The organism is Gilliamella apis, assembly GCF_002142155.1.
Classification (GTDB): domain Bacteria; phylum Pseudomonadota; class Gammaproteobacteria; order Enterobacterales; family Orbaceae; genus Gilliamella; species Gilliamella apis.
Map to the genome: position 1 here is coordinate 1 of NZ_NASD01000011.1, position 89116 is coordinate 89116.

The 89116-nt window shown below is 33.7% G+C and carries 81 protein-coding genes, 5 tRNA genes, 1 rRNA gene, 1 other RNA gene and 2 pseudogenes; 34 read left to right on the forward strand and 56 right to left on the reverse strand.

Annotated features, from left to right (window positions below; all coding sequences use genetic code 11):
• The 9 genes from B6C84_RS06455 to B6C84_RS11565 form a co-directional block, all read right to left on the reverse strand.
• On the reverse strand, window positions 1-127 hold a 127-nt coding region (locus B6C84_RS06455; RefSeq protein ID WP_084390269.1), incomplete at its 3' end, for a GTP-binding protein.
• A gap of 183 nt (window positions 128-310) precedes the next feature.
• Window positions 311-386, reverse strand: a tRNA-Thr gene (locus B6C84_RS06460).
• A 3-nt stretch (window positions 387-389) separates the two neighbouring features.
• A tRNA-Gly gene (locus B6C84_RS06465) sits at window positions 390-464 on the reverse strand.
• Window positions 465-519: 55 nt separating this feature from the next.
• Window positions 520-604, reverse strand: a tRNA-Tyr gene (locus tag B6C84_RS06470).
• 32 nt (window positions 605-636) lie between these two features.
• A tRNA-Thr gene (locus tag B6C84_RS06475) sits at window positions 637-712 on the reverse strand.
• A gap of 366 nt (window positions 713-1078) precedes the next feature.
• Window positions 1079-3781 (reverse strand): bifunctional acetaldehyde-CoA/alcohol dehydrogenase, encoded by a 2703-nt coding sequence (gene adhE, locus B6C84_RS06480; RefSeq protein WP_086320771.1) that lies wholly within the window; start codon window positions 3779-3781, stop codon window positions 1079-1081.
• 298 nt (window positions 3782-4079) lie between these two features.
• The gene (gene tcdA, locus B6C84_RS06485; RefSeq protein WP_086320770.1) at window positions 4080-4883 is read right to left on the reverse strand and encodes a tRNA cyclic N6-threonylcarbamoyladenosine(37) synthase TcdA; all 804 of its coding nucleotides are present in this window, start codon (window positions 4881-4883) and stop codon (window positions 4080-4082) included.
• A 287-nt stretch (window positions 4884-5170) separates the two neighbouring features.
• Window positions 5171-5512: a hypothetical protein gene (locus tag B6C84_RS06490; RefSeq protein ID WP_086354176.1), complete on the reverse strand. Its 342-nt coding sequence runs from the start codon at window positions 5510-5512 to the stop codon at window positions 5171-5173.
• 81 nt (window positions 5513-5593) lie between these two features.
• The gene (locus B6C84_RS11565; RefSeq protein ID WP_165754922.1) at window positions 5594-5734 is read right to left on the reverse strand and encodes a hypothetical protein; all 141 of its coding nucleotides are present in this window, start codon (window positions 5732-5734) and stop codon (window positions 5594-5596) included.
• A gap of 353 nt (window positions 5735-6087) precedes the next feature.
• Between B6C84_RS11565 and B6C84_RS06495 the strand changes: the two genes are divergently transcribed.
• Window positions 6088-7092 (forward strand): dihydroxyacetone kinase subunit DhaK, encoded by a 1005-nt coding sequence (locus tag B6C84_RS06495; RefSeq protein WP_065604096.1) that lies wholly within the window; start codon window positions 6088-6090, stop codon window positions 7090-7092.
• 1 nt (window position 7093) lies between these two features.
• Window positions 7094-7723 (forward strand): dihydroxyacetone kinase subunit DhaL, encoded by a 630-nt coding sequence (gene dhaL / locus B6C84_RS06500; RefSeq protein ID WP_086320768.1) that lies wholly within the window; start codon window positions 7094-7096, stop codon window positions 7721-7723.
• A gap of 204 nt (window positions 7724-7927) precedes the next feature.
• Here dhaL and B6C84_RS06505 read toward each other — a convergent pair whose 3' ends face one another.
• The 7 genes from B6C84_RS06505 to B6C84_RS06535 form a co-directional block, all read right to left on the reverse strand.
• Window positions 7928-8590 (reverse strand): class II aldolase/adducin family protein, encoded by a 663-nt coding sequence (locus tag B6C84_RS06505; RefSeq protein ID WP_065604100.1) that lies wholly within the window; start codon window positions 8588-8590, stop codon window positions 7928-7930.
• Window positions 8591-8618: 28 nt separating this feature from the next.
• A complete protein-coding gene (locus B6C84_RS06510) occupies window positions 8619-10682 on the reverse strand; it encodes a BglG family transcription antiterminator (protein ID WP_086320767.1) in 2064 nt (687 codons plus the stop codon).
• Window positions 10683-10775: 93 nt separating this feature from the next.
• Entirely contained in the window at window positions 10776-12158 is a 1383-nt protein-coding gene (locus B6C84_RS06515) for a PTS galactitol transporter subunit IIC (protein ID WP_025314606.1), read from the reverse strand.
• Window positions 12159-12167: 9 nt separating this feature from the next.
• On the reverse strand, window positions 12168-12446 hold the full coding sequence (locus B6C84_RS06520) for a PTS sugar transporter subunit IIB (RefSeq protein WP_086320766.1): 279 nt from the start codon (window positions 12444-12446) through the stop codon (window positions 12168-12170).
• A 9-nt stretch (window positions 12447-12455) separates the two neighbouring features.
• A complete protein-coding gene (locus B6C84_RS06525) occupies window positions 12456-12932 on the reverse strand; it encodes a PTS sugar transporter subunit IIA (protein WP_165754921.1) in 477 nt (158 codons plus the stop codon).
• A gap of 312 nt (window positions 12933-13244) precedes the next feature.
• Window positions 13245-14600, reverse strand: coding sequence for a PFL family protein (locus B6C84_RS06530; RefSeq protein ID WP_086320764.1), 1356 nt, complete (start codon window positions 14598-14600; stop codon window positions 13245-13247).
• A gap of 35 nt (window positions 14601-14635) precedes the next feature.
• Window positions 14636-14905, reverse strand: coding sequence for an ACT domain-containing protein (locus B6C84_RS06535; protein ID WP_034900855.1), 270 nt, complete (start codon window positions 14903-14905; stop codon window positions 14636-14638).
• A gap of 143 nt (window positions 14906-15048) precedes the next feature.
• Between B6C84_RS06535 and B6C84_RS06540 the strand changes: the two genes are divergently transcribed.
• Window positions 15049-16266, forward strand: coding sequence for a pyridoxal phosphate-dependent aminotransferase (locus B6C84_RS06540; RefSeq protein ID WP_086320763.1), 1218 nt, complete (start codon window positions 15049-15051; stop codon window positions 16264-16266).
• Window positions 16267-16456: 190 nt separating this feature from the next.
• Here the strand turns inward: B6C84_RS06540 and loiP are convergent, their stop codons facing one another.
• Window positions 16457-17215: a metalloprotease LoiP gene (loiP, locus tag B6C84_RS06545; RefSeq protein ID WP_086320762.1), complete on the reverse strand. Its 759-nt coding sequence runs from the start codon at window positions 17213-17215 to the stop codon at window positions 16457-16459.
• Window positions 17216-17372: 157 nt separating this feature from the next.
• Here loiP and queA point away from each other — a divergent pair, with 157 nt between their 5' ends.
• Complete coding sequence (queA, locus tag B6C84_RS06550; RefSeq protein ID WP_065578300.1) at window positions 17373-18404, forward strand: tRNA preQ1(34) S-adenosylmethionine ribosyltransferase-isomerase QueA; 1032 nt, start codon at window positions 17373-17375, stop codon at window positions 18402-18404.
• A 45-nt stretch (window positions 18405-18449) separates the two neighbouring features.
• Here queA and B6C84_RS06555 read toward each other — a convergent pair whose 3' ends face one another.
• A complete protein-coding gene (locus B6C84_RS06555; RefSeq protein ID WP_086320761.1) occupies window positions 18450-19130 on the reverse strand; it encodes a M48 family metalloprotease in 681 nt (226 codons plus the stop codon).
• 139 nt (window positions 19131-19269) lie between these two features.
• Here B6C84_RS06555 and tgt point away from each other — a divergent pair, with 139 nt between their 5' ends.
• From tgt to B6C84_RS06570, 3 genes are all read left to right on the forward strand, one after another.
• Entirely contained in the window at window positions 19270-20424 is a 1155-nt protein-coding gene (tgt, locus tag B6C84_RS06560; RefSeq protein ID WP_086320760.1) for a tRNA guanosine(34) transglycosylase Tgt, read from the forward strand.
• Window positions 20425-20481: 57 nt separating this feature from the next.
• Window positions 20482-20558, forward strand: a tRNA-Pro gene (locus B6C84_RS06565).
• Window positions 20559-20592: 34 nt separating this feature from the next.
• Window positions 20593-20723: non-coding RNA, RtT sRNA (locus tag B6C84_RS06570), on the forward strand.
• Window positions 20724-20961: 238 nt separating this feature from the next.
• Here B6C84_RS06570 and B6C84_RS06575 read toward each other — a convergent pair.
• The gene (locus B6C84_RS06575; protein ID WP_065578297.1) at window positions 20962-21993 is read right to left on the reverse strand and encodes a LacI family DNA-binding transcriptional regulator; all 1032 of its coding nucleotides are present in this window, start codon (window positions 21991-21993) and stop codon (window positions 20962-20964) included.
• A 318-nt stretch (window positions 21994-22311) separates the two neighbouring features.
• Between B6C84_RS06575 and B6C84_RS06580 the strand changes: the two genes are divergently transcribed.
• The 4 genes from B6C84_RS06580 (at window position 22312) to rimL (ending at window position 25169) form a co-directional block, all read left to right on the forward strand.
• Window positions 22312-22755 (forward strand): PTS sugar transporter subunit IIA, encoded by a 444-nt coding sequence (locus tag B6C84_RS06580; RefSeq protein ID WP_086320759.1) that lies wholly within the window; start codon window positions 22312-22314, stop codon window positions 22753-22755.
• Between the two features lie 31 nt (window positions 22756-22786).
• A complete protein-coding gene (locus tag B6C84_RS06585) occupies window positions 22787-23059 on the forward strand; it encodes a PTS sugar transporter subunit IIB (protein WP_034900870.1) in 273 nt (90 codons plus the stop codon).
• A gap of 15 nt (window positions 23060-23074) precedes the next feature.
• A complete protein-coding gene (locus B6C84_RS06590) occupies window positions 23075-24439 on the forward strand; it encodes a PTS ascorbate transporter subunit IIC (protein WP_034900872.1) in 1365 nt (454 codons plus the stop codon).
• A gap of 184 nt (window positions 24440-24623) precedes the next feature.
• Window positions 24624-25169 (forward strand): 50S ribosomal protein L7/L12-serine acetyltransferase, encoded by a 546-nt coding sequence (rimL, locus tag B6C84_RS06595; RefSeq protein WP_065613742.1) that lies wholly within the window; start codon window positions 24624-24626, stop codon window positions 25167-25169.
• Window positions 25170-25234: 65 nt separating this feature from the next.
• On the opposite strand, the gene B6C84_RS06600 is transcribed toward rimL, so the two are convergent.
• The 5 genes and pseudogenes from B6C84_RS06600 to B6C84_RS06620 form a co-directional block, all read right to left on the reverse strand.
• Entirely contained in the window at window positions 25235-26179 is a 945-nt protein-coding gene (locus B6C84_RS06600; RefSeq protein WP_108720920.1) for an IS3 family transposase, read from the reverse strand.
• A pseudogene (locus B6C84_RS11805) lies at window positions 26077-26588 on the reverse strand (helix-turn-helix domain-containing protein). The gene B6C84_RS06600 and the pseudogene B6C84_RS11805 overlap by 103 nt, the downstream one beginning before the upstream one ends.
• A gap of 73 nt (window positions 26589-26661) precedes the next feature.
• Window positions 26662-28110: an APC family permease gene (locus B6C84_RS06610; RefSeq protein WP_082205223.1), complete on the reverse strand. Its 1449-nt coding sequence runs from the start codon at window positions 28108-28110 to the stop codon at window positions 26662-26664.
• Window positions 28111-28282: 172 nt separating this feature from the next.
• A complete protein-coding gene (gene adhP / locus B6C84_RS06615; RefSeq protein ID WP_065613744.1) occupies window positions 28283-29314 on the reverse strand; it encodes an alcohol dehydrogenase AdhP in 1032 nt (343 codons plus the stop codon).
• Window positions 29315-29833: 519 nt separating this feature from the next.
• The gene (locus B6C84_RS06620) at window positions 29834-31153 is read right to left on the reverse strand and encodes an MFS transporter (protein WP_217332120.1); all 1320 of its coding nucleotides are present in this window, start codon (window positions 31151-31153) and stop codon (window positions 29834-29836) included.
• Window positions 31154-31337: 184 nt separating this feature from the next.
• Between B6C84_RS06620 and B6C84_RS06625 the strand changes: the two genes are divergently transcribed.
• A complete protein-coding gene (locus B6C84_RS06625; RefSeq protein WP_086320756.1) occupies window positions 31338-32378 on the forward strand; it encodes a tagatose 1,6-diphosphate aldolase in 1041 nt (346 codons plus the stop codon).
• Window positions 32379-32526: 148 nt separating this feature from the next.
• Here B6C84_RS06625 and grxB read toward each other — a convergent pair whose 3' ends face one another.
• The gene (gene grxB, locus B6C84_RS06630; protein WP_086320755.1) at window positions 32527-33177 is read right to left on the reverse strand and encodes a glutaredoxin 2; all 651 of its coding nucleotides are present in this window, start codon (window positions 33175-33177) and stop codon (window positions 32527-32529) included.
• Window positions 33174-33800 (reverse strand): Pr6Pr family membrane protein, encoded by a 627-nt coding sequence (locus B6C84_RS06635; protein WP_065652075.1) that lies wholly within the window; start codon window positions 33798-33800, stop codon window positions 33174-33176. Before B6C84_RS06635 ends, grxB begins: the two co-directional genes overlap by 4 nt.
• 208 nt (window positions 33801-34008) lie before the next feature.
• Here B6C84_RS06635 and xerD point away from each other — a divergent pair, with 208 nt between their 5' ends.
• The 5 genes from xerD to B6C84_RS06660 all read left to right on the forward strand — a co-directional run bounded on the left by xerD (window position 34009) and on the right by B6C84_RS06660 (window position 39745).
• On the forward strand, window positions 34009-34923 hold the full coding sequence (gene xerD / locus B6C84_RS06640; protein WP_198192139.1) for a site-specific tyrosine recombinase XerD: 915 nt from the start codon (window positions 34009-34011) through the stop codon (window positions 34921-34923).
• A 26-nt stretch (window positions 34924-34949) separates the two neighbouring features.
• Complete coding sequence (dsbC, locus tag B6C84_RS06645) at window positions 34950-35654, forward strand: bifunctional protein-disulfide isomerase/oxidoreductase DsbC (RefSeq protein WP_086320754.1); 705 nt, start codon at window positions 34950-34952, stop codon at window positions 35652-35654.
• 78 nt (window positions 35655-35732) lie between these two features.
• Window positions 35733-37466, forward strand: coding sequence for a single-stranded-DNA-specific exonuclease RecJ (gene recJ, locus B6C84_RS06650; RefSeq protein WP_086320753.1), 1734 nt, complete (start codon window positions 35733-35735; stop codon window positions 37464-37466).
• 122 nt (window positions 37467-37588) lie between these two features.
• Window positions 37589-38983 (forward strand): UDP-N-acetylmuramate:L-alanyl-gamma-D-glutamyl-meso-diaminopimelate ligase, encoded by a 1395-nt coding sequence (mpl, locus tag B6C84_RS06655; protein WP_086320752.1) that lies wholly within the window; start codon window positions 37589-37591, stop codon window positions 38981-38983.
• 405 nt (window positions 38984-39388) lie between these two features.
• Window positions 39389-39745 carry a helix-turn-helix domain-containing protein gene (locus B6C84_RS06660; protein WP_086320751.1) on the forward strand — a complete coding sequence of 119 codons (357 nt, stop codon included), beginning with the start codon at window positions 39389-39391 and terminating at the stop codon, window positions 39743-39745.
• Between the two features lie 57 nt (window positions 39746-39802).
• Here B6C84_RS06660 and B6C84_RS06665 read toward each other — a convergent pair whose 3' ends face one another.
• From B6C84_RS06665 to B6C84_RS06675, 3 genes are all read right to left on the reverse strand, one after another.
• Complete coding sequence (locus B6C84_RS06665; RefSeq protein ID WP_086320750.1) at window positions 39803-41170, reverse strand: L-serine ammonia-lyase; 1368 nt, start codon at window positions 41168-41170, stop codon at window positions 39803-39805.
• Window positions 41171-41400: 230 nt separating this feature from the next.
• On the reverse strand, window positions 41401-42702 hold the full coding sequence (locus tag B6C84_RS06670; RefSeq protein ID WP_086320749.1) for a serine/threonine transporter: 1302 nt from the start codon (window positions 42700-42702) through the stop codon (window positions 41401-41403).
• A 561-nt stretch (window positions 42703-43263) separates the two neighbouring features.
• Complete coding sequence (locus B6C84_RS06675) at window positions 43264-43662, reverse strand: hypothetical protein (protein ID WP_133052284.1); 399 nt, start codon at window positions 43660-43662, stop codon at window positions 43264-43266.
• A 159-nt stretch (window positions 43663-43821) separates the two neighbouring features.
• Between B6C84_RS06675 and proS the strand changes: the two genes are divergently transcribed.
• The gene (proS, locus tag B6C84_RS06680; protein WP_086320747.1) at window positions 43822-45537 is read left to right on the forward strand and encodes a proline--tRNA ligase; all 1716 of its coding nucleotides are present in this window, start codon (window positions 43822-43824) and stop codon (window positions 45535-45537) included.
• A gap of 730 nt (window positions 45538-46267) precedes the next feature.
• Complete coding sequence (bepA, locus tag B6C84_RS06685) at window positions 46268-47719, forward strand: beta-barrel assembly-enhancing protease (protein WP_086320746.1); 1452 nt, start codon at window positions 46268-46270, stop codon at window positions 47717-47719.
• Window positions 47720-47781: 62 nt separating this feature from the next.
• On the opposite strand, the gene B6C84_RS06690 is transcribed toward bepA, so the two are convergent.
• Entirely contained in the window at window positions 47782-48441 is a 660-nt protein-coding gene (locus B6C84_RS06690) for a histidine phosphatase family protein (RefSeq protein WP_086320745.1), read from the reverse strand.
• Between the two features lie 26 nt (window positions 48442-48467).
• The gene (gene rluC, locus B6C84_RS06695; protein ID WP_086320744.1) at window positions 48468-49448 is read right to left on the reverse strand and encodes a 23S rRNA pseudouridine(955/2504/2580) synthase RluC; all 981 of its coding nucleotides are present in this window, start codon (window positions 49446-49448) and stop codon (window positions 48468-48470) included.
• A 150-nt stretch (window positions 49449-49598) separates the two neighbouring features.
• Between rluC and dsbB the strand changes: the two genes are divergently transcribed.
• From dsbB to rapZ, 4 genes are all read left to right on the forward strand, one after another.
• Window positions 49599-50132, forward strand: a complete 534-nt coding sequence (dsbB, locus tag B6C84_RS06700) for a disulfide bond formation protein DsbB (RefSeq protein WP_065613758.1) — start codon at window positions 49599-49601, stop codon at window positions 50130-50132.
• Between the two features lie 74 nt (window positions 50133-50206).
• Window positions 50207-50863, forward strand: a complete 657-nt coding sequence (gene rluA / locus B6C84_RS06705) for a bifunctional tRNA pseudouridine(32) synthase/23S rRNA pseudouridine(746) synthase RluA (RefSeq protein WP_086320743.1) — start codon at window positions 50207-50209, stop codon at window positions 50861-50863.
• Window positions 50864-50940: 77 nt separating this feature from the next.
• Entirely contained in the window at window positions 50941-51537 is a 597-nt protein-coding gene (locus B6C84_RS06710) for an XTP/dITP diphosphatase (protein ID WP_086320742.1), read from the forward strand.
• Window positions 51538-51638: 101 nt separating this feature from the next.
• Window positions 51639-52487, forward strand: coding sequence for an RNase adapter RapZ (gene rapZ / locus B6C84_RS06715; RefSeq protein ID WP_065652084.1), 849 nt, complete (start codon window positions 51639-51641; stop codon window positions 52485-52487).
• A gap of 6 nt (window positions 52488-52493) precedes the next feature.
• Here the strand turns inward: rapZ and B6C84_RS06720 are convergent, their stop codons facing one another.
• Together B6C84_RS06720 and envC are read right to left on the reverse strand one after the other, a co-directional pair.
• Complete coding sequence (locus B6C84_RS06720) at window positions 52494-53309, reverse strand: divergent polysaccharide deacetylase family protein (protein ID WP_086320741.1); 816 nt, start codon at window positions 53307-53309, stop codon at window positions 52494-52496.
• Complete coding sequence (gene envC / locus B6C84_RS06725) at window positions 53306-54457, reverse strand: murein hydrolase activator EnvC (RefSeq protein WP_165755151.1); 1152 nt, start codon at window positions 54455-54457, stop codon at window positions 53306-53308. The genes B6C84_RS06720 and envC overlap by 4 nt, the downstream gene beginning before the upstream one ends.
• A 262-nt stretch (window positions 54458-54719) precedes the next feature.
• Between envC and glyQ the strand changes: the two genes are divergently transcribed.
• From glyQ to ybaK, 4 genes are all read left to right on the forward strand, one after another.
• Window positions 54720-55652, forward strand: a complete 933-nt coding sequence (gene glyQ, locus B6C84_RS06730) for a glycine--tRNA ligase subunit alpha (RefSeq protein WP_086354173.1) — start codon at window positions 54720-54722, stop codon at window positions 55650-55652.
• A 10-nt stretch (window positions 55653-55662) separates the two neighbouring features.
• Window positions 55663-57735: a glycine--tRNA ligase subunit beta gene (glyS, locus tag B6C84_RS06735; RefSeq protein WP_086320739.1), complete on the forward strand. Its 2073-nt coding sequence runs from the start codon at window positions 55663-55665 to the stop codon at window positions 57733-57735.
• A gap of 60 nt (window positions 57736-57795) precedes the next feature.
• Window positions 57796-58608, forward strand: coding sequence for a hypothetical protein (locus B6C84_RS06740; protein ID WP_086320738.1), 813 nt, complete (start codon window positions 57796-57798; stop codon window positions 58606-58608).
• A gap of 85 nt (window positions 58609-58693) precedes the next feature.
• Complete coding sequence (gene ybaK / locus B6C84_RS06745; protein ID WP_065578269.1) at window positions 58694-59179, forward strand: Cys-tRNA(Pro) deacylase; 486 nt, start codon at window positions 58694-58696, stop codon at window positions 59177-59179.
• 154 nt (window positions 59180-59333) lie between these two features.
• Here ybaK and B6C84_RS06750 read toward each other — a convergent pair whose 3' ends face one another.
• The 4 genes from B6C84_RS06750 to B6C84_RS06765 form a co-directional block, all read right to left on the reverse strand.
• Complete coding sequence (locus tag B6C84_RS06750) at window positions 59334-59606, reverse strand: HU family DNA-binding protein (RefSeq protein ID WP_065578268.1); 273 nt, start codon at window positions 59604-59606, stop codon at window positions 59334-59336.
• A gap of 177 nt (window positions 59607-59783) precedes the next feature.
• Window positions 59784-60377, reverse strand: a complete 594-nt coding sequence (locus B6C84_RS06755) for a YjaG family protein (protein WP_065652089.1) — start codon at window positions 60375-60377, stop codon at window positions 59784-59786.
• Window positions 60374-61444, reverse strand: a complete 1071-nt coding sequence (gene hemE, locus B6C84_RS06760; protein ID WP_086320737.1) for a uroporphyrinogen decarboxylase — start codon at window positions 61442-61444, stop codon at window positions 60374-60376. Before hemE ends, B6C84_RS06755 begins: the two co-directional genes overlap by 4 nt.
• An 82-nt stretch (window positions 61445-61526) precedes the next feature.
• Window positions 61527-62432: a LysR family transcriptional regulator ArgP gene (locus B6C84_RS06765; protein WP_065578265.1), complete on the reverse strand. Its 906-nt coding sequence runs from the start codon at window positions 62430-62432 to the stop codon at window positions 61527-61529.
• A gap of 211 nt (window positions 62433-62643) precedes the next feature.
• Here B6C84_RS06765 and rpiA point away from each other — a divergent pair, with 211 nt between their 5' ends.
• From rpiA to mutH, 5 genes are all read left to right on the forward strand, one after another.
• Entirely contained in the window at window positions 62644-63303 is a 660-nt protein-coding gene (rpiA, locus tag B6C84_RS06770; protein WP_065652091.1) for a ribose-5-phosphate isomerase RpiA, read from the forward strand.
• 69 nt (window positions 63304-63372) lie between these two features.
• Entirely contained in the window at window positions 63373-64614 is a 1242-nt protein-coding gene (serA, locus tag B6C84_RS06775; protein ID WP_086320736.1) for a phosphoglycerate dehydrogenase, read from the forward strand.
• A gap of 567 nt (window positions 64615-65181) precedes the next feature.
• Entirely contained in the window at window positions 65182-65718 is a 537-nt protein-coding gene (locus tag B6C84_RS06780; RefSeq protein WP_065578262.1) for a Dps family protein, read from the forward strand.
• 81 nt (window positions 65719-65799) lie between these two features.
• Window positions 65800-66348: an NADPH-dependent FMN reductase gene (locus tag B6C84_RS06785; protein ID WP_086320735.1), complete on the forward strand. Its 549-nt coding sequence runs from the start codon at window positions 65800-65802 to the stop codon at window positions 66346-66348.
• Between the two features lie 74 nt (window positions 66349-66422).
• Window positions 66423-67097 carry a DNA mismatch repair endonuclease MutH gene (gene mutH / locus B6C84_RS06790; protein WP_065578260.1) on the forward strand — a complete coding sequence of 225 codons (675 nt, stop codon included), beginning with the start codon at window positions 66423-66425 and terminating at the stop codon, window positions 67095-67097.
• Between the two features lie 224 nt (window positions 67098-67321).
• On the opposite strand, the gene argA is transcribed toward mutH, so the two are convergent.
• From argA to aroE, 5 genes are all read right to left on the reverse strand, one after another.
• Window positions 67322-68650 (reverse strand): amino-acid N-acetyltransferase, encoded by a 1329-nt coding sequence (argA, locus tag B6C84_RS06795; protein ID WP_086320734.1) that lies wholly within the window; start codon window positions 68648-68650, stop codon window positions 67322-67324.
• 237 nt (window positions 68651-68887) lie between these two features.
• Window positions 68888-70090, reverse strand: coding sequence for an MFS transporter (locus B6C84_RS06800; RefSeq protein WP_086320733.1), 1203 nt, complete (start codon window positions 70088-70090; stop codon window positions 68888-68890).
• A 248-nt stretch (window positions 70091-70338) separates the two neighbouring features.
• Window positions 70339-70854 carry a shikimate kinase AroL gene (aroL, locus tag B6C84_RS06805; protein ID WP_065613779.1) on the reverse strand — a complete coding sequence of 172 codons (516 nt, stop codon included), beginning with the start codon at window positions 70852-70854 and terminating at the stop codon, window positions 70339-70341.
• 200 nt (window positions 70855-71054) lie between these two features.
• Window positions 71055-71408: an Aca2/YdiL-like domain-containing protein gene (locus B6C84_RS06810; RefSeq protein ID WP_065578256.1), complete on the reverse strand. Its 354-nt coding sequence runs from the start codon at window positions 71406-71408 to the stop codon at window positions 71055-71057.
• A 138-nt stretch (window positions 71409-71546) separates the two neighbouring features.
• Window positions 71547-72377 carry a shikimate dehydrogenase gene (gene aroE, locus B6C84_RS06815; RefSeq protein ID WP_086354172.1) on the reverse strand — a complete coding sequence of 277 codons (831 nt, stop codon included), beginning with the start codon at window positions 72375-72377 and terminating at the stop codon, window positions 71547-71549.
• A gap of 381 nt (window positions 72378-72758) precedes the next feature.
• On the opposite strand from aroE, the gene rpmB reads away from it, so the two are divergent.
• Both rpmB and rpmG read left to right on the forward strand, forming a co-directional pair.
• Window positions 72759-72995, forward strand: coding sequence for a 50S ribosomal protein L28 (gene rpmB / locus B6C84_RS06820; RefSeq protein ID WP_034884345.1), 237 nt, complete (start codon window positions 72759-72761; stop codon window positions 72993-72995).
• 15 nt (window positions 72996-73010) lie between these two features.
• On the forward strand, window positions 73011-73178 hold the full coding sequence (gene rpmG / locus B6C84_RS06825) for a 50S ribosomal protein L33 (protein ID WP_034884348.1): 168 nt from the start codon (window positions 73011-73013) through the stop codon (window positions 73176-73178).
• A gap of 129 nt (window positions 73179-73307) precedes the next feature.
• Here the strand turns inward: rpmG and B6C84_RS11635 are convergent.
• The 14 genes and pseudogenes from B6C84_RS11635 to rrf all read right to left on the reverse strand — a co-directional run.
• Window positions 73308-73669, reverse strand: a pseudogene (locus B6C84_RS11635) (cation:dicarboxylate symporter family transporter); the annotation flags it as partial.
• A gap of 683 nt (window positions 73670-74352) precedes the next feature.
• The gene (locus B6C84_RS06835) at window positions 74353-76392 is read right to left on the reverse strand and encodes an acyltransferase family protein (protein WP_165755150.1); all 2040 of its coding nucleotides are present in this window, start codon (window positions 76390-76392) and stop codon (window positions 74353-74355) included.
• A gap of 623 nt (window positions 76393-77015) precedes the next feature.
• A complete protein-coding gene (gltP, locus tag B6C84_RS06840) occupies window positions 77016-78326 on the reverse strand; it encodes a glutamate/aspartate:proton symporter GltP (protein ID WP_165755077.1) in 1311 nt (436 codons plus the stop codon).
• Between the two features lie 90 nt (window positions 78327-78416).
• Complete coding sequence (gyrA, locus tag B6C84_RS06845) at window positions 78417-81110, reverse strand: DNA topoisomerase (ATP-hydrolyzing) subunit A (protein ID WP_065578254.1); 2694 nt, start codon at window positions 81108-81110, stop codon at window positions 78417-78419.
• Window positions 81111-81206: 96 nt separating this feature from the next.
• Entirely contained in the window at window positions 81207-81785 is a 579-nt protein-coding gene (locus B6C84_RS06850; RefSeq protein WP_086354178.1) for an SIS domain-containing protein, read from the reverse strand.
• Between the two features lie 16 nt (window positions 81786-81801).
• Complete coding sequence (locus tag B6C84_RS06855) at window positions 81802-82182, reverse strand: YraN family protein (RefSeq protein WP_198193071.1); 381 nt, start codon at window positions 82180-82182, stop codon at window positions 81802-81804.
• On the reverse strand, window positions 82136-84004 hold the full coding sequence (locus B6C84_RS06860; protein WP_165755149.1) for a penicillin-binding protein activator: 1869 nt from the start codon (window positions 84002-84004) through the stop codon (window positions 82136-82138). The genes B6C84_RS06855 and B6C84_RS06860 overlap by 47 nt, the downstream gene beginning before the upstream one ends.
• A gap of 20 nt (window positions 84005-84024) precedes the next feature.
• Complete coding sequence (gene rlmM, locus B6C84_RS06865) at window positions 84025-85098, reverse strand: 23S rRNA (cytidine(2498)-2'-O)-methyltransferase RlmM (RefSeq protein WP_086354177.1); 1074 nt, start codon at window positions 85096-85098, stop codon at window positions 84025-84027.
• Between the two features lie 52 nt (window positions 85099-85150).
• A complete protein-coding gene (locus tag B6C84_RS06870; RefSeq protein ID WP_086320730.1) occupies window positions 85151-86101 on the reverse strand; it encodes a Kdo(2)-lipid IV(A) acyltransferase in 951 nt (316 codons plus the stop codon).
• A 238-nt stretch (window positions 86102-86339) separates the two neighbouring features.
• Complete coding sequence (gene thyA / locus B6C84_RS06875; RefSeq protein WP_065652097.1) at window positions 86340-87134, reverse strand: thymidylate synthase; 795 nt, start codon at window positions 87132-87134, stop codon at window positions 86340-86342.
• Window positions 87131-88000, reverse strand: coding sequence for a prolipoprotein diacylglyceryl transferase (gene lgt / locus B6C84_RS06880; RefSeq protein ID WP_065578250.1), 870 nt, complete (start codon window positions 87998-88000; stop codon window positions 87131-87133). Before lgt ends, thyA begins: the two co-directional genes overlap by 4 nt.
• Window positions 87997-88569 carry an RNA pyrophosphohydrolase gene (rppH, locus tag B6C84_RS06885; RefSeq protein WP_065578249.1) on the reverse strand — a complete coding sequence of 191 codons (573 nt, stop codon included), beginning with the start codon at window positions 88567-88569 and terminating at the stop codon, window positions 87997-87999. The genes lgt and rppH overlap by 4 nt, the downstream gene beginning before the upstream one ends.
• Window positions 88570-88666: 97 nt before the next feature.
• Window positions 88667-88843 (reverse strand): YgjV family protein, encoded by a 177-nt coding sequence (locus B6C84_RS11810; RefSeq protein WP_367643243.1) that lies wholly within the window; start codon window positions 88841-88843, stop codon window positions 88667-88669.
• A 188-nt stretch (window positions 88844-89031) separates the two neighbouring features.
• Window positions 89032-89116: ribosomal RNA gene (gene rrf / locus B6C84_RS11815) — 5S ribosomal RNA — on the reverse strand; the annotation flags it as partial.

Sequence of the window (89116 nt, forward strand, 5' to 3'; positions counted from 1 at the left end):
GACCACCGTATTTTTTAGATAATACTGATGTGATCGCTGCAGTTAAAGTTGTTTTACCATGGTCAACGTGGCCGATTGTACCAACGTTAACGTGGGGTTTTGTACGTTCAAATTTTTCTTTAGACATTTATCGTCCCTCAATGTAATACAAATCGGTGGTGATTCACCACATTAACCAAGTATCATATTTAGTTTTAACATAATACTAACTTAAAATTAGCTCTGAATGATACCAGATAAAGCCGTCAAGTGACAAGCTCTAAAGCAGTCAAATCTAATTTTTTTAGAAGGTTTAGGAAAGTAACAAGAATGGTGCTGATAGGCAGATTTGAACTGCCGACCTCACCCTTACCAAGGGTGCGCTCTACCAACTGAGCTATATCAGCAATTGGAGCGGGCAGCGGGAATCGAACCCGCATCATCAGCTTGGAAGGCTGAGGTAATAGCCATTATACGATGCCCGCATGTTCAAACTCGGCTACCTAAATGCTTCAATTAGCAATTGCTAATGTTAGATAATGGTGGTGGGGGAAGGATTCGAACCTTCGAAGTGTGACACGGCAGATTTACAGTCTGCTCCCTTTGGCCGCTCGGGAACCCCACCCCGAATCATTATAAACTGTTTACTTAGGAAAATGGTGCCGGCTGCCGGAATCGAACTGGCGACCTACTGATTACAAGTCAGTTGCTCTACCTACTGAGCTAAGCCGGCCTAAGTGCTGCGCATTATGTACTAGAACATTTAAGCTTGCAAGCAAAAAAAACATTTTTTTTATTGTTTGCTTAAAAAAAAATCAAAAAAACCAAAAAAGACTGAGATGTAAACTATTTCAGGATTTTTTTTAATCAAAAAATATATATTAAATTATTTCTTTTTTTACGCTTTTTTCTTGGTTTTAGTTACAAAATACTGTTTAACAACGGTATTAATAGCAAAATTATTATGAATATCATCCCTATCTTGCCCATTAACACCGCTAATTTCAAGCAGAATTTATAAGTTTAATAAAATTAAACAATAAAAAAGCCCGAGATATAAACTATCTCAGGCTTTTGCTAATCAAGAATAATATTTAAATTATTTCTTTTTTGGCGCTTTTTTCTTAGTTGTCGTTGCTGCTGCACCTTTAGCGGCAGTGTGAACAGCTACATCTTCACTAATATCACCTTTATCTTGATACGCACGACCATAGTAAGTATCAAGTAGAATTTGTTTTAATTCTGCAATTAAAGGATAGCGAGGATTAGCACCAGTACATTGGTCATCAAATGCATCAACTGCAAGTTGATCAACTTGAGCTAAGAAAGTTTTCTCATCTACACCAAACTCTTTGATAGAGAAAGGAATATCTAGATCTTTTCTTAATTGATCTAACCAAGCAATTAGTTTCTCAACTTTCTTTTCGTCTTTATCTGTTGCTACAGTTAAGCCAAGATGTTCAGCAATCTCAGCATAACGTCTTACAGCTTGAGGATAACCATATTGGCTAAATGTACCTTGTTTAGTCGGTTTATCCGTTGCATTAAAGCGAACAACATTACTAATTAACATCGCATTCGCTACACCATGAGGAATGTGGAATGCCGCACCAATTTTATGGGCAATTGAGTGGCAAACACCTAAGAATGATTGAGCAAACGCAACACCAGCTAAAGTTGCAGCATTATGCACTTTTTCACGAGCGATAGGATTTTTTGCTCCTTCTTTGTAGCTTGTTGGCAAGTAAGCTTTTAATAAACTTAATGCTTGTAATGCTTGACCATCAGAAAACTCGCTTGCCATAATTGACACATAAGCTTCTAAAGCATGAGTTACCGCATCATAACCACCTGCAGCACAAAGTGATTTTGGCATATTCATAACTAAGTTAGCATCGACAATTGCCATGTTTGGTGTAATTGCGTAATCAGCTAATGGATATTTTTGACCAGTTGCATCATCAGTAACTACCGCAAACGGTGTCACTTCAGAACCAGTACCTGATGTGGTTGTCACGCAAATTAGTTTTGCTTTTTTACCCATATTAGGGAAATGACAAGTACGTTTACGAATATCCATGAAACGCAATGCTAATTCGTCAAATTTAGTTTCTGGGTGTTCATAAAGAACCCACATAATTTTCGCCGCATCCATTGGTGAACCACCACCTAAAGCAATAACAGTATCCGGTTGGAATGCTGTCATTGAATCAGTACCTTTACGGACGACACTTAATGTTGGGTCAGCTTCAACATCAAAGAAGGTTTCACAAATCACACCTTGCGCTTCAAGTTGATCAGTAATTTGTTTTGAGTAACCATTATTAAATAAGAATTTATCAGTTACTAAAAATACTCGTTTGGCACCTTGCTCAATCACTTCATTTAAAGCAACTGGAAGTGAGCCACGTTTAAAATAGATAGAACTTGGTAATTTGTGCCATAACATGTTTTCTGCTCTCTTAGCGATTGTTTTCTTGTTAATTAAGTGTTTCGGACCGACATTTTCTGAGACCGAGTTACCACCCCAAGAACCACATCCTAATGTTAAAGATGGTGCTAAATCAAAGTTATACAAATCACCGATACCACCGTGAGCAGCTGGTTGGTTGATTAAAATACGACATGTTTTCATTTTACTGCCAAAATAAGCAACACGATCACGATTGCTATCTTGATCAGTATAAAGTACTGAGGTATGTCCCATACCCCCCATTTCAACAAGTTTTTCAGCTTTATCTACTGCTTCTTTAAAGTCTTTAGCTTTAAACATAGCTAATGTTGGTGAAAGTTTTTCGTGAGCAAATGGTTCAGATAAATCCACTTTACTTACTTCACCAACAAGTACTTTCGAACCTGCTGGAACTTTAATGCCGGCCATTTCTGCAATCTTAGTTGCTGGTTGACCTACGATATTAGCATTTAAAGCGCCTTTATCATTTAAGATGATACCTTGAACAGCTTTTGTTTCTTTAGCATTTAAAACATAAGCACCATATTGAGTCAATAAATTACGTACTTCATCATAAACTGAATCAACAACAACGATAGCTTGCTCAGAAGCACAGATCATACCATTATCAAAAGTTTTAGACATAAGTACTGATGCAACAGCACGTTTTAAATCGGCAGTTTCATCGATAATTACAGGGGTATTACCTGCTCCAACACCTAATGCTGGTTTACCAGAACTGTAAGCCGCTTTAACCATACCTGGACCACCAGTTGCTAAAATTGCAGCAACATCATCATGATGCATTAAAGCATTTGATAATTCGATAGATGGCTCATCAATCCAACCAATGATATCTTTTGGCGCACCAGCTTTAATTGCTGCATCTAATACAATACGGGCTGCTTCGATAGTTGATTTTTTAGCGCGTGGATGTGGCGAAAAGACAATAGCATTACGAGTTTTTAAACTGATTAATGATTTAAAAATTGCGGTTGAAGTTGGGTTTGTAGTTGGCACGATTCCACAAATAATCCCTAATGGCTCCGCTATTGTAATGGTACCATAAGACTCATTTTCAGCAATAACACCACAAGTTTTGTCATTGCGATATTTATTAAGAATATACTCTGCAGCAAATAAGTTTTTAATAACTTTATCTTCTACAATCCCCATTCCTGATTCAGCAACAGCTTGCTGTGCAAGAGGGATTCGAGCTGCGGCTGCGGCTGTTGCTGCTGCCACGAAGATTTTATCAACTTGCTCTTGAGTATAAGTAGAATAAGTTTCCTGAGCTTTTTTAACGCGAGTCATTAACTCATTTAACTCATTCATATTGGTTACTGCCATAGATTTCTCCTTGAAAATTAAAAAATAAACTTGGATCGTTTGGCGTCTTCCTTGAACATATTTAAAGCATATTTATAATAGCAAAACGAAATTGTTGGATATCGTAAATCAGTTTTTTACTTTACACAATAAGATATTCACAAAAAATGAATGTTATTTAAAAGAGCAAATATTTTTATTGTTTTTTTGCTGATTAAAATTCAAAATTCTATTAATTTAATATCAAAGCATTTCAAGAAAAAACAATTTACAACAAAGTAAAAAAATATATTTTTTTAGCGTAAATACATAATAAATATTATGTAATACTTAACTTATTTAACACATAACTAACCGCCACAAAACCAAATGTTGCCGTAACAGTTGTGATTGCCCCAAAACCTGATTCACAATCCATTTTTTTTGCACCTTGTGCTTGGCTTTTCATTAAGCAAGTTTGGCCATTAGATGCCGGATAAGTCAATTGTTCAGTTGAAAAAACACATGGAATAGTAAATTTGCCTTTACTATCTTTGTTAAGTTTATAATCATTTTTCAATCGTTCACGCAATTTAGCCGCTAAAGGATCTTGAATTGTTTTCGCTAAATCGGCGATTTTAATTTGTGTAGGATCTTTTTGCCCACCCGCGCCCCCGATTGTAATGACCTTTAATTTTTGTCGCTTACAATAAGCCAAAACAGCAGCTTTATCTTTGACGCTGTCAATTGCGTCGATAATATAGTTATAACGAGGATGTTGTTTAGAACCCAAATAATCATTAACGTTATCGGCATTAATAAAATCATCTATTTCATTAACAATACATTCAGGATTAATCTGTAAGATTCGCTCTGCCATCACCGCCGTTTTTGCTTTACCTATATTAGATTTTAAAGCATGAATTTGACGATTAGTATTGGTAATACAAACATCATCCATATCTATCAAAGTAATTTGTCCAATACCACTTCGAGCAAGCGATTCAGCGACCCAAGAGCCTACTCCGCCAATACCAATTACACAAACATGTGCCTGAGAAAAAGAAGCTAATGCAGACTCACCATATAACCGCGCAATTCCGCTAAAACGTTGAAAATAAGAATCTGAAAATGTGTTTTGCATAAGTACCATTCATCAATCAAATTAAGTCAGCATACTAACAGCGCATAGATACAAGCGCAATATGTTAACCAATCTTCGTGAATGGTTACTATTAACTAAGCAAAAATCATAAATGAATTTTTAACTCTAATAATTTTTGCATCACTTTTGGTATTTGTCGTAACTCAATAAATATATTTTAGAGCTATCAATGATTTTTATAAAAAACTGCATCATTCATAAATGTAAGAACATTTAACCAATATTGTAATTAATGCTTGTCAAAATACAAATACCAGCATTAATTATTATTTAGCAAAATTTATTAATTCACTAACCAGTTGCTGTGGTTCAATAGGGTTTACAATATCAGAAAAATCACTATTTTTAGCGTTTATTCGATAAACTAAAGATTTTATTGTTACTAAACTGTTAACCTCATCAAATTGTTGAATCAGGATATAACGTCTGTTTAAGTTGGAATCAATGCCATCAATATATTTCACGTTATTATAAAGTTTGATTTCTGTTTTTTGATTACCACGTGTTTTAGCTTGCCCAAGAAATATTTGCATGGCTTCTTGTTCATTGGCAACCACTTCATTAATAATTAAAATTCGAGTATCACTCAAGTCACTACTATAAAGCACAACATAATTATCAGTGAACTTTTGGATATGATTAGAATTAAAAGATTCAGTTTTCTTAAAATTAACAGAAAAAAATTGGCTTTACTCTGGTAACTGAAATTCTGGCAAGAATTCATTAGATGATTGAGTTAAAATTTCATCTGTTTTAGGTTCAGATAATACTTGATTAATTGGCATATTTATTAAAATGCATGCAGTAAAGATCGCTCGAAGTTTTCTCATACTCTCTACTCTATTGATTGAATCATCATGCTTAAAAAGATGATTATAACCTTATTATGTAAGTTAGCAATTTATATCAGAATTTCTTAACAAAAATCTTTCTAATATCAATGTAACGAATTTAAATAACCTTTATCTTATTGAATTAAAATATTATTTTTACTGAAACATACCCATAATCTGAAACTTTTTTACAAACTAATATGGTATTTGCTAAATAAGTGGTTGAAAGTGATTGATCCCTATGATGCGCAATTATAAGGATACTATTTGTCATTAAATGTATTCGTTTGACTTTTTAGTTTTACCTACAATAAATATTGTTAAACATGATTAATGAAGAGGAAAAATCAATGCGTAAACCCAAAAAGTTACTTAACGATCCAAATAACGTAAGACAAGAAGTTATGCAAGGATTGGTGTGTGCCTATAATGGTAAATTAACAGCTATTCCTGATTATTGTGCTGTTTATGGTAATCATATATCAAATGAACAAGTCGTTGTTATTTCGGGTGGTGGTAGTGGTCATGAACCAACTTTTGCCGGTTTTATTGGTGAAGGAGGCATTGATGGTTGTGCTTTAGGAGAAGTATTTACTTCACCATCACCAGACCAAATAATAGAACTTACCAAAGCGACTGAAAATGGTAATGGTGTGCTTTTTTTATATGGTAATTATTCAGGTGACGGGATGAATTTTGATATTTCAGCCGAAATATTAGCAGAAGAAAACATTGTCACTAAAACTATTCGAGCAACCGATGATATTGCCTCAGCTCCCTTATCCAAACTATCTGACCGCCGTGGTGTAGCCGGTATTATGTTTTTATATAAAATTGCAGGTGCTGCTTCTCAATTTGAAAAATACAATCTTGAAAATCTTTATCAAGTTGTAGCAAAAGCTAACGCTAATGTTCGTACTATAGGTGTCGCACTTGATGGATGCGCCTTACCTCAATCAAATAATTTTAATTTTGAATTAGATGAAAATGAGATCGAAATTGGGATAGGCATTCATGGTGAGGCTGGATTACGGCGACAAGCAATGACATCAAGTGATGAAGTTGTCAAAGAGATGATAGATCGCTTATGTGATGATTTACCTTTCCAAACAGATGATCGTGTGTGTGTACTGATCAACAATTTAGGCGCTCTTAGTAATACAGAACTATTAGTGATAACGCGCAAAGTCGGTATTGAACTTAATAACCGAGGTATTATCATTCACGATATTGCTGTCGGACATTTTTGTACATCACTTGAAATGTCAGGTTTTTCAATCACACTAATGAAGTTAGATGATGAATTGCAACATCTTTATGATCTACCTTGTCAAACGCTTGGATGGAGAAAATAGAATGAATTTATTACAAGTACGCAAAATGATGTTATTTACCGCTCAAAGAATGGTCGAAAGTGAACCCGAATTAACAGCATTAGATCAGATTGTTGGTGATGGTGATCATGGTATTGGAATGAAACGAGGGTTTGCATCTATTATTGAGTTGTTACAAGATGAAAAATTTCAACCTACTGATATAGGCGATTTTTTTATTAAGATAGGTACAAAATTAATGACAAGCATGGGCGGTGCTTCGGGCGCTATATTTGGAACATTATTTAGAACTGGCGGAAAAAGTATTGTGGGCACAATGGAATTGAATTCTGAAGTCTTTGCAAAATTTCTTAACGACGGTTGGCAAGGGGTATATCAACGTGGTAACGCAGAGCCTGGCGATAAAACGATGGTTGATGCATTATCAGCAGCGTCAAAATCAGCCAATGAATTAACCCATCTTACGCTCAATGAAGCTTTACCAATAATTGCTAAATCAGCAATGGAAGGAGCAGAAAAAACCAAACAGATGATTGCGGTATTTGGGCGTGCTAAAAATTTAGGCGATCGTACTATTGGACATATGGATCCTGGAGCAGTTTCAATGGCATTTATTTTAAAATACATGAATGACTATATTCATATGCAATAAAATTAAAATACAATAAAGAACAAAATCCGCTGTTCATCGGCGGATTTCTACAAACTCATTGAGCCACAAAAATAACCTATAAATTCTACTATTAAACAACACAAAAAAATTCGATAAGTTAACATTATCAAAATAAAATAAAACATCTGCATTTTATAACGTAATGTTGAATTATTACGTTATAAAATTAGAGAATATCAAACATTAGTGTTTAAATTTAATTTGTGATGGATACGCCCAGCGTTGCAACTCTTCGGGTGGAAAACCACCAGGATCTTTACCATCATTAATAAGTAATGCGTGATAATAAATTTCAGCCATTTCTTCAATATAAGCAGCTTTTAAAACAGCTTCATAAGGATCTTTATCAACAGCTATAGCCCCGTGTTTCTCCATTAAAATCGCATCAGCACGCTTAATTGGTTCAATCACGCTGTGTGATAGTTCAGTTGTTCCAGGCCTACCATAAGGCGCAACAGGAATAACACCATCTTTTAAATTAAGGATAGCACATTCATAAACTACGGCAGGTATAGGTCTTGCTAATACGGCAAATGAAGTGGCAAAAATAGAGTGAGTATGCGAAATAGCAAAAACATCCTCACGAGCCTTATAAATTTCAAGATGCATTAAACATTCACTGGTAGGTCTTAATCCCGAATCAGCTTCAATAACATTAGCGTCAAGATCCATAACCACTATGTCGCGAACTGTTAATAATTTTTTATCAATTGTAGTTGGTGTTACAAGCACATATCCTGTTTGTTTATCTCTAACACTTGAGTTACCCGCTTTATGTTTACATAATCCCCATTCGCTAGATTTTTGTGCCATATCGACAACATACTGTTTTTGAATCTCTAACATTTTATGACTCCTATTTTTGGCAAAATATTCATTGATAGTTTGCAAACAATTTCCAAATTTCGTGGTTATTGTTTGCTTTTCGTATATTTGCAGCTCCTTCATGAAGTTCTAATAATTCATTTAATTGAGCTAAAGCTTTAAGATGTTTTTGTGGGTTATTGGTAGCAAGAACAACGATTAAATCAGCTTGCATATAACCACAAATATCAATTTTTTGAGGAAATTTAAGTAAAGACATCGCAACTTTATTAACACCATCATCAATACCAGCATGAGCGATGATTAAGCCATCAACTAACATAATATAAGGTTGTTCAAATTGAATTTTGTTAATCATCCTTTCAAGATAATAATGCTCTATGGATTGATTAGTTAGAAGTGGTTTTGCGGCTAATTCAAGTGCATCTTGCCATGAAATATCGGCTGATTGCGCAATATTGATATGTTCTGGTTGCATTAAATCAGCAAGTGATGGAATTTCATGTTGGGTTATACGTAAAGGGTTATCATTTACTTCATCGTTATACAGATATGAGGTTAACTCTTTTTGTAAGGCTTTTCTCTCTTTTATATTACTGAACTTTTCAATAATTAACATCAGTTCTTCAACTTGAATTATGCTTGGATCAATTCCTTGTAAAGTGCCGATCACCTGATTACGAAAAGCATTTTTATGAAAATTATTAACGGATGGATTAACAATAAATAAAAGTTTATCGGTCGATAAATAGGATGTTGAAAACACAATATCATAATAATGATTATATTTTTCAAACTCACGTTTAGACATTGCATCGGAAAAATGTAATTCGGGTAACAAAACTTGCAAAGTTAAATAAAGATAAGTTGAAACAGTTGCACTATTTTCACAGACAACAATCGCAATTTTTTTTGTTTTGATTTGATTTATCAAACCTTCACGAGTTAACCAACCGCCAAATAAAACCGTTATAAAAGCGACTTCTTCATCAGGCATATTACAATGTAAAATTTTTTCAAACGGTGCAATGGCTTTTCGTACCATTTCATGTAAATGACCAAACTCTTGTAAAACTATGTCATAGACACTATTAATATTGGTAATATGATAACGAATTCGATAATAGGCGGGTTTCCAATGTTGATAAATGCGTTCAGTAAGTTCACTCTTATCCCTAAAAGTAATACAACTAATCTGCTCAAAATTATTAATAACTTCAACCGCACTTTCCAATAATACAGTATCTAAATGGAAATATTTGTCTGATAAAGTTTGGATATTTGAACTTTGCACTAGAATCGTTAAAAAAATTTGTTCATTAAGATCGGTAATACCAAATTTTTCAATCAACTTTTTCATCAATTGAAAATCACGACTATTGGCAACTTCAGCATAATTTTCAGGTAAGTGCTCAATTTTTTTATCGGTTTCAATGCGCTGTAACATAAAACAGATAAAGTAGGTCAGTTCTTGTAACTGCTCATCGGTAAAAATAATTTTTAATTTTTTCTCTATTTCACTAAATACCTGCCCTACTTGTTCTAATCCACCTTGAGTAATAATATCATTTTCTTTAAATATTTTATCCGCGACTGGCATACTGATAATTCTACGAATTAATTTCAGCAATAAATACCGTTTGTCAATTTCTTTACCAATAATTCTGTAACCATTTTCACGGTCATAGCTTATTTGTAAATGATATTGCACTATCATGAGTTGTACTTTTTTAATGTCATTAATAACGGTATTTTGGCTAATAGTAAGAGCGGAAGATAAATGTATTAATGACAATCTTTCAGTTCGAGTTAATAAAAAGAATAAAAGCAAATGGACTCGTTCATCTTCTGAATATATATAACGTCCAATAGCTTTTGAAACAGGTTCATCTCTAAATGTTTCAATGACATGTTTTGGTACACTAAATTTTCCTGTTTTAAAACGTTTAATTAATTCAAGATTAGAAGACTCAAGGAAATCATTAATTTTCTTTAATGTATAACTAAGTTGTTTGCGTGTTAACCCAAATTCAGCTTGAAGTTCTACACCACTGATACTTGGGTTTTGAATCAAGGCATTTAGAACAGTATGAATTCTATTATCAACAACCATATAACAATTACCTTTTTGTTCGTTGTCTGATGGTAATTATCATTACCATCAGAGATACTAAACACTATTTTCAACGAATGTTTAAATGCTCATTTATCCATTATTTTCAGCTAAATCCTGTATTGTTTCCCTGCGCAGTTCACGGGCATAAAAGAAATATCCTACACACCAATAAACAGCAAAAATTAAGGGTACAAAATAACCTTGCAAACATTGCCAAATAAAAGAAAACGCATAGGTAAAGACAGGTGCATCAATAGAACTATTTGAAATTAATTGATTGGCTGGAATATCAATTGCTTTAGTTGATAATCCTAAATCGGTGATGATAGGCGCAAACTGGGTACCAACAAATAAGAAAAATGGCACGCCTATAATTGCTAAGATAACCATTCTTAAAGTATTACCTTTAGTTAAAATATAAGCAGGCACAATAAGGGCAATGTTGATAATGCCAGCAAACGGTAAAAGTTTATTGCCAGGTAAAATAACAGCCCAAATTAAAGTAAAAGGAATAGCAACAATTATAGTAAACCATATCTCACTGGCTCCTCCCATAAATGGCCAATCCAAACCGACAAACAATTTACGCCCAGCAAAACGCTTATTCATGTAATCACTGATTGCTTCAGAAATTGGCGAAAGCGCCTGCATAAATAATTTAGAAATCATTGGAAATAACATCAATGCGGTAGCTGCTTGCACACCTAACATTAAGATGGCTGCCACATCATAACCAGCAATAATTCCAAAGGTCACACCTAATAAAAAACCAATTACATGATTTTCAGCAAAAATACCAATTTTGGCGCGTAACGTTGCTGCATCCATTGGTTTATTTAAAATAGGAATTTTGCGAAGAAGTAGATCAAAAGGGTAATAAATTGCACTAAAAAATAACATTCGGTGAGTACATGTAACACCTGGAATACCCGTTAATTTTTCAATACGATGTTGATTAATATCACCAGAATTAAGTTCCAATATGATTTGTAATGTGGCAACAATAAAAGCAAGAACCAATGCCACAACAGATCCTAAAATTGGTGTAGCAACAGCGACAACAATGAAAGCTGTAAAAATTTTTCCCCATACATTCCATAAATCAGCGTTAAATGTATCTGTCTTTTTGAAGACTAGCATTAAAATATTGACGCCAACTTGTAAAGGAAACATTAGAAAAGCATACGGCCAAGCCCAAGATACGTTTGCCATAGTTGTCCAACCGCCATCAACAATACTAAGCTCAATACCTGTTCGTTCCATCATTGTTTGTGCTGCTGAGCCAATGGCGCCTACCATAAAACCAATCAGCATACTCATACCAACAAATGCAACACCTAATGTAATAGCGGCTGATGCACCATCTCTAAATTTCATTCGGACAATTAAACCCGCAATGAGCATAATGAAAGGTACAAAAACTGGAGCACCTAAATTTAAAATATAATTTATAATTGTTCCAAGAAAGTCCATAATGTACTCCTATTTACAGGCATCGATAATTTTTTGTAATTCAGCTTCCATATTTATTCCCGTTAAAAATGCAATGCCATTAATCACAGGGATAGAATATTGTTTTTCAACTTTGGTTATCGCTATGTATGCCCCGCTACTTTTGATATGAGAATCAACCGATTTTAGATCGACAACTTCAACCTTTATGTCATCAAGATTTCGTTCTTTTAATAAACGTGTAACCTTACTTGCAACTGTTTGAGATGTAGCTACTCCACTGCCACATGCAACAATAACTTTTTTCATAATGCCTCCTTATAAATTAATATTCGACGTGAGTAGTGTAAAAACTTCATGTTTGTTTTTTGCATGGAAAAGAGACTCTAAAAAACATGAATTTACAAAGCAGGACATTAATTTTTGCAACAAATCAATATGTCCATTTTTTTTGTTAAACCCAAGTAAAAAAACAAAATTAGCATTTAATACATGGTCATTATTTGCCATTTCGCACCATGGAATGGTTCCTTTAACTCGAGTAAAAAAGATGAATGGTTTAATCACATGTTCAATGTCAGTATGAGGCATAGCAACTACATAAGGTTCTGTAGGTAGAGCGGTTGGGAATGAAGATTCTCTTTTTTTAATTGCATCTAAGAAAGAGTTATTAACATATCCTTTCTTTCTTAGAACAGAAAATGTGAATTCAAAAAATTGATTATTATTTTGGAAGTCTTTATCTAAAAGAATTAAATCTTCAAAAAACATTTGCTCGCTAGATTCATTCCCCATTTCATCCTCCATCATTAAGTGATCAGCAAATTTTTAAAACATTAGTTATTTGCTACTGCTAGAATTAAATTAGCACTGTTTAGATGTGATTGATTTTAGAAAATAAAAATAAAAGAAACTAATGGATTTGATACCAAATAGTCGCCATGGTATTGCACATCATAGGGAGCGTTATAACAATAGTATTAATAATTTTATCAAGTGGGTTTTATAAATATATTTTTGAAGGAAAAATAGAATCTAAAAATAGATTAATCTCCGTCTGCTTTCCACAGACGGATTATGAAAGATAACCAATTTATTACTAATTAATTAGTTTTTGAATGAATGAATTGGAGCTGGAATACGCCCACCACGACTAATAAAATCACATGAACTAAATTTATTTACAGGCATTACTGGCGCATGGCCAAGTAAACCACCAAATTCAATATTATCGCCTACTTTCAAACCTACCGCAGGGATAATTCTGACAGCCGTAGTTTTATGATTAATTACGCCAATTGCTGCTTCATCAGCGATAATTGCTGAAATAGTTTCAGCTGGTGTATCACCAGGAATAGCAATCATATCTAGCCCCACTGAGCAAACGCAAGTCATGGCCTCTAATTTTTCAAGGTTTAGTGCCCCATTATTTACTGCATCAATCATCCCCGCATCTTCTGATACAGGAATAAAGGCACCACTTAAGCCACCCACATGGCCACAAGCCATTACGCCACCTTTTTTTACGGCATCATTCAGCATCGCTAGCGCAGCGGTAGTTCCATGTGTTCCAACAACTTCTAGTCCCATTTCTTCTAAAATATGTGCTACTGAGTCACCGATAGCTGGAGTTGGTGCTAATGATAAATCAACAATCCCAAATTTAACCCCTAACCGTTCTGACGCTTCTTTACCTACCAATTGCCCCATACGAGTTATTTTAAAGGCTGTTTTTTTAATGGTTTCAGCAACAACATCAAAAGGCTGACCTTTAACTTTTTCCAATGCTCGCTTAACTACACCCGGCCCACTCACACCGACATTAATCACACAGTCAGCTTCACCAATACCATGAAAAGCACCAGCCATAAATGGATTATCTTCAACTGCATTAGCAAATACCACTAATTTTGCACAAGCCATACTACTATTATCGGCGGTTAATGCGGCCGCTTCTTTAATAATTTGTCCCATTTGCTTTACTGCATCCATATTAATACCAGTTTGAGTAGAACCGACATTAACTGATGAACAAACTCGTTCGGTTTGTGCTAATGCTTGTGGAATTGATTTAATAAGAATTTCATCGCCTTTATGGTAACCTTTTTGCACTAATGCAGAAAATCCACCTATAAAATTAACACCAACCGCTTTGGCTGCTTCATCGAGTGTTTTAGCAAAAGCAACATAGTCTTTATCGTCACTTGCACCTGCAATCAATGATATAGGCGTAACCGAAATACGCTTATTAATAATAGGGATACCAAATTCAGAAGTAATTTGATCACCAACTTTAACTAAATCTTTCGCTAATCGCGTAATTTTATCGTATATTTTTTGACGCGCTTTTGCGCCATCACTATCAATACAATCAAGAAGAGATATACCCATGGTTATTGTGCGGATATCAAGTTTTTCTTCCTCTATCATTTTAATTGTTTCGAGGATCTGTTTTGTTTCCATTAGTTCTATCCTTTCGTAAAAATATGAAATTGAGCTTATAAACGATGCATTGCATCAAAAATTTCTTCTCGTTGTATATTCACTTTAACTTTTAACTGCTCACCGGTATGTACTAAAGTATTTTTAACTTCATCAAAAGTGGCGTTAATTTTAGATAAATCTAATAACATAATCATGGTAAAATACTCATCCATGATAGTTTGGCTAACATCTAAAATATTAATATTTAATTCATATAACTTTTGGCTTATCCCTGCAATAATTCCTGTTTGGTCCTTACCTATTACCGTTAAAATTGTTTTCATCACACTCTCCGCACAAATTTTATACACTTAAAAAATATTTATTGAGTTGTTTATAATAACACCTTCAAAAATTATCTAAATAGGAGTAGATTGTTTTTTTAATCAAAATAAAAAACAAAAAGATAAAATGAAAGGGCGTTATTATGGTGAATTTTCAAAAATCCAATAAATTGGATCATGTTTGTTATGACATTCGTGGACCAATTCTTGAACATGCAAAAAAGCTTGAAGAAGAAGGTCAAACCATTCTTAAACTTAATATTGGAAATCCCGCCCCTTTCGGTTTTACTGCTCCAGATGAACTATTAGTGGATGTTATTCGCAACCTACCAACATCACAAGGATATTGTGATTCAAAAGGTCTTTATTCTGCTCGTAAAGCGATTATGCAGCATTATCAATCCAGAGGAATTACTAATTTAGATGTAGAAGATATCTATATTGGTAATGGTGTTTCTGAGTTAATTGTTCAATCAATGCAAGCATTACTTAATAGTGGTGATGAAATATTAGTACCAATGCCTGATTATCCACTTTGGACTGCTGCCGTTAGTTTATCTGGTGGTAACGCGGTTCACTATCTTTGTGATGAAGAAGCTAATTGGTCACCTGATTTACAAGATATCAAACAAAAAATCACCCCAAAAACCAAAGGGATTGTGATTATTAACCCCAATAATCCTACTGGCGCAGTGTATAGTAAAGAAGTTTTACTCGAAATAGCGGAAATCGCACGCCAAAATAATTTAATTATTTTTGCTGACGAAATTTACGATAAAATTTTATATGATGATGCCATACATCATTCAATAGCAGCTTTAGCACCAGATCTATTTGTTATTACTATGAGTGGTTTATCGAAAACTTATCGAGTTGCTGGTTTTAGGCAAGGTTGGATGGCACTTTGTGGACCAAAACAACACGTTAAAGGTTATATTGAAGGTCTAAATATGTTAGCTTCAATGCGTTTATGTGCCAATGTACCACTGCAACATGCAATTCAAGGAGCATTGGGTGGTTATCAAAGTATTAACGAATTTATTGTGCCTGGCGGTCGACTCTATGATCAATGTATGTTGGCATGGCGTTTATTAAATGATATTCCCGGCGTTTCTTGTACCAAACCTCAGGGTGCTTTATATCTATTCCCTAAGCTGGATCAGAAAAAATTTAATATTCATAACGATCAAAAATTAGTTTTAGACTTTTTGTTACAAGAAAAAGTACTATTAGTTCAGGGAAGTGGATTTAATTGGCATAAACCAGATCATGTTAGAATTGTTGCTTTACCTCATACTGGAGAACTACAAGACGCTATAGCTCGATTTGCACACTTTTTATCTAACTATAAACAAGCATAATTTAATTCCTATATCCCTCTAATTATAGATAGGGGGATATTCAACTATTAAAAACTATTTTTTATTTCAACAAAATCTTAAATTGCTTAATCGTTGCTTAAGCTTGTTATTTATAATTATTAATCATAAAAAGTAACCAATAAAAAAGCGCCAAAAAGGCGCTTTTTTTCTAATAAATTATTTAAATGAATTATCTTTTTAATTCAGCTAATTTATTACGAATATTTTCAGCACGTTTTGCTGAAGATGGATGGCTACTTAAAATTGATGCATCACCACCACCTAATTTATCAAATGCAGTTGCAAGACCAGCTGGATTGATTTTTTTCTTAACTAAATAATTAAAAGAGAAATCATCAGCGTCTTGTTCTTGTGATTGAGAGAATTGAGCATTGATAACAGCTTCAGCTAAAGCACCTAAAGAAGATTTAGATAATGCTGCAACTGTACTGTTACCTGATGCCGCCGCTGCATCACGAGCAATTTCTGTTGCATAAGCAACTTGGATTGCTTTTTTACTATGACCTAAAGCTACGTGACCTAATTCGTGACCTAAAACGCCTTGAATTTCGTTATCAGTCATCATATCCATTAAACCACTGTAAACACGAACACAACCATTAGCCATTGCCCAAGCGTTAACATCTTTAGTAATATACACTTTATAGTTAACTGGAGTTCCATTGATATTATTACCAAGAGCTTTAGCAATTTTATTTAAACGTTTAGTATAAGCACTTTTAGCTGGAGCAATTTTTGATTGAGCATCCATTTGCGCACATGATTGTTGGCTTAATGATTTCACATCATTATCACTGAGTGTTGCTGCTTTTAAACCTTTCATACCAAGACTAGTTAAATCACTAGCACTCATATTTTTACAGCCAGCTAAAGACATAGCTGCAACTAAAGGTAGTGCAACAAGCAATGTTTTTTGATGTTTTTTCATAATATTTTCCTTATATTAACAGACTTTACTTTCTTCTAACATAAATGTTAGATAAATTGAATTTTAACGCAACTTTAATAATAATCAACAAATAATTACTTGCTTAGAGATAATTAGCCATTTAGACTAGTGCCTCATTTTTTTGAGGAACATAATTATGCAACTGTCTGATTTCAATTTTACTCTCCCCAAAGAACTGATAGCAAAATACCCTTCAGAAACAAGAAGTTCTTGTCGATTATTAGCACTTGATGGCCATACAGGTAAAATTGAAGATAAAGTATTTACAGATATTGTTGATTATATCAATGCTGGTGATTTACTCATTTTCAATAATACTAAAGTGATTCCTGCACGGTTATATGGAAAAAAAGTATCAGGTGGAAAAATTGAAGTATTGATTGAACGATTGTTAGAGGGAAATCGAGCACTCGCACATATTAAAGCCTCAAAGTCGCCTAAAATAGGAGCAGAACTTATTTTAGGTGAAAATGAAAATATCCAAGTTACTATGGTAGCACGCCATGATGCATTATTTGAGCTACAATTTCCTGACGATGTGCTTAGCATCTTAAATGAAATTGGCCATATTCCATTACCTCCTTATATAGATCGCCCTGATGATGCTCAAGATCGTGAAGTATACCAAACCGTTTATAGCAAAGTTCCCGGAGCTGTCGCAGCCCCAACAGCAGGTCTTCATTTTGATAAACCTTTATTAGACAAACTTAAACAAAAAGGTGTTGAGATGGAATTTGTTACCTTACATGTGGGCGCAGGTACATTTCAGCCTGTCAGAGTTGAAAATATTGAAACCCATATTATGCATGCCGAATATGCAGAAGTTCCAGAATCAGTTGTGAAAGCTGTTTTAGACTGTAAAGCTCGTGGAAATAAAGTTATTGCTGTAGGAACAACATCGGTCAGAGCTCTTGAAAGTGCGGCACAACAAACTGGAACTATAGCGCCTTTTTTTGCTGACACCCGAATTTTTATTTACCCTGGCTATCAATTTAAAGTCATTGATTCTCTTATCACTAACTTCCATTTACCTGAATCAACATTAATTATGCTGGTTTCAGCATTTGCTGGTTATGAGAACACCATGAATGCTTATCAGTATGCCGTAAAAGAAAAATATCAATTCTTTAGTTATGGTGATGCAATGCTAATTACCAATAATAAATGATTTATATCTAGAATAAATCATTTATATTCAATAAATTAAAAATAGTTAATGATAATTCAACCTATCAACAATATTGGCCATTCGTTTTATTCTTGATGGATGTGAGGTAGGTTGATTTTTAGAATGAATTGGCATTTTTGTTAACATTTTGAGCAAACCAATTGGATCTATACTTTCTCGCACTAATAAATTAAAAGCATAACTATCTGCTTCAACCTCATATTGATGTGAGGTTTCTTCTTTTACAATAATTACAAGTTCATTAGCTTTATCAGTAATTTCAATATAAGGAGCTTGTCGAAACAAACTTATCCCATGTTTTAGGGCTATATGAGCCTGTTCATGCGCAAGTACGGCTTGTAACTCATTATCTTCAAGTAATTTTATTAAACCACTATTTATTCGAATACAACCATTAGCTGTTGACCAAGCATTGGGGGCTGTATCAATATAAACCTTATAGTTTAATTCAATATTATTTATTCGTTTTGGTAAACTTTGGGCTATTTTAGATAATCGACGATTAAGATGATGATAATCAGGAGGAATAATCGCTCTATTGTCATTTTCAATACAAGCTTGTTGACTAATTGCCAATATATCATTTTCCGATAAGCTTTTAACTCCTTCAGGTAAAACAATCGTTGGTGGTATTCTAGTTTGGCTTTGACATCCAACCTGCATAAGTATTACAACACATGAGATAAATAAAATAATAGATTTCAATGGTTCGAAAATCCTTACAAATATTGTCTAATTAAGCTTAGCACGATACACTAGGCGCCACTATTTAATAATACAAGTTTGTATTATAGCAATAATTGGCGCCAAACTGTTTATTTGGTCGCAAGAGGTTAATATAAAAATGAAATTTGAGTTAGATAATACTGACGGCTTAGCTCGTCGTGGCCGTATGAAGTTTGATCGTCGTGGAGTGGAATATACCGTTGAGACTCCTGCCTTTATGCCGGTTGGTACCTATGGCACAGTAAAAGGTATGACTCCTGAAGAAGTAAAAGCAACAGGAGCACAAATCTTATTGGGTAATACTTTTCATCTATGGTTAAGACCAGGACAGGAAATTATGCGCAAACACGGAGATCTTCATGATTTCATGCAGTGGTCAGGACCAATCTTAACCGATTCAGGGGGATTTCAAGTTTTTAGTCTTGGTGATATTCGTAAAATAAAAGAAGAAGGTGTTTATTTTCGTAATCCAATTAATGGTGATTCAATTTTCTTATCTCCTGAAATTTCAATGGAAATCCAATATGATCTTGGTTCTGATATTGTAATGATTTTTGATGAATGTGCCCCCTTTCCTGCTGAATGGAATTATGTCAAAAAATCAATGGAGATGTCCTTACGTTGGGCAAAACGTAGCCGACAACGTTTTGATGAACTAAATAACAAAAATGCATTATTTGGTATTGTACAAGGCGGTATACATCAAGAATTACGTGATATTTCAATTAAGGGATTAACCGAAATTGGTTTTGATGGTTATGCGGTTGGTGGACTTGCGGTTGGTGAACCGAAAGAAGATATGCACCGCATACTTGAAGGAACCTGTCCACAATTACCTGCCGATAAACCCCGTTATTTAATGGGTGTTGGTAAACCAGAAGATTTAGTTGAAGGTGTACGTCGAGGTATCGATATGTTCGACTGCGTAATGCCAACTCGAAACGCTCGTAATGGTCATTTATTTGTTACCAATGGGGTTATAAAAATTCGTAATGCCAAATATAAAGACGATACGACACCACTAGATCCGCACTGTGATTGTTATACCTGTAAAAACTACACAAAATCTTATCTTCATCATTTAGATAAATGCGGTGAAATATTGGGAGCTCGCTTAAATACTATTCACAATTTACGTTATTATCAACGTTTAATGGCTGAAATACGCGAAGCGGTAGCAAATAGACGATATGAAGCGTTTGTTACTGAATTCTATCAACGAATAGGTAAAACACCAGCACCATTAGGTAACAAAGCCGAACAAAGTTGCTAAAATTTATATATCAACTATTGACACATTATAGTTAGCGCAGTATTATGCGCTTCCTAACGGCGAGTAGCGCAGCTTGGTAGCGCAACTGGTTTGGGACCAGTGGGTCGGAGGTTCGAATCCTCTCTCGCCGACCAATTTAATAAGAAAGCCTACTCGTTTGAGTGGGCTTTTTTATTACTACAACGATGCATTTGATTCGAACCGATAAGAGGTTCGAGCCGAGTAGAACGAGACAGCGTTGCTTTAGCAACGACCCGTAGGGCGAGCATAAAATGCGAGTCAATCCTCTCTCGCCGACCAATTTTATATAAAAAAGCCTATTCAAACGAATAGGCTTCTTTATTATCACAAATATATTCTTGAGTCTAACCAACAAGAGGATCGAGTATTACTAGGCAGTATTGCTTTAGCAACAATCCATAGGACAAGCATGGAATGCAAGTCAATCCTCGCTCTCATCCATTCATTTTATTATCATAGCTATTAGATTAATTCAAACTTAAAGTATTTCTTTAAATGATTAACTTTCTGGTTAAATTACAAACTATCTCTTAAACAAATTGTTGGTACCAGAGTTGATATTTCGAAACTTGAATGACCACCTTTATCTGTTAATTCATTCAATAATAAATTACCGATATATTCCCCTTTTTTCTTTGAAGGTAAAGAAACAGTAGTGAGTGTTGGAATGCTTACCTGACTAAATTCGCTATCACCAAATCCACAAACGGCTAATTGATAAGGAACGCGAATATGTCGTCTTTGACATTCATAGAGCACACCACACGCCAACTCATCGGTAGTACAAACTAATGCATCTATTTCAGGCCAGTTCAACAAGATATCAGGTAACAATGCACTACCAGTACTAAAATTAGCCGGTTTTGCCGGATTAATTATTCTATGGGTTGGCAAATGATTGTTTAACATAGCTTTATGCCAACCATGTAACCTTTGTTGAAAAACATGACATTGATGGTCAGCACAAAGTAAACCAATATGGCGATAGCCTTTTTTTATTACATGTTCAGTCAACATACACATTGCTAAACTATCATCCACTTCGATATGTATATTTGCCACTTCATCATACGACTTACCAATATTGAAAGTAGGAATCGTTTTATTATTTAATATTTTTTCAACAAAATCATCATTTTCAATATAAAAGAGCAATATCGCTTCAAGATTATTACTATAGAGAGTATCTAATAGTTGTGATTCACGTTTATAGAAATAATAAGATTCAAATATAATTGTGGTATAACCTTCTTTGAGTAAATATGCTTGCAGTGAATTGAGTGCTATACGGGTTGAATCTTCATAAATTTTTGTAGTAATGACTGCAATAACTTTATTGGCAGAAGCTGATGCGAGTAAACTGGCTGCTATATTAGGTTTATAGCCTAATGTCTCAACTGCTAGTTGGATTTTTTGACGCAGTTTATCCGACACTTTATCTGGCGTTCGTAATGCTCTTGAAACAGTCATCGTACCAACACCAGCATATTTAGCGACATCAAATAAAGTTGTTTGACCTGTACTTCTGCGCTTTTTTGTATCCTGCATATCTGATCTCAATTTGAACTAACTAATAGTTAAATGTATACTCCAAAATTTCACAAAACAAATAATTACAATAAGTTAACTTACTAATTTAAATATTTAATCAAAAAAAGAGAGATTATTATAATATTATGCAATAACAATTTTTTTTTCAAATATATATTAAAAATGCTATCCAAATCACAAAATAGAAAAATTATTGACTAAAAAATGATAGCGCTATCACATTTTTGTTTTTTTTAAATTATTATTGTTAGCCAATGTGTTAATTTTCTATTATCGTAATATTAACAAATAATAAATCAGTTTTTCGGAGGTAAAATGTTAAATCAATGGCTAACTGGTCAAACGGTAAAAATTGTTGATTCTGTCAAAAATTGGAAAGAAGCAATAGAGCTTTGCGCCACTCCATTATTAGAGAATCAATCAATAACACCAAACTATATTGATGCTATCTTTCAGCTACATGAATCAATTGGTCCTTACTATGTATTAGCACCAGGAATTGCAATGCCTCACGCCAGACCAGAACAAGGAGTAAATAATTTAGGATTATCGATGCTATTAGTTAAAAATGGCGTTAATTTTAATTCAGAAGAAAATGATCCTGTTTATTTAATTACTTTGTTAGCCGCAAGTGATAGCACTAGTCACATCGAAATGTTAACTCAGTTAGCTTCATTATTTGCTGAATCAAATGATGTTAATACAATTTTTAATGCTAAAAATAGCGATGAAATTTTAACAGTAATTGATCGTTATTAAATTCAAACCAATTAATATAAGGATAAATAATATGAAAATTATGGCTGTTTGTGGTTCAGGACTTGGTAGTAGTTTCATGGTTGAAATGAATATCAAAAAAGTACTCAAAAAATTAAACATTGATGCTGAAGTAACACATGCCGATCTTGCCTCAGCCACACCAGAACAAGCAGATCTTTTTGTGATGACTAAAGATCTAGCAGCAAGTTCTGGCATTCCACAAGATAAATTAGTAGTTTTAAACAATATTATTGATATCAACGATTTAGAGCAAAAACTCGTTGAACATTTTAATAAAGCCTAATTATGAGGTAATGCTATGATTCAAGAAGTAATTAAATTCGTTGTTGATATCTTAAAAGTACCAGCAATACTCGTAGGTCTAATCGCCATGGTTGGGCTATTAGCACAACGAAAATCATTTGCAGATACAGTTAAAGGAACGGTTAAAACAATTTTAGGTTTTTTAGTATTAGGTGGTGGTGCAACGGTTTTAATCAGTGCAATTACTCCTTTAGGTTTAATGTTTGAAGAAGCTTTTAAACTTCAAGGTATCATCCCTAATAATGAAGCCATCGTTTCAATGGCATTAAATGAATATGGTACAGCAACCGCGTTAATTATGGCATTCGGTATGGTTGCCAATATTATGGTTGCAAGATTCACATGCTTAAAATATATTTTTCTAACTGGCCATCATACTTTTTATATGGCATGTATGATCAGTATTATTTTGACCGTTGCTGGATTTGAAGGTTGGCAATTAGTATTTACTGGCTCATTGGTTCTCGGCTTGATCATGGCATTCTTCCCAGCTTTAGCCCAACCACAAATGCGCAAAATAACTGGCAATGATGATGTTGCATTCGGTCATTTCGGTACCTTAGGTTATGTATTAGCGGGTTGGCTTGGTTCTGCCTTTGGTAAAGGCTCACGTTCTACTGAAGAAATGAATTTACCAAAAAACTTAAGTTTTTTACGTGATAGCTCAATTTCTATCTCATTAACAATGATGATTATCTACTTAATTTTAGCTATATTTGCTGGCCCTGATTATATTCAAACAAACCTAAGTAAAGGAGATAATTATTTAGTTTATGCGATTATTGAAGCCATCACATTTGCGGCAGGTGTATTCATCATCCTTCAAGGGGTTAGACTTATTTTAGCTGAAATTGTTCCTGCATTTACTGGTTTCTCAGAAAAATTAGTACCAAATGCAAAACCTGCTTTAGACTGTCCTGTTGTTTTCCCTTATGCACCAAATGCAGTATTAATTGGCTTCTTATTTAGTTTTCTTGGTGGATTAGTTGGATTATTTGTACTAGGACAACTAAATGCTGTACTTATTTTACCGGGTGTTGTACCTCATTTCTTCTGTGGTGCAACTGCTGGCGTATTTGGTAATGCTATGGGGGGCCGTCGAGGTGCAATGCTTGGTGCATTTGCAAATGGCTTATTAGTGACATTCCTACCAGTACTTTTATTACCAGTTTTAGGGTCACTTGGTTTTTCTAATACAACTTTCTCTGATGTAGACTTTTGTGGTGTAGGAATTATTCTGGGCAATATGGCAAAATGGTTCAATAAAGATATTATTATGGGAATCTTTATCGCTATTTTTGCTTTGTTAGTTGTACATAATGCATTAACAAAACCTAAAAAAAGTAACAATGAAAAATAGATTATTATCTTTTCATTAAGTAACAATATGATGCCAGACTTGTTAGTCTGGCAATTTTATACTATTTCATCTTACTACAACTTAGCCTATCAACTTTCAACAACGTCGTTTATTTAATATACATGACAACATAATTTGTTTAAAATCTTTAAACAACTTTGTTAGGTATTTTAAAAAGTTAATAATGACAAATAATCAAAAAGATATAATTGATGTTAATAAACATCTTTGCTTAGTACCAGCAAATAATCAATATGCATCAGATGTTTATAATATTATCGCTGGCAATAGAGAGCACTTTAGTCAATTTATGGCATGGCCTAAATTTGTAAAAAACCAAGCCGATACAGCGCAGTTTTTAGATTCTTGTTGGTTAAAACATCAACAGAATGAAAGCAAAACCTATGTCATTTTATTAAAAGGTCAAGCTATTGGATTACTATCTTTTAATCAGATTGATAAAAATAATAAAACAGCTTATATCGGTTATTGGTTAGATGGTTCAATGCAAGGCAATGGAGTAATGACCGCGGCACTCAATGCATTAATAAAGCATTATGCTATGCAAAAAATAATTAGACGATTTGTAATTAAGTGTACTGTTTATAATGAGAAAAGTAATGCTTTAGCCAAACGCTGTGGTTTTAGTTATGAAGGTACTTTAAAACAAGCTGAATATATTAATGAAACTTTTCATGATCAAAATATTTATGGTTTGATTGTCGATTAAGTTTAATTATTTGCTGATAAAAAAACCGACCTAATGAAGTGACCCCATAAAGTTGGACACTTTTATTAAGCGGCTTGTAAGGCCTGATTTCGATATTCAACCGGAGTCAGGCCTTTTAATTTGGCCTTAATCCGTTTGGTGTTGTAGTATTCTATATATTCTTCTATTTTTTCAATCAATTCATCTGCATCTTTAAAGCATTGTCCATGATACATTTCTGATTTTAATAGACCAAAAAAGTTTTCAGCTACCGCATTATCTAAACAATTTCCTTTTCTGGACATACTTTGTTTGATGCCATTATTAGCTAGTAGCTTCTGATAATGGCAATTTCTATATTGCCAGCCTTGGTCACTATGTAGTAACGGTTTTTCATACTGTTTCAATCGTGATATCCCTTTTTGAAGCATATCTGTCACCAAGGTCAAACGTGCATTTTTAGCCACTTTATAAGCTATTACTTCTTGATTATATAAATCGATAATGGGCGATAGGTAAATTTTCTCTTCATTTACCTTAAATTCTGTGACATCCGTTACCCATTTTTCATTCGGTCTCGATGATTCAAAATCTCTTTTAAGATAATTAGCTACTGTTTTACCTGTCTCTCCACGATAAGAACGATATTTTTTAGGTCTTACTGTCGATTTGAGATTAAGTTGACCCATTAATCGTTGTACCGTTTTATGATTGAGCTTAATGCCTTCATTTATCAACGTTAAATGAATTCGCCGATAACCATAACGCCCTTTATGTTCATGGTAAATCGATTCTATACGTTTTAACTCATTTTCATAAGCAGACGGCATTTTCAACCTATTAACATGATAATAAAAAACACTTTTTGCCAGTTTTGTTGCTGATAGCAAATGTTTTAAGGAATACTGATATTTAAGAGCTAAAACAACTAACGTTTTTTCTTTGTTTGTTGTCGTTTTGCTTGCTTTAGCTCTTCGAACTTTTTTAGAACAGCATTTTCTGCTCGTAGATAAGCAATTTCCTCTTTTAATTCTTCAATTATTTTTTCGTCATCACTGTGAGTGGGTTCAATGCGGGGGTGCTTCATACAGGGTCTTCCTCTGGAACGATATTCAAGCCCTCGGAAACCTTTTTTATGATATCTATCAAGCCAAACAAATAGAAGACCGGGGGAGCTTAAATTAAGCATAGCACTAGTGTGCTGTGCCCGAGAGACCAATTATTTGTCCACATTAATTTTAATGCTTGTAATCTTGCTTCAGCATGACGTAAATGAGGTGTTGGTTGAAAGGCGTTATCACCATGAATCGCAACCACTTGGGACCAATATCGAATCTGACGAGAAGATATCGCATATTTTTTTGAAAGAATTTCCGATGATTCTCCTGATAAGAATTCATTAGCTATGATAATTTTTAAATCTCGACTATATTTTGACATAAAAAGACCCCCTGTAATTGGTTGTCCAACTATTGGGGGGCACTTCAAATTGTTTAATAAATGTGCTTAACGATTATTTGATTATAAAATAACCATAGGCGATTAAACCTAAAACAATAATAATTGAAGATATTGCAATCATATACTTGGTTTTAAATTGGTATTTCTTTACTTCACCAAGTGAAAGTTCAATATGTTTATTTTTATTATCAAAATAGTAATAAAGAGGTAAACCAATTAGTGTTAACACTATCGAGGCTATCCCATTTACAGTTTGGTGAATTAACATACCGTATATAACATATCCAGCACCTAAAATAGCGATAAGAGGAATAACTGGGTAACCAATGACTTTATAAGGTCTTGGGATATCAGCAAATTTTTTCCTGGCGATAATTACCCCAATAAACGTTAATAGATAAAAAACCCAAATGGAGAACATCGAAATTTCAGATAAGCGATCAGCATCAAGTAGCGTTGAATAAAGGAAGGAAAACACAACTAGGATAATAATTGCATTCACCGGTGAACGACTATCGTCATCAATGGTACTTAGGAATTTTGCTCCAATAATGGTTCCTCGCTCTCCCATGCTAAAGATAGTTCGAGATAATGTCATGATATAACCATTAATACCACCTAGAATTGAAACCATAATACCAACAGCAACTAAATTACCACCTAAATGTCCAAACATGCGCTGTGAAGCAACTGCTGAAGCGTCATGGCCAAGCGTAACCATTTCTTGTACTGGAAATATCTTGAACAGTGCAATATTAATACATGCATAAACAATTACTAAAAATATTATGCCTAGAATAATTGCTTTAGGTAATACTTTTGATGGATTACGAATTTCACCCGCAACCGATGCAACTTGTGCCCAGCCATCATATGCAAATAGCGTTGCCAAAATTGCTACTGCAAATGGCGCATAAGTTTCAATACCTTGACCACTAGCACTAAATAGTGCAACTTGCCCATTACCTTTCCATAATCCAAATATTGCTAACAATAAGATTGGGACAAGCTTACAAAAAGTAGCAATCGTTTGCAGATATCCAGCCTGTTTCACGCCTATTGAATTAATGCATGCAATAAGCCCCAAAACACCAGCGCTTACCGCCATACGATAGGCATCATTGATCCCAAATAATAAACAAAATACTGAGCTAAAGTAACCAACCAAAGCACCAACTAAAGATGGCGCAAAAAGCACAGTGATCATCCAACCATATAGATGAGAAACTTTAGCTCCATAAATTTTTTCTAAATAAACCAGCATGCCCCCAGTTTTTGGGAACATAACACCAAGTTCACATAACGTTAAACCACCACAAATTGAAAAAATTCCACCAATAATCCACGCTAACAAAGCAAAATTATAATCGCCAGCGACTTCTAATACAGCGGGTGGTTTCATAAATGCACCTGCGCCTAAAACCATTCCAACAACTAGTGATAATGCGGAAACTAAACCAAGATCTTTCCGCAAATTATTCTCTAAATTGTGTTCAGACATAAATAACCTCTTAAACTGATCAATAAAGCAAAACTTGCCTATAATAGGACTTTATTTATAAAAAACAAGCAAGATTAACTTTAATCGAAAAAAGCTTTCCAAATCAGAAATTATTATCAATAAAAAAGTCAGCATAAAGCTGACTTTCAATGAGTTAATCACTTAATAATTACTATTTTTTCTTCATTTTCATATCAATAACCATACGACCACGAATTTTACCTGCTTTCATCTCGTCAATCATATCATTGATATCTTCAAGAGGGCGTTTTTCAACCATTGGTACAACTTTACCTTCAGCACTAAAACGAAATGCTTCCGCTAAATCTTCTCGAGTACCAACTAATGAGCCTAACACTTGAATGCCATCTAAAACTGTTTTAGGAATACTTAAATCCATTGTTTCAGAAGGTAACCCCAGAGCCACAACTCGGCCTAATGGACGTACAGAACCAATAGCCTGATTGAATGCTGTTTTAGTAACTGAAGTTACTACCGCTCCATGCACACCACCACCGGTATGTTCTTTAATGTAAGCACCAACATCAGCCACTTTTTTAGGATTGACCACTAAATCAGCACCAAGCTTCTTACATAACTCTAGCTGGCTATCACTGTTACTAATCGCAACAACTTTATTGTTAAAAACATTTTTACCATATTCGATAGCCAAAGTACCAAGTCCACCAATACCAAAAACTGCTAGCCATTGACCAGGTTTAGTGTCAGCAACCTTAATTCCTTTATAAGTAGTTACACCTGCACAAGTCACACTAGTTGCTTGAGCTGGATCTAAGCCATCTGGCACTTTTACCGCATAATCAGCTTTAACAATACATTGTTCAGCCATACCACCATCGACAGTATAACCTGAGTTTAAAGCACTTCGGCAAAATGTTTCGTTACCAGATATACAATATTCACAGGTACCGCAACCTGCATGGAACCATGCAATACTAACACGATCTCCAACCTTCAAACTTTTTACATCAGGTGCAATTTTAGTCACAATACCCACACCTTCATGACCAATTACTCGACCTGGTTTTTTACCGAAATCGCCAGCAGCGACATGAAGATCAGTGTGACAAAGCCCACAATACTCAACCTCAACTAAAGCCTCCCCTGCCTCTAATGGGCGAACAGGAACGTCTTTAATTTCGACTTGACCATCGCATTCTTGTCTAATAACTGCAGCTTTCATTTGTTTCTCCTAAAATAATTACAATTTAAAAATATCACTGGATTCATTTTAAACTATTTATTTAGAAAAAATATGCGCTATTTCACATTTATCAATAAAAATGAGAATTATTCATTATTCCTTTCTATGTACAGTCCTAAATTGTTAAATAACAAACCTTGATAATTATAAAGGTCCAACAAATTGGATTCATAACCAAACATATACCTAAAAAATAATATAAATATGTGATATTGATATCTCTCATCTTTACTAAAAATTTTTATAGTCAAGGCTTTCAATTAATTTTTATGCTCATGACAGAATTAAATCCATTTATTAACAATTTAGCGGTCGGTGTTGGAATATATAGTTTATATAAACTGGATAATAATGACTTCGTAGCAGGATTACAGCGTAGTGTTAAAGCTGGTGTAATACGAATAGTTGAGCTTGGCAAGAATCAGTGAAATAGTCTAGATATGATTTTTGAGGAACATAAAAACCCTGTTCCTCAAAATTTTTCTTTTCCCATTGAGGTTAAGCAATATCTTTTGCCACATATTTTTGGCTATTGTTATTAACTAATAAGAATAGTCCAATTAAAGCGCCTAATACAAATAATCCAACCACATAAATTGCCGGTGCCATTTTACTAACAAAATCACTAAAAAATGAAATCAGTAATGGGGTTAAACCACCGGCAATAGCATAAGCCATATTAAATGAAAATGATACGCCACTATAGCGAACCTGAGTTGGGAATACCTTAACCATAAAATAAGCAAAAGAGCCAACAATTCCGACACTAGAACCGGCTAAGAAATAAGTGATAAAGAGAAGATTTGCGTTTTCTAATGATAAATAAAATATAGCAATCATGATAGCAGCAATACTACAACCAATAACCAGCACTTTGCCCATTGCAAATTTATCCATCATCATGCCATAAAACGTACAACTAATGATAAGTCCAATGATAGCTAATATATTACCTTGTAAAGCGTCAATTGCAGAAAAACCAAATTGCTTTTGTAATAAAATTGGCGTCATTAACATTATTACCATAATACCGGCAGATAACACCCAAGTCAGTAACATTGATAAAATAGTTTGTGGTAAATACTGGGTTAAAACGGTTATCACAGGTAATTTTTTAGATAACTCTTCATTCTTACGTTTTTGAATTTCTAAAAAAATCGGTGTTTCTTTTAACCAACGACGAAGATACATAGCAATTAAGCCAAAAATACCACCAATAATAAATGGTACTCGCCAGCCCCAATCGTTCATTTGTTCTATTGATACACTTTTACTCATTATGGTAGATACTAATGAACCCAGCAAAATACCTAAACTTAAACCACTGGTTAAAATACCACAGGCTAGGCCAATTTTATTTTTAGGTACATGTTCAGCAACAAATGTCCACGCCCCAGGCACTTCACCACCTACCGCAAGCCCCTGGCATAATCGCATCATTAAGAGTAATAATGGTGCAAAAATACCGATATTGGCATAAGTAGGTAAACAACCAATAAATAATGTTGGTAACGCCATTAATAGAATACTAAGTGTAAACATTCTTTTGCGGCCAAACATATCACCAAAGTGAGCCATCACAATACCACCAAAAGGACGAATCAAATAACCAGCAGCAAATATGCCAAAAGTTTGAACTTGACTTAACCATGCTGGCATATCATCCGGAAAAAATAGATGGCTTATCGTAATTGAAAAAAAGACAAATATAATAAAATCATAAAATTCTAATGCACCACCTAATGCTGATAGAGCTAAGGTTTTATAATCTTGATTATTTAATGTTCGCACATTTGTAACTATTATAGAATCTGGCATAATCATCCGTGTAAACATTTTTTTACAAACAGTCTATTAATCTGTACTAATATACCGGAACAAATTGCCATTTAAAAGAAAATATCAAAAAGTTCACACAAAATTAAAACTAGCACTAAATGATTAATAATTAGCCAAATAAAAACCTACAATGAAAAAATCTTATTAAATGGAGAGTTTTAAAATGGCAACAAAATGCATTTCTCGTGGAAAATTCAACCGTATGCAACAATTATCTAACCAAGATGGCGTAATTGCAGCATTAGCAATCGATCAGCGTGGTTCTATGGTAAAAATGATGCAAAATGCTGTAGGTCAAGAACGTTATAATATTGATATGGTGTATGAATTTAAAGAGCTTGTTTCTCAGGAATTAACCAAATATGTTAGTGCCATTTTACTGGATGAAGAACTCGGTTTTAAAGGCATGGCAGCAAAAAATAAAAATGCTGGTTTAATTATGTCTTATGAAAAAACTGGCTACGATGCCAATACACCAGGACGTTTACCAGATATTTTACCGGAAGATTCACTTCAACGTTTATTAAAAAAAGGAGCTGATGCCGCAAAAGTACTGGTCTATTATAATCCTGACGATCCGCAAGATATTTTAGATAAAAAACACGCCTTTTTAGAACGTTTAGGCAATGAAGCGAGAGCGGCTGACATTCCAGTATTTGTTGAGCCTATTGTTTATGATAATGTGGTAACTGATGATAAAAGTCCTGAATTCGCAAAAATAAAACCACAAAAAGTTATCAAGACAATTGAAGAATTTACTAAAGATCACTATTACATCGATATCTTAAAAGTAGAAGTGCCAGTGCTATTTAAAAATGTTGCAGGATTTAACGATAATAATCCAGTAGTTTATTCACAACAAGAAGCTGCCGATTATTTCAAACAAGCAAGTGATGTTGCGACTCGTCCTTTCATTTATTTAAGTGCAGGCGTACCAACTAAAACTTTCCATGAAGAACTCATTTTTGCCGGAGAGCACGGCGCCAAATATAGCGGTATTCTAGGAGGTCGAGCTACTTGGTTTGAGGGTATTGAAGCATATGCTAAAAATGGTAAAGATGGCTTAAAACGTTGGCTTGATACTATTGGACGTGAAAATGTTGAACAACTTAATAAGATTTTAAAACAATATGCAACCCCATGGTACGATGTATATGGTGGTAAAGACAAAATTGAAATTATTGATCTTAAATTAAGTAATTAATCGTTTTTGTAGAGATTTAAATAAATAACTTAAATAACAGATAAGAGTACAAGTTTTATTCCTATTTTTCTTGTACTCTTGTTATTAAATGAACAATTTGCCTATTATTTAATCATCATTTTTGTATACAATAGGATTCTACTTTTTGTTAAACCGCCTGATCAAAAAACAGGTTTACCTTACTTAGTTCAGCCATTGACTCTAAATAGGCTTTAATTTTTGTAGGGAAAATGAGACCTTTAACACAGGTTAAATTGCGTAATATCGGAAATAAACATATATCATCCCAAGATAATGTGCCATTACATGCATTCGATGCCACAATTAATGGTTCAAGCTGATTTAATAAATCAGATATCTTAGCAATTAATGCATCAGTTTCGGCAAGGCAATCAGCAAACGAACCCAATTTTTTACTCTTATTTGTAATAAAATTATCAATAGCAGCTTGAGTGGCAAATTCAGCTAAGCCTAATTTTACATATCGTGGACACTCTAACTTATAATCATATTGTTGAAATTGTTTAATTAATGCTTCAATTTCTGGATTTTTAACTCCACTTAAGATAGGGCCTTTACCATAATTACTATCAACATAAGCAACAATATCAAGACTTTCTGGCATATAGCTACCATCTTCCTTTTGTAAGATTGGCACCATTTTTTCACCAATCATACTTGTCGGTGATTTAACATCATCGCTGAGAAAGACATGCTGTTCAACTGGAATATTTTTTAAACCAAAAATCATTCTTGCCCGTACGCAAAAAGGACAATGTTCATAAATATACAATTTCATATTCTTCTCCTAAAGCAATCAATGACCCATAACAAAAGAGCCAGCCCTAAAAACAGTATAAAAACTGATCCTGCAGCATATAGCGCTTTAACATATCCAACCCTAACCACATTAATAAAAGGATATGGATATTGATTAGTAAGATAACCCCGTATGAAAATATAAATACCATAAATTAACATCGACAAAAACGAACCAACAATGACATTAAACTGAATTCGTCGAAATGGACCCCAAACTAACCAACTTAATATACCAATAACCGGTAGAATCACATGTAAACTTTCATTGGTAAACTGTAATAAAGTATTAGGTGGTTTATGTATTCCCCTCAAAATTAAGTTATAAACTATTGCGGTTATAATCACCCCGACTAAGCCATTTAGTCGTATCACCTTGAAACTATATCGATTACAGTTGGGATTGAAAGTTAAACATAGACAACTAAATGCCAACATTAGATTGGAAAGTACCGTAAAAAAACTGTAGTAAAATATTATTCGCCCAGTTGGGGTACTTGGTTGCCAAGGTCTTAGCTGCGTATGCCAATAAATATAAGTTTCAATACCAATAATAAAAAAAGCATATAATGCAATAAAAAGATTAATATTTCGTTTTAACATAACTTATCATAAAAAATAACAGATAATTCAGTATATAGTAGGCAATAGAAAAGATACAAAATATTATTGCAATATCAACTAAAGTTAATGTTTTCATTGACCAAACATTCAATTTTATGCATTTCAATTGCAATAATAATGTGACAACTTCAAGTTATTGACAGTTAGTATATAATATTAACAACTATTGAAAATGAGTTGGTTTTTAATGTCTGATAAAGATATATCATCACAAAATAAAATATTAATTGAACAATTTCTAGACTCAATCTGGTTAGAACGAAATCTTGCTGAAAATACAATTGAATCTTACAAACTGGATCTCTTCGCACTAAGCCAATCACTACAATTACAAAAAGTTAACTTTCTCACGGCACAATCCACTAACTTACAGGAATTTTTACTACAACGAGTTAAAGATGGTTATAGAGCAAGTAGTTCGGCACGTTTATTAAGTGCGACTAAACGTTTTTTTCAATATTTATATCAAGAAAACTATCGTACCGATGATCCATCAGCTATATTGTCATCACCAAAATTACCAAAAAAATTACCTAAAGACTTAACTGAATCACAGGTTGATGCCCTACTAGAATCACCAAGTATTGATGATCCAATTGAACTAAGAGATAAAGCTATGTTAGAGGTGCTTTATGCTACAGGATTACGAGTCTCAGAATTAGTTAACTTAGAAATTAGTGATGTCAGCCTAAGGCAAGGAGTAGTGAGAGTTATAGGCAAAGGCAACAAAGAGCGTTTAGTTCCTTTAGGAGAAGAAGCAATCTATTGGCTTGAATACTATTTCAAATATGCACGCAATGATCTACTAAAAAATGGGCCAGTTGATGTACTTTTTCCAAGTCGTTTAGGCAAGAAAATGACACGACAGACATTCTGGCATAGAATCAAATATTATGCCATACTAGCAGGCATTAATATCGAAGCCCTTTCACCTCATGTACTTAGGCACGCCTTTGCAACGCATTTGCTTAATCATGGCGCCGATTTGCGAGTAGTACAAATGTTACTAGGGCACAGTAGTTTATCAACTACACAAATTTATACACATGTTGCAACAGAAAGATTAAAACAATTGCACAGCAAACATCATCCTCGTGCATAACAGTTTATATAACTAAGGATAACTGAATGAAAAAATTAGTCATAAGTTTAGGTTTAGCATTAATCTCAACTTCAGTATTAGCCAATAACGCCGATATCACCAAATCGATGGAAAAATTAGGTTTTTCTAATAAAGAAATTACTATCGAAAATAATCCAGTACAAGGATTGAAAAGTGTTATCACACCTGAGGGTATTTTCTATATAACAGATGATGGTAAATTTTTAACTCAAGGACCAATCTATAGTCTTGAAGGTGGTGAACCAGTAAATATTGCCAACAGTAATAACTTAAAATTAATGAAATCAATTGAAAAAGATGCCATTGTTTATAAAGCACCAAAAGAAAAATATATTATTTCAGTTTTCACCGATTATACTTGTCATTATTGTAAATTACTTCATGAAAATATAAATCAATACTTAGATGCGGGTATCTCAGTGCACTATTTTGCATTTCCTCGAGCCGGTGCTGATAGTGATGTAGGCAAAAATATGCAATCTATTTGGAGTCTTGCCGATCGTAAAGCTGCTTTTGATAATGCCTATAAGGGTAATTCAATTTCTCCAGCAAATAGTATGGTGCCTTACGTAACACAACAATTTAATGTTGGTAAAAAATTAGGTATCAGTGGTACCCCAGCATTATTACTACCGGATGGGCAATTAGTTTCAGGCTATGTTCCTGCTGATAAATTAATCGAAATATTAAAAAAGAAAGCTAAAAATTAGTACTTTATAATTTCTAATAATTAAAATTCAGATAAAAATAAGAATGTATGTTAGCGCACATGCGCTAACATTTAAAATATGAAAAGTAAATTAACACACCGCCAATTACCTGAAGTACTACCTAAATTGTCACCAGATATTCCACTCTTATTGCAACGAGTCTATGCATTACGTGGAATAACATCTATGCAAGAATTAGATTATACCACTCGTAATTTATGCAACTATGACAACTTAGACGGTACCCATACTGCTGTCGAAATTGTTTATTCAGCTATGCAGAATAATAAACGGATTATGATTGTCGGTGATTTTGATACTGATGGCGCAACCAGTACTGCATTAATGATAAAAGCATTAAAAAAGATGGGATGTAAACATGTCGATTATATCATTCCTAATCGATTTGATGATGGATACGGTTTAAGTATAAGTGTGGTAAAAAGAGCACTGTCAAAAAAAGCCGATCTGATTATTACTGTTGATAATGGTGTTTCGGCTATTGAGGCGGTTGAATTTGCAAAACAATCAAACTTAACTGTAATAATTACAGATCATCACTTGTGTTCAGAGCAATTACCAGCAGCTGATGCTATCATTAATCCTAATTTACCAAACAGCTCTTTTCCATCTAAGCACTTAGCTGGTGTTGGTGTAGCATTTTATTTTATGTTGGCATTACGGGCAAAGCTACGTAAAGAAAACTGGTTTGCTAGCAATAAGTTAGCAGAATATAACATTACCAACTTGCTAGACTTAGTTGCGCTTGGCACGATTGCCGATGTGGTAAAACTTGACCGCAATAATCGTATATTGGTTCATCAAGGAATTAGCCGTATTCGAGCCGGTTATTGTTGTGAAGGAATCAAAGCATTATTAGATATCTCTAGACGAGATCCTCTTACGTTAACTTCCACAGATCTTGCCTATTACATAGCCCCAAGGCTAAATGCAGCTGGGCGAATGGATAGTATGTCGCTTAGCGTGGAATTACTGCTATGTGAAGATTATGATAGTGCCATTAAACCAGCAACTGATCTTGATACACTTAATCATGATCGGAAACTGATTGAACAAACAATGTATCAAGAAGCGTTATCCTATATTGAACAAGTAGAACAGAAAAATTCTACTTTTCCGAACGCATTAGTTGTACATCATCCGCAGTGGCATCAAGGTATTATCGGTATTGTATCGGCACGTTTGAAAGATAAACATTATCGTCCAGTTATATGTTTTGCCTCTACTGAAGATGGATTATTAAAAGGTTCCGGACGATCAATAGAGGGGATTCACTTACGAGACATACTTGATAAACTCAATGAGAGATATCCCGATATTCTAGTGAGCTTTGGTGGACATGCCATGGCAGCTGGATTAAGTATTCAAGAAAAAGATTTAGACCAATTTAGCGCACATTTTGAAGCATTGATAACTGAACAACTCAATTTAGATGTACTCGAACAAATCATTGAAACCGATGGTGAGATAGATAATCAAGATTTTAATTATGCAATAGCTAAACAATTAAAAGAGTCTGGTCCATGGGGTGAAGGATTTACAGAACCAACATTCGATGGTGATTTTATTGTGCATCAACAACGTTTATTTGCTGAAAAACATCTTAAATTAGTATTAGAACCAAAAAACGGTGGTCCAATTATTGAAGGCATATGTTTCAATGTAAATTTAACTCAATGGCCAGATAATACAATAAAAATTGTAAAAATTGTCTATCAACTAGATGTTAATGATTTTCATGGTAATCAGGCGGTAAAATTGATGATTAGACATATTTGGCCTATCGCATAAGCGAGTAAAATCGACTATAATTATAGTTTTCTACAAAAATCAAATCAGTTAATTAAAAGATACTGGCAACAGATAAGTATTATCATTAGTACAATATTTTATACAACATTAAGGACCAAAAAATGCATATTCATATTCTTGGGATTTGTGGCACATTTATGGGCGGCATTGCATTAATCGCTCGCTCATTGGGTCATAAAGTCACGGGTTCAGACAAAAATGTTTACCCACCAATGAGTACGCTACTACAAAAAGAACATATTGATATTATTGAAGGAGATGATCCTTCACAATTAAACCCTATTCCGGATCTGGTAATTATTGGTAATGCCTTATCAAGAGGCAATCCTTGTGTTGAATATATTTTAGATAACAACATTCCTTATATTTCTGCTCCTCAATGGCTACATGACAACGTTTTACGTGAACGATGGGTAATCGCTGTTGCTGGAACGCATGGTAAAACAACAACAGCAGGTATGGTTAACTGGATTTTAGAGAAACAAGGCTATAACCAAGGTTTTGTTATTGGTGGCGTACCCGGTAATTTTGAAGTATCCGCAAGGCTAGGTGAAGGTAACTTTTTCGTTATCGAAGCCGATGAATATGATTGTTCATTTTTTGATAAACGTTCTAAATTTATGCATTATTGCCCAAAAACGTTAATTATGAACAATTTGGAATTTGATCATGCAGATATTTTTGATGATCTCAGTTCAATTCAAAAACAATTTCATCACTTAGTTCGTTTAGTGCCAAGTAAAGGGTTGATAATTTCCCCGCAAGAAGATGTCAATTTAAAACAAGTTTTAGCCAAAGGTTGTTGGAGTGAGCAATCATTCACCGAATCAGAAAATGGCTGGATGGCGAAAAAAATCGCTAATGATGCGAGCCAATTTACTGTTTACTTTAACAATGAACAGGTTGGTGAAGTTAACTATTCTCTTGTTGGTGAACATAATATGCATAATGCCTTAATGGCTATTGCAGCGGCACATAATGTCGGTATTAAACCAGCTGATGCTTGTTTAGCACTTGGATCGTTTTTAAATGCCAAAAGACGTTTAGAGTTATATGGCGAAGTTAATGATATTGAGATTTATGATGATTTTGCCCATCATCCAACTGCAATATTAGCAACTTTAGAAGCATTACGCAGCAAAATTGGGGCAAATCGAAGAATATTGGCAGTTTTAGAGCCTCGTTCGAATACCATGAAACTAGGCATATCGAAAGATGAACTTGCGCCATCATTAGGTCGTGCAGATGAAATATATATGTTTCAACCAGAACAACTACCTTGGTTAGTTGCTGATGTGGTTGATGCTTGTATTCAACCAGCTTATTGGTCTGGTGATATTGATTTATTAGTTGAGATGATTACTAAATCAGCTAAACCAACTGATGCAATCTTGATTATGAGTAATGGTGGTTTTAATGGCATTCATAATAAAATTTTAAAAAATCTGCAAAAACAGCAAATAAAAAATAAACAAGAAGAAAAATTGCGGCATTAATAACTACATTCCAATATGACATGTCATTTTTAGTGGCATGTCATCGCTATATATTTTAATCCATTATATTATCTTTTATTAGGTATTAATCTACATATGTTATACAAATAATAACTTATTTGCTAAGAACTAATTGGCGAACAAGATAAATACTATGAATAAATAAGCTAGTTATCAAAAGCTATAACTAGACAGATAATTAGAAAATCGAATAATATAAATATTATTTATTATTTCTAAATAATAAGGAAAAACGCCTTTATAAGTACTAATTAGGACGATTTAACTGATAAATTGATAATATAGTAAATTTATCTGTAACTACTGTTGATTAATAGAATAACTAATACACCATTTATATTAGACATGGTATTAAATCTCCGCTTATAAAATTGAGGATAGTACATGAATGACAATACCGACATGATTAAAATGTTATGTCGCAGAATAAAAATGGCAAGAATTGAGAAAAATTTATCACAGCTAGAGCTGGCTAATAAAGCCCAAATAGGTATTGCCACAATAAAACGTATTGAACATGGAAAATCAATTACTTTACAAACATTAATTGCTGTTTTAAAAGGCTTAGATGAACTTGACCAACTGAACAATTTATTGGCCTATAATGAAATAATGCATAAAACATCATCAGAACAACCAAAACGAAAAAAACGTTGTTTCAAAAAAGACGAAAAAATAGATATGTTAGTAAATAATGATTTTCTACGTTCAAAAGTTAATACAATGCGTTGGAAATACTAAGTTGATTGGCTATTTTCGCCGATTTTATATCGGCGAAAATAAACAAAATGATTAAAATTAATTACAGTGAACCGTAATAGCTAATCCACCACGCGATGTTTCACGATATTTTGCATTCATATCCTTTCCTGTTTCATACATAGTTTCAATAACTTTATCTAAGGATACTTTTGCAACAGTTGTTCTTCTTAACGCCATTCGAGTGGCATTGATTGCTTTTACTGCAGCTATTGCATTACGTTCAATACAAGGAACTTGAACTTGTCCTGCAACTGGATCACAGGTTAAACCCAAATTATGTTCCATCGCTATTTCAGCAGCCATACAAACCTGCTGAGGGTTTCCTCCTAAGAGTTCAGCCAAACCTGCTGCAGCCATAGAACAAGCAACCCCCACTTCACCCTGGCAACCAACTTCGGCACCAGAAATAGAAGCATTCATTTGGTAAAGTTGCCCTATAGCACCACAAGTTAAGAAAAAACGAATATAGATATCAGGTGTTACCGGATTGATAAATTTATTATAATAAGCAATTACAGCAGGTATAATACCACAAGCACCATTTGTTGGAGCTGTTACCACTCGCCCACCAGCAGCATTTTCTTCACTAACCGCGAGAGCAAACATATTAACCCAATCAATAATAACCATTGGGTCATTAATAATACCATCTTTTGTGGTCGATAATTGCCGATATAATGAAAATGCTCGACGTGGAACTTTAAGTGGTCCAGGTAATAAACCTTCTGTATTCATTCCGCGTTTAATACAATCTAAAATTGTTCCGCCCACTCGCTCAAAATAGTTTTCTATTTCTTCATATGTATGTAACTGTAACTCATTCTTCATCATTATGCTGGAAATAGACAATGAATTATCTTCACAGAGATTAAGTAGCTGTGCTGCTGATGAAAAAGAATATGGTAACTTTACTGAATTTTGCTCTTCCTGACCAAATTTCTCTTCTTCAACAATTTTACCACCACCAACAGAATAATACGTTTTTTGTAATAATAACGTCTCTCCATTATAAGCACTCAATGTCATACCATTTTCATGTAATGGTAAAAATTTTGAATGAAATACCATACATTGATCGAGAGGAAAATCAATTTCATACCTATTATTATAAATTGATAATCGATTGGTCTGAGTCACTGTTTCTATAAATAATGGAATATTATCGATATCCACACTATCAGGCTTTTCGCCAGCTAATCCCATAATAATGGCAATATCAGTTTGATGCCCTTTACCTGTTAATGATAAAGAGCCGTAAACATCAGCAACAATTTTAGTAACCGACGACATCAAATTTGCACTAATCAACTGATCAATGAAGATTTTTCCTGCTATCATTGGTCCCACTGTATGAGAACTAGAAGGACCTATACCGATTTTAAATATTTCAAATACTGAACTCATATTTTCCCTTTTTTATACCTAATTTTAAATCGATAACAATTATCAATATTATAAATTATAACTGTGAGCAAAAATGCAGTAAAACCTATAAGTTTATACAAGTTATTTCAAATCTTATGTTAAGATTTCCGCAAATAAATTATTTGCCACTCACTCCTTCTATTGATCAATAAAACAATCGACTTTACTACATAACACATAAACAGTTATGGTTTTTAATTAATGCAAATTTAAATTAAATTATAAATAGCTGCTGAAATCGCAATCATTCCCATAACAACAATAAATATATTACTAATTTTACCTTTATACTTTTCTAATATAGGCAATCTATGGATTGCGTACATTGGCATTAAAAATAGTAATATCGCTAGAATTGGACCACCTAATGATTCAATTAACCCCAAAATACTTGGATTTAGTGTCGCAATACCCCATGCAGTAATGAACATAAAAACAATGGCAATTTTATCGAGTTTTTTTGGCGAAATTGTTTTATTACAGCTACGTAGTGCCTTATTAACAAGGCCATTAAATCCTTCTTTACCACCTAAATAGTGACCTAAAAATGATTTAGCCATAGCAATAAAGGCAATTGGAGGACCAATGTACTCAATTACTGGTGAATTAAATCGATTAGCTAAATAAGATAATGTTGAAATATTTTGAGCTTTTGCATCTAATAGCTCTGCAGGGGTTAGGCAAAGCGCACAACTAAAGACAAAAAACATGACAGTAACCACCATCATAATATTACTAGCTGCAATAATTTTACTACATTTAGGTTCAGCAAATACTTCACCATATTCTCTACGTTTAGCTACGGCTAAAGATGAGATAATAGGTGAATGATTAAATGCAAATACCATTACGGGTATAACTAGCCATAGTGTCATTAAAATACTACGTCCACCTTCATTAGCTGTATTACTAAATGAAAAATTTGTGAAAAGTTCACCATTCCATTCAGGAATTAAAAACAAAGCCAAAATCATTAACACTGCAATAAAAGGAAAAACCAATATTGACATAACTTTAACAATAAGTTCTTCACCAAAATGTACAATCATCATTAAAAAAGCAACTAAAAAGAATGAAAGTAAAGCTCGAGGAGGAGGCTCCATGCCTAATTGATGAACTATAAAGCTATCAACAGTATTAGTAATACCGACACTATAAACTAATAAAATCGGATAAATCGCAAAAAAATAGAGTAGTGTTATCCAATTTCCTGCAGTGCGTCCAAATGCTTCTTCAACCACTACTGTTATATCACCATCAGGGCTTTTGCCCGATAAAACAAACCGACACAAAGCTTGATGAGCAAAGAATGTCATTGGGAAAGCAAGCATTAACATCACCAATAACGGGATTAATCCTCCGACTCCTGCATTGATAGGAAGAAATAGTACCCCCGCTCCAATAGCTGTTCCATAAAGGCTAAGCATCCATAATGTATCACTTTTACGCCATTTCGGTAATTTCGATGAGCTTTTATCTTCAAATATGTCCTTATTAATCGTATGTCCCATATTGAATATCTCCTTAATCTAAAATTCGCGCGTATGATATCAATAATTAAACTTTTGTAGTGTGACCTTCATCACATTAATCGCAAAATTATTCAATATAATCAATAACATAATGATATCTATTTTGATACTTAAGCTACTTAAATTTGTTAAAGAATCATTTTTGACACCTATAAATAAGTAACCTGACATAATTTATGTTTGAATTGAGTTCTAATCGATAAGTAATAACAGAGTCATTACTCATTATTTTAGTTAAAAACAATAATAAAATTATTTTGGTATCCTAATATTTAAAAAAATCTAAGTTATAAATAACGTTGATTTATAGTATTTGTAATATGGGGTATGTGATCAAGATTAGCGTTATTAAGTTTCTCAAGATAAGACACAAGAAAACTTATTCGTAATGATAAATAAACAACGAATTATATTTAGTACTATATTATGCTGATAACCATTACCTAATCAGACTATTAATTAAGATTAAATTATTAGCATAAAAATTTTTGAGGAACGGGGTTTTTGACAACTAATTTTAGTTAAAAACTCTCAAAATTTTTATATCGAATCATAGTAACAAACAACACCTAAATCTGACCGTATAATTTCCATAAAGCCACCAGACAATATTTCAGATGTGTCGTGGAAAAAACTAGGTTTTTCTTTTAATATCAATTTACCATAAAACTTATTTTCAAAATATAAATCGCCATCATCAGTAATGGTAAAATGGTCATCAGGCTGAATAAAACTATCACAAGGACATTCCATTATATATTCCTTTGTATTAGACAGTCGACTACAACCATCAGTTCGCCAATAAAACTCTAATACCTCTTGATAACTTAAATCAAACAAATGATATTTAGCAAATTTAATTGGCCAATATAAAATAAGACCTATTAAAAAGAGAAAGAATAAACGTTGTTTTAATTTAGGTATGTTCAATTTGTCCATATTGTTTAGTAACTTATTCTCAATAAAAGAAAATTTATCACATATAAACATTTATAACCATATTTACTAATAAAATTACTTTTGTGTTGCGCTTGGTACTGCTAAACTAGCTAACATTTTTATTATATTTATATATAAATTATTTTTCGGGATAAATGTATGCGAACCAGTAAATATCTTCTATCTACATTAAAAGAAACGCCAGCAGATGCTGAAGTAATTAGCCATCAATTAATGTTACGTGCCGGTATGATCCGTAAAGTTGCTGCCGGATTATATACATGGCTACCCACAGGTTATCGCGTACTAAAAAAAGTCGAAAATATTGTTCGTGAAGAGATGAATAAAGCCGGTGCAATTGAAGTATTAATGCCGGTGGTACAACCTGCCGATATATGGCAAGAAAGTGGTCGCTGGGAACAATATGGTCCTGAATTATTACGTATTAAAGATCGTGGCGATCGTGATTTTGTCTTAGGGCCAACTCATGAAGAAGTAATCACTGACTTACTACGTAATGAAGTGAGTTCTTATAAGCAATTACCGCTAAATGTTTATCAAATTCAAACTAAATTCCGCGACGAAGTCCGCCCTCGTTTTGGTGTGATGCGTTCACGTGAATTTATTATGAAAGATGCATACTCATTCCACACATCGCAAGAATCATTACAAGAAACTTATGATGATATGTATAAAGCTTACAGTGCAGTATTTACTCGGGCTGGCTTAAATTTTAGAGCGGTACGTGCTGATACAGGCTCAATTGGTGGTAACTGGTCACATGAATTTCAAGTATTAGCGGATAGTGGCGAAGATGATATTGTCTTTTCAACGGAATCCGATTATGCCGCCAATATTGAAATGGCACAAGCACAAGCACCAACTCAAACTCGCCAATCTCCAACCAAAGAGATGCAATTAGTTGATACTCCAAATGCCAAAACTATAGATGAATTAGTAGCACAATTCAATTTACCAATTGAAAAAACCGTTAAAACATTAATGGTTAAAGCCACTAAAGAGAGTGGTCACCAACTAGTGGCTTTATTAGTGCGTGGTGATCATACCTTAAACGAAATCAAAGCGGAAAAAATCGATATTGTTGCGTCTCCACTTGAATTTGCAACCGAAGATGAAATTCGTGCGTTAGTCAATGCAGGACCGGGCTCTTTAGGACCAATAAACCTAAATATGCCAATGATTATTGACCGTGATGTTGCTGTAATGAGTGATTTTGCTGCCGGTGCCAATATTGACCATAAACATTATTTCAATATCAATTGGCAACGCGATGTTGCTTTACCTCGCGTCGAAGATATTCGTAATGTAGTCGAAGGTGATATTAGCCCAGACGGCAAAGGTACATTGCAAATTAAGCGTGGTATTGAAGTTGGGCATATCTTCCAACTTGGTACTAAATATTCAGAAGCCATGAAAGCAACAGTGCAAGGTGAAGATGGCCAAAATCATGTGATGATCATGGGTTGTTATGGTATTGGCGTTAGCCGAATAGTTGCCGCTGCAATCGAACAATGCCACGACGATCGTGGAATTATTTGGCCAGAAGCCATAGCACCATTTAGCGTTGTTATTATTCCAATGAATATGCACAAATCTGAAAGAGTACAAGCGACTGCAGAAAAACTCTATGCCGATCTACAAGCTGCCGGTATTGAAGTATTATTTGACGACCGTAAAGAGCGCCCTGGTGTAATGTTTGCTGATGCTGAATTAATTGGTATTCCACATACAATTGTTATTGGTGAACGTAACCTTGATAGTGGCAATGTAGAATATAAACATCGTGCAGGTGGCGATAAAGAATTGGTAAAAGTAGACCAAATCCTTGAATTTATTAAAAGCCGTCAACAATAAACACAAAAATAAACAATTGTAGTAATAATAAATAGGACACAACAAATAATGGCTCTCTTTGGTTTGCAAATTGCCCAAATAGTGAACATTATTTTGTTGTGTTACTTGATTTTTTATTAGCAGTTGTTAGTCTAAATTAATTCAAACCTCATTGTGAATAACTTTTATCAAGTACCAAACGATATATATCGCTTGAACAATCCTCGTTAAAACAGATAAAACAGCTTGGTAAACTTAGCATTAAAACCATAATTAATCTGCGATATGGCATAGTTTTCGAGATAAAGTTGTCAATACTGAAATTACTGAAGTTTGGATCAATATGCGAGCAGAAAATATTTCTGATAAAAAATAATTCAAATTCTTAAAACAATCAAAAATTCCCCTAAACTGAGATTAATTCATTGTTGGCATAGCAGTGACCGCACAGGCGTAGTTGTTGCTATGTATCGCTTAATTTTTCAAAACTGGAATAAACGTCAAGTTGTTGATGAATTAATGTAACCTGAGTTTAGAAATCATTAAAATATTTATCCCAATATCAAAAACTACATTAAGAATGTTGATGTTGAACAAATTCGCTATGCAGCATTGGAATAACATCATTATTTAATCGAGTAAATAAAATAATATAGAAGTAATAGCTCAAATTGATAAAATATTCAAAGTGATATTGTCTTTTTTTTAAGCTAGAATACTTAATTATTAATCTTTTTTATGAGTTAAAAGTATGTTAAAAAAAGCAATCGCACTAATAGTATCTACATCATTATTACTACAAAATGCATCGATCGTTTATGCAGATAACATTAAGCTACCCGATATGGGCACCGCAGCTGCAGCTACATTAAGCATCGGGCAAGAAAAAGAGATGGGCGATTATTATATGCGCTTGTTACGTGGTAGTGCTCCGATTATTAATGATCCGGTTTTAAATCAATACATCAATGATTTAGGGAAAAAATTAGTTTCCAAATCAGAATCGGTACAAACGCCTTTTCACTTTTATGTTATGAGAAGTAATGTACTTAACGCCTTTGCTTTTTTTGGTGGCAATGTCGTTGTTCATTCAAAATTAATATTAGATACCGATAATGAAAGTCAATTAGCGTCAGTAATGGCTCATGAAATCGGACACGTAACACAACGCCATTTAGCACGAGCAATGGAGGCTCAAAATAGTAATAGTCCATACGTTTGGGGAGCAACACTTGGCTCGTTATTACTAACTTTAGCCAATCCAGAAGCTGGTATGGCGGCAATGACAACCACTATGGCAAGCTCAACACAAAGTATGATTAGTTTTACCCAATCAAATGAACAAGAGGCAGATAGAGTTGGGCTTAGAACATTAACTAAAGCTGGATTTGATCCTTATGCTTCTTCTGAGTTTCTACAAAAACTCGCCGATCAAAGCCGCTTTAGCAGTAAGCCACCTGAAATCCTAATGACTCACCCTTTACCTAATAGCCGTTTATCCGATATTCGTAATCGTTCATTACAATACTCAAAAAAGAATGTTACGCCATCTTTAAATTATTATTTAGCCAAAGCTAGAATAGCAATATTGATGAGTAATAAAACTAATGCAAGAATATTGATTGAAGATTATCGCAAACTGAATAATGAACAAAGTAAAATAGCGGTAATTTATGCTAATGCTTTAGTTGATTACAATAATAATAATTACCTAAAAGCCAAACAACAATTACAACCATTATTAGATAATGATCCAAATAATATCTGGTATATTGATCTAATGACGGATATTGATTTAGCGCTTAATAATAGTAGTGCAGCAATTACTCGTCTTCAATCAGCATTAAAAAGATCACCTGATAGTTCCGCATTACAACTAAATTTAGCTAACGCTTATGTAAAAGCTCGAAATTACCAGCAAGCAGTGAGTTTATTACATCGTTATACTTTTGATCACAATGATGACACTAACGGTTGGGATTTGTTAATAACTGCTTATGGTGGACTAAAGTCAAGAGCTCAAGAGATGAGCGCACGGGCAGAGTCAGTGGCGCTAGAAGGAAAGTTTCCTGATGCGATTCGATTATTAACTAATGCTAAAACTCAAGCAAAAGGTAATCAAACCTTAATTGCAAAAATTGATGCCAGAATTAATCAATTAAAACAGTTGCAAAAACGTTATGCTGTTTATAGTAGGAGATAGACTCGTATTTCAGGCTAATGTTACTAATAGCATTAGCCTGAAAATGTCACAAAAAATAGTAATTAATCGTCTAAATGATCAACATTATTATAAAACTTAACTGAATATTCACCCTCTTGTTGCTCGTTATTCTGTTTATAATTAACCACGCTAATACTAGTATTTAACATTCGTGGGAAATAGTTTTCATCACGATGTTGACGCCAATCGCCACCATTTAAAACACAAAGTAATATTCGTAATACCGTACCATGTGATACAACTAAAATATTACCATTATCTTGCGGTGCATTTTTAACAATTTCATTTAAAGCATTTTTCATACGAGAAAGTACATCAAGGTAATTTTCACCTTGATTAACAGATGCATCAAACTTTTCTGGTTCAGTTAAATAGGTATTAAATTCTGGGAATTCTTTTTTTAGTGAAGGCACATGTCTACCCTCCCAAAGCCCAAAATCCATTTCTCGCAAACCTTCAAGCTCAAAAGTAGGAATTACATTATCATTTTCATTAATAATATAGTCCCGAGTTTCCATTGCACGTTGTTGAGGGCTAGAATAGGCTTGTATAAATGGCGTATTTTTTAGATGCTTTCCGGTTATTTTGGCACCTAAAATGCCATTTTCAGTAAGAGGTGAATTTTGTGACCCCTGCATCTGATCTTTAATATTCCATTCTGTTTGACCATGTCTAATTAAGTATAAATTAAGATCTTTCATGCTTATTAATTACCTTCTCATTTTAATCATTCTGTTTGTTGATATTTATCAACTCTAATCTTTGTCAAACAATTTTGCAATACATCATCCAACGGGGCATGTAATTGCATCTCCTGTAAAGTTTTCGGATGAATAAATTTTACATTAGCGGCATGTAAAAATAATCGATTAAGTTTACTATCAGTTAATAATGCATCAAATTGACTATCACCATAGCGATCATCAAATGCAATCGGATGATTAGCATATTGAGTATGCACACGAATTTGGTGAGTACGACCAGTTACTGGGCTCGCCTTAACTAAGGTTGCAAAACCGAAGCGTTCTTCTACTTTAAATCTCGTTTCTGAAGGTTTTCCTTCGGCATTGACCTTAACCACTCGTTCACCACTTTTAAGAACATTTTTTAGTAATGGTGCTTGTACAACTTTGCATTCAGAAGGCCAATTACCTTTCACTAAGGCTAAATAATTCTTTTGCATCTGTTTCAAACGTAATTGTTCATGCAGTGACTTTAACGCAGAACGTTTTTTCGCAATCAATAAAATACCTGATGTTTCGCGGTCAATTCGATGCACTAATTCTAAAAATTTCGCTTCTGGTCGTAAGGCTCTTAATCCTTCAATAACACCAAAACTTAGACCACTACCACCATGTACGGCAATTCCAGATGGTTTATTAATGGCTAAAATTACATCATCTTCATAAATGATCGCTTTCTCCAAATCAGCAACTTTATTTAGTTTTGTGGAAATCTCAGGCACCGTTTTTTCGGAAACGCGTATAGGTGGGATACGCACTTCATCACCAATAGCTAGCTTGTATTCTGGTTTTATTCTTTTTTTGTTAACGCGAACTTCACCTTTTCTAAGTATGCGATAAATCATACTTTTAGGCACACCTTTAAGATATGTAATAAGAAAGTTATCAATGCGTTGCGCTTCATTTTCTTCACTAATTGTGACAAATGAAACTTGTTGTTTTGTTTGTTGAACTTTTGAGTCCATAAGAAAAGATTAATCCACCGTTAATAAATAAAAGTCGTTTCACATTATTAAAAAATAAACTACACTACTACTGGCTAAAAATTAATATCGATTAATTTCAATAAAATGAATATAAAACGATTATAACGGAATCTGGAGGAATAAAACAGTATGTTATCTCTGCTCAATCAATACTCTCGCAGTAGAGTTGCTTGGTTTTTGTTATTTCTTTCCACCTTTATTTTTGAAATAACCGCTCTCTATTTTCAACATGGCTTAGGCCTTGCCCCTTGTACATTATGTATCTATCAACGTTGTGCAATTTACGGCATTATGCTTGGCAGCTTAATTGGACTGATTGCGCCTAGCAAACTAATTTTTCGCTTAGCAGGTATTTTGGTATGGTTAATTAGTTCCATAAAAGGCTTTAACTTAGCAACTTTTCATGCCCATTTACAATTTGAACCAAATTTAAGTGATACCTGTGCTATTAATGTGCAATTCCCTTCTTGGTTAGCATTAAATGAATGGTTACCAAGTATGTTTAATGCTTATGGATCATGTGCAGACAAAATTTGGTCTTTTTTAACTATTGAAATGTCGCAATGGATGATCATTATTTTTGCTTGTTACCTTTTAGTGAGTTTGGTGATACTCTTCTCTCAACTCTTTTCACCGAGTAAAAAGTCAATCTGGAGTAAATAAACTTTTCGACTGGCACTTTTTGTTGAGTTTGTTAGAATGTGTGGCAATTTAATTTTACAAATTATCACACATACATGCTTTTGGAATATCATCCCCCCATTGATCCGTGGCTAACTATTTTATATCAAGATGATCATATTGTTGTTGTGAATAAACAACCCGGTATATTATCTGTTTCAGGCAATAAGCCACAATTTATAGATAGCATTATTCATCGCTTACAACAAAAATATAGTTATGTTGAATCAGTCCATCGTCTCGATATGGCGACCAGTGGTATCATGGTTGCGGCTTTATCAAAATTGGCTGATAGAGAAATTAAAAAACAATTCCGCGAACGAGTACCGAAAAAAACTTATATTGCCGTAGTTCATGGCCATCTTGAAAATGATATTGGCCAAGTCGAATTACCATTAATTTGTGATTGGCCTAATCGTCCACGACAAATGGTTGACCACGAAAATGGCAAATATGCATTAACCCATTATCAAGTTATTTCCCGTAATGATGATAATACCACCAGAGTTGCACTATTTCCGTTTACAGGACGCTCCCATCAATTACGAGTTCATATGCAAGCAATCGGACATCCCATTCTAGGGGATAAATTTTATGCTCATCCTGAAGCATTTTCGATGTCAAAACGATTATTGTTACATGCACAACTACTTACAATAAATCACCCCAAAACAGCGGAAAGTATGACATTTTGTTGTGAGCCAGATTTTTAAATTTTAAACAATATATCCATTAGTAATATTTAACTTACTAATAGCGATATAACACAAATTAGTTATGGAGTCATAAAATGCAAAAAATTGTTTTAGCTACCAACAACCAAGGAAAAGTCAATGAATTACAACAGCTTTTGGCTAATGCTGGCTTTGATGTTGTAGCCCAAAGTGTATTCAATGTTCCTGATGCTGAAGAAACCGGTTTAACATTTATTGAAAATGCTATCTTAAAAGCTAGACATACTGCAAAATTGACAAAATTACCTGCGATTGCAGATGATTCAGGCTTAGTTGTTGATGCACTAAATGGTCAGCCAGGAATATATTCAGCTCGTTATGCTGGAGAACATGGCAATGATAAAAGTAATAATGAGAAATTATTACTTGCATTAAAGGATGTAGCAAAAGAAAAAAGAACTGCATACTTCTACTGTGCGCTTGCTTTTATGCGACATGAAAACGATCCAACCCCTATTATCTGCTTAGGAAAATGGAATGGATTAATTTTGAATGAACCGCATGGCAATGGTGGATTTGGTTATGATCCATTATTTTTTGTTCCAGAACTTAATTGTAGTGCCGCAGAGCTAACTAAAGAACATAAAAGCCAAATTTCTCATCGAGGACAAGCACTTAAACAATTAATCGCCAAAATAAAAACTGAGTATTAGCCAGATAATCTGGCTTTTCAGCTCACTACTTATTTCCAATAATTGCACATTTTGAACTAAACAGTATATACTAGAACACCAATTATTTTGGAGTTGATATTGTGATATTATTGATAGTAAGTGGCCGTTCAGGTTCAGGAAAATCAATTGCATTACGTGCACTAGAAGATATGGGATTTTATTGTGTTGATAATATTCCTATTGCGTTATTGCCTCAACTTGCTGAATCATTAAAAGATAATAATACCCCTGTTGCGGTCAGTCTAGATATTCGAAATTTGCCTGATAATTTTGATTTTAATCATGATGTCCTCCAACGCTTACCCTCTTCGGTTACACCGGAAATAATCTTTTTTGATTGTAGTCGTAATACACTAATTCGACGTTATAGCGAAACCAGACGAATACATCCCCTTACTAATCAAAAATATTCATTAGAAGAAGCCATCGATCTTGAAGAGACTTACTTAGAGCCATTAAAATCACATGCGAGTTTGATGATAAATACCGACAACCTTTCGGTTCATGAGTTATCAACTATTCTTAGAACCAGAGTTTTAGGTAAGAAAGAACGAGAATTAACCATGATCTTTGAATCATTTGGATTTAAACATGGTTTACCCGTCGATGCTGATTTTGTGTTTGACGTTAGATTTTTACCGAATCCCCATTGGGATATCTCTTTACGACCATTAACCGGCTTAGATGAACCCGTTAAAAACTATTTATTAAAACATGATGAGGTAACGAATTTCATTTATCAAACCGCCAATTATCTACAACAATGGTTGCCTATGTTAGAAAAAAATAACCGTAGCTATTTAACTATTGCCATTGGTTGTACCGGTGGACAACATCGTTCTGTTTTTATCGCTGAACAATTAGCCGAGTTTTTTAAAGCACAAAATAAACAAGTTCAAATTCGTCATCGTACACTTGAAAAACAATAATTACTGTTATTCAATAGGATTAACATTTGATAGATCTGTTAATCGTTTTTTATATTTTTCAAATATATCTTTAAATGTCGGTTTAAGTTTAGTTTTAGTTGGAAGTGATGTAATCAACTGACTAACTTTTACTAATTCAATATCATCAGGTAAATTAGCTAATTTTGTACGTAAGACATTCACGGTTTGTGGATGAGGATGACCAATAGCAATGGCATGACCATTTTTGTGGGCAATTTTTATTGCCAAATCAAACTGCTGAGCGATAGCATATTCTTTTTGCTGATCATCTAAAAATACATCGCGTCCAATAACCGCTATATTGTATTCACTTGCTGCGTTTTTTACTTGGGTCTTACCTATCGTTTTACTATCTAAAAAAAACATGGAATAGTGACTTAACGCCTTCATCACGTTATGCATACCATTTAAATTTGCAGTCATTAAACTGCCCATATGATTATTCACACCAATAGCATACGGCACACGGGAGACGGCATCATCAACGATTCTTTTTACTTCTAACTCACTCATATAGGGAAATAGAGTATCTTTCTCTAAAGGTTGTTTTCCCAAAGGGGCCATGGGTAAGTGAATAATAACATCATTACCATGTTGATGGGCAATGGTCGCAATCCGTCTAGCATTAGGCGAATGAGGTAGAACGGCAATAGTGATGTTAGGAGAAAATGAGATAATCTGTTCTTCATTGTGCTGGCGATAACCAAAATCATCTATAACTAATGCTAATTTTGCTGCTAATACACTATTAGCTTTAAATAAGAAAAGTAATACTCCTATTTTTAACAGATTTTTTATCATTTTAACCAGCCACTTGGATCTAATGCTTTACCATCTCGACGAATTTCAAAATAAAGCCCAGCGGTATTTTGACCGCCACTAGAGCCAACAATAGCAATTGGCTGTTGAGCTCGAACTTTTTCGCCTACTTCAACTAAAACGCGCTGATTATAACCATATAAACTCATATCGCCTTTACCATGTTCAAGTGCAACAACAAATCCATAACCTTGTAACCAGCTGGCTAAAATAACTCGTCCATCAGCAATAGCTTTAACTTGAGTGCCATCTCTGGCATCGATAACCATACCTTTCCAACGTAGTTCACCTTGTAATGTTTCACCAAATCGATGAATAGTATTACCATTTACTGGCCAATTAAATTGGTGTTGCGGTTTACCAATACCACTGACTCGAGCCATTAATGCCCGTTCGTTAGCATTAAGTGTGTAATTAGTATTCTTTTGTTGTTTTTCTTCTATATTTTTTGCTTGCCTTGCCTCTTCTTCGGCTATTTTTCGACTTTCTCGTTCCGCTTGGGCAATTCTAGCCTGTAATTTTGCTTCGTTATTTTTTAACTCGTCTAATTTCTGTTGATTTTTCTGCATTGAAGATTCAAGCAAATTGATAGTTTTTTTACGATTCTGGTGATTTTTTTCTAGCGCTAACTGTTCCTGTTTCTGTTTAGTATTTAGCGTTTTTTGCGTGCTCTGTGTCTTTTTCAAAGCCGTTTTCTTTTCACTAAGTTGAACTTGTGTTTCGCGAAGCATATTTATTTGCTGTTGTCTTGCTTCATTAATATAACGAAAATAGGTAATAAGACGTTCATTACGCTCACTTTGTTCGCTAGCAAAAATGAGTTTAAAGTTGGTGTTTTTTCCTAACTTGAAAGCACTTTCTAACTGTTTTGCTAACTCATTGCGTTGTTGTTGTTGTTTAATTTTTAAATCATCGATTTGTTTAATTAAAGAAATGATTTCACTGTCTAACTTTTTAAGTGTAAGACTATTTTTCTCAATTGATGTTAATAATTTTGCTATTTCTATCTCTTGATCTTTAAGATCATTAATTAATTGCGTTCGCTCTTTTTTTTGCTCTGCTAGACGTTTCTCTTGTTCTTCGATTGAACGACGTAACGATTGTAATTGTTGATTATCATCTGCATACACAAAGTATGTATTTATTAATCCAATAAAAAATATAATCAACAGTTTATGATAAATAGACATGGCCTTTTTATTTTTGATTTTTTACCAAGCAATATAGATGACTTCACTATACCGACAAATGGCTAAAGATGCAAAATGAAAACTATCATGTGTAGCTTAATCAATATAAAGTAATTAGGCATTTCACAAGCTCTAATAAAAAGTATAAAATGTAGCACTATTTAATTTGTAGAAAAATTAATTCAACCATAAAGATAACATCATGCAAAAGTTTAATGTCAAAACCTTCCAAGGTTTAATACTTACGTTACAAGATTACTGGGCTAATCAAGGTTGTACAGTGATTCAGCCATTAGATATGGAAGTCGGTGCTGGTACTTCTCATCCAATGACCTGTTTACGAGCACTTGGTCCGGAACCAATTAATGCAGCTTATGTTCAACCATCTCGCCGCCCAACTGATGGTCGTTATGGTGAAAACCCGAATAGGTTACAGCATTATTATCAATTTCAAGTTATCTTAAAACCATCACCAGACAACATCCAAGAACTCTATCTAGGATCTTTAAAGGAACTTGGCCTTCATCCAACTATCAACGATATTCGTTTTGTAGAAGATAACTGGGAAAACCCAACATTAGGTGCATGGGGATTAGGTTGGGAAGTATGGCTAAATGGCATGGAAGTGACGCAATTTACCTATTTCCAACAAGTCGGTGGGCTTGAATGTAAACCAGTCACCGGTGAAATTACCTATGGATTAGAACGACTAGCAATGTATATCCAAGGTGTAGATAGTGTTTACGACTTAGTTTGGAGCGATGGAGCATTTGGTAAAACTACTTATGGTGATGTTTTTCATCAAAATGAAGTCGAACAATCAACCTATAATTTCGAATACGCTAATATTGATTTCTTATTTTATTGTTTTGAACAACATGAAAAAGAAGCAAAATTATTACTTGAATTAGAAAAACCACTACCATTACCAGCTTACGAACGTATTTTGAAAGCAGCTCACTGTTTTAATTTATTAGATGCTCGTAAAGCAATTTCGGTAACCGAACGCCAACGTTATATATTGCGAATCAGAACATTAACCAAAATGGTGGCTGAAGCATATTACGCATCTCGTGAAGCACTAGGATTTCCAATGTGCCAAAATTCAAGTTCTAAACCAAATGCAGCAAAGTAGGAGTTGATATATTATGCAAAAAACATTTTTAGTGGAAATCGGTACTGAAGAGTTACCACCAAAATCACTCCGTACTTTAGCTGAAAGCTTTGCAGCTAATTTTATTGAACAACTTGATAATGCTAATTTAGAACATGGTGAAGTACTTTGGTATGCATCACCACGCCGTTTAGCATTAAAAGTTTTGAATTTAAATGATACTCAACCAGATAGCCAAATCGTTAAAAGAGGCCCCGCAGTCAGTGCAGCATTTGATGCAAATGGTAATCCGACAAAAGCAGCAGAAGGTTGGGCTCGTGGTTGTGGGATTGATATATCACAAGCAGAACGAATTCAAACCGATAAAGGCGAATGGCTATCTTATACTCACAATCAAAAAGGTCAACCTGTTGTTAATTTACTTTGTGATATGGTTAAAAATGCCTTAAATAAATTGCCGATTCCTAAACCGATGCGCTGGGCAGCTCGTCAAGTTGAATTTATTCGACCTAGTCATACAGTCACGATGTTATATGGTGATGAGCTAGTACCTGGTATCATTTTAGATATTCAATCAAACCGAATCATTCGTGGTCACCGCTTTATGGGTGAGCAACAATTTACTATTGATAATGCGGATCAATATCCAGAAATTCTTGAGCAACGTGGTAAAGTCGTCGCTGACTATGACAAACGAAAATCAATCATTAAACAGCAAGCTGAAGAAGCAGCTGCTAAACTTAATGGTAAAGCAGACTTAACCGAAAGCTTACTTGAAGAAGTTTCATCATTAGTTGAATGGCCAGTGGTATTGACTGCTAAATTTGAAGAAAGATTTTTAGCGGTTCCAGCTGAATCATTGGTATATACCATGAAAGGCGATCAAAAATATTTCCCTGTTTATGACAAACAAGGGAAATTGTTACCAAATTTCATTTTTGTTGCCAATATTGAGTCCAAAGATCCACAAGTTGTTATTTCAGGTAATGAAAAAGTCGTACGCCCACGTTTAGCTGATGCTGAATTCTTTTATAAAACAGACTTGAAACAAAGCTTAGAAGCTCGTCTTCCTCGCCTTGAAACTGTTTTATTCCAACAACAATTAGGTACAGTTAAAGATAAAGCACTCCGCATTGAAGCTTTATCAGGTTTTATTGCTGAAAAAACAGGCGCTAATGTTGAACAAGCCAAACGAGCAGGAAAATTAACTAAATGTGATTTAGTCACCAATACTGTATTTGAATTTCCTGAAACTCAAGGCATTATGGGTCGATACTTAGCGATTAAAGATGGTGAAAGTATCGAAGTTGCCACGGCTATTGAAGAACAATACAAACCACGTTTTTCTGGTGATGAGTTACCAAGTACAGCGGTTGCTAGTGCGGTCTCAATTGCAGAGAAAATGGATACATTAGCGGGTATTTTTGGTATTGGACAACATCCAAAAGGAGATAAAGATCCTTTTGCTCTTCGTCGTGCAGCTATTGGTGTATTACGCATTATTGTTGAAAAAGATTTACCTATTGATTTAGTTGAATTAGCTAATTTTGCCACATCATTATATGGTGATAAATTAACTAACCAAAATGTTGTTGAAGACATTGTCAACTTTATGCAAGGTCGATTCCGAGCTTGGTATCAAGAAAAAGGATTTGCTATCGATACGATTCAAGCTGTACTTGCCATCAATCCAACTAGACCGGCTGATTTTGATGCCCGTGTCAACGCTGTAACACATTTTAGAACGTTGCCAGAAGCTTCTTCATTAGCTGAAGCTAATAAGCGAGTATCAAATATTTTATCGAAGACCGCAGATACTATTCCTGAAAATATTAACGCTTCATTGCTCGAAGCTGGTGCTGAAGGCGAATTAGCGATGCAAATAGCGGTATTAACAGATAAGTTAGCTCCTTATTTTGCTAAGGGACAATATCAAGAGGCTTTAGTTGAATTAGCATCACTTAAAGCACCTATAGATACCTTTTTTGAGAAAGTTATGGTGATGGTTGATGATGAAAAAATTAAATTAAATCGCTTGGCTCTTTTAAAGAAACTACAAAATTTATTTTTGAAAGTTGCCGATATTTCATTATTACAATCATAATTATTAAATTGAATTTATACACCGTGGTAATACTTGTATTACCACATAAAAGGAAACATGATGGATTCACAAAAAAACCTTTCATTTACAGCTATTTTTCAACAAACGATTAACTTTATCCGTAATCGATTTTCCCTAATAGCAATATCAAGTATTGTACTTGGTTTAATTAATACTTTAGTTATATATTCTGTAATTAATCCTAACCAACTAATGCTAGAATTAGAGTATTTTAATCAATTCGGTATGATTCCCGATTATTTTATGAAAACCGTCATAATTCTATATTTGGTGAATATAGTTTTGGTTTCAATAATATTAAGCATTATCTGTAATTTATCAATGAGTAACAAACTTAATCCAAGTTTAATATTGTCACGAATACTACCAATATGCCTGAATATACTTGGTTTTTCTGTTTTATATATGTTAATTTGTATTCCTATCGCTATTTTATTCTTACTGGTCTTTAGCATAATAGGATTGCTTGTACCCAAAATGGTATCATTACTATTAATATTGGTGATAGGTTGTACGGTTTTAGTAATTTATAAGTCGATTTTTAATTATTTTCTCGTTTCAGCAGCACAACCTAACTCGACGCCTTTTTTTCAAAGATTTAACGCCTGCCACATGTTTTTCTTCCAAAATTGGAAAGCGCCTGTTTTAATGATTTTAATCAGCGTTATTTTTACTGGAATACTAAATGGTATAAGTTCTTTAGGAAAAAATATTGTTTTTGATGTTATATCTACCTCACTAGGTGTGTTTGCTGATTTCTTTATATTTAGCTTCTTTTATCGTTTATACAGCATAAATAATAATATTGAATCGACAAAATCAGACGATAATAACAAACTAATAATTTCTTAATTATCATTAATCCCTATTAATAAAATTTAATAGGGATTATTAATTTCTAATTCTCACCAAAAATCTTTATGTTACGGTTATTATTATGACGCCAGCCATTAGATTACTAAAAAATCAGAAAATAAAATTTAATATTCATCAATATCAGCACGATGCCGATCAGACTCATTATGGTCAAGAAGCCGCAAATAAGCTTGGATTAGAACTTAATATTGCTACTAGTCAAATATTTAAAACTTTAATAGTGAGTATCAATGGTGATAATAAGACATTGGCTGTTTGTGTTATACCAGTTAATTGTTCTTTAGATCTAAAACAAGTTGCTAAAATACTAGATTGTAAAAAAATTGAGTTGGCAGATCCACATTTAGCACAAAAAACGACTGGCTATATAGTGGGTGGAATCAGCCCATTGGGTCAAAAAAAATTATTACCGACACTGATTGATATTAGTGCTAAACAGTACCAAACTATGTTGGTTTCTGGTGGCAAAAGAGGATTAGAAATTGAAATATCTCCAGCTGATTTAGCCAATCTATTGAATGCTAAATTTAGCAAATTGTCTAATTAACTATATTGATAAAAATTGATAATAATTAAGAAAAACAAACAGATTCTAAAAAGAAAAAAGAAGGGAATTTGAGATTAACAACAAGGCCATAACTTATCCATGTATGGCCTTAGATGCTACCCTATCAATAATGATAGGAAAAAAAGCAGTAATATTATTTGATTGCTTCTTTTAAGCTTTTACCCGAAACAAATGCAGGCACTTTGCTTGCTGCAATTTTGATTTCTTTACCAGTTTTTGGATTACGGCCAATACGAGCTTTACGAGCATTAACTTTAAATGTACCAAAACCAACTAGTTGAACCGGCTCACCAGCTTTTAGTGATTCAGTGATAGCAGCAAGAGTTGCTTCTAACGCTGTTTTAGCGGCAACTTTAGTAATATCAGCTTTACTAGCGATAGCATCTACAAGTTCTGTTTTATTCATGGAGATATCCTTACATATTTATTTTATTGTTAAAGTTAACATTTTTTAGCAAAGTTAATCACTTAATTTTGCTTCTGTAAACATTATTCAGATTACATTGTTGTTAAATGTAGTCTATATTTGTGTAATGTTAAAGAAAAATTTAATAAAAATTAAAAAAATCACTCCGTAAGCGACTTAATTGCTCAAAAAAACACCAATATTGCTCGTTTTAGTCAATCTTATATCTTCCTTTAGGCCTTTAATTAGATCAACCATTTCATTGTTTTCATTACTTAATAATCGAAAAATATCCCATTGTAAGTCAAATTCTTCAACAACACTAGGTAATTGCGATTGTTCTTGCTCCGAAAGTTCAATATTATCCTTAGTCATTTCAAATTCAGCCACTGTAGTAGCCGATATACTACTCACTTTAGCCGAATGTTCGACTATTTCACCACTGATATAAGAATGTAAAATCTCGCTCAGCGCCTGACAAGCATCAATAGCAGGATAAACCATATACGGACTATCCTCGTTGAGGATTGGAATTATCAATTCCAGTTTTTCAAGTTGTAAATCAAAATTGATTTTAACATTTTCTACTAATAATGACTCCCAGATTAAATCAAGAATTTTTTTATAGCCGACAGCTGATTGTTCATCTTGTTGTAAACGGCAATAATAAACATAGTTTGGATACATTCGTTCACATAAACAAATCATAAATAAACGCTGTTGCCATACAGCTAGCTTTGCTATTCTCAATTGAACTGGATTTTTAATCATAAATGGAACCTTTTGGACTGTTGATGTACTGCATTAACTAAATATTGTACATGCTCAATTGGGGTATCTTGATGAATACCATGCCCTAGATTAAAAATATGGCCATTATAGTGACCAAAATCAGTCAGCACCGATTCAACTTGAGACTCTATGGTTTCTCTGTTAGCGTACAATATTGAAGGATCTAGATTACCTTGTATAGCAATATTACCCTTTTGAGCAATTAGATTCAAATCCACTGTCCAATCAACACCTATTGCATCACTTCCTGATTGACAAATTGTATCCAACCATAAACCGCCCCCTTTGGTAAATAGCGTAACAGGGACATAAGAAGTAATATTGTTACTTTTCTTACCACGCTTTAATTGCGAAAGAATTAATTGCATATAATGTAAAGAAAATGCAGGATAACTTTGATGGCTAAGTACCCCACCCCAAGTATCAAATATCATAATTGCTTGCGCACCGGCATCAATTTGTGCATTTAGATACATTGCCACACTATTAGCCAATTTTTCTAATAATAGATGTAACGCTTTTGGTTCACAATAAAGCATTTTCTTTATTTTTGTAAAAGCTTTACTACTACCACCTTCAATCATATAAGTGGCTAATGTCCATGGACTACCAGAAAAGCCAATTAAGGGGACTTTACCAGCTAACTCTTGCTTAGTTAAACGAATAGCATCCATCACATATTTAAGTGATAGTTCTGGATCGGGTATTGGCAATTGTTCTATATCTACCAAACTAGAAATTGTTTTTTCAAATTTTGGACCTTCACCAGCTTCAAAATATAATCCAAGTCCCATAGCATCAGGAATGGTTAAGATGTCAGAAAAGATAATTGCGGCATCAAGTTCAAAGCGTCGCAACGGTTGTAAAGTCACTTCACATGCGAGTTCTGGCGTTTGACACATTGTCATAAAATCACCGGCTTTTGCTCTAAGCTGTCGATATTCAGGCAAATAGCGACCAGCTTGACGCATCATCCAAACTGGCGTGTAATCTACCGGCAAACACTGTAATGCGCGTAAGTAACGATCGTTTTTCAATTGGCTCATCTTTTAGTTCTATAAATTTGCTAGTTGCTAATAAAATAGTTAAAGCGACATTTTAGTTAGCTAAAAATATTTTATGCGACAGTTATTTTCGTTCCGCAGGCTGAGATAAGATTCGCTGCGCATAACGAATTAACGTTTCGGAGATATTTTGCATTACACTACTTTCAGGAGCAAAGCGATGCCAATACAGCATCCGTCTTTGGAATAAACCTTCAGTTAAATTAACTAATTCCCCTGTTTTTAACTCTTGCTCAACTTGTAACATAGGAATCATACAACATGCAGAACCTTGTTTAGCTAACTGAACAAAAGCTTCTGACGAACTAGTGATATGGCAAATTACACTGCCTGGTGTCAAATTAAAATTTTCCTGTAAAAAGGCTTGATGCATATCATCTAAGTGATCAAAAGCGACCGCTGGTGCTTTTAAAAGCGATGAACGGGTTACCCCATTCGGAAAATATTTTTTTGCAAATTCGGGCGAAGCAACAAAGATATAATCTAATGCGCCTAATAAATCTGATAAGCATCCTGGTAAAGGATTTGGTTGAATACTAATTGCAGCTACAACAGTACCTAAGCGTAAAAGCTCTAAGGTATGCTCTTCATCTTTAACTTGAATATCAAAACGTAAAATATTTTTATCGAGAACTGGTTTTAATGCAGGTAAAAACCATGTCGCTAAAGAATCGGCATTAATAGCAATTGATAATGACAATGGTGTAGTATTTTGTTCATTATCACCTAACCATTGCTGCTCTAATAATTCAACTTGATGCAATAATCCGAGAAGATGTTCACCTTGCTTGGTTGCTTTTGGAGGAATAGTTCGTACTAATAGTTGCTGACCAAAAAAGCTTTCTAATTGCTTAATACGTTGCGAAACCGCTGGTTGTGTGATACACAGTTTATCGGCCGCTCGTTCAAATCCTCGTTCTTTTATCACTGCATCTAATGCTTGTAATGCTCTATAATCTGGACGCTTCATAATCTCTTTACTAATGATTTGATCTTTGCTTGATCATTCAAGCTATTTTTATTTTGCAAAAAATTTGAAATCGATCTAAAACTTTATAGATTTTCTTAAAATACTAATGATTTTTGCTCTCCAATTGGTTACTATGCCATATATTGAACAATTTTGCTTTTAAAATTTTAAATTTTTTTTGATCAAAATCATATTTACATACGGTGATATCATGACACAAGATGAACTAAAAAAGGCTGTAGGCTGGTCAGCGCTAAAATATGTTAAGCCTGATTCATTAGTTGGCGTAGGAACAGGGTCTACTGCGGCGCATTTTATTGATGCACTTGCGACAATAAAAGATCAGATAAAAGGAACTGTCTCTAGTTCAGAAGTATCAACTGAAAAATTAAAAAGCTATGGAATCCCCGTATTAGACTGCAATGAAGTTGATAGTTTAGATATATATGTCGATGGTGCCGATGAAATTAATCATCATATGCAAATGATTAAAGGAGGTGGAGCAGCGTTAACTCGTGAAAAAATTGTATCAGCTCTAGCTAAACAATTTGTTTGTATCGTTGATGAATCTAAAGTTGTCGATGTCCTTGGCAAATTTCCTCTACCAGTAGAAGTGATACCTATGGCTCGTTCTTATGTTGCTAGAGAATTGTTCAAACTTGGTGGCAAACCAATTTATCGCCAAGGTGTTATAACCGATAATGGTAATGTTATTTTAGACGTTCATGACCTTGTTATTGCCAAACCAATGGAATTGGAAAATCGTATTAACAGCATTGCTGGGGTAGTTACTGTTGGATTATTTGCCAATAAAGGGGCCGATATCGCTTTAGTCGGTACTCGTTCTGGTGTAAAAGAATTAATAAAATAAAAATTTACATTTTTGATGGATAATTTTGTATTTGCAATCAATTAAAATATTAAGCATAGAGAGGAATAAATGGTTGTTCAGGCATTAACGAAAGATGAAAATAAGTTTCTATTACTTGAAGGTATCCACCCTAGTGCAGTTGAAACACTTAAATCAGCGGGCTTTAACAACATTGAGTATCATAAAGGCGCACTATCGAAATCTGAGCTGGAAACAGCTTTAAAAGATGCCAGATTTATTGGTATTCGTTCCAGAACCCATTTAACTAAGGACATCATCGATGCCGCACCAAAATTAGCCGGTATTGGTTGCTTTTGTATTGGCACTAATCAAGTTGAACTTGACGCAGCGACGGTTAAAGGAATTCCAGTTTTTAATGCGCCATTTTCAAATACTCGCTCTGTGGCAGAACTGGTATTAGCTGAAGCAATATTATTACTTCGCCGAGTACCTGAAGCTAATGCTAAAGCTCATCAGGGTAAATGGAATAAACTTGCCACAGGTTCGCACGAAGCCCGAGGAAAAAATTTAGGTATCATTGGTTATGGTCATATAGGTAGCCAGTTGAGTGTATTAGCTGAATCATTAGGAATGAATGTCTATTTTTATGATATTGAAACTAAATTGCCATTAGGAAATGCTAAACAAATTCCAACAATGCGGGAATTACTTGCTATGAGTGATATTGTCAGTATGCATGTTCCAGAAAATCCAACCACAATTAAAATGATTAGCCAACCTGAAATCGATATGATGAAAACAGGTGCAATATTGCTCAACGCATCACGTGGTACCGTGATTGATATCAAGGCGCTAACACAAGCATTAGAAACCAATAAACTAAATGGTGCAGCAATTGATGTTTTCCCAACAGAACCCGCTACCAATAATGATCCTTTTGAATCACCTTTATGTAAATTTGATAATGTTATTATTACCCCTCATATTGGCGGTTCAACCAGTGAAGCTCAAGAAAATATTGGTATTGAGGTTGCAACCAAATTAGCGAAATATTCTGATACTGGTGCAACCCTTTCAGCGGTTAACTTCCCTGAAGCTTCATTACCGATTCCAGCAAAAGGTTCAAGCCGTTTTATCAATATTCACCATAATCAACCAGGGGTATTAACGGCTATCAATACATTATTTGCTGAACAAGGTCTAAATATTTCTGCCCAATATCTACAAACTGATGCTAAAATAGGTTATGTTGTTATTGATATTGATAGAGTTGAACAAAATAAAGCCGAAGAATTATTAATTAAGCTGAAAAGTGTAACAGGTACTATTCGAGCAAGATTATTATTTTAATTTTTATCGTTAAAAATGATTTTGGTCGTTATTATTTAAGAGATTACATAACACTAATAACGACCATCCAAATAATCATATACTCGAAACTTCCGTAGTGCTATTCAGTAAAAAGACTGGTAACGATTAGAGCAATTTTAATATAATAATAAAGTTATAGGTTGCGTTACCAAATTTAACCAATAATTTCAGGCTAAAAAACCCCTTTCCTCAAATTTTTTGATTTATATTTTATAAATATTTAACTTATCTCGTGGTTTTAGATTTTTAAAAATAGTAGATAGAGCATCAGTCAAGATTGTCATTCAGAGTTAAAGTAAGTCATCTAATTGATAAAAACATTGATGCTATAAATGATTTAAAATGACTTTAATTTGATCATAGTTTGAAAATTTAATCATTATTTTGAAATTTCTTTTTAAATTTTTGGTAAATGTTTTTTAGCTAATTTATTCATAGATTATTGATATAACAGCAATAGTTAACAATGACTGTTTTTTACTGATAAGTTGGCGTAATTTGGTATTACAAAGTTATTTTACTTTTCAATTAATAGGAGAATCTAATATGGCTAAAAGTACGACTTCGGCAAAAAAGCTACAACAAGCAGCTATTTTGTTTCCAACTGATTTAGGTCAAAAGGCATCAAAAGATATTTCCGGTGCCATGAACTCTGTATTAGCAGATGTATTTGCGTTATATTTAAAAACCAAAAACTTTCATTGGCATGTAAGTGGTCCTCATTTTCGTGATTATCATTTGATGTTAGATGATCATGGAGAAGAGTTATTTGCAATGACAGATCCAATTGCTGAACGTGTCCGAAAATTAGGCGGTACAACTCTACGTTCAATTGGTCATATTTCAAAATTACAGAGTATCTCTGATAACGATGCTGATTTTGTTGAACCATCAGATATGATAGCTGAACTCTGCCAAGATAATATTAAACTTACTACTCGTATGCGTGTAGCCCATGATATTTGTGATAAATATAATGACTCGGCAACAGCAAGTTTAATTGAAGAATGGATAGATCAAACTGAAAAACGCGCATGGTTCTTATTTGAAACAGGCCGTAAATTGGACTCTTCTGGTCACTAAAATCTAGTGGCTATGAGTGATCATCCCGAATAAGAGACACATATTGTGTCTCTTTATCGTTTGAGTAAGGGAGAATTACAAATGAGTAAAAAAATTGCTGTACTTGTGGGTAGCTTACGTAAAGATTCCTACAATTTAAAAGTCGCAAAAGTATTACAACAGATCGCTCCACAATCACTTTCTTTAAATATTATTGAAATTGGCGATTTACCGTTTTATAACGAAGATATTGATGTAGATACGCCACCAAAATCTTATGAACGTTTTCGTCAACAAATTGCCAATTGTGATGGTGTTATATTTGTGACACCAGAGTATAATCGAGGCTTGCCGGCAGTGATTAAAAATGCTTTAGATGTGGGTTCTCGCCCTTATGGTAAAAGTGTTTGGTCACAAAAACCAGCTGCGGTAGTTTCGGTATCACAAGGTGCTATTGGTGGTTTCGGTGCCAATCACCAGTTGCGACAATCACTGGTCTTTCTTGATATGCCAACTTTACAACAACCAGAAGCTTATATTGGTAATATTTACAGTGCTTTTGATGAAAATGGTAATATTAGTGAAAAAACTAAAGCATTTCTTTCATTGATCATTAATAGTTATGCTAATTGGGTTGAGAAACTAAGTTAATAATGATTTATTTTAATATCCACAGCCAATATAATGAGTTGTGGATATGATTAAAGTTATTTAAAACAAATTAAATGAAAAATTTCCAACCTTGCAATGAACAAGAATTATTAAACCGAGCCAGACTCGCTGCAGGTTATAGTTTCGGTGAAATAGCTAACTATTTAAATATTGCTATTCCAGCTAATCTTAATAAGCAAAAAGGTTGGGTAGGTAATTTAATTGAAACTTTTTTAGGCGCTAATGCGGGTAGTAAAGCCGAACGTGATTTTGCTAATTTAGGTATCGAATTAAAAACCATTCCAGTTAATAAACAAGGTAAACCACTTGAAACCACTTTTGTCAGTGTCCTCCCTTTAATGGCTAATCATGGTGTAATTTGGGAAACAAGCCATGTGAAATATAAACTAAGTAAAGTTCTGTGGATCCCTATTGAAGGAGAACGAAGTATACCCCTAGCCCAGAGAAAAGTTGGCCACCCCATATTATGGACACCAACTGAACAACAAGAGCAACAACTTAAACAAGATTGGCAAGAGTTGATGGATATGATTGTACTTGGTCAGGTTGAAAAGATTACTGCCCGTTATGGTACTTATTTACAGATCCGTCCTAAAGCTGCTAATGGAAAAGCTTTAACTGAAGCTATTGGTGAAAATGGCCAAATTATATTAACACGTCCACGAGGGTTTTATTTAAAAAAATCATTTACATTACAAATTCTGCAAAATGCTAATTGTTATATTTAAAGTGAGCCAACAATAGTATTCATCCCCCTTTAATCTTGCTTATCTTTTCTATTTTCAAAATACTATTTCTTCCATAAACAATTTTTTATCTTCTGCATATAAACATATTGATAACTTATTGATATAAGTATCTTTTACCTCAAATTAATAATTAGGCCATCTTATATTTAGTTAAAATAAAAAAGTCCAACTTGAATAAATTGGACTTTTTAAACTCGCTATAGTTAAACTAAATCAAACATTAAAATTTTCGAATTTCTTTGATAATTATAAAGTTGTTTCTTTTTAATAGGCAGGTCATCGACTTCAGCTGGATTAAAGCCTTTTTCACGAAACCAGTGAATACTACGAGTAGTCAACACAAAGATCTTTTCTAACCCCAAATTGTGAGCCGTTTCTGCAATTTTTTCTAATAATAGATCACCGCGTAATGAGTTTCGGTATTGAGGATGAATCGCTACACAAGCCATTTCGCCCATTTTTTCTTCTAGATATGGATAAAGAGCTGCACAGCCAATCGTCATATTATCACGCTCAATAATGGTAAATTTGTCAATTTCAATTTCTAACTGTTCTCTTGAGCGTTTAACCAAAATACCTTGTTCTTCAAGTGGACGGATTAATTCTAAAATACCACCGATATCATTTATCGTTGCAGTACGGACTTGTTCTGAATGTTCCATTGACACTTGAGTTCCAATACCATCACGAGAAAATAGTTCCTGCAGAATAGAACCATCCACTAGATAACTGACTAAATGGCTACGACGCACACCATTGCGACATGCTTTTGATGCAGCACGTAAAAAACGCGCTTCACTAGATAAATGCTTACCACTTTGCTCTTTGTTATTAACGTAATTATCAGCATCAATCGGAAACAGATCGGTAATAACATGATTGTTTTCATCAAGCACGCCTTGCTCAGCACAAAAACTTATTAATTTATCAGCTTTAAGGCGAATAGCAACTTCAGCGGCAACATCTTCAGACGATAAGTTAAAACTTTCACCAGTAACTGATACCCCTACAGGCCCTAATAATACAATTGATCCTCGGTTCAATTGTTCATCAATTGCCTCATTATTAATTCGCCGAATTTTCCCGGTGTGACAATAATCCACTCCGTCATCAACACCTAATGGCTGTGCAATAACAAAATTACCGCTAACAACATTGATATGTGCACCTTGTAAAGGCGTATTATTTAAGCTCATTGATAAACTTGCTGTTATATTGAGCTGTAATAATCCGGTTACCTGTTTAACAATGTCTAAAGTTGCTGCGTCAGTAATTCGAGTATTTTTATGATATCTAGGTTGGATATTATGACTTTTGAGTGATTCATCTATTTGGTTACGAGCACCATTCACAATAACCAATTTAATGCCTAAACTATGCAATAAACCAATGTCACTAATAATACTTGCATAATTATGACTCTTTAGTACTGCACCTGTTAATAAAATAACGAAAGTTTTTCCTTGATGAGCATTAATATAAGGTACCGAATGCCTTAAACCATCAACCAATTCAGTTGTTCTTTCTTTCATCTTATCACCGCCAAAATGAATATTTATTCATATTTTTTGTATTTTTATTTATTTTTTAGTTAATAGCAAGTCTTTTTTGATAAGTTCAACAAGCTAAAGTTCTATACTGACGAAGGGAAAAACTTTTGTTAAATTCGCTAGGAAATGACAAAACATTAATTTATTAACGATGCTTATAGACAAGAGCCGTCATTAAGACGGCTCAGTAATCATTTTAGTTATTCGAGTGATTCACATTTAAATCTTCTTCATATCAATAACTTTAACAAATCTGCAGTAAACAATCAGTCCTAGTAGGGTACTCATTACGGCCATTATCAAATCAGCTAAGATAGCATAACTAACATTAATTTTGGCCAATTCAGGGATAACTCTCGGGATAATAAAGAAAGACAGGCCACTTAAAGTATACATACAACCCACAGCAAGTCCTTTACGTGTTGGAAACATTTGTTGCATCACAACTAAGGTTAATTGTAAAACACCTCCAGCAGCAAAAAATCCCATCCCGATTGCGGTGACCAAACACATTAATGGCGATAGGTCAAAGTAAAATAATAATAAAACCAATGATGACATTGCAGGTAAGATAAAAATACAATAAATTGGTTTCAAGAATTTTTTCACTATAAAAGCAGTGATAAAGACAGAAACGATTGAAGCAAAACTATAAAAGCTAATAAGCTGTTTAGCTTCAATTAATGGCATATTAACCGCTTTAATTGCAATCGCAGGTAGCCATTGCCAAATAATCACAAAGGTTGCGGTGGTTGTGAATCCCATAATTATCAATAAAATGCCTTCAAAAGCAAAATTTGGTTTACGAATAAAGTAATCATCAGAACCTTGATTACCTTTAATTCTGGTATCTTTAGGTGGAAATCTTTTTGGTAGCAAATTGATTGCATTAATAATTAGATAGGCAGTAAAACCAAAAAATGCCCATCCATACCAGATATCGTATTTATAAAATAATCCAACAATTAGTGGCAGAATAAAACTTCCCATTGAGATAAAGGCTTTAATCAAAACACTTGCCGAACCAGATGAGCGAGGAAAACATTCAGTTAATGCAGGCATAGACCCTGTATCTAAGAAAGAGTTACCTATACCGATGGCAATAGCTAAACAAAACGCAATATCTATATCATGACAAAATGGCATACTGACGAAAAAGATAATATAACAAGCCATACCTAAATAGATAAATAATTTTCGTCCAAATTTATCAGATAGCATTCCGCCGACAAACATTAATAAAATTTTTCCAATACCGATTCCTGATGCAACATAACCAAGACCGACATCTACATCGGTATTAAGCTGTTTTGAAATGCCTTCTGCGAACTGCATAATAACAATTAAAGCAATACTTTGTATTATGTAATTAGCATATATAGAGCCAGCAATCCCATAAGAATTGACTCTTTGATTATCCATGTGTAAAACTCCAATATTAACTTAACTAATTTAAGCGACTAAAAAAACGCAATCGCAATTAATATACAAGTGTTGACTACTATCTGAAAGTAATATGTATCAATTATTTACTGTTAATAGACTATTTATTTGCTGTAATTCGTGAATATTCACAATTAATAAATTTATGATGTATAGATTGTTTAAATTACAAATTGATGTACTAACATTATCCCGAAACAAATAATTTTTATTTAAAAAATGGTAATTTAATTAGTTTGCAGTTTTTCCAATATTTCAGTAAGAATTAAATTCTCATCTTGGTCAACATTAACAACATGATGAGCGGCATCATGGTATAAAGGTAAACGTTCAGCAAGCACTTTTTCCATCTCATCGGATATCGACATACCCGTTAATGATGGTCGCTGGGCAACATTTGGATCTTTCATCAAACGTGCCGCTAATGTCGCTGCAGGAGCTGAGAGAAAAATAACTGTGCCATGCTGTTTCATAAACTGACGATTTTGCTCAGCTAGTACCATGCCACCACCAGTTGCAATAACTCTATTGGGTTTAGCTGTCTCAATAAGCACTTGGCTTTCTCTAGCTCGAAACCCTTCCCATCCCTCTTTTTCGACAATTTCTGCTACAGTTTTTTGCGTTGTTTCGAGTAGATGACAATCTGTATCAATAAAAGAAAAGGATAACTTATTGGCTAACATTTTACCCATTGTTGTTTTGCCAGCGGCTCTTGCGCCAACTAAAAAAATTGTTTTCTTCATTGTGGGGCCTTTTAAATATACAGATCTGGAAATAAGTTATCTATGCTAGAGACTCATTTAACTTTTTGCAACATTTTTTTACAGTCTAATTCGATATCAACATAACAATATGATTTAAATAAACATAAATAAAAAAATAACTGTAAATAATTTATTACACATTCGATTTTAATCATAGACTATTGTGTCAAACATAGTCATTAACACAATTTTTCTAATCCTCTAAAATAAAGTTCAGTGGCAATTGATTGATGTAATCGCCATTGCAGCACATCTAAGTCTGGGTTAACTTTTTTGAATTCTGGATAAGTCATAAAATAACGAATGGTATTACTACCTACACGGTCATTAATGCTATTTATAATCAATTTTATTTTCTCGTTGCGAAAAGCTTTTAATTCTTTCATCGCTATTGCCACATTTTCAGGAATAGGTAATGAACCGTTTTCCCACTTACGCCATGTTTCGACATCAGTTTTACCAATATATTCACTTGCTTCTGACACTTTTAACATTAAAAAACGGCGATACGCTTGTAATTCTAAATTAGTCATAACTACTCCTTTTTAATCAATTTTAAATTTACTAAACATAGTTACTTTATTGATTTAATAAATATTTAAAATGATGATTAAATACCTAAAACCTTAAAATATCGCTCCCATAAAATGAGAGCGAGGCTATTTATAATTTTATTTTCCTGTTAAGGCATCAATTACAGCTTGTTTTGCTTTTTCAGAAAGATCTTTACCGGTCCAAATTTTAAATTGGGCATTTGCTTGACCAATAAACATTTCTCGACCAGAAATCGATTCCCATCCCGCTTTTTCTGCTTCTTGTCTAAATTTGGTATTGTATGGTGTATATACAATATCGTATGCAATCCCTTTACCTTTAAACCAAGCTTGTTCGTAAGGTGTCTGCTCTTCAAATTTGCCTTGCATACCTAATGGAGTAGAATTGATAATAATTTGCGCTTCTACTTTATCTCTATCTTCCCATGCAATCGTTTTAAGATTAAATTCTTTAGCTAGTGCCTCTGGAAGATCAGTAACAATATCCGTTACCGTAATGTCGTGATAACCAAGGTCTTGTAAACCAACAACCGCAGCCCTAGCCGCACCACCAGCGCCAAGTAGTAAAACCTTCTTATACTCAGCAGGTAGTTTTTTTTGTGCTAATGGTTGCATAAAACCAATAATATCAGTGTTATCACCACAAAGTTTGTCACCATCCCAATAAACTAAGTTAGCTGCTCCCGCTTTTTTGACGTGTTCGGTAACTTCATCTAAATAAGGGATAATAGTTTGCTTATGTGGAATAGTGACACATAAACCACGAATATTAAGTAATCTTACTGATTTAAATAAAGTAGCAATATCTTCGGGTGGCGTAGGAAATGGCACCAATACAGCAGGAATACCATAATCTTGAAATGACGTTGTATGAATAAGTGGGCTCATACTATGCCCTAGTGGATAACCGATAATGCCATAGATACTGTATGGCGTGAACTGACTCATACTATCTCCTTGAAAGTAAGAAAATTAGGCCTAACAGATAATATCTGAATTCAATAGTATTAAAACATATTTGTTATAAAATTAAATAGTTTTATATTGAACAACACAACATGAACTACGATATAATAGTTTTGCTAAAAATAACAACTCTCGGTATATTTATTTTTTTCAATTAGAAACTTATTTTTGTGCATAAATAAGATAATGCTTGAGAATTTACCTGTAAAAGCGTATACTTCGCTACCTCATTATTATGGGTGTAGTGTGAGAGGTGAGACTGCTTCTCAAAAGAACTGCAGCGAACTAAAAGCCTGACGAGGTTAATTCCATTAACATATTACGCCCTAGGCTTAAGCATAGAAATTTTGGAGAATTATTGACATGTCACGAGTATGCCAAGTAACAGGAAAAGGTCCTTTAGTGGGAAATAATCGTTCTCATGCGATGAATGCTACTAAACGTCGTTTTCTACCAAACCTTCAAACTCACCGTTTCTGGATTGAGAGTGAAAAACGTTTTGTAAAATTGCGTGTATCAGCTAAAGGTATGCGTACTATCGATAAAAAGGGTATTGATGCAGTTTTAGCTGAACTTCGTGCCCGTGGTGAAAAGTACTAATAAGGAAACCATATCATGGCTAAAGGTGTACGTGAAAAAATTAGATTAGTTTCTTCTGCTGGTACCGGTCATTTTTATACCACTAGCAAAAACAAAAGAACCATGCCTGAAAAAATGGAGATCAAAAAATATGATCCTGTTGTTCGTCAGCATGTTGTTTACAAAGAAGCTAAAATTAAATAGTTTTATCTAGAAATAAAAAACCCAGCTTAAGCTGGGTTTTTTTATGTTTTCAATAATCACATCATAAAATTTATTAAATTAGATGCATAAAAAAAGCTTCAGTTACCTGAAGCTTTTTAGAGTAAATTTCTATTTTAAATATTCTTGCTCATAGACTCTTGCCTTTTTATCATCAAAGACATGTTCCCAACGCGCAATAACAATTGCTGCTTATGCGTTACCAACAACATTAACAACTGTTCTACCCATATCTAAAATACGTTCAACACCCATAATATAACCAATGCCTTCAAGTGGAATACCAACACTACCAAGTGTTGCTGATAGAACTAAAATAGAAGCACCTGGTACTCCATAGGTTGCCATTTTTCAATGATTTTAGGTAATGCTGTTTTTGAACTTGCTGTAGAAAAAGCAATAACTAATTCTTACTTCAATATTTTTAATAAAGTAAAGATATTGAATTTACATAGTTTACAAATCAGAGCTAATTGGTGAATATCTCATTTTTACAAATTCAGTTTAATTGGCTTAAATGTTGCACCAGAAACAGCATTATCGTAAGAACATCCTCTGTGGCTCAATGAGCGAGTAATACCAAATACATCAAAAACCATCAAATAATTGATTATCAAAATTTTTCTCAGTCTGAGTGAAATATTCCTATTGAGGATAATAGTGGTTTAATTTGGCTTAAGGCTTTCATAACATTCTCTGCCGTTTTATATTGCCCAACACTCAGCTTGCTTTAGGAGCTCGCATTTTTCCATTAATAACCGTTTATTCTCTTTGAATAGGGCTAGCAACTTATTATCTACGGTTTTGAATGAATCTATTGTGGTATTGTTATCCACCTTTCTAATGCTAATGCTGATGACGTTAACTCATACTCTAAAACTAATTCGTTTCATGTTTAACCTTGTTGCTAAAGTATTACCATCTTTTATTTAAAATCATCAGTATAGGTTTGTCTTTCACATCATTTTTTTCGTCGTATTTTCATTTTTCAGAGTAGTTTATCTTATCTCTTAAAAAAGTTGTACGAATTAGTATAGCCTAAACAACACATTGAACTTACAAACGAATACTAATTTTAAAAGTTAAACATAAAAAAACAGCCTTTTATTACAGCTGTTTTATAATATTTAAAATAGGTTGTAACCCTAAAAAATAATCACCGTTTTTTTAATCCTAATTTTTCCAAATCCGGAATCATTTTTTTGACGACTACATTTGATCCATTTTTATTTAAATGATTGCGATCTAGATAAAGTAATGATTCAGTTGCAACATAACATTTATCTTTATCACATAAATAATCTGATAAATTTATAGATGACGCCTTTGGATAATCTAACAACACCTTATCTATAATATTATTATAATCTGAAAGCACACTATTATTTTTATGAATGTTAGCATCAAATGAACATTCATTCTTTCCTGTTCTCATCATTTTTATAACACATTGATAAGGGTCAAAAGGTAAAGCTGGATTATCCTTAACTAATATAACTTTTTTTCCAGATTCAGTTAGCATAGATAAAGATCTTCGCATTCCATTTTCAATGGCAACATCGTGATTATTGAGATTTTTATCATTAATATCGACGACAAAATGAAATGAACAATTCGGATGGTGTGCTAAAAAAACAGTAGTTATTTTTTCATTTTTAATAACATAATCATACGCAGAATTTATTAATTCAGTGTTTCTATATCTTACTTTAAATTGAGGGTCATTTTCATTTGTATCAGACATATTATAAAACGGAAGCGCACAACTTGCAGGAAACACTAACACACCATTTTCTAAATTTCTTCTTAAACCATAATAAAGATGTCCTGCATGGGAATCTCCTATAACAGCAATAGAATCTAGCTCATCATTCTCATATATATTACATTGATTATCTGTAAATTTAATCCAATTAGGAAATTGACTATTACATTTATCACTAGCTCCATCATTTAAAGCCTTAATATTTAAATCAACATAATTTTTATATTGCTCGCTACTATATCTAAAGTTTAAAAATTGCGTTTTATATTGTAAATAATACCCACCGCCAATAATTACAAAAGGAATTAAATAATAAGTAAAGAATGAGAATTTGAAACTTCTTCTGTGTTTACGACAAGGTCTTTCAACTAAATAAAAACTAAATAATGAAAGCACTATGATTAGAATAATGATCCCTAAATATTGAGTAATAGTTGTTAAGTTATCAACAAATAAATATAGTTTAGTTAGTACAATGATCGGCCAATGCCAAAGGTATAATGAGTAAGAAATAGTACCAATAAAAACAAGAGGTTTAATTGAAAGCAACTTAGCAATAACAGTTCGTTTGTCATAGCAAGAAATAACTAAAGCAGTACCAACAGTTGGAATAATGGCCCAAAAACTTGGAAATAATCGTTTTTCAGATAGGAAAATAATAGATAATACCATCATCAAAAAGCCAATGATACTTAAACAATTTTTTATAAGTAGATTTGGAGTCTGATTATTATTTGAGCTTGACTGTTGAACTGACAAAATGCCAATAATTCCACCAATTAATAATTCACCAGCACGGCCGGTCACAAGCGAATAATAGTTATATTTAGATAAAATTAGCGATTTAGGAGATAATTGAGCAAGTGCAAATGAAACTAATGCGACAACTACTAATATAAATAAAATATTATTCCGACTTAGTTTGATTAACTTTGTTTTGGTCTGATATCTAATACCTGTTAATAATAATAACACAAAAGGGAAAAAAATATAAAATTGCTCTTCAACAGCTAAACTCCAAGTGTGTAAAATAGGCATTGTCTCAGCAGACTTATCCCAATAACCACCAGTATTTTGGGCAAAAAACATATTTTCCCAAAAATAAGTTGTTGACTTTAGACTTTTCAGAAATAACATAAAATCATCTGGCAGTAACATGTACCAAGCTACAAAGGCGGTGGTGAACATTACTACAAAAAAAACAGGCAAAATTCGGTTAATTCGACGCTGATAAAATACTTTAAAGCTAAATTGATGATTGATAATATCAGTATAAATGATTTTGGTGATGAGATATCCCGATATTACGAAGAAAACATCAACACCAATAAAGCCACCATGAAGCCAATGTGAATTTAAATGAAAAACAATAACGGATAAAACAGCAATGGCTCGAAGGCCATCAATATCAGGGCGATATTTCAAAGACATAATCATAATAAATATATTAAAAGTGATGATGAAATATAGCAGAAAAGTAATATTATGCATATATTTTTTTAACTACATATAATAACTAATAACGTATTATATTAACTAAAATAAAACACCTAATATCATTAAGTTAATCCATGTTATTTTTCATTTAAGTTCGAAAGTTAGCAGGATTACTATAAAGTCATCTTCCTATCGAACGTCAGGATTTAGCGTTACAAAAAAAGAAAAATAGCGAAATACACGTAGAGTTTTTAACTTCGACAAAGCTTACTTTAGAACTCTATCAGTTATCAGATTCTATTTATAGCAATTTATCTTAATCTCGCAATTTTATTGAGTATTTTGTATTGGAAGTAAATGATATTGACAAAAGATCAATAAAATAAGAATACTTGGCTATAAAATTAATAAAGGACTAATTTATAATAAAAGAAAGTATGTGAAGTAAGCTTCTTTTTTATTAGTCGTCTTAATGATGAGCGAGTTGAATTTGATATGACAACATATTTCTAATCATTATCACAATAAGTAATTAATAAATAATAAATAAAAAACTACCTGTAATTAACGGTAGTTTTTTATTTGAGAAAATAAGATAAAATGAGATTGCAGTAGAATTATTTTAAATATTCTTGTTCATAGGCTCTTGCCTTTTTATCATCAAAGACATGTTCCCAACGCGCAATAACAATTGCCGCTAATGCGTTACCAACAACATTAACAACTGTTCTACCCATATCTAAAATACGTTCAACACCCATAATATAACCGATACCTTCAAGTGGAATACCAACACTACCAAGTGTTGCTGATAATACTAAAATAGAAGCGCCTGGTACTCCAGCAATTCCTTTTGAAGCAATCATTAATGTTATTACAATGATTATTTGATCTAAGATACTTAAATCCATACCAAATAACTGTGCTAAGAAGATAACCGTGATACTTTGGTATAATGTCGAACCATCAAGATTGAATGAATATCCAGTAGGAATAACAAAGCTTGTGATCGCTTTTGGTGCTCCATAGGCCTCCATCTTTTCAATGATTTTTGGTAATGCTGTTTCTGAACTTGCTGTAGAAAAAGCAATAACTAATTCTTCCTTCAATATTTTTAATAAAGTAAAAATATTGAATTTACATAGTTTACAAACTGCACCTAATACCACTAATGTAAAAATGATCATTGCGGAATACACAGTTAGAATCAGTTTTAATAGCGGTAGTAAAGAAGCAAAACCATATTTAGCAACAGTTACGGTAATTAATGCAAATACACCAATTGGCGCATAACGCATAATCATGTTGGTCACTTTAAACATAGTATCTGAAACTACTTTCAAAAAGAACACAAATGGTTCGCGTTGTTTATCTGGTAAAGACATTAAACCTAAACCAAAAAATACACAGAAGAAAATAACCGGTAAAACTGCGCCATCCGTCATTGCTTTAAATATATTTGCTGGAATCATGTCTAAAATCATGACAATCAAACCGTGAGGTTTGCCACTTAACTCTTCGGCTGCTTTAGTATATTTACTAATATCAGTTGTGGCTAAAGTTGAAGAGTCAATACCAGCACCGGGTGCAAAAACATTACCCCATAAAAGACCTAATAAAATAGCAATTGTTGTAATGATTTCGAAATAAAGAATGGTTTTAAATCCTAGTGTTCCTAAACGTTTAGATCCACCAATTCCAGCAATACCTAATGTCAGTGTACTAAGTATAATTGGTAGAACTATCATCTTAATTAAACGAATAAAAATATCACCTGCTGGTTGGAAAATATTAACAATTGAAAATTGGTAATATGAATGTAACGCATGATTAGGATCTGCTAGTTCATATAGAAAAGCACCAACAGCTACACCTAAAATCAAGGCAATTAATATTTGCCATGCAAGATTAGTTAAGATTTTTTTTATTAAGAAAGACATGTAATTCTATTCCTTTTCACTATTTTCGAAAATAAAAAAGGATTAGTCTGTGTGGCTAATCCTTTTTTATAATTAAAATTATTGTTCGGATTCTTGGTTTGAATCATTACTATCCTCACTCTGTGGCGATAGTTCCGATTCAACATCATCCTCTGTTTCAGCAATTCTTTGTAATCCAACAACTTTCTCATTTTCAGCTGTTCGGATCAACGTAACCCCTTGCGTGTTTCGTCCAACAACACTGACTTCTGATACTCGAGTTCGTACTAAAGTTCCAGCATCAGTAATTAGCATGATTTGGTCGGTTTCTTCAACCTGCACTGCACCAACTACAGCACCATTTCGTTCACTCACTTTAATAGAGATTACGCCTTTCGTTGCTCTTGATTTAGTTGGATATAACTCTTGTTCAGTACGTTTACCATAACCATTTTGAGTTGCTGTTAAAATTGTACCATTACCACGAGGGACGATAAGTGATACAACTTTATCATCGCCTTCTAATTTAATACCTCGAACACCTGTTGCTGTTCTACCCATACAACGGACTTTATTGGCAGGGAATCGTACAACTTTACCATTAGCTGAGAATAACATAATGTCTTCAGTATTGGAAATTTGTGAGACTTCATCACCATCGTCAAGCTCATCAATAATAGCATCATCATTGAGTTCTTCATCATCAACAATATCTGCTGTTTCGTTACTGGTTAAATCAACGCCAATTAACTCATCATCATCACGTAAGTTAATGGCAATAATGCCACCACTTCTCGGACGACTAAATTCAATTAATGAAGTTTTCTTAACCGTACCTTGAGCTGTCGCCATAAACACACAATGCTCATCATCAAATTCACGAACAGGTAGAATCGCGGTAATACGTTCATCTGCTTCCAATGGTAATAAATTAATAATTGGACGACCACGTGAGCCTCGACTGGCCTCAGGTAATTGATAAACTTTCATCCAATATAATCTGCCACGACTTGAGAAACAAAGAATCGTGTCATGAGTATTTGCAACCAATAATTTTTCGACAAAATCTTCTTCTTTAATTTTCGTTGCCGATTTACCCTTACCGCCTCGGCGCTGAGCTTCATAATCGGATAACGGTTGGTATTTTACATAACCTTGATGAGAAAGCGTAACTACAACATCTTCTTGAGCAATAAGATCCTCAATATTGATATCGGCACTACTTGCTGTAATTTCAGTTCGTCTTGCATCTTGGAATTGATCTCGAACAGCTTCAAGCTCTTCGCGAATAACTTCCATTAATCTTTCTGGACTCGCTAGAATATGTAATAAACCAGCAATTTGAACTAATAGTTCTTTATATTCATCAAGAATTTTTTCATGTTCAAGACCAGTTAAGCGATGTAAACGAAGATCTAAGATAGCTTGAGCCTGAGCTTCAGAAAGATAATAATGGCCATCACGAATACCAAACTCAGGCGCTAAATCTTCTGGACGAGCGGCATCATTACCCGCTTTTTCAAGCATTGCCGCAACATTACCAAGCTGCCAAGCTTGCGATAGTAATTTAGCTTTCGCTTCAGAAGGAGTTGCCGCAGCACGAATTAATTCAATAACAGGATCGATATTAGCCAATGCTATCGCTAAACCTTCCAACACATGTGCTCGTTCACGAGCTTTGCGAAGTTCATAGATAGTTCGACGCGTTACGACTTCACGGCGGTGAAGAACAAACGCTTCGATCATTTCTCGTAAGTTTAATAGTTTCGGTTGACCTTTATGTAAGGCAACCATATTAATCCCGAAAGAAACCTGTAGTTGAGTTAATGAGAAAAGATTATTTAAAACGACTTCGCCAACAGCATCACGTTTGATTTCAATAACAATGCGCATACCATCTTTATCTGATTCATCACGCAATGCTGAAATACCTTCAACTTTTTTGTCTTTAACTAGCTCAGCTATTTTTTCGATCAGTTTTTTCTTATTAACTTGATAAGGGATCTCATTAACAATGATCGTTTCACGACCACTATGATCATCTACTTCAATGGTCGCCTTTGAACGAATATAAATAATACCACGGCCAGTTCGATAAGCATTTTCAATACCTTTACGGCCATTAATTAAAGCAGCAGTAGGGAAATCTGGACCATGAATATATTCCATTAATCCATCAACAGAAATATTTTCATCCTCAATAAATGCTAAGCAACCATTGATAACTTCTGCTAGATTATGAGGAGGAATATTGGTTGCCATACCAACAGCAATACCTGACGAACCATTAATTAATAAATTAGGAATGCGAGTTGGCAACACGTCTGGAATCATTTCTGATCCATCGTAGTTTGGTGAAAAATCTACTGTTTCTTTATCTAAATCAGTTAATAATGCACCAGCAAACTTTTGCATACGAATTTCGGTATAACGCATTGCTGCTGCCGAGTCACCATCGACAGAACCAAAGTTACCTTGGCCATCAACAAGCATATAACGTAATGAAAATGGTTGTGCCATACGAACAATAGTATCATAAACAGCAGAATCACCATGTGGATGATATTTACCGATTACGTCCCCAACAACACGAGCAGATTTTCGGTAAGGTTTATTCCAGTCGTATCCAGCTTCATGCATAGCGAATAAAACCCGTCTATGAACAGGTTTGAGTCCGTCGCGGACATCAGGTAAAGCTCGCCCGACAATAACAGACATCGCATAATCAAGATAAGAGGATTTTAATTCGTCTTCAATATTGACGGGGGTTATTTCTTTGGCTAGTTCGGTCATAACACCAGGTTCTCTTATTAACTTAAATCTTAAAATAGTTCATAATTATAGCATAAAATCGCTATTAATGCAGAACAAAACTGTTTTTATTTCAACTTATTCTGCATGAATAAACAATGTATTTTCAATTAATTGGCTTAAACAGTTTAAAATCATTGCATGCATTTCATAGGCCATCACCTTTTTGTAAGATGGAATTCTAATTTCAATATCATTTTGCCCAAGTAATCCGATCACTTCTCCACCATCAAATGCAGTTAAGGCAACAATTTTCATATCTTTAATTACGGATTCTTGAACAGCACGAATAATCGAACGGCTATTACCTTCACAAGTTGAAATAACTAAGATATCACCTTGTTGCCCTAAAGCTTGAATTTGTCGAGCATAGATTTCTTCGTGATTAGATATCGCACTTAACAATACATTATCAGATACTAATGCAATAGCCGGAATACTTGGTCTTTCAATATCAAGACTGGTAATTAACCGAGAGGTAAAACTTTGTATATTTGCGGCAGCTGAGCCATTACCACATCCCATAATTTTATTACCATTAAGTAATCCTTCAACGATAATATTAGCAGCTTTTTCAATTGAAGAGCCTAGAGATTCGGCCATAACAATTTGAGTTTGAATACTTTCAGTAAAATAATTTTTTATTAAATCTTGCACGTTTTTCACCTGACCATTAAAACGCATTAATTATCCATTTTTGACTTTTTCCCGTTATGGCAAAAACATCAAACCTAAACTCTGTATCTTCAATATTTAATTTATTTTTTAACATCCAATGTTGAGCAGCCTGTTTAATTCTGTTTTGTTTAGTGAGCGAAATAGTCATTTCAGCCTCGCCAAAATTAGCATTTTTTCGATATCTAACTTCAACAAAAACAAGACAACTCTTATCTCGCATGACTAAATCAATTTCACCGATTCGATATAAGCTATTTTGATCAAGTAACACAAGTCCTTGATTGGCTAAAAATTGGCAAGCAATATGTTCATAATGCTTGCCGATATCTTTAGTTTTCGTTCTGTTCCGAGGACGATTGGGATGTAACATAGGCATATTGTTGCCATGCAAGTGTTCGAGTCACTTCACATTGATTACTGGTTGATAATTTACCAGTCATTCCATCTAAAAAATTAGGTTGATAAGAGTCTAATTGATTAAAACGATTAGCTAATCGCCACGCATCGATTCCCATAGCGTATAATCGTGTTAAAGAATAATCTTTTTGAATATTGCTAGGAATCACTGCCGTTGTCTTTTCTGATGAATTAATAATCAAAGGAATGTCAGAATATTCCGTTTGATTCATATCATAATAAAAGTCATTCGAAGCATTTGCCACATGACTTTTAGAACTTGAATAAAGCGCTATTGGTGAAGAGCCATTACCTACTGTCTTACCCGCCCCCATATCTAGCATTGGTTTTATCAAGGTTAATTCGTCATAAGATGCATAAATATAAATTGCATCAAATCCAGAAGAGGAACCATTTGAGGTCATTGAGGCTGAGCCATCATCACTATTAAATACAATCGGACTACCGGTTAAACTTATTCCACTACTATGATTAATATTGGCGCGTAAAGTATTTAAATTACCAACATATTGTACATAAGCCTGTGAGCCATTAGAAATTTGCGACCATTGCTTAGCAAAGCTTTGGGCTACACGCCTACCCAAGTCATTTTGTGGTATAACTAACAATGGCTTTTGTTTATTTTGAGCAAAAATATGGTCAGCCGCATCCTTTGCTTCATCTTCAGGAGATAACGCAAAAAAGCACATTTTGTTAGCGGAAACTGTTCCATCATCAACCTTATTCAATGCTAGAACTGGGATATTAGGTGCTAACTGCTTTATTTTACTCACTTCAGACTTCAATAATGGACCAACGATTAAATCGACATTTTGTTCTTGCGCTTGCTGAATTAAATTATCCATTGGTACTGACGTTGTATCTAAAACAATAACATTTTGTTGTGGTTCTTGAGGATAGAACTTAACTGCATCAACATATCCTTGACGAATAGTATTACCAAATATTCGAGAAGATCCATTCAAAGGTAATAGTAAAGCTACTTTTTTGGCATTAGCATTATCAACAGCAAGTGTTTGTTCACCTGTTATAATCGCAACAATATTTTGTGCAGGATGATCGGGATATTTTGCAGCCCAATCCAAAATAGCTTGTTTTAGTTGATTTTTACGATTTGTATTTTTCGCTTCAAGCATTTCTGGACTATCACCGTCTTGAATAGAAATTTGTCTATTATTACTTTGATATGTATAACTTAAATCAATCCAACCTTTCAATATGAAGTCATTTTCAAGTACGGCAATTTTACTTAGTTGATTTGTCGATAATTTGCTAAAGAAATTCCAGGTATTATTTAAAATTTGTTTTTTTAATTTTTCAGGTGCAAATTTTTGTAAAGACAAATAATCATTCGCTTGTTCATTAATCTTTTTAGCTTTTTTGTCTAAGGCTAATTTGATTGAATAATAACGATATGATTGTGAATCATTTAATTTCTCGATAGATAATTGGCTAAGATTAAATGGTTGCCCTTTTCTAGTTGCTATTTCACCTTGAGATAACAATTGGTCTTTTTGTTGTTCTACATTAAGATTAGCTGGTAGTTGAGATAATAATTTATTTGCTTGAGAAAGTTTATTCTCGTTTATTAATGCTCTTATTGCCAATAACTGCCAATCGATTTTAGCACTTCCTGAGCTAGTATCTACCTGCGACAAATAATAATTGGAGTCTTTAGTTTCATCGTATTTACCGCTTTTTGATGAGCTAAGATGACATCCAACTAAAAGTGAAAATAATGCTAAAATAACAATAGCATAAAAGGATTGTTTTAATTTCATAACCATTCTCTTATAATTTCTCATCCCCAAATTCGCTGTACATGTACAGTAACTTCTTCACGATCATGAAAAAGTTGCTTAGCCTGAATTTGTACATTTATTTGGCTGTTATTTAGTTCTTCTATTAGTAATTGTAAATTTTGTTTTACTTCTTCATAACGTTTTTTCATTGGTAGTTTGAGATTAAAAATTGCCTCTCTACACCAACCATTAATTAGCCATTTAGCTATTAACTCTGTTACTTTGGCTGGTTTTTCAACCATATCACACACCAACCAATAAATATTATGCTTTTTAGGTATAAATTTAAAGCCATCTTCACGATAATGTTTAACTTGTCCTGTTTCCATTAATTTTTCATTCATAGGACCATTATCTATAGCATATACCATCATACTTCTTTTGACCAATTGATAAGTCCAACCGCCTGGACACGCTCCTAAATCAACAGCGTTTAAACCACCTTTAAGTCGTTCATCCCATTCTTCATAAGGAATAAAAATATGAAAAGCTTCTTCCAATTTTAATGTTGAACGACTTGGTGCATCAGATGGAAATTTTAACCTCGGTATACCCATATAAAAAGGAGAGTTATTTTGACTCAGAGAATAGCCAACATAACAGCTATTATTATTGATAAATAATAAATGAATAACTGGTCGTGATGGATTTTGTACTTTTAACAAAAGACGTTTGTTGCGTAATGCCTGACGAAGTGGAACAGTAAACTTGCGGCAAAATCCTGCCAATTGCTTACCATCATTAGTATCTGCAACTTCAACACGTAAATCACCAGCTTTATCAACAACACCAGATAAAACATTAATTATTGGCGTAATACGATCTTCAGTTGATAAATCAGCCAATAATTCACCAGCAACAAACATTTGTCTGGCAAAAATAAGTGTTCGAAAAGGAATTTCTTTAATCAATAATTGAGCGTCATCATCTTGATAGCATTCAAATATCACATAACCGCTGTTTTCTTTGACTTTGGCAAATCCAAATATCTCTTTTTGTGCGGCTCTCTCTGTTATTTCTGCTGCACATTCTTTTTCAAACCCTGGTCGACAATACAAAATTATTTTGTTCAGTTTTTGCATATTCTTTCTTTCAATTATTTGAAAATATTATAAAGTTATCAAATTAATCTGATTGGACTTTATTTGTATATAAAGGCGCTTCACCTTTAGGTCGAGTTTTGAATCGTCGATGTAACCACATATATTGTTCTGGTGCTTTTAATATTTCGTGTTCAATCGCTTTGTTCATAAAAGTAGCCGCTAGCACATCATCATCTATAGGATAGCCTTTAAGCTCAGGTGTAACGTAAACAGTATAGTGCCCATTCTTTTCTCGTTTAGGGGTGAAAGGAATAATTGCAGGCTGACTTAATTTAACTAAAATTCGAGTTCCAATGGTCGTTGCTGCTTTTTCTACCGCAAAGAGTGGCGCAAAAACGCTATTCTTAGGACCATAATCATGATCTGGCGCATACCAAAGCAGTTCACCATTCTTTAAGGCTCTTATCATGCCTTTAGTATTATAGCGATCTAACATATATTTATTCGATTTTAAACGCCCTTTTAATTGTACATAATCCATAACAGGGTTGTCGTTTGGTCGATAAACACCTACACCTGGATGACTCATACCTAAAATACGTGCACCGAGTTCTAGCGTTAAAAAGTGAATACCAATTAACAAAACACCTTGTCCGGACTGTTGTATCTGAGTGATATGTGAATCACCTTCAATTGAAGAGTGTTTTTTAAGTCTTTTGTCGGACCAGAACCATGCCATACCAGTTTCAAATATAGCAAGTCCTGTGGAAATAAAATTATCTCTTAATATTTTATCTCGTTCTTGTTCGGATTTATCAGGAAAGCATAATTTTAAGTTTTGCCTTGCGGTCTCTTTACGCTTGCTAATTAATTTCATCGAAATTAATCCTAAACCTTTCCCTAATTGATAAATAACCGGATATGGTAGTAAAACGATCAAATATAAAATAGAAATACCAAACCAGGTTAACCAATAGCGAGGATGTAATAATCGTTTTGTAAAAATAGGATGAATTTCTTGATTTTGACTCATATTAAGATTAAATAACCATTTAAACAAAGTTAGTCATTATATACCAATATCTTCAGTTATGCGGCAGAAAAATAAAATAATCAAAGATAACTAAACTTCTTATCATGAAGTTGTTTGAAAAGATTACATAAAAAAACACATATTAAGGATTAAATTGATTAATCCCTAATAATCAATTTTTACTTATAATTTAGAAAAAATATACCCTAAAAGAGTATTTCTCAAAATTTGTTAAGCTTTAAATTGCTACTGGCGCTTTTATTGCTGGATAGGGATCGTAATCAACAATTTCAAAATCTTCAAATTCATAATCAAAAATTGTAGGTGGTCTGCGTTTAATTACAAGCTTAGGCAATGGTTTTGGCTCACGGCTTAATTGTAAATGTGTTTGCTCCATATGATTGGAATACAAATGGGTATCGCCACCTGTCCAAACAAAATCACCAACTTCTAAATCGCATTGTTGAGCAATCATATGAACTAATAACGAATAACTAGCAATATTAAATGGTAATCCTAGGAATACGTCACATGAACGTTGATAAAGTTGACATGACAGCTTACCTTGAGCTACATAAAATTGAAACAGAGCATGACAAGGTGCTAACGCCATTTGATCAAGCTCACCAACATTCCATGCCGAAACTATCATTCTTCTAGAGTCTGGATCATTTTTAATTTGTTCGATTAGTTGCGAAATTTGATCTATTTGTCGACCATCCGCAGCTCCCCACGCGCGCCATTGTTTGCCATAAACAGGACCAAGATCACCATTTTTATCGGCCCATTCATCCCAAATTGTTACTTTATTATCTTTTAAATAATTAATATTAGTATCACCTTTAAGAAACCAAAGTAACTCGTAGATAATTGAACGTAAATGACATTTTTTTGTGGTCACTAATGGAAAACCATCTTGCAAATTAAATCGCATTTGATGACCAAAGATCGATAAAGTCCCTGTACCTGTTCTATCCGATTTAGCCGTTCCTTCGTTTAAAATTTTTTGCATTAGTGATAAATACTGTTTCATTTTTTAATAGCCTTATTGTTAAATCTATATGCATATAAAAGCATCAAGATACCACCAATGATCATAGGGAGACAGAGAATTTGTCCCATACTGATTATATTTAAAAATAATCCTAATTGTTCATCGGGTTGTCTAAAGAACTCAATTATAAACCTAAATATGCCATAACAAACTAAAAATAGTCCTGAGACTGCGCCAACTGGACGAGGTTTGCGAATAAATAAATTTAAAATAATAAATAATACTATACCTTCAAATACCATCTCATAAAGTTGTGAAGGGTGACGAGGTAAAACACCGTTTAATTGGCTGTATAAGGAAAACCATTCTGGATTTGCTTGAACAAACATAAAATCAGCATGTGATGAAGTAGGGAATAACATACCGATTGAAGAATTAGTTACTCGGCCCCACAGTTCACCGTTAATAAAATTACCAAATCGGCCAAACATTAAACCAAGCGGTACTAATGGAGCTACAAAATCAGCTACTTGCATAAAGGTCTTTTGTGTTTTTTTAGCAAAGATAGCAATAACACAAATGGCACCAATCAAACCACCATGGAAAGACATTCCTCCTTCCCAAACTCTGAATAGAATAGCGGGATCTTCACAAAATGCATCAAAATTATAAAATAATACATAACCTAATCGCCCACCAATAAAGAGGCCTAAAAAACCCCAGAACAATAGGTTTTCAACTTGTTGTGATGTCCAATTGCTATTGGGTTTATTAGCTCGACGTTTAGCTAAAAACAAAGCACCAAGCACACCAAATAGGTACATTGCACCATACCAATGTAATGAAATAGGTCCGATTGAGAAAGCAATTGGATCAAAATTGGGAAATTGTAAAAATTGATTCATTTTTTAATACGCTGTTTATTTTTTCGTTTGTGAGCAAAGAAGTTAAACCGTTTTTTCTTAGAAAGATTTGTTACAGGTTCTTCTACTTCAGATTGTATAGTAAATGCAGGCAAAGAAAACTCCTTCATTGCTTTGCGATATACATCACGCTTAAAAGCAATAACCTGTCGTATAGGATACCAATAACTTACCCATTTCCAATCATCAAACTCAGGAGTTGAAGACATATTTAAATTAATAACTGACGTATCAGAAATTAATTCTAATAAAAACCACTTTTGTTTTTGACCGATACATACCGGCTGATTATCCCAACGAATCATACGTTTTGGTAATTTATACCTTAACCAACCATTGGTAACCGATAAAATTTTAACGTCTTTAGGTAGTAATCCTACTTCTTCATTTAGTTCACGAAACATTGCCTGTTCTGGCGTTTCATTAAGTTTTATTCCGCCCTGAGGAAATTGCCAAGAGTTTTGCCCATAACGCCGAGCCCAAAGCACTTGACCATACCTGTTACAAATAACTATTCCTACATTTGGACGGTAGCCATCATTATCGATCACTGACTACCTCAAAAAATTTATTTTTATATTGTTGAATTGTTTCATACATACAACAATAAATAAATAGGAAAATGATACTAATAGAATAAATATAATATCATACAGTCGATTTTGGTGATAATTTAATAATTGTCATAATAGTAATTATCGTGAAGGTAACCTCTATAGCTAAACTACCTAAAGAGCCTATCCATAAGCTATATATTATCCATAAAATACTACTTAGTAATATTAACAATCGTATATTATGTTGTTCAACATCCAAATAATACAATTTAACAATTAATTACGGGATTGTTGTATGTTTTTCAATAAAATCAGAACCCAAAAACTGATACAGAAAATTTAGATTATCCATTGTCTACTATTCAGGGAAATAACTCTGAAAAATAATTAACAAAAATACATTAATCCTAGAAAGCAAAAAAGCCCAGCATCGCTGCTGGGCTCGTATATTTAAAAGTCTGGCGGCACCCTACTCTCACATGGGTAATACCCACACTACCATCGGCACTACGGCGTTTCACTTCTGAGTTCGGCATGGGGT

Bases quoted from the DNA above. Each gene is read 5' to 3' on its own strand.
- adhE (WP_086320771.1), bottom strand. From the start codon at position 3,781: ATGGCAGTAACCAATATGAATGAGTTAAATGAGTTAATGACTCGCGTT.
- tcdA (WP_086320770.1), bottom strand. From the start codon at position 4,883: ATGCAAAACACATTTTCAGATTCTTATTTTCAACGTTTTAGCGGAATT.
- B6C84_RS11565 (WP_165754922.1), bottom strand. From the start codon at position 5,734: ATGAGAAAACTTCGAGCGATCTTTACTGCATGCATTTTAATAAATATG.
- B6C84_RS06495 (WP_065604096.1), top strand. From the start codon at position 6,088: ATGCGTAAACCCAAAAAGTTACTTAACGATCCAAATAACGTAAGACAA.
- dhaL (WP_086320768.1), top strand. From the start codon at position 7,094: ATGAATTTATTACAAGTACGCAAAATGATGTTATTTACCGCTCAAAGA.
- B6C84_RS06505 (WP_065604100.1), bottom strand. From the start codon at position 8,590: ATGTTAGAGATTCAAAAACAGTATGTTGTCGATATGGCACAAAAATCT.
- B6C84_RS06510 (WP_086320767.1), bottom strand. From the start codon at position 10,682: ATGGTTGTTGATAATAGAATTCATACTGTTCTAAATGCCTTGATTCAA.
- B6C84_RS06515 (WP_025314606.1), bottom strand. From the start codon at position 12,158: ATGGACTTTCTTGGAACAATTATAAATTATATTTTAAATTTAGGTGCT.
- B6C84_RS06520 (WP_086320766.1), bottom strand. From the start codon at position 12,446: ATGAAAAAAGTTATTGTTGCATGTGGCAGTGGAGTAGCTACATCTCAA.
- B6C84_RS06525 (WP_165754921.1), bottom strand. From the start codon at position 12,932: ATGGGGAATGAATCTAGCGAGCAAATGTTTTTTGAAGATTTAATTCTT.
- B6C84_RS06530 (WP_086320764.1), bottom strand. From the start codon at position 14,600: ATGGAAACAAAACAGATCCTCGAAACAATTAAAATGATAGAGGAAGAA.
- B6C84_RS06535 (WP_034900855.1), bottom strand. From the start codon at position 14,905: ATGAAAACAATTTTAACGGTAATAGGTAAGGACCAAACAGGAATTATT.
- B6C84_RS06540 (WP_086320763.1), top strand. From the start codon at position 15,049: ATGGTGAATTTTCAAAAATCCAATAAATTGGATCATGTTTGTTATGAC.
- loiP (WP_086320762.1), bottom strand. From the start codon at position 17,215: ATGAAAAAACATCAAAAAACATTGCTTGTTGCACTACCTTTAGTTGCA.
- queA (WP_065578300.1), top strand. From the start codon at position 17,373: ATGCAACTGTCTGATTTCAATTTTACTCTCCCCAAAGAACTGATAGCA.
- tgt (WP_086320760.1), top strand. From the start codon at position 19,270: ATGAAATTTGAGTTAGATAATACTGACGGCTTAGCTCGTCGTGGCCGT.
- B6C84_RS06575 (WP_065578297.1), bottom strand. From the start codon at position 21,993: ATGCAGGATACAAAAAAGCGCAGAAGTACAGGTCAAACAACTTTATTT.
- B6C84_RS06580 (WP_086320759.1), top strand. From the start codon at position 22,312: ATGTTAAATCAATGGCTAACTGGTCAAACGGTAAAAATTGTTGATTCT.
- B6C84_RS06585 (WP_034900870.1), top strand. From the start codon at position 22,787: ATGAAAATTATGGCTGTTTGTGGTTCAGGACTTGGTAGTAGTTTCATG.
- B6C84_RS06590 (WP_034900872.1), top strand. From the start codon at position 23,075: ATGATTCAAGAAGTAATTAAATTCGTTGTTGATATCTTAAAAGTACCA.
- rimL (WP_065613742.1), top strand. From the start codon at position 24,624: ATGACAAATAATCAAAAAGATATAATTGATGTTAATAAACATCTTTGC.
- B6C84_RS06610 (WP_082205223.1), bottom strand. From the start codon at position 28,110: ATGTCTGAACACAATTTAGAGAATAATTTGCGGAAAGATCTTGGTTTA.
- adhP (WP_065613744.1), bottom strand. From the start codon at position 29,314: ATGAAAGCTGCAGTTATTAGACAAGAATGCGATGGTCAAGTCGAAATT.
- B6C84_RS06620 (WP_217332120.1), bottom strand. From the start codon at position 31,153: ATGCCAGATTCTATAATAGTTACAAATGTGCGAACATTAAATAATCAA.
- B6C84_RS06625 (WP_086320756.1), top strand. From the start codon at position 31,338: ATGGCAACAAAATGCATTTCTCGTGGAAAATTCAACCGTATGCAACAA.
- grxB (WP_086320755.1), bottom strand. From the start codon at position 33,177: ATGAAATTGTATATTTATGAACATTGTCCTTTTTGCGTACGGGCAAGA.
- B6C84_RS06635 (WP_065652075.1), bottom strand. From the start codon at position 33,800: ATGTTAAAACGAAATATTAATCTTTTTATTGCATTATATGCTTTTTTT.
- xerD (WP_198192139.1), top strand. From the start codon at position 34,009: ATGTCTGATAAAGATATATCATCACAAAATAAAATATTAATTGAACAA.
- dsbC (WP_086320754.1), top strand. From the start codon at position 34,950: ATGAAAAAATTAGTCATAAGTTTAGGTTTAGCATTAATCTCAACTTCA.
- recJ (WP_086320753.1), top strand. From the start codon at position 35,733: ATGAAAAGTAAATTAACACACCGCCAATTACCTGAAGTACTACCTAAA.
- mpl (WP_086320752.1), top strand. From the start codon at position 37,589: ATGCATATTCATATTCTTGGGATTTGTGGCACATTTATGGGCGGCATT.
- B6C84_RS06660 (WP_086320751.1), top strand. From the start codon at position 39,389: ATGAATGACAATACCGACATGATTAAAATGTTATGTCGCAGAATAAAA.
- B6C84_RS06665 (WP_086320750.1), bottom strand. From the start codon at position 41,170: ATGAGTTCAGTATTTGAAATATTTAAAATCGGTATAGGTCCTTCTAGT.
- B6C84_RS06670 (WP_086320749.1), bottom strand. From the start codon at position 42,702: ATGGGACATACGATTAATAAGGACATATTTGAAGATAAAAGCTCATCG.
- B6C84_RS06675 (WP_133052284.1), bottom strand. From the start codon at position 43,662: ATGGACAAATTGAACATACCTAAATTAAAACAACGTTTATTCTTTCTC.
- proS (WP_086320747.1), top strand. From the start codon at position 43,822: ATGCGAACCAGTAAATATCTTCTATCTACATTAAAAGAAACGCCAGCA.
- bepA (WP_086320746.1), top strand. From the start codon at position 46,268: ATGTTAAAAAAAGCAATCGCACTAATAGTATCTACATCATTATTACTA.
- B6C84_RS06690 (WP_086320745.1), bottom strand. From the start codon at position 48,441: ATGAAAGATCTTAATTTATACTTAATTAGACATGGTCAAACAGAATGG.
- rluC (WP_086320744.1), bottom strand. From the start codon at position 49,448: ATGGACTCAAAAGTTCAACAAACAAAACAACAAGTTTCATTTGTCACA.
- dsbB (WP_065613758.1), top strand. From the start codon at position 49,599: ATGTTATCTCTGCTCAATCAATACTCTCGCAGTAGAGTTGCTTGGTTT.
- rluA (WP_086320743.1), top strand. From the start codon at position 50,207: ATGCTTTTGGAATATCATCCCCCCATTGATCCGTGGCTAACTATTTTA.
- B6C84_RS06710 (WP_086320742.1), top strand. From the start codon at position 50,941: ATGCAAAAAATTGTTTTAGCTACCAACAACCAAGGAAAAGTCAATGAA.
- B6C84_RS06720 (WP_086320741.1), bottom strand. From the start codon at position 53,309: ATGATAAAAAATCTGTTAAAAATAGGAGTATTACTTTTCTTATTTAAA.
- glyQ (WP_086354173.1), top strand. From the start codon at position 54,720: ATGCAAAAGTTTAATGTCAAAACCTTCCAAGGTTTAATACTTACGTTA.
- B6C84_RS06740 (WP_086320738.1), top strand. From the start codon at position 57,796: ATGGATTCACAAAAAAACCTTTCATTTACAGCTATTTTTCAACAAACG.
- ybaK (WP_065578269.1), top strand. From the start codon at position 58,694: ATGACGCCAGCCATTAGATTACTAAAAAATCAGAAAATAAAATTTAAT.
- B6C84_RS06750 (WP_065578268.1), bottom strand. From the start codon at position 59,606: ATGAATAAAACAGAACTTGTAGATGCTATCGCTAGTAAAGCTGATATT.
- B6C84_RS06755 (WP_065652089.1), bottom strand. From the start codon at position 60,377: ATGATTAAAAATCCAGTTCAATTGAGAATAGCAAAGCTAGCTGTATGG.
- hemE (WP_086320737.1), bottom strand. From the start codon at position 61,444: ATGAGCCAATTGAAAAACGATCGTTACTTACGCGCATTACAGTGTTTG.
- B6C84_RS06765 (WP_065578265.1), bottom strand. From the start codon at position 62,432: ATGAAGCGTCCAGATTATAGAGCATTACAAGCATTAGATGCAGTGATA.
- rpiA (WP_065652091.1), top strand. From the start codon at position 62,644: ATGACACAAGATGAACTAAAAAAGGCTGTAGGCTGGTCAGCGCTAAAA.
- serA (WP_086320736.1), top strand. From the start codon at position 63,373: ATGGTTGTTCAGGCATTAACGAAAGATGAAAATAAGTTTCTATTACTT.
- B6C84_RS06780 (WP_065578262.1), top strand. From the start codon at position 65,182: ATGGCTAAAAGTACGACTTCGGCAAAAAAGCTACAACAAGCAGCTATT.
- B6C84_RS06785 (WP_086320735.1), top strand. From the start codon at position 65,800: ATGAGTAAAAAAATTGCTGTACTTGTGGGTAGCTTACGTAAAGATTCC.
- mutH (WP_065578260.1), top strand. From the start codon at position 66,423: ATGAAAAATTTCCAACCTTGCAATGAACAAGAATTATTAAACCGAGCC.
- argA (WP_086320734.1), bottom strand. From the start codon at position 68,650: ATGAAAGAAAGAACAACTGAATTGGTTGATGGTTTAAGGCATTCGGTA.
- B6C84_RS06800 (WP_086320733.1), bottom strand. From the start codon at position 70,090: ATGGATAATCAAAGAGTCAATTCTTATGGGATTGCTGGCTCTATATAT.
- aroL (WP_065613779.1), bottom strand. From the start codon at position 70,854: ATGAAGAAAACAATTTTTTTAGTTGGCGCAAGAGCCGCTGGCAAAACA.
- B6C84_RS06810 (WP_065578256.1), bottom strand. From the start codon at position 71,408: ATGACTAATTTAGAATTACAAGCGTATCGCCGTTTTTTAATGTTAAAA.
- aroE (WP_086354172.1), bottom strand. From the start codon at position 72,377: ATGAGTCAGTTCACGCCATACAGTATCTATGGCATTATCGGTTATCCA.
- rpmB (WP_034884345.1), top strand. From the start codon at position 72,759: ATGTCACGAGTATGCCAAGTAACAGGAAAAGGTCCTTTAGTGGGAAAT.
- rpmG (WP_034884348.1), top strand. From the start codon at position 73,011: ATGGCTAAAGGTGTACGTGAAAAAATTAGATTAGTTTCTTCTGCTGGT.
- B6C84_RS06835 (WP_165755150.1), bottom strand. From the start codon at position 76,392: ATGTCTTTGAAATATCGCCCTGATATTGATGGCCTTCGAGCCATTGCT.
- gyrA (WP_065578254.1), bottom strand. From the start codon at position 81,110: ATGACCGAACTAGCCAAAGAAATAACCCCCGTCAATATTGAAGACGAA.
- B6C84_RS06855 (WP_198193071.1), bottom strand. From the start codon at position 82,182: ATGCCTATGTTACATCCCAATCGTCCTCGGAACAGAACGAAAACTAAA.
- B6C84_RS06860 (WP_165755149.1), bottom strand. From the start codon at position 84,004: ATGAAATTAAAACAATCCTTTTATGCTATTGTTATTTTAGCATTATTT.
- B6C84_RS06870 (WP_086320730.1), bottom strand. From the start codon at position 86,101: ATGAGTCAAAATCAAGAAATTCATCCTATTTTTACAAAACGATTATTA.
- thyA (WP_065652097.1), bottom strand. From the start codon at position 87,134: ATGAAACAGTATTTATCACTAATGCAAAAAATTTTAAACGAAGGAACG.
- lgt (WP_065578250.1), bottom strand. From the start codon at position 88,000: ATGAATCAATTTTTACAATTTCCCAATTTTGATCCAATTGCTTTCTCA.